The sequence below is a fragment of the Leifsonia sp. NPDC102414 genome (genome assembly GCF_044765685.1).
GTDB lineage: Bacteria > Actinomycetota > Actinomycetes > Actinomycetales > Microbacteriaceae > Leifsonia.
The window spans coordinates 57672-169823 of the sequence record NZ_JBIWKN010000002.1; the positions used below are offsets into that span (position 1 = coordinate 57672).

The window sequence follows — 112152 nt, forward strand, 5'->3', positions numbered from 1 at the left end:
CCTCGCCCTCGCGCTCGCGGAGACGGGACAGCGCACCCTGCTCATCGACGCCGACCTCCGCCGCCCGATGGTCGCCTCGTACTCCGGCCTCGTCGGAGACGCCGGCCTCACCTCCGTGCTCGCCGGCCGCGCCGAGTTCTCGGATGTGGTGCAGCGGTGGGGAGAGGGCAGCCTCGACGTGCTCACCTCGGGACCGATCCCGCCCAACCCGAGCGAGCTGCTGTCGTCGCGCGCGATGACGGAACTGCTCGGCAGGCTGATCGCCGACTACGACGTGGTGGTGATCGACACGGCGCCGTTGATCGCGGTGGCTGACGCGGCCATCCTGGCCAGGCAGGTCGGAGGCGCGATCGTGGTGGTCGATCGCACGCACGTGCGCCGCCAGCAGCTCAGCCAGACGATGGACTCCCTCGAGAAGTCGGGCGTCACGGTCCTCGGCGTCGTCCTCAACAGGGTCAGCGCCCAGAAGAACCGCGACGTGTACTACCCGGCCTCCAAGCAGCCCCCGCGCCGCTTCGGCCTGCCGAACCGCGCTGCGGCCGCGCCGAGCCAGGACGACGAGGGCGCCGCCCAGTCGTCGGAGTCCGTTCCGACGCACAAGTAGCCGGCGTCAGCCCTCGGCCGTCACCGCTTTGTGTCCGGCTCGATCGCCGGTGTGCCCCGGTGGTGGGATGCGCTGCCTGCTCGGGGCCGGAGCTTCGGGCGGGCGACGTCCGCCTGGTCGGCCGGGGAGGTCCTCAGGTTCTTGAGCCGGTTGAACGGTCGCTCGACGGCGAACCAGGACACTGCCGCCGCTGCCACGGTGAGCAGGATGGCCGGCGCCTGCCAGTCGGTCACCCCGAGGTCGCGCAGCCACCAGCCGATCGGATAGTTCCAGAGGTACGCGGCGTAGCTGATCGTCCCCAGCCAGACGAGGGGCCGCGACCACGCAGGCATCACGGCGATGTCCTTCCACCACCAGACGACAAGCATGGTGAGCACCGCGATGACCGCGCCCCCGAACAGGTAGACGAACGGATTGCTCTTCGCGTCAGGGAGGAAGGAGAGGCCCACCAGGCCGACCAGCCCGACCACCCCTCCGATGCGCGCCACGACGCCCCTGAGCACCAGCGAGAGCCGATTGCGCCCCAATTGACACGCGGCGCCGACCACCATCGCGATCGTCCAGGTCGACGGCCAGGTATAGATCTTCACCAGTGGTTCTGTGAAGAGGATCGTCGCGCCGAGGACCGCGACGATGGCCGCCGCGGCGATCGTCACGGTCAGCCACTCCTTGCGGAACCGGACGGCCAGGAGGATCAAGATCGGCCAGACGAGGTAGAACTGCTCCTCGTTGGCCAGGGTCCACAGGTGGGACATGTCGTCGGAACCGTGGTTGAGCCCGGGGACGTTCGCCGTGTAGGTGAGCGCCACCTCGACGGTGCGCAGCACCTGAGCACGGTGGCCGCCGAGGTCGAGGAGTCCTTCGACCACGGCGAACCCGGCGAGGGCGAAGACGAGCGCAGGGAGGAGCCGGATTGCCCGGTTCTTGTAGAACCGCAGATACCTGACCCGGCCGTACGTCCGGACGTCGCTGGCGAGCAGCCCGGTGATGAGGTACCCGGACAGTGTGAAGAACGCGACGACGCCGACGATCCCGGCGCCGCCGAAGGTGTCCCCCAGGAATGTCGGAGCATGACCAGCAGAATCGCGAGCCCTCGGAGGGCATCCAGACCCTGGATGCGATTGTGAGGTTTGCTCATGAAGCAAACAGTACGCCCGGTTTCATTCTCGCGGTCCACCCCCTTTCAGGGGGTGAACCGATTCAGGGAGCGCGCCGGCTCAGGGAGCGCCGGTGAACGTGACGAGCTTCGCACCCGCCGCGTCGGCCAGCGTGATCGTGACGGACTTCGCGTCAGCGGGCACGGTGAACACGTACGTGGCCGTCGCCGTGGCGCCGGGCGCGAGCTCGGCGGCGAACGGCTTCGTGGCCTTGTCGCCGTCGACACGGGATGCGGGCGTCGCGTCGTCCCCGTAGTATCCGTTGACCGTGACCGCCGTCAGCGGCACCGACGATCCCGTGCCGTTCGTGAGGGTGAGGGTCGCCTTCACGGCGGGCCCGCTGACCTCTCCCGCGCGGGTCGCCGTCGCCGTGTACGACGCGAACGTCGTGACGGCAGCCGTCAGCCCGGCCGGCGTCTTCGCCTCCTGCTTCGTGCTGACACTCGCGGCGACCTGCTGGCCGTACTTGACCGCGTCCGTTCGCTCGGCGGGCGTCTCGCTCTTCGTGCCGGGCGTCGGCTTCGCGCTGCTTCCGCTGCTCGCAGGGCTGTCGGACGGCGCCGCCTGCTGCGTGGCCACGGGCTGCAGCGCGTTCGGGACGGGGCCTCCGGGTTTCGCGCCGTGGATCCCGGCCACGATGAGCCCTGCCGCCACCGCGGCGACGGCGACGCTGCCGACGACGATGAGCAGGATGCGGTTGCGGACGTGGTGGTCGGGGCCGCGAGGAGCCTCTGTTGCTTCGGTCATGATCGTCCTTCTTCGGTGCTCTGGCGCTGGTCGGTCGCCAGATGGGTGTCGGGGGTGGCCGGGGCGCGCAGCTCCCGGAACCAACTGGCGGCGGCCAGCAGCAGGAAAGCGGTCGTCGCCGCGAAGAGCAGGGTGTACACCACGAGGAACACGGGCAGCGCACCGAGCAGCACGAACGAGAGGCAGAGCACGCCGTAATCCATCGGCAGCACGGCGATGGCGCGCATCCACGATGGTCGTCCCGGCGCATCCGCGGCGATGGACGCGCGCCCGCGCTGACGACGAAGTTGCTCGGTGAGGATCATGCCGAAGAACAGCACGGACGAGACGATCGAGAACGCCACGGGGATCAGCAGCCACCAGGTGGGAACAGAGTCGTGCAGCCAGAAGCCGACGGCGAGCGCCAGCGGCATCGTGACTACTTTGAGCGAGTCGACCATGTGGTCGAGCCATTCGCCCGCCGGGCTGCTGAGCCCGGCGAGCCGGGAGACCTGGCCGTCCGCGCTGTCGAACGCGTAGCCGACGAGCAGCAGCACGGCCGCGGCGATCCCCGACCACCAGGACGGCGGGAGGACGACGAGGATGGCGATGGCAGCGAACGTCCACACCGCGCTGATCGCGGTGACCGCGTTCGGGCTGAGACCGGCGCGGTACGCCCAGGCAGCCAAGTAGCGTCCGATGCGACGGTTGACGTAGCGCGAGTACGCCGGCGCGCTTCTGGCGGCCGGCTTCTGCGCCGCGGCGAGGCGGCGCACGACGTCGAGGTAGCTCTCGCGGGCAGCGGGTGCGCCCGTCGGTGCGCCTGCCGCGGCTCCTGCCGCGCCTGCCGATCCGGTGCTCATCAGCTTGTCCGCTCGGTTGCGACCGGCACGGCGGCCAGTCCGCTCTGCCCGTTCACGCGCTGCCCGAAGAACGGCCGTTTCGGCTTGACCGCCCTGTGTTCCACCAGGTCGGCGCAGAGCGTCTCGTACGCGTCGGCGACCGCGTCCCAGTCGTAATCCTTCGCGCGTTCCCGCGTCGCAGTGCTGCGGGCGGCGTGCTGCTCAACGGCCGCCTCCGCGAATCCGATGGTGCTCGCCAGATCGCTTGCGGCCGTGAAGTAGAGGCCGGCGTCGCCGAGGACCTCGCTGTTGAACGGCACGTCGTACGCGATCGTCGGCGTACCTGCACCGACTGCTCTGAGCAGCGACGGGTTGGTGCCGCCAACGGAGTGGCCGTGCAGGTAGGTGAACGCGGACGAGTAGAGCTGGTCGAGGAGCTCCTGATCCCACACGCCGCCGAGGAACCGCACCCTGTCGTCCGCCAGCGCACGAACCCTGCGGGTGTACTCCTCCGCGTACGGAGCGGAGCCGACGACGACGAGCGGCAGCTTCGCGTCGCTCCTGCGGTAACCGTCGACGATCGTGTCCACGTGGTTCTCCGGCTCGAACCTGGCGACGACCAGGTGGTAGCCGTGCGGCTCGAGGCCGAGCTCGCTGAGTCGGTGGGTGGTGGACGGCACGGTCGGCGCTCCGTATGCGATGAGCCTGGTGCCGACCGCGAACTCGGTCGTGTAGTAGTCGGCGATGCCCTGGGCGTCGGCGATGAGGGCGTCCGACCAGCGCACTGCGGCCGACTCGGCGAAGCGGTAGTACCGCCTGCCCATGGCGCCCCATTTGGCGCGCTGCCACTCCAGGCCGTCCACGTGCGTGGCGACCGGGATGCGGGCTGCGCGCAGCATCGGGAGGTACATCGAGTTCGCCGCGTTGAAGACGATCGCGGCGTCGGTGCGGTGACCGAGCAGGTGGCCGACAGAGAGCCCTGTGTGGCTGAGCGTCTCCAGCGACCTGCGGCGCATGGCGCCCTGGTGCACGAGCGTCATGCCCTTGTACGTTGGGAGTTCCTCCTGCGGCGCGACACCATCCGCGGTCTCGATGCGGCGGCAGTAGACGCGGACGTTGTGGCCGCGGTCGGCGAGCCGGCTTCCGACTTCTTCGACGCAGGTCTCGAACCCGCCGTACCTGGCGGGCACGCCACGCGTACCGACCAGTGCGATGCTGAGTTGCTTTCCCCCTGCGCCCATCGGATTTCCACTCCCCGTCTCTCGGGCCGTGTGTCCGGCCGTCGGTCAGCCGACGTCGGCACGGTCCGCGCTCCGACCGGACCAAGTCGGGACGCACCAGGGTGGAGAGGATCGCTTCAGCGTCGGGTACTGCTGCCCCGCCAGTCTAATCCGAGAAATCCTCACTGAATGCCCCCTCTTTCGGGGGCGCGCGTTTCCCTAGCGTTTCCGCGACGCGCGCAATCCGTCCCGCACTCCGGTGAACGCCGCGCGAACGGGAGCGACGGGATGCGCGAACTGCCGCCGCCCGCCCTGCAGCAGCACCTCCCACGCGATCGGCAGGCTCGCCCGCCTCCACCGGCGCACGGTCGCCGCGTCCAGGTTGCGCGCCGCGAACACCAGCCGGTTGCGGATGTTGAAGTAGTAGTACCCCTCGGACTTCGCCGCACCGGCCGTCTCGAGGCCGTCTCCCTGGGTGCCCCCCTCCGCGTGCACGGCGCTCGCCGCATCCACCACCCGGACGCTCGCCCCCGCTCGCCGCGCCCGATAGGACAGCTCGACATCCTCCCAGTACAGGAAGTAGCCGTCCCCGAAGCCGCCGATCCGCTCCCACAGCTCGGCGGACACCATCAGGCACGCTCCGGACAGCCACTGCTCCAGCCGCGGGTCGTCCGCGACAGCGCGCTTGCGCGTCGCGGTGATGCGCCCGTCGTCGAGGTTCAGGTCGGACCCGTCGAACCACACCGACCCGTCCGGCCTCAGAATGCGCGGGGCCAGCAGCGCGAGCGGCTCGACCGCGACGGCGGCGGACAGCGTCTCGACCGCATCCCGTTCGATGGTCGCATCCGGGTTCAGCAGCAGGAAGCGGGTGGCGCCGTTCGCTGCGGCCGCGTCGACCCCGGCGTTCATCCCGAGACCGAAACCGAGGTTGTCGTCCGGCGTGACGACGACCCAGCCGCGCTCGGCGCCGAGCGCCACGACCGCGGCGCGCTCGGCATCGCCGGAGAAGTTGTCGACCACCACGATGCCAGCCTCCGGCAGCGCGTCGGCGAGCGGCGCGAGATTCGCGCGCAGCAGCCCGGACGAGCCGTAGTTCACGACGACGACCGCCAGCTCTCCGACCATCCGCGGATGCTATCACGCACCCTGCATCCGCCGAGTTGCGCAGCAGCCGCCCCTGGTGGGTAGGTTGTGCATGTGCCGAACCTGACGATCGCGGTGCCCACCTACCATCGCCCAGACGACCTGCGCGAGCTGCTGCCCGCGCTCGTCGCACAGGGCCGCGCCCTCGCGGACGAGGCAGACAGCGACTACACCGTCGAGGTCCTCGCGGTCGACAACGATCCGGACGGCAGCGGGCGGGATGCGGCCGCGCAGGTGGACGGCGTGCGGTACGTCGTCGAGCCGCGCCCCGGTATCGCCGCCGTGCGCAACAGGGCCATCGACGAGGCTGCCGGCTCGCGGTTGCTGGCATTCATCGACGACGACGAGCGACCGCATCCCGGATGGCTGGAGCAACTGGTCCGGGTGTGGGAAGCGTCGGGCGCCTCTGCCGTGTCCGGGCGGGTGGTGGCCGCGTTCGAGCGGCCGCTGGACCCGTGGCTGAAGGCCGGGGACTTCTTCACGCGGCGGTCGCTGCCGACCGGGACGCTCATCGACGTCGCCGCCGCGGGAAATCTGCTGCTCGACCTCGACCAGGTGCGGGCGAGCGGCGTGCGCTTCGCCCTCGACCTCGGACTGAGCGGCGGCGAGGACACCCTGTTCAGCAGGCAGCTGCATCGCGCCGGCTTCCGGATGGTGTGGTGCGACGAGTCCGTGATCACCGACCTCGTGCCTCCCGCCAGGCAGAACAGGCGGTGGGTGCTTCGCCGCGCGTGGAGCCACGGCAACTCCGCGGCCGTGGTGCGCCTCCGGCTGTCCGACGGAACGCTCGGGACGCTCGAGGCCCGCGCCTGGGCGATCGGCGGCGGCGCCGCGCGCGTGGCCGGCGGCGTGCTCCGGGTCGCATTCGGGCTCGTCACCGGCTCGCTGCGCCACCAGGCGCGCGGCTCGCGCGCCGCGTACCGCGGGCTCGGGATGATCTGGGCGGCGTTCGGCGGCGTCTACCAGGAGTACGCACGGACGGAGACGGCAGCGTGACCGCGCTGCGACGGCTGCGCAACAGAGCTGTCACGGCGGTGCGGCGCGCCGGCTCCCCGCTCGGCTCGGTGATGCGGGTGCGCACGGATGCTCCGCTCGTCGCGCTGACCTTCGACGACGGGCCTGTCGACGGCGACACCCAGAAGATCCTCGCAGCGCTCGGCGACGCCGGTGCGACCGCAACGTTCTTCGTGCTGCTCAGCCGGGTGCGCCGCAACCCGACGCTGCTGGCGGAGGTCGTGGCAGCCGGCCACGAGATAGCGCTGCACGGTCAGGATCACCGACGCCTCACCGACCTCCCGCCCGACAGCCTCGGCTCCCGGATGCGCGACGGCCGCGCAGAGCTCGAAGACGCGGCCGGTGTCCCCATCCACTGGTTCCGGCCACCGTACGGCGTCCAGAACCTGCGCGTCTGGCGCGCGACCAGGGCGGCAGGGATGACACCCGTGCTGTGGGGGCCGACGCTCGCCGACTGGCGCACTGCGCCCACCGAGGAGCGGCTGCGGCTCGCTCTGCAGGGCGAACGCGGCGCGATCATCCTCGGGCACGACGGGTTCGCCGACGCGGTCGACGGCGTCGACGACGGCCCGGCGCCGGTGCTCGACAAGGGCGGCCTGGTGGATGCGGTGATCTCCGGCTACGCGGACAAGGGACTGCGCCTGCGTTCGCTCGGCGAGGTCGCCGCGAGCGGGAAGCCGGTGCGCGAGGCGCGCTTCACGCGCTAGCCGCCAGCGCGCGCATGGTGCTCTCGCGCGCGCCTTCGCGCCGCCGTACCTCCGGCGAGCGCGATGGCGAGGCGATACGCCTCCGCGTGCTGCTCCCCCGCCTTCGCCCAGTCGCGGTCGCTCAGGTCCGGTCGGCCGGTCGGCGCCGACGCCGTGACGCTCTCGACCGCCGCGGCCAGCGCATCCGGGGTCAGGTCGCCGGAGTACCTGTGCACCCAGGCGTGCCCCACCTCGTCGGCGAGCGCCTCGGTCGTTGCGTTGTCCGGAACCAGGATGGGCCGGTCGAGCGAGAGCGCGGTGAGCGCGCCTCCCGAGTTGTGCATCTCGCGATACGGGAGGGCGATCAGCGACGACCCTGTGACGAGGTCGACGATCTCGGCGTCGTCGAGGAAGGCGAGCGTCACGGCGACGCGCTGGTCGCGCTCGGCGCGCTGGAGGAGGGAAGCGGCGAGCTCGCCGGTGGACGGCTTGCCCGCGACGTCGAGGCGGAGATCGTCTCCGGGGACGGAGCGGAACACGTCCAGCAGCTCTTCGACCCCCTTATAGCGGCGGATGAGGCCGAAGTAGCCGATCCTGCCCTGCTGCGGGGCGCGCTTCGGGTACGAGGCGAACCAGTCCCGGTAGTGGCCGTGCAGGATCGTGGCGTATTCGACGCCCGGCGCGAACTCCGTGGTGGGGTTCAGCCGGATGCGCAGGGTCGTCCTGCGATCGAACCAGCGCAGCAGGGCGCGCTCGCGGCGGGAGATGCCCGTCGGAAGCTGGAGGTTGTGGGCGGTGCGGACGATCGGCGTCCTGGTGAGCGTGAGCTTCCACATCAGCAGCACGAAGAGCCCCTGGCGGACGAGTGCTTTGAGTCTGCTCTGCCCGGCCACGAGGATCTCGGGCCAGTGTGCGTGGAAGACGTCGTGGCGGCCGAGCAGCGCCCTCCTCCAGGAGAAGGTGCGCAGCTCGACGCCGGGGGTGGAGAGCAGGCTGTCGCGCAGCATGATGATGTACGGGTTCGTGGTCGGCCGCGGGTCGGGGAACGACTGCTGCACGACGATGCGCTCTGCGGCTGTCATGGTGCCACCCAGGATAGGCCCGCGGCGACCTGGCCCCCACAACCGGGGGCATTTGATGAGAAATACTCGTTATTGCTTGATTTTCGCCCTAAGCTCGATGGACAGAGCCAGCGAACCGACCCTCGCGGGCTGAAGGACGTTCGACGAGATGGCCACCGCAACCAGCCTGCAGCACCCCCGCGTGCGGCTCTACGACCAAGTGCGCAGCGTGCACCTGGAGCGTGCGCGCGAGCTCGAACCCGCCGCGATCGTCTTCCGAAGCAAACGATACGACTTCGACGAGAACCTGACCGACGGCCTGGAACTCGCCCAGGCGGGCACGCTCGCCGCCGCCCGCCTCGCACTCACCAGCAGGATCACCCACCTCGAGATCAACGAACCTCTCTACCTGGATGCGCTCCCGCGCACCGCGGTCACCCTCTTCGCCATCGGCCTGCGCCGCGTCGTCGGCGCCCCTCGCGTGACCGTCGCGACGTACGCTATCGAGAACCTCGGCCCGTTCGAGACGACGCCGACGCGATTCAAGACGCGCATCCGCCGCCGCATCGAACGCCTCCTGGCCGAGTATGTCTGGCGCAGAGTCGACAACGCGGTCTTCGGCACGGCGGGTGCGCACGGCCTGTACGCGCAGTCCTTCCGCAACCAGCCGCCGCGGCACTCCACCGTCGAGGCGCTGCCGAGCCCGTGCCCGTGCACCACGGATGCTCCCGGCTCTGCCCGCGACCGGAACAGCGTCGTGTTCCTCGGCAACTTCGGCCCGCGCAAAGGCTTCAGCGACGTGCTCGCCGCCTGGCCGCTCGTGCGGGAGAGCCGGCCGGATGCACGGCTCACGCTCCTGGGCACCGGCAGCCAGCTCGACGACGCGCGGGCAGCAGCAGCGGAGGACCCGTCGATCACCCTCGTCGTCGACCCGCCGCGCTCCGCGATCCACGACCACCTCCGCACCGCCCACGCGCTCGTGCTCCCCTCGCGCAGGATGCCGGGCTGGCGCGAGCAGGTCGGCCTCCCGATCGTCGAGGCGCTCGCGCACGGCTGCGAGATCGTCACGACGGACGAGACCGGCATCGCCGACTGGCTGCGCGAGAAGCGCCACAGGGTGCTGCCGTCGGACGCGAGTCCCGCCCGCATCGCCGGCGCGATCGTCTCCGCCGTCGACGACGGGCGTTCCATCGCCGACATCCTCGCGACGCTGCCCGCCGTCGACGGGCGGATCGCCGCAGGACGGCTCCTCTTCGACGACGCCGCGCATCCGGTGGCCGCCTCATGAGTCACGCACGGGCGGCGCGCGGCGGGATGCTCAGATCGGTCGGGTCGACGGCCGTCATGAAGGTGCTCGTCATGGGCGTCTCCGGCATCATCGGCATCGTCAACAGCCGGCTCATCATCCAGAACTTCGGCACGGACGCGTACGCGCAGTACGGCCTGCTGGCGGCGCTGCCCGCCCTGCTGCCGTTCGCCGACCTCGGCATCGCCGCGGTGGCCATCAACGCCGTCGCCGGCTCGTCCGAGCCGCGCAGCGACCCGGTGGTTCGGCGCACGCTGACGACGGCGTTCCGCATCCTGCTGCTGTCCGGCGCGACGATCATCGGCATCGGCATCGTGATCTCTCTGCTCGGTTGGTGGCCGCTGCTGCTCGGCCAGGGGCTGCTCCCCGACGGCGGAAGCCTGGCCGCGATGCTCTGCCTCGGCACGTTCGGGCTGGTGCTCCCGCTGAGCGTCGGGTCGCGCATCCTGGTCGGGCTCGGGAAGACGAGCACGCAGGTGGCGAGCCAGGCGGTCGTCGCGCCTGCGATGTTCCTCGGCATCGCCACACTGGTCGCCCTGTCGGCGCCCGCCGGCAGCTTCATCGCGATCCTGTCGTACATCGCCAACGGCCTCGCCTCGCTGATCTGCTTGCTCGTGGCCGCCCGCATGATCAAGCCGCAGGTGGGCGCCGCGCTGCGCGAGGTGCCGTTCCCCCGCCGCTACCCCGGCGTCCCCGCGATCGGGGTGGCCTGGCCGATGCTCGTGCAGATGGTGGCGCTGCCCATCGCGATGCAGACTGACCGGCTGCTGCTCAGCCACCTGACCACGGGCACAGAGCTCGCCCAGTACAACCTCGCATCCCAGTTGTTCGGCCTGGCGGTGCAGACGATCGCCGCGGCGGGCGTAGCCCTCTGGCCGATCTACGCGCGCGCCCGCTCGGAGCGCCGGGTGGAGTCCCCGCTGAAACCGACGATCTGGTTCCTCGCCGGCGGCCTGGCGATCGGCCTGGCGCTGGCGATCCTGTCACCGTGGCTGACGAAGTTCATCGCGGGCAACGCCCTCACCCTCGACCCGTGGCTGATCGGCGGCTTCGTGGTGTTCGTGGCGCTGCAGGCGGCGAAATACCCGGTCGGGATGTACATGACCGACCAGCGCGGCCTCACCTTCCAGGTCTGGCCGATCCTCGCCAGCATCCCCCTCAACCTCGGGCTCTCCTGGTGGCTGATCGGCGTGATCGGCGCGGGCGGCCCGATCATCGGCTCGGCGGTCAGCGTGCTGCTCTGCCAGGTCATCCCGAACCTCTGGTTCGTCTCCCGCGACCTCCGCCGCCGCCGCGCGGAGCTCGCCGCCGACCCCGACCCGGCACCCGCGACGCTGTAGCGCCGGACCACGCAAACGAGCGCGAGCGCCGAGACCTTTCGGTCCCGGCGCTCGCGCTCGTGTGGCTGTCCGGCCCTACCAGGCGCCGAGGTGGACGGTGCCCGCTGCCTTGCCCGTGAGCGAGGCGAGCGACGACGGGATGGCCGTCGGTACGCTGCTCAGGGCGGAGGCGATGCCGCTCAACTGGGTGGGAGCAGCGGCTGCCGCGCCCTCCTGGAGGACACTGTGCGCATCCTGGCCGGTCGCCGCTGTGAAGGCGGAGAAGGTCGGGTAGATGGAGGGGTCACCCGCGCCGCGCGACCAGATCACTGCCCAGGACGGCGCGTTGGCCGATGGACGGCGGTACAGGTTGTGGTCCGACGTGATCTTCATCTGCGCCGCCGAGAACTGGTGCGAATAGTCCTCGACGCACAGCAGACAGTTGCCCGTTCCGCCCGAGATCACGTTGTTGCTGATCTGGATGGGGCCCGTGATCCAGGTCATCGTCGGGTCGGGGAAGGCCTGGCGCTGGTCGTGGCCGGCATCGGACGCGTTCGCCCCGCGGCGTGCATCCTGGGTGATGTCGAGGTTGCGCACGTTGTTCGCGATCGTGTTGTTCCAGACCTGCACCGAGCTCACGTCGTTCAGCTTGATGCCGGACTTCGCGTTGCCGGAGACCACGTTGTTGACGATGTTCGCCGTGGACGAGATCTCGATCACGATGCCGTTGCCCGCGTTGTTCAGCGAGTCGTTGTTCGCGACGGTCATCCCGTACACCGACTCGTCGAACCAGAGGCCGTGGCTGGCGTTGTTGAGAAACGCGCTCGACTGCACGTCGATGCCGCGCGAACGGGTGATCTTCACGCCACCGCTGACCGGCGAGGTGTTGAAGTGCTCGCTGTTGTCGTTCGCCGCAAGCACGCCGGACAGCTTCAGGTTGTCCGAGTTGTTGGCGTGGATGCCGAGGAGGCCGTTGCGGGCCGCCGTCACCTGGCGCAGCGTGTTGCCCGACCCGCCGACCGAGACGCCGGTGGTCGCGTTGTCGAGGAACGAGACGTTCTCGAACGTGGCGCCGCCCTTGTAGTCGGTGACCGCAGCCATGTCGGGGACCGACGGAGCGTAGCGGCGCACGCCGACGCCCTTGAGGGTGAAGCCGGCGCTTCCGACCGAGATCGCCTTCTGCAGGTCGCTTGCGCGGATCTCCTTGCCGGTCGGGTCAGAACCCATCACGAGCTGCTTGGCGGCCGTGTCGTAGAAGAACGTGCCTGGCTTCACAGCGGCGCGGCTCGAGACCTGCGTCTGCGCGACCCCGCCGATGAACAACTGGTCGGGATGCGCGGCCATCGGGTAGTCCGGGTTCAGCCACTGCCAGCCCGCCGACGTGCCGTCAGGAGCACCGCGCGTGTACGTCGGGCTCGAGTCGAACACGTGGTTCCAGCCGGAGGCTACCCAGGTGGCGCCGGACTTCGCCCAGCCGCCGACCACGGAGCTTCCGTCGAGCCACGCAGCCTCCTTCGGGTACGACTGAATGGTCACGGCCTTGCCGGAAGGCACGTTGAGCGACTCGTGATAGCTGCCGCCGCGCAGGACGATCGTGGCGCCGGAGGGGGCGACGTCGAGTGCGTGCTGCACAGTGCGGAACGGGGCGGCGACCGATCCGGCCGCCGAGTCGGACCCGGACGGCGACACGGCGATGGCGTTCGCCGGCACGGCGTACTGCGTCGTGCCGATGGCCGCGGCGCCTGCCGCGACGCGCATCCCCGTGGTGTCGATCGACGGGTCAGCCGCTGGAGCGGGCTGGGCCGGCGTCGTCGGCTGCGTCGGGGTGACCGGAGTCGTCGGCGCGGTGGGCTTCGGAGCAGGAGTCGTCGGCGCCGGGGTGGGCGTCGCGACGGGCGGCTTCGTGGGCGCCGGCGCCGGAGTCGTCGCTGTGACGGGCACCAGCGTGCTCGCTGTCAGGTTGTCGAACGCGACGTTCTGCGTCGCGGTCGAAGCAGAGAGGTACGACCACGCGGCGATGGCTCCTGAACGCTGGATGCGCTGAGCGCTCGCGTCGTTCGCCGTCGCCTGCCAGTTCGGCTTCGCCGCACCGTTCTGCCACGCGCGTGCCGACAGGGCGACGGGGTTGCTGCCGGTCGCCTGGAACTCGAGCTGGACGCTTGCGCCCGCCTTGAGACCGGTGGCGACGCGGATCTCCGGTGCGACGGTGGTCTGGTTGGCGGTCGAGCCGTTGACGCGCACGATGGTGAGCGTGAGGTTGCCCCCTGCTCCGACACGAACGTCCGCCTGGTAGTACGACCCGGTCGCGACCCGGAGCTGCAGGCCGGCGAAGACGCCGTTGCCGCTGGTCGGGATGCGCGGAACGTCGATGGTCGTCGACGCCGTCAGGTCTGATGCGCTGACCGCCGGAAGGGATGCGGTGAGCGACGCTCCAGGACGGGGGAGCGCCATGACGCCCGTCTTCCCGTCCGCGGAGAAGGATTTGCTGCTGCTGAGCGAATAGGTGCCGCCGACCTGGGCTGCGCCCCAGCCGTTCGGCTGTGTGCGGTCGAGGGAGTCGGTCACGATTCGCTGACCGACTTGATAGGTGATCGGGGCAGCGGTCGCCGCGAGAGCGGGCAGACCTAAGGCCGCGACAGCCACCACGGTGGCGCCTGCGGCAATGCCGAATCCGAGTTTGTGGTTCTTCTTGGGGGTTTCGTTTCTATGTGCGGGCTGACGAACCATAAATACGTCTGTCCAAACTTTCGTCGTTGCGGGGGTGGAACAGTAGGTGAGACCAACGACTACTGAAATGCTGTGAGCACGCTAGCAGACCGACTACCCGGTCGCGAAACATAAATCGACAAGCGTACCGCGCGTCTGCTTGGGCTTTTCTCCGACAGCCACCCCCCATTCGGGTGCCACTTTCCGCATAATGGCGCGCCACACAGATTGGCCAACACCCGTGATCTTGAGCAAAACACAGGTTGAAAGCGCTCTCAAAGCGGGCTCGATCAGCGACCCCCTCTCAGGGGATTGCCAGGCTCAGCGCGACCGGTTCCGCGAGTAAGCGCATCCATCAGCGTCGTCCGGGAGAATGGCGGAGTGCCTCACGCAACTTTCCGCATCCTGACGCTCTGCACGGGAAACATCTGCCGCTCCCCCGCCGCCGACCTGCTGCTAGCGCACGCCCTCTCCGGCGACGCGCGGTTCTCCGTGAGCTCGGCAGGCACGCACGCGATGACGGGATGGGGGATCTCCTCGCCGATGGACGAGCTGCTGGCAGAGCGCGGCATCGAGAGCGACCAGTTCGTGTCGCGCCAGGCCGACCACCGGATGCTCTCCGGCTCCGATCTCGTCCTCACGGCCACCCGCGAGCACCGCGAGTGGGCAGTCGGCACGGCGCCGGGGGTGGTGAGGAGGGCGTTCACGCTGACCGAGTTCGCGGATGCGGTGGCCGCGCACCCAGAGCCCGCTGCGCTGACCGCGCGCGAGCTGACGGCCTGGGCGGCATCGCACCGCCCGAGCGCCGCTGTCGCGAACCGCGGAGCGGCGACGAGGCGCGGGTACGTGGAGGGAGACATCCTCGATCCGTATGGGCGCGGACGGTCGGCGTACGTGGCTTCGCTCGGGCAGATCGAGCCGCTCACGGCGCGGATCGCCGCAGTACTGCTCGCGACGAAGCCGTAGACGGCGCGGCGGCGCGCGCCAGAGCCGACGGAGTTCTCGGAGTTCTCGGAGTTCTCGCCAAAGGGGTGACAAATTCTCACTTATTCGACAGAATAGGTGAGGATATCTCAACCCCGAAAGGTGCAGCCCGTGACCCGACGCGTCGGCTATGCAGCAGGGGCGTTCGATCTGTTCCACATCGGACACCTCAACATCCTGAAACACGCCAAGAGCCAGTGCGACTACTTGATCGCCGGCGTCGTCTCCGACGAGATGCTGCGGCAGGTGAAGGGCATCGACCCTGTCATCCCGCTCGCCGAGCGCCTGGAGATCGTGCGCAACATCGGCTTCGTCGACGAGGCCGTGGCGGAGACGGTCCCCGACAAGCTGGACACCTGGCGCGAGCTGCAGTTCGACGTGTTCTTCAAGGGCGACGACTGGCGCGGCACCGAGAAGGGGCTGCGGCTCGAGCGCGAGTTCGCCGCGGTCGGCGTCGAGGTCGTCTACTTCCCGTACACGATGACCACCTCATCCACGACCCTCCGCCGAGCCCTCGCCGCCCTCGCCGGCTGACCCTCCCTCCCCCAGCAATCGAGCCGGGACTTCTGTACGCCCACGCCCGGCGTGCCGCATGCACAAGTCCCGGCTCGATTATGTGGGGAGGGGGTCAGGCGGGGAACTCGCGGCCGGCGACGAGGACGAGGGCGCGGGGCGGAGCGGCGACGAGCGCCTCTGGGACGTTCTCCGCGTCGAGGAGGATGACGTCGGCGACGGAGCCGACGGTGAGGTCGTGGGAGGCGCGGCCGACGAAGGAGGCGGCGGCGCTCGTGGCGACGCGCACCGCATCCACCAGGTCGTCGTCGCGCCGGAAGCCGGAGAGCTGGGCGAGGCGCGCAGCCAGGCGCAGCAGGTCGCCGTCGCCGTACGGCCCCCACAGGTCGCGGATGCCGTCTGTTCCGAGCCCGACGGGCACCCCGGCAGCGCGCAGTTCGGCGAGCGGCAGCCGCGGCGCGTTGATCGGCGCGACGGTCGTGATCGAGACGCCGGTCTCGCTCATCCCCTCGATGAGCGCGCGGCGCCGCGCCTCCGGCAGCTCCCCGATGGCGAAGCCGTGCGCCACGTTCACCCGCCCGGCGAGGCCGGTGGCACGCGTGCGCTCGATGATGAGCTCGTACTGGAACGCGCCGAGCTCCCCACCGTCGTGCAGGTGGATGTCGATGCCGACGCCGCGCCGGTCCGCGATGTCGAACAGCGCGTCAAGCTGACCGACGGGATCGCGGTCGATCGACGCAGGGTCGAGCCCGCCGATGTGCTCTGCGCCCTCCGCCGCCGCGCGGTCGAGCAGGTCGAGCACGCCCGGCCGCCGCAGCACGCCGTCCTGCGGGAACGCCACGATCTCCAGCGCCACGGGCACTCCGAGCGCCGCCACAGCATTCCGCACCACGTGGATGCCGTCGAGCCCCACCCCGAGATCCACATCCACGTGCGAGCGGAACGCCGTGGTCCCCTGCGCCACCAGCGCGCGCAACAGCGCCAGGGTGCTGTCACCGCTCGGGATGCCCAGCTCGCCTCGGTGCGCACGCTCGTGCTCGATGCGGCCCTGGGTGGTGGCCTCTCCGCCGTACGACACCCACGGCTTGCCCCACCAGCTCTTGTCGAGGTGCGCGTGCGCGTTCACCAGGCCGGGGAGGGCGAGCAGCCCGTCGCCCTCGATGAACCGGGTGCCCGGGTCGCCTGACACCGCTTCGGCGGACGGATCGTGCGGCTCGATCGCGACGATCACGCCGTCGGCGATACGCAGATCGGCCGGGGAGCCTCCCCACGGCCGCACGTTGCGAAGAACGGTCTGCATGGCGCTCACTCCGCGAACCGGTCGGTGGCCTCGATGAGCGCATCCAGGATGCCTGGCTCGTCGAAAGCGTGGCCGGCGTCGGGGATCAGCCGGAACTCCGCTTCGGGCCAGGCGCGATGCAGGTCCCAGGCGGTCATCGCCGGAGTGCACGCGTCGTACCTGCCCTGCACGATCACGGCGGGGATGCCGGCGAGTTTCGGCGCATCCCGGATCAGCTGCTCCTCTTCGAACCAGCCGCCGTTCATGAAGTAGTGGTTCTCGATGCGCGCGAACGCCACCGCGTACTGCTGCTCGGTGAAGCTCGCCACCACCTCCGGCCGGGGCAGCAGGGTGATCGTCGACGACTCCCAGCGCGACCACGCGACACCGGCGGGGATGTGCACGGCAGGGTCCGGGTCGTTGAGCAGCCTGCTGTACGCCCGGATGAGCCTCCCCCGCTCCGCGACGGGCACCGGCTCGACGAAGCCCTCCCACAGGTCGGGGAACAACGCGGCAGCGCCTCCCTCGTAGAACCAGTCGAGCTCTTCCGGCCGCAGCGTGAAGATTCCGCGCAGCACCAGCTCCGTCACCCGTTCGGTGTGCGTCTGCGCGTACGCGAGGGCGAGCGCGCTCCCCCAGGAACCGCCGAACACCATCCACTTCTCCACGCCGAGGTGCTCGCGCAGCTTCTCGATGTCGGCGACGAGATGCCAGGTGGTGTTCGTGCTGAGATCGGCCTCCGGCTCGCTGGCGTGCGGCAGCGACCTGCCGCAACCGCGCTGATCGAACAGCACGATGCGGTACTTCTCCGGGTCGAACGCCCGCCGCTGGTTCGGGCTCGTTCCTCCGCCTGGGCCGCCGTGCAGGAACACGACCGGTTTGCCCTCCGGATTTCCGCTGGTCTCCCAGGAGAGCTGCTGGCCGTCTCCGACGTCGAGCATGCCGGAGTCGTACGGCTCGATTTCGGGATAGAAAGTGCGCATACGCCCGAGGCTACCCGGCGGGTGCGGTGCGGGCACAGTCGCTACAGCGACCCCGCACGCACCGAGAACGTGTCGCACGCCCCCGCGCCGTTCTGGAACCCGGTGAGGAACCAGCGCTGCCGCTGCTCGGAGGAGCCGTGGGTCCAGGTGTCTGGGCGGATGCCGCCGGTGGATGCCTGCTGGATGCGGTCGTCGCCGACCGCGGAGGCCGCGCTGAGCGCATCCGTGATCTGCGGCTGGGTGATCGGCTGCAGGAACGGCACGCCGTTCTCGTCCTTCGTGCTGGACGCGGCAGCCGCCCAGGAGCCGGCGAAGCAGTCGGCCTGCAGCTCCAGCCGCACGCTGTCGGAGGCGGCGCCGGTGGCCCTGCTGGGGTGCGCATCCATGATCCCGCCGATGTTCTGGATGTGGTGACCCCACTCGTGCGCGACCACGTACATCTCGGCCAGCGGTCCTCCGCTCGACCCGAAGCGGCTGCGCAGCTCGTCGTAGAACGCCGTGTCGACGTAGATGGTCTCGTCCGGCGGGCAGTAGAACGGGCCGGTCGCGCTCGACGCCGTGCCGCACCCGGTGCTGGTCTGGCCGGTGAACAGGACGAACTGCGGCGACGAGTACGTGCCGCCGAGTGCTGGCATCTCGGTCGCCCAGTACGCCTCGATGGATGCGGCTGCCCCCTTCATCCTGCAGTCGATGTTCGCGTTCGCGTCCGCGCCCGTCAGGCAGTCGGTGAGCTCGGCTCCTGTCCCGATCTGCTGGGTCTGGCTCTGCGGGGCACCGCCGTCGACGAACGCGCTGAGGTCCACCCCGAAGAGTTGCGAGACGAGCAGGACGACGATGGCCCCCAGGCCGACGCCGCCCGCGGCGATCCCGGCCGTGCGGCCACGTCGCTTGGCCTTGCCTCCGCTGATGTCGGCGTTCGGGTTGAAGGTCATGCCCGACACGGTAGTACGGCTCCGCGCCCCGTCATAGGCTGGCGGCATGAGCGCCGACAGCAGAACAGAGACCACGGCGGGCAGCACCGCACGCACGCCCGTCACCGTCACCGTCACCGGGGCGGGAGGGCAGATCGGCTACGCGCTCCTGTTCCGCATCGCGTCAGGGCAGCTGCTCGGGCCGGACGTCCCCGTGCGGCTGCGGCTGCTCGAGATCCCGCAGGGCAGGGCAGCCGCGGAGGGGACGGCCCTCGAACTCCAGGACGGCGCGTTCCCGCTGGTGCACGACCTGACCGTCACCGAGGACGCGACCGCCGCCTTCGACGGCGTCAACATCGCGCTGCTCGTCGGGGCTCGGCCGCGCGGCCCCGGCATGGAGCGCGCGGACCTGCTCCAGGCGAACGGTGCCATCTTCGGGCCGCAGGGCGCGGCGATCAACGCGGGCGCAGCATCCGATGTGCGCGTGCTGGTGGTGGGCAACCCGGCCAACACGAACGCGCTGATCGCGAGCGCCCATGCTCCCGACGTGCCGGCCGACCGGTTCACGGCGATGACGAGGCTCGACCACAACCGCGCCGTCGCGCAGCTCGCGGTGAAGCTGGGCGTGCCCGTGTCCGCGATCGACGGCGTGATCGTGTGGGGGAACCACTCGGCCAGCCAGTACCCCGACCTCAGTCACGCCACCGTGAACGGCCGACCGGCGACCGAGCTGGTGGACGAGGAGTGGCTGGCGAACGAGTTCATCCCCAGGGTCGCCAAGCGCGGCGCGGAGATCATCGAGGTGCGTGGATCTTCGAGCGCTGCGTCGGCGGCGAGCGCCGCGATCGACCACGTGCGCGACTGGGTAGACGGCACGGGGTCGCGCTGGACGTCGGCCGGTGTCGTGTCGGACGGGTCGTACGGCGTGGACGCCGGGCTGATCTCGTCGTTCCCCGTGCGCTCGGTCGACGGCGCCTGGCGCATCGTCGACGGTCTCGACATCGACGCGTTCTCGCGCGACCGCATCGACGCCTCCGTTGCCGAGCTCCGCGCCGAGCGCGACGCCGTCCGCTCCCTCGGGCTCCTCTAGCCTCCCCGCCCCGTCCCGCCCCAAGCAATCGAGCCGGGACTTGTGCACACCCGACCACGGCGTGTCGCGTACATAAGTCGCGGCTCGATTGCTTGGGGGCGGGGTCAGCGCTTGGGGGACTTGAGGGACTTTTCGGGGGTGGGGGCGGTGCCGGAGGCGCGCTGGGCGGCGTAGTAGTCGCGGGCTTCCGCCTGGCGGGCGGCCTCTGCACCGGTCGCGATCTTGGCGCGGACCAGCTCTGGGCCGTAGCCGAACGCATCCACCAGGTCGACGGCGTGCGGCCGGATGCGCGTGAGCAGCCGGTCGATGTACGCCGTCACGGCCTGCGCGCGCTGCGGCGACAGACGACCGTGGATGAGGTACCAGGCCAGGTGCTTCTCGATCAGTCCGAAGCCGAACAGGTCGCGCAGCCAGGTGAGCACCTGACGGGTGCCTGCGTCCGGCGCCTTGTCGAGGGCGTCCGTGAACGCCTCCCACTGCAGCAGCTCCGCGTGGGCGCGGGCGGCCTCGATGAGCTCGTTCTGCTGCGAGTTGAACAGGTCGGCAGCGGCCTTCTTGCCCAGCTTGGATGCCGGCCGCAGCTTGCCGGCGACCTCGCCGATCATCGACTCCACCCTGTCGGTGAGCAGTTCGCGCTGCGTGCTCGGCTCCTGCAGCCAGTTGACGGAGCGGCCGGTCGAACCGAAGTCCTTCACGGTCTGGGCGACGGAGCGGAGCCCGGAGCCGTGGTACGCCTTGCCCGCCGCCTGGGTGACGACGTAGCGGGCGAGCGCCCCGGCATCCGCCTTGGCGAACTTGCGCGAGAAGTCGGTGAGGAGACGCTTGGCGACGAGCTGCAGCAGCACGTTGTTGTCGCCCTCGAACGTGACGTAGATGTCGAGGTCCTGGCGCAGCGAGGTGAGCCGGTTCTCCGTGAGGAAGCCGGAGCCTCCGCAGGCCTCTCGCGCCTCCTGCAGGGTGTCGAGCGCGTGCCAGGTGGACAGCGGCTTGAGCGCCGCCGCGATGGTCTCGAGGTCCTGGCGGTCGGTGTCGGAGTCTGCTCGTCCGCTGAAAACGTCGTCGAACTTGTGCAGGAACACCTCGTGCGCGAACCCGGCGGCGTACGTGGTCGCCAGCAGCGGGAGCAGGCGGCGCTGGTGGCGCTGGTAGTCGAGGATGACCTCCTCGTCCGTGTCGCTGCCGGCGGTGAACTGGCGGCGCTCGTTGCCGTAGGTGATCGCGATCTTGAGGGCGATCTTGGCGGCGTTCACGGCAGACCCGTCGAGGGAGACGCGGCCCTGCACGAGCGTGCCGAGCATGGTGAAGAAGCGGCGGCCCGGGCTGCTGATCGATGACGAGTACGTGCCGTCCTCTGCGACGTCACCGTACTTGTTCAGCAGATCGGTGCGCGGCACGCGCACGCCGGTGAAGTGCAGGCGGCCGTTGTCGATGCCGTTCAGGCCGCCCTTGAGACCGTCGTCCTCTCCGCCGACGCCGGGCAGGAACGCCCCGTCCGCATCCCGGATCGGAACGTAGAACGCGTGAACGCCGTGGTTGACGCCCTTGGTGATGAGCTGGGCGAACACGACAGCGGCGATGCCGTCCTTCGCCGCGTTGCCGAGGTAGTCCTTCCACGCCCCGCGGAACGGGGTGTCGATGACGAACTCCTGCGTCTCCTCGTCGTAGGTGGCCGTGGTGGCGACGCTCGCGACGTCAGAGCCGTGCCCTGTCTCCGTCATCGCGAACGCGCCCGGCACGTCGAGGGACATGATGCCCGGCAGGTACTTCTCGTGGTGCGGGGCGGTGCCGAGCTGCAGCACGGCCGCGCCGAACAGCCCCCACTGCACCCCCGACTTGATCTGGAGCGACGGATCGGCGGCGACCAGCTCCTCGAAGCCGGCGATATTGCCGCCGTTGTCCTCCTCGCCTCCGACGCTCTTCGGGAACGCGCGGTGCACCTGGCCGTTCTCCACGAGCAGCTTCAACTGCTCGAAGGTGCGGGCGCGCTGATCGTCGAGGCTGAGCCCCTCGACCTTCTGCATCTCCGGACGGCTCGACAGCTCACGCGACTTGAGCCGGATCTCCGCCCAGTCCCCAAGCAGTTGGCGCCCGAGCGCCTCCACGTCGATGCGCGCCCGCGCGTCACCGGGCGGGGTGGTCGTCGATCGGGTCTCCGCCAGGGAGGCGGACGGGGTTTTCTTCGTCGGAGGCGTGCGCTCGGCGGTATCGACCATCAGGGTTCCTCTTCGCTCTCGTGCGGGATATCGTCACGCTACGACGCACATCCGGGTTCGCGAAGTCAGCGGTGCGCGGCCTACAAACCATTCCCGGATGCACGCCGGACGGTTTGCGGAATGCTCCAATCGCGGGGGTGGTGAGTGTGCCCCTGTCCACAAGTACGACAGGCACGGCGAGCGAAGGCGGATGGCATGGGCGAGCACACGGCACGGGTGACGCGGACGCTCGGGGCGGATCGGGAGCGGGTCTGGCGGGCGTTCGTCTCGCAGGAGGAGCTGGCGTCGTGGTTCTGGCCGCCGAGATTCCAGACCGTCGCGACCGTGGATGCGACGGCGGGGTGCGCGTGGAGCATCCGGTCCGCGCCGACCGCGATGGGCGCATCCGGCGTGGTGGTGGAGGCGGACGAGCCGTCGCGGATCGTGCTCACCTGGCGGTGGGACGGCGAGGACGACGAGACGCGGGTGACGGTGGGATTCGCGGAGGCGGCAACGGAGTCGGCACCCGGGGCGGAGCGGGTTTCCGTCCCCGGCACGGTCCTCACCGTCGTGCACGACGGCTTCGGCTCGGCCGAGGCGGCCGCCGACCACGTCGAAGGCTGGGAGGACTGCCTGGCCCGTCTCGGTGCGCACCTCGACTCCCAAAGGAACGTTTGACAGTTGCACCGGCTCCCGCCACACTGGGACGGTGACGGAACAGACCACCCCCACGCGCGAGCGCGAACCGCTGGACCTGCGCGACCTGCGCGTGCTCGCGCATCCCCTGCGGTTGCAGTTGCTCTCGCTGCTCGGCGGCTCGGCACTGAGCGCTGCTGAGGCGGCCCGCGAGCTCGGCGAAAGCCAGGCGAACGTGAGCTACCACCTGCGCCGCCTGCACGAGGCAGGACTGGTGGATGTGGTCGAGGAGGTGGCCATCCGGGGCGGCAAGGCGAAGCGCTACCGGCACGATCCGGCCAGCGGCGAAAGACTCGGGATGTCCGGGGCGCCCGAGCTGTTCGTCGCGATGAGCTCTGAGCTGGCCAGGAGAGCGGCACTGCAGGCGCCTGGCACGCGATTGACGTTCACGGACGCCGAGTTCTTCATCGACGAAGCGGCATTCCACGAGGTGGAGGGGCTGGTGCGGCAGGCGGGCATCCTGCTCGCCGACGCCGCGCAACCGGCGGGAACGCCCGGCACCCACAGGGTCGCCGCGACGCTGGCGCTGTTCGAGCTGGTGGCAGGGGCCATCGCGGCGAGTGGTTCTGGCGCGTCCGGAACATCCGGCGCGTTCGGCGCATTCGGCGCGTCCGGAACATCCGGCGCGTCCGCTGCATCCGGAGCGGCATCGTGAAGCGCGAGTCGTACGCCGACGTCCTGCGCATCCCCGGCGCAGCCGCGCTGTTCGGCTCCGCGCTGATCGGGCGACTCGCGTTCGCGACCGTCTCGCTCTCGCTGCTGCTCAGCGTGCAGGCGGCGACGGGCACGTTCGCGGCCGCCGGCGCGGCGACGGGTGCGTTCGGCGTCACCAACGTGATCGCTTCGCCCGCCCGTGCGCGCGCCGTCGACCGGTTCGGGCCGACACGCTCGCTGCTGGTCATGGGCGTGCTGTTCGCCGCATCCCTCGTCGCCACCGCGATCGGCTGCCTTGCGGACGCCCCGGCGTGGCTGCTGATCGGCCTCGCCGCCGTCGCCGGCGTGTTCGCGCCTCCGCTCGGCTCGACCATGCGCGTGATGTGGGCCGCGATCGCACCGGACGCGCGCATCCTCCCCCGCGCATACAGCCTGGATGCGGTCGCAGAGGAGCTGCTGTTCACCACCGGCCCGCTGCTGGTCGGCCTGATCGTGCTCGTCGCGAGTCCGGTGGCGGCGCTGTTCACCACCGCCGGCGTCGCGTTGGCGGGGACCGTGCTGTTCTGCCTGCACAGGCACGTGCGCGCGAAAGGTCCGGCGACCACCACGGCGCACGCCCACGAACGTCCGCTGCGGCAGCGCGGGTTCCCGACGGTGCTGGTCGCGCTGACCGGTGTCGGCCTGGTGATCGGCACCGTCGAGACCGCGGTCCCTGCGTTCACGGCCGAGCGGTCGATGGCGGCGGTGTCCGGCATCCTGCTCGCCCTGCTCGCCGCGGGAAGCGCCGTCGGCGGACTCGTCTACGGCCACCGCACCTGGAAACCGGCGCTCGCGATCCGGCTGGTGGTGCTGAGCATCGCGTTCGTGGCGGTGAGCGCCATCGCCGCGCTCGCGCCGGAGCAGATCACGCTGGGGGTCGTCCTGTTCGGGCTCGGCCTGTTCCTCGCCCCCACCGTCATCACGGCGTACCTGCTGGCCGACGCACTCACCGCAGAACACGTCCGCACGGAGGCGACCACCTGGACGAACACCGCCGTCAACTTCGGCGTCGCGGTCGGCGCTGCGGTGGCCGGTCTGCTGGTCGACCACGCGGGAACGACCACGGCGTTCGCGGTCGGCGCGGCCGTCGCCGGGGTCCTCGTGCTGGCGGCAAGCACGCGCACCCGCACGCTGAAGGAGGCGAGCACGCACCCCGTGCATTCGGGCGGCCAGGTGGATGCGGTCGGCCACGTGGATGCGGTCGGCCACGTGGATGCGGTCGGCCACGTGGATGCGCATCCCATCGCCGAGGAGGACGGGACGACCCCCACCGCGGCCTCCGCCCCCGGCGAGCTGCCCGCATCCCGCGGCAGTGTCGAGGACTGACCAGCTGACGAGATGCCAGTAACTGTCGCGAAACGCCCGGGATGCGCGACAGTTACTGGCATCTCGTCGCTCGCCGCGCGTGCGGTGGATGCACGAACGCCCTGAGCCGAAACCGGCTCAGGGCGTTACGTTTCCGCCGTGGGACGTCAGGCAGCGCGACGCGACGCGTCGCGCCTGGCGTGCTGCGCGGCAGGGCGCACGGGGGCGCTGAGTGCAGCGCGGGCCGCCGCGGAGCCGCGGAGTTCGATCACCGCACCCTGCTCCACCTGCGCGTCGCGCTCGATGCGCGCGCCGTTGCCCACCATCACCGCGCGGCCGAGCTTGGCGTTGCTGCCGATGCGCACGCCGCTGCCGATCACGGAGCCGGCTCCGATGTGGACGTTGGCGCCCACGAACGTGCGGTCCCCGACCGTCGCGCCTGTGTCGATCCAGCTTCCCGCTCCGACGTATGCGTCGAGTCCGACACGGGCGTCCTTCTCCACGTATGCGGTCGCGTCGATGAACGCGGACTCCGCCACACGCGCAGTCGGTGCGACGAGGCCCCGCCCGTTGGCGTGCCTCTTGTACTTGATTACGGCGCCGGTCTCATCTTCGAGCTCTTCGATCATTCGTGCCATCGCGTCCTCCTTCGAGATCGTCGCAAATGTCCATATTTCGATAACGCGAGCCGGGGGAAAAAGATTCCCTGATCGTCCCGCAGAACCGCGACGGTACACCGTCGTTTTCGTTACATCCACCCCGTACTTTTCGGGGCAAGATCGAGGTATGGCCGAACACAGCATCCTGCACCTTCCCGACGCGGCGGCCTGGCGCGCCTGGCTGGAGCAGCACCACGACACCGAGGTCGGCGTCCGGCTCGCCATCGCGAAGAAGAACTCGGGCCATTCCAGCCCGACCTACGCGGAGGCGGTCGACGGAGCGCTCTGTTTCGGCTGGATCGACGGGCGGCGCAACAGTCTGGATGAGACACACTTCCTGCAGCTGTTCACGCCCCGCGGGGCACGCAGCATCTGGTCGCAGCGCAACCGCGAGCTGGTCGCAGCGCTGATCGAGTCGGGGGAGATGACCGACGCAGGGATGCGCGAGATCGAACGCGCGAAGGCGGACGGCAGGTGGGAGGCGGCATACCAGCGCCAGTCGGACAAGACGGTGCCGGACGACCTCGCCGCGGCCATCGCCGCCAATCCTGCGGCGGCGGCGTTCTTCGAGACGCTGAGCGGGCAGAACCGGTTCGCGATCATCTTCCGCACCACCACGGCCAAGCGGGTGGACACGCGCGCTCGCCGCATCGCTGCGTTCGTCGACCAGCTCGCCCGCGGAGAGACCATCCACTGACGCGACCTGCGCCGCACCCGCACCCGCACCCAGCGCGACTCGATGGATGCGCGTCATCCGCCGTTCGCGCGCCGTTCACCGCGCGTTCCCGTTGCGTCACGAAGCTGCGAGTGTTCGCATCTTTGCCGGGTCGCCGCGTCGTCAGCGCCGCATCTACCCGGTCGGCGCACCGCATCCACCGGATCGGCAGCCTGCGATGCGCGCGCTCCCCCGTCGTCGCAGAAGGAGAACACGCTTGCGCACTCATTGGCGAGGAACGGTGGCGGCCCTGGTGGCCGCAGCGTTCGCCACAGCTTCCCTGGTCGCAGGAGCGGCCCCGGCGTCGGCGGTCCCTGCGCCGTCGTCCGTCGTCATCAACGAGGTCGAGTCGAGCGGGGGAACCCCCGGCGACTGGATCGAGCTCATGAACACCGGCAGCACGGCCGTCGACCTCACCGGCTGGTCGCTGCTCGACAACGACGACACGCACACCGCCGTCCCGCTGCTTTCAGGCTCGACCATCGCGGCCGGCGGGTTCTTCGTCGTTGACGAGTCCACCCTCGGCTTCGGGCTGGGCGGAGCGGACTCCGCCCGCCTCTACGACCCGTCGCACGCCCTGATCGACACGTACAGCTGGACGGCGCACGCCACCACGACGTACGGCCGCTGCCCGGACGGCACCGGCGCGTTCACCACGACCACATCGTCGACGAAGGGCGCCGCCAACGACTGCAGCGTTCCCGTCGCGATCAACGAGGTCGAGTCGAACGGCGACGCGACGGACTGGATCGAACTCATCAACAACGGCGCAGCACCGGTCGATCTGTCCGGCTACATCCTGCGCGACAACAAGGACAGCGACGCCTTCCCCATCCCGGCAGGCACGGTCGTCGCGGCAGGCGGCTACTACACGGCCGACGTGGATGCGGTGTTCGGCCTCGGCGCCGCCGACTCCGCCCGCCTGTTCGCACCGAACGGCACCACCCTGATCGACTCGTACGAGTGGACGGCCCACGCGGCCACCACATACGGTCGCTGCCCGAACGGAACAGGCGACTTCGCCACCACCGCCGCCTCGACCAAGAACGCTCCGAACGCCTGCGCGGGCGACGTGCAGCTCAGCCCGTGGCCTGGCGGCTCGACCGTCGCGACGGCCGACGACGCCAACCTGCTCGGCGGCAACATGAGCGGCCTCTACTACCAGGCGTCCGGCACGAGCGCGCCCGGCGTGCTCTGGGCCGTGAAGAACGGACCAGGCACGCTCTACCGCCTGCTCTGGAACGGCACGGTCTGGGCTCCGGACACCGCGAACGGCTGGGGCGCGGGCAAGGCGCTGCACTACGCGGACGGCACGGGAGACCCCGACTCGGAGGGCGTCACCATCACGGGCGCCGGCCCTGACGGCGGCATCTTCGTCTCCACCGAGCGCAACAACTCCAACAACGGGGTGAGCCGCCCGGCGATCCTCCGGTTCGACGCGAACGCCGCAGGAACCAGCCTGAACGCCACCGCCGACTGGAACCTCACGGCCGACCTGCCCGTCGTCGGTCCGAACCTGGGCCTCGAGGCCGTCACCTGGATTCCGGATGCGTACCTCACCGCCCACGGCTTCGCCGACCAGCACACGGGCGCGGCATACGACCCCGCGTCGTACCCCGGCCACGGCGACGGCCTGTTCTTCACCGGGCTGGAGGCGAACGGCGACATCTACGCGTACGCGCTCGACCAGTCCGGCACCGGATACACGCGCGTCGCGACGATCTCCAGCGGCATGACCGGCGTGATGGAGCTCCAGTTCGACCAGGAGACCCAGAAGCTCTGGGCGGTCTGCGACGACACCTGCAACGGTCAGCACGAGACGCTGACCATCGCATCCACGGGGGCGGACGCCGGCGACTTCACGGTCGACGCGACGTTCGCGCGCCCGGCCGGGATGCCGAACCTCAACAACGAGGGCTTCGCGATCGCCCCGCAGGCGGAGTGCGTCGACGGCCACAAGCCGGTGATCTGGTCGGACGACACGAACGACGACGGCCACGCACTGCGCACCGGCACGATCGAGTGCACGGTCGTGACGGAGCCCGGTGGACCCGGCGAGCCCGGCGGACCCGGCGAGCCCGGCGGACCCGGCGAGCCTGGCACGACCCCGGCGACCGTGACCCTCTCGGCCGGGACCGTCGCCGTCGGCGGTCAGGTGAGCGTCGACGCGTCCGGCTTCACGGCGGGCGAGACCGTCGAGGTGTGGCTGCACTCCACGCCGGTGAAGCTGGCGACGCTGACCGCGTCCGGTGCCGGCACGATCAGCGCGACGGTGAGCATCCCGAGCAGCACGCCTGCCGGCGCGCACACCGTCGTGGTGACGGGCCTGACCTCGGGGGTCACCGGCTCGATCGCCATCACGGTGACCGCAGCCGCCGCCCCGGGCGGCACGGACCCTGGCACCACACCGCCCGGCACCACGCCGGCAGGCACGACCCCGGCGGACAACACGCCGGCCGGGCTCGCCGCGACGGGCTCGTCGGTGACGGTCCCGCTCCTCGCCGCCCTCGCGGCCGCCATCGTGGGCGCAGCAATGCTGCTGCTCAGGATGCGCCGCCCGGCCAGCCAGAAGTAGGGCCCAGCCAGAAGCAGCACTCAGCCAGAAGCAGCACTCAGCCAGACGTAGCACTCAGCAGGAGAAGTCCCGCGCCACGCCGTTGCCGCCTCCGTTCCGACGGAGAACGCAGCGGATGCGGCGCGGGACTTCCTGCGTTAGGGGCGGGCGGGGGATGGGGCGGCTACGCCGACGCCACCACTTCGAGCAGGGCCTCGCCGTATGCCTCGCGCTTCTTGGCGCCGATGCCGGTGATGCCGTCCAGGTCGCCGAGGGTGGCCGGCTTGGCCGCGGCGACCGCTCGCAGGGTGGCGTCTCCGAAGACGATGTATGCGGGCACGCCCTGCGACCGCGCGGCCTCTGCACGCCAGGCGCGGAGCGCCTCGAACAGCGGGTGGTCTGCCGGTTCGAGGTCGGCGACCGCTGCCGCGGAGCGGGAGGCGCGGGCGGGACGCTCAGGGCGATCCGGCTCGCGGCGGAGCACGACGGGACGGTCGCCTGCCAGCACCGCTGCGCTCTCCGGCGTGATCGCGAGGACGCCGTACTCGCCCTCCGGCTTGAGCAGTTCCTGCGCGATGAGCTGGCGGATGACACCGCGCCACTGGCTCTCGCTCAGGTCGGCGCCGATGCTCCACGTGGCGAGGGCGTCGTGACCGTACTGGTCGACGCGGGGGGTGCGCTTGCCGCGCAGGATGTCGACGAGGTGACCTGCGCCGAACTGCTGGTTACGCTCACGCTTCAGTCGCACCACCGTCGAGAGCAGCTTCTGCGCGGGGACCGTGCCGTCCCAGCTCTCCGGCGGCGTGAGGCAGGTGTCGCAGTTGCCGCACGGCTCCGCGCGCTGACCGAAGTAGTTGAGGAGGTTGACGCGGCGGCACTGGACCGTCTCGCAGAGAGCGAGCATCGCATCCAGGTGCTGCGTCATGCGGCGGCGATGGGCGAGGTCGCCAGGCGAGTCGTCGATCATGCGTCGTTGCTGCACTACGTCTTGCAGGCCGTAGGCGAGCCAGGCCGTGGACGGGAGGCCGTCTCGGCCGGCACGGCCGGTCTCCTGGTAGTAGCCCTCGACCGACTTGGGGAGGTCGATGTGGGCGACGAACCGCACATCCGGCTTGTCGATGCCCATGCCGAACGCGATGGTGGCGACCACGATCACGCCCTCCTCGCGGAGGAAGCGGGCCTGCGTCTGGGCGCGCAGCCGCGCATCCAACCCGGCGTGATACGGCAGGGCGTTGAGGCCGCGGGCGCTCAGGAACTCCGCCGTGCGCTCGACCGTGTTGCGCGACAGTCCGTAGACGATGCCGGCGTCGTTCGGGTGCTCCGTGGTGATGAAGTCGAGAAGCTGCTTGCGCACCTCCACCTTGGGAACGATGCGGTACTGGATGTTCGGCCTGTCGAAGTCTGCGACGAACTGCGCGGCCTTCTGCATCCCGAGCCGCTCGGTGATCTCGCGGTGCGTCGCCTCCGTCGCCGTGGCGGTGAGGGCGATGCGCGGGACGTCCGGCCAGCGCTCCCCCAGCTCGGACAGGGCGAGGTAGTCCGGCCGGAAGTCGTGGCCCCACTGCGACACGCAGTGCGCTTCGTCGATGGCGAAGAGGGCGATCTTCCCCCCTGACAGGAACCGCTTGGTCGCCTCGGACGACAGGCGCTCCGGCGCGACGTAGAGCACGTCGAGCTCGCCCGCCAGGTACGCGTTCTCGACCCTGGCGCGCTCTGCCTGGTCTTGCGTGGAGTTGAGGAACGCAGCGCGCACGCCGACCGCCGTGAGCGCATCCACCTGGTCTTGCATGAGCGCGATGAGCGGAGAGATGACCACACCGGTGCCCTCGCGCACGAGCGACGGGATCTGGTAGCAGAGGCTCTTGCCTCCACCCGTCGGCATGAGCACCACGGCGTCTCCGCCTGAGACGAGCTGGTCGATGATCTCGGCCTGCTCCCCGCGGAACGAGTCGTAGCCGAACACCGTGTGCAGCGCCTCGGCCGGGCTCGCGAACTTGGCCGTGGATGCGCGGAGTTCGCGCCGTACAGCCGTTGCGGTCGCCGCGCCGCGCGATGCCGGCGTGGCGGAACCCGGAACAGCGCCGGCGTCGCCGAAGTCGACAGCCCCGCCCCGGTACGCGTCGTCCGGAGGGAACAGCTCCTCCTGGTCGCTCGGGTATTCCGGGAACGGCGGCTCATCGTCGGCCGGGGGCGCGTCTCGCTCGTCGGGCTCCCAGGGGTGTTCCGCGTTCCAGCTCATCCCTCGATCGTAACGAGCGGGACCGACGAATACCTGGCCGTCCTCGATCTGTGGAGAACGGCCGAGCACGCGCGACCTGTGGACGGGTACCATCAGCGACATGCGCCGATTGATCGTGACCGAGTTCATGACCCTCGACGGCGTCGTCGAGGCGCCGGGCGGGGAGCCGACGCATCCGCACGCCGGATGGACCATGCCGTACGGCACGGACGCCCTGTACGCGTTCAAGCTGCGCGAGACGATGGAGGCGGAGTCCCTTCTCCTCGGACGCAAGACCTTCGAGGGTTTCCGTGCCGCGTGGCCGGAGCGCGACGGCGAGTTCGCCGACAAGATGAACGCGATGCCGAAGCTGGTCGCCGCGAAGGGCACGGGCGACCTCGGCTGGAACGCCACGCGCATCCACGGGGATGTGCGGGTAGCCGTCGCCGACGCGAAAGAGGGAGACGGCGGCCCGATCCTCGTCGCAGGCAGCGCCACCCTCGTGCGCTCGCTGCTGGTCTGGGGGCTCGTCGACGAGTTGCGCCTGCTGACCTATCCGGTGATGGTCGGAGGCGGCCTGCGGATCTTCCCCGACGACAGGGAGAAGTGGTCGTTCGAGCTCACCGAGCTGGAACGGTTCGACAGCGGCGCCGTCCTGCACGTCTACCGCCTCGCAGGGAGCTGATGCTCACCGCCGTCCTCGGGCTGGTCGGGGCGTTCGTCTACGGCTCTGCCGACTTCCTCGGCGGGATCGCCGCACGCAAGATCAGCGCGATCAAGGTCACAGCGATCGGCGCCCTGTCCGGGCTGGTGCTCTTGTTCGTCGCTCTGCCGTTCGCCGGAGGGGAGTGGTCGGCCTCCGCTATCGGCTGGGGCGCGCTCTCCGGCGTGACAGGCGCTGTCGCCATCTCGCTGCTCTACGCCTGCCTCGCGATCGGACCGATGAGCATCCTGTCGCCGCTGACCGCCGTCGTCTCGGCCGTCGTGCCGATGACGTGGGGACTGATCGGGGGCGAGCAGTTCGCGCCGATCGGGTACGTCGCCCTCGGCCTCGCGCTGGTGGCTGTGGTGTTCGTCGGGTTCGTGCCGGAGAAGGGCGCCGTGCGGCCGAGTCTGCGCGGCATCCTGATGGCGGTGGGCTCCGGCGCGATGATCGGCGCGTTCCTCATCATCATCGACCAGACGCCCGACTCGTCCGGGCTCGTGCCTCTGGTGCTGAACCGCGCCGTGAACGGCGTGATCATGCTGGCGGTGGTCGGGGTGCTCGCGCTGCGTTCACGGCGGGTGCACCAGACACAGCCCAGCGCATCCGCCTGGCTTCCCGGGCTGCCGTTCGCCATCGCCTGCGGGGTGCTCGACGCTGCGGCGAACATCGTCATGCTGTTCGGGCTCCGCCTCGGCGACCTCGCCGCGTTCTCCGTGCTGATCGCGCTGTATCCGGCGGGGACCATCGTGCTCGCCGCCATCGTCCTCCGGGAGCGCATCGCGCCCATCCAGTGGGTGGGGCTGGCGCTCGCCGTCGCGGCAGCCGGCATGCTCGCTATCGCCTGAGCGCGCATCCTTCACTAGTGTGAACAACTGGAAACACGAGGGGGCTGACATGACACAGCACGATCCGGCCGACGATCTGGAGAACAGCCGCGAGCACGTCGGAGACATGAGCCAGGCGGTTCAGGACTTCGCCAGCGAGCAGGAGGGCTACCACAAGAGCCTCAAGCCCCGGCAGGTGCAGATGATCGCCATCGGCGGCGCGATCGGCACCGGCCTCTTCCTCGGCGCAGGCGGCCGCCTCGAGCAGGGCGGCCCGATCCTGGTCTTCGTCTACGCGCTGTGCGGGTTCTTCGCCTTCCTGGTGCTGCGCGCGCTCGGCGAGCTGGTGCTGCACCGGCCGTCGTCCGGCTCGTTCGTCTCGTACGCCCGCGAGTTCTACGGCGAGAAGATGGCATACGTCGCCGGGTGGATGTACTTCCTCAACTGGGCCATGACGGCCATCGTCGACTCCACCGCCATCGCCCTCTACGTGAAGTACTGGAGCATCTTCTCCGCAGCGCCGCAGTGGCTGCTCGCGCTGATCGCCCTCGTGGTGGTGGTCAGCCTCAACCTCATCTCCGTGAAAGTGTTCGGCGAGATGGAGTTCTGGTTCGCGTTGATCAAGGTGACGGCGCTGGTGCTGTTCCTCGTGGTCGGCATCGTGGTGCTCGCGTTCGGCTGGCCGACCGACCAGGGGCCGACCGGGATCGCGATGCTCCAGGCGAACGGCGGCCTGCTCCCCCACGGCTTCGCGACCATCGGCATGGCGATCGTGCTCGTGCAAGGTGTTGTCTTCGCGTACGCGGGCGTCGAGCTGGTCGGCATCGCCGCCGGTGAGACGGAGCACCCGGAGAAGATCATGCCGCGTGCCATCAACAGCGTCGTCCTGCGCATCGCGGTGTTCTACTGCGGATCTGTCCTGCTGCTCGCCCTCCTGCTCCCCTCCGATGTCTACAGCGGAGACGAGAGCCCGTTCGTGACCTTCTTCAGCCACCTCGGGTCTCCTGAGCTGAGCGCTGTCATCGGCTCCGTGATGAACTTCGTCGTGCTCACGGCCGCCCTTTCCAGCCTCAACGCCGGGATGTACTCCACGGGGCGCATCCTGCACTCGATGGCGCAGACGGGAGCGGCGCCGACCTTCACCGGCCGGATGAACAGGCGCGGCGTGCCGTACGGCGGCATCCTGCTCACCGGCTGCATCGGCGTTCTCGGGGTCTTCCTCAACCTGATCGTGCCGGAGGAGGCGTTCAACATCGTGGTGAACGTTGCATCGCTCGGCATCGTGACGAGCTGGGGGATGATCGTGATCTGCCAGATGCAGCTGCGCCGGTGGGCGCTGCAGGGCAAGCTGGAACGACCGGCGTTCCGGCTGTTCGGGGCGCCGTTCACCGCGTACCTGACCCTGGCGTTCCTCGCGGCCGTGCTGGTGCTGATGGCGTTCGACTACCCGACGGGGACGTTCACCATCGCCTCGCTGGTGATCATCATCCCGCTGCTGGTGATCGGCTGGTTCGCGAGCCGCACCAAGATCCTCGCCATCGCGCAGCAGAGGCAGGGATACACGGGCGCGCATCCGGTGATCGCCGCGCGTCCCGGCTTCGACTCCGCCAAGCGGCCAGAGGACGATGAACCGCACTGACCGGCTGTACGCGCTCGTGGAGGAGCTGCGCGCGGTGTCGCCGCGGCCCAGGAGCGCCAGGTGGCTGGCCGAGCGGTTCGAGGTGACCTCGCGGACGATCGAGCGCGACCTGTCCGCCCTGCAGCAGTCCGGCGTCCCGATCTGGGCCGAGCCAGGGCGCACGGGCGGCTACTCCATCGACCCTTCCCACACCCTCCCGCCGCTCGGCCTCACCCCGGATGAAGCGCTCGCGGTCACGGTCGGGCTCGGGATGCTCGCGTCGAGCCCGTTCCGCGAGGCAGCGGCGTCCGCCGTGCGCAAGGTGACCGCTGTGATGGATGCGCGCAGTCTGCAGACGACCGCGGAGCTGGCAGCGCGCATCCACTTCCTCGACGACGGCCAGGCACGGGATGCGCCTGCCGCGCTCGGCGGCGTGCTCGGCTCCGGCCGGGTGCTCACCATCGTGTATCGCGACCGGTCGGGGGCGGAGACGGTGCGCGACGTGGAGCCGCTCGGCTACGTCGGCAAGGGGACGGACTGGTATCTGATCGCGTGGTGCCGGCTGCGCGCGGGGGTGCGGGCGTTCCGCGGCGATCGCATCGTGAGCGCGGAGGCGACGGGCGAGCGGGCGCCGCAGCGGGAGCTGCGGCCGGAGGACCTGGACGTCGCGTACGGAGAGCTGCAGTCGGTGAGCATCGGGCGGTGAGCATCGGGCGGTGAGCATCGGGCGGTGAGCATCGGGCGGTGAATCGCTAAACACCGACAGGACGGTGTCGCGCACGGGTTCGAGTATGGGGTCAACGGGCGGAACGGCCGCCCGAACCCTCCGAAAGGACCACCGATGGACTTCGCCTCGATCAGGATCATCACCGACGACGTCGACCGCCTCGCCGGCTTCTACGAACTCGTCACCGGCTCGGACGCTGTGCGGCCGGCGCCGGTGTTCGCCGAGTTCCGCACAGCGTCGGTGACGCTCGCCATCGGCAGCACCGCCACCGTCGCCATGCTCGGCGAGCGCGCCCCGAAACCGGGAAGGAACGACTCCGTCATCGTCGAATTCCTCGTGGCGGACGTGGATGCGGAGTTCGCCAGAATCCGCGCATCCATCGGCGACGGCGCCGACATCGTGCTGGAGCCGACGACCATGCCGTGGGGCAACCGCTCTGCGCTGATCCGCGACCCGGACGGCAACGTCGTCAACCTGTTCTCCCGACCGGCGGCGCGCTTGTAAGGCAACCCTTACCCATCTACGCTGGTGGGGACATGAAGAACACCAGCACCCGACTCCTCCTCACCTGCGCCGCGATCGGTGTCGCAGGTGGCATCGTGTTCTCGATCAGCGCTTACATCTCCGGCACGCTCGCCGCTGCTGCTCCGATGTTCTACGGCGCTGTGATCGGCGTGTACTTCCTGCCGGGCGTCATCGCGCAGGCTCTGCTGCGTCGCGGAGGGGTCGCCTTGATCACCTCGGTGATCGCCGGCCTGGTGTCCGTGCCGTTCCAGCCGATCGGGTTCGCCGCCGTGATGGCGGCGGGGTCGATCGGGCTGCTGCAGGAGCTGCCGTTCGCGGTGACCCTGTATCGCTACTGGCGGGCGTGGCTGTTCTACGCCGCCGTGACGATCGCCGGGCTGGTCTTCGGGATCGGGGTGTTCGTCGCGCAGGGAGCCGAGCAGACGCAGCCCTGGGTGCAGGTGGTGCACATCGGGCTGTTCGTGGCGTCGCCGATCCTGTTCACCTGGGCCGGCCGCGCCGTCGCCGCCGGACTCGACCGCACAGGCGCCGGGCGCGGCCTGCAGCTGCCGATCGTGCGCACCAGGCGCGGGCGAGACGGCGACGCCGGCTCCGACGCGCTGCCCATGCTCGCGGCGCCGACGTTGCAGTTCTGAACGCCGTGGCCGCCGAGCCCGCGCCGCTCTCGGTGCGCGGGGTGCGCATCCGGCACGATGGCGCAGACCAGTGGACGCCGGACGGCGTGACGTTCGATCTCGTACCGGGCGACGTGCTGCTCGTGCTCGGCCCGAGCGGCTGCGGCAAGTCGACGCTCGCGCTCGCCCTCAACGGGCTGGTGCCTCACGCGGTGCCCGCGAGCCTCGACGGGTCCGTCAGGGTGGCGGGCGTCGACACCGCGGACGCCAGGGTCGCCGAGCTGAGCGAGCACGTGGGCACGGTGTTCCAGGACCCGGATGCGCAGCTGGTCACCGCGACCGTGCTCGACGAGGTCTGCTTCGGCCCGGAGAACCAGCTGGTGCCCCCGGTTGCCGTGCTTCAGCGCGCTGAAGCGGCGCTGCGGGCGGTCGGGCTGTGGGAGCGCAGGGCGGACAACCCGGACACGCTCTCCGGCGGAGGGAAGCAGCGCCTTGCGATCGCCTGCGCCCTGGCGCTGGAGGCTCCCGTGCTCGTGCTGGACGAGCCGACCGCGAACCTCGATCCTGCGGGCGCGGAAGAGGTCTATGCGGTGCTCGGTGCGTTGACCGGCCCTGGCTCGACGCGATCGGTGGTGCTGGTGGAGCACAACCTGGATGCGGCACTGCCGGTGGTGGACACGGTGCTGTTGCTCGACCGTGACGGGCGGCAGGTGGCGCATGGCCCCGCCGCTGAGCTGTTCCGGGAGCGTGCGGAGGAGCTGGCTGCGCTTGGCGTGTGGCTGCCGGTCGCGACGCTCGCCGGGCTGCGGCTGCGGGATGCCGGGTGGGCGGTGGAGCGACTGCCGGTGACGATGGAGGAGCTGGCGGAGGTCGCGGCAGGGCTGGGGGTGGTGGAGGCGATGCCGGATGCGGGTGGCCGCGCCGCCGACGCTGCGGCCGCCGTGGAGGTGCGCGATCTGGAGGTGCTGCGCGGCAAGCGGGTGGTGCTGCGGGACGTGAGCCTGCGGGTCGGGCGGGGCGACTTCGTCGCCGTCCTCGGGGCGAACGGGGCAGGGAAGACGTCCCTGGTGCAGGCCATCGCCGGTGTGGTGCGGCCGCCGCGCGGGACGGTGTCGGTCGGCGGGGTCGACCCTGCGCGTGCGAGCGTCGCAGCGCTGACCGCCGCCGTCGGCTTCGTGTTCCAGAATCCCGAGCACCAGTTCGTGGCCGACTCTGTCGAAGACGAGCTCGCGTACGGTCTACGGGTTCGGCGCATCCCTGCCGACGAGATCAGCCGCCGTGTCGACGCGATGCTCGACACTCTCGACCTCTCCGGACAGCGCGATGCGCATCCGTACCTCCTCTCCGGCGGTCAGAAGCGACGGCTCTCGGTCGGGACAGCGCTGATCGCCGGCGCACCCGTGCTGGTGCTCGACGAGCCGACGTTCGGGCAGGACCGCGCACGCGCCACCGAACTGCTCGGGATGCTCGCCCGCCTCAACGACGCAGGGACCACGGTCGTCATCGTCACCCACGACCTGCAACTCGTCGCCGAGTACGCCACCCACGCCGCGGTGCTCGCGGACGGGACGCTCGCCGCATACGGCCAGACCGCAGACGTCCTCGGCGACGTCTCTCTGCTGGAGCGCAGCGGACTCCGGCAGCCCCCGCTCGCCGCCGCCCTCGGCGGGGTGCCCGGCTGGGGCCACGTGACCAGGCTAACCGATCTGCCGGGCAGGGACGAGCGCGGGGCCGACCCCGACAGTGCTGGGACAGACGGGCGCGGGGCCGACGGCGCAGCGACGGGCAGCGCATGACCTTCCTCTCCCCCGACCCGTACGGCACCTCCGCGCCAGTGCCCCGCTCCCGGTTCCTGCACCACCTCAACCCGTTGGCCAAGGTCGCCGCCGTGCTTCCCGCGTGGGTGGCGCTGCTGTTCACGCGCGACATCGTCACGCCGCTCGTGTTCGTCGTGCTCGGCGTCGCGCTCATCCTGGTCGGCGCTCGGCTGCGGCCGGCGATCGTCGTCGGCCTGCTCGTCGTGCTCCCGGCGATCGTGCTGGTGATGGCGGTGAGTTTCGGATTCTGGACAGACGCATCCAGAGTCGCGGACCAGCGCATCCTGTTCTCGATCGGGGCGTACGACTACACCGTCGGCGCGCTCGCGGTGGGGCTGGCGACCTCGCTGCGGCTCGGCGCCCTGGTGACACTCGCGCTGGTCGGCGGGCTGACGACCACGGGTCCCGACCTGGCCCGCGCGCTCGTGGCGCAGCTCCGCATCCCGTACCGGATCGGGTACACCGCCATCGCGGCCTACCGCTTCCTGCCCCGGTTCGGCAGCGAGCTGATGCTGATCAGGCAGGCGCAGCGGGTGCGGGGCGTGGCGGGTGGATGGGGTCCCATCGCGGCCGTCCGGCGCGCATTCGCCGCCGTGGTGCCGCTGCTGGCGTCGTCGATCAGGCACGCGGAGCGCATGGCGCTGGCGATGGAGTCGCGGGCGTTCGGTGCGCATCCCACCCGAACCGAGCGGACGCCGTCGCGCTGGCGGATGCGGGACTCCGTGTTCGTCGCTGTCGCCGTCCTCGTCACCGTGGCCGTCTTCGTGCTCTGAGTCGCAACACCCGTCGCGCGATTCCTGCCGAACGGGCGGTTCAGGTACCCGCGAGCGCACAAATCGCACGAGTCGTTTCGCGCGGCTCTCTAGGACACGTGCGCGGCGGACTCCAGGGCCGGCAGCGCCGCGGCGAGCGCGGCGACCTGCTCCGGCGTCAGCTCGGCGAGGATCGACTGCACCGTGCGGGCTCGGTCGGAGCGGGCGCGCAGCAGGAGCTCGATTCCGTCCTCCGTGCCGCTGACGAACGAGGAGCGGCCGTCGTCAGGGTCCGGTTCGCGCTGGACGAGCCCTCGGGCCTCCAGGTCTGAGACGACGCGGGTGATGGTCGGGGCGGCGACCACCTCGATGGCGGCGAGCTCGCCCGGGCGCAGCGGCCCACGGCGCACGATCGTGGACAGAGCGGAGAGCTGGCCGTGGCTCAGGTCACCGGTGGATGAGCGCATCCTGCGGTTGAGGCGGCCGACGGCGAGCGCCAGTCGTCCGGCCAGATCGTCGTCCTCGAGCGAGGAGCGGCCGTCTCCGACGTCGCCGTCTGTCACCGTGAACGCTCCTGAACGCTATGCGCGGCTCGCACCGACTTCCTCGCCTTCTTCGCTGATCGCCTGCGATTCGGCGATCTTCTCCTCATGAACATACTTGCCGCCGCCTGCGAATGAGGCGATAGCTCCGATGATGCTCATCACGGCGGCCGCGACGAACACGACCACGAGGCCGTCGTGGAACGGTCCGGAGATGAGTTGAGGGAAGAATTCCTTGCCGGTGAGGGTCGCCGCATCCACGTGGGGGCTGCTGAGGACGCCGGTCGGCCCGAGCAGACTGGCGATCGGGTTGTAGCCGAGGAACGCGGCGAACAGGCTGCCGACCGGGGGCGTCGCACCGATCTGCGTCGCGACAGCGTGCGGCACGCCGTGGGTGGTGAGCCCGTTCGTCAGCGCGGTCGGGAGGGCGACGGACAGGCCGGCGATCATCAGCGAGAAGAAGATTCCGATGGACAACGAGCTTCCCGCGTTGAGCGCGACGCCCGCCATCCCGGATGCGGCCCCTCGCTCGTTCGCCGGCACGCTGTTCATGATGGCGGTGCGGTTCGGCGACGAGAACAGGCCGGAGCCGATGCCGTTCAGCCCGGTGAGCACGGCGAACTGCCAATACTCGAAGTTGACGGGGATGAACAGCAACCCGATGAACGTCAGAGCGACCAGGGAGAGACCGACCGTCGCGAACGCGCGGGAGCCGAACCGATCGGAGAGCGCGCCGGAGATGGGGCCGGCGATGAGGAAGCCGATCGTGATCGGCAGCATGTAGATGCCCGCCCAGAGCGGCGTGGACTCATAGCTGTAGCCGTGCAGTGGCAACCAGATGCCCTGCAGCCAGATGATCAGCATGAACTGCAGACCGCCTCGACCGATCGCGGCGAGGAACCCGGCGAAGATCCCCGACGAGAACGACCGGATGCGGAACAAGCGCATGTCGAACATCGGCGACTTCACGCGCAGCTCGATCAGCACGAACGCCACCAGCAGCAGGATGCCGCCGATGATCGCGCCGAGCACCCACGGGTTGCCCCAGCCCTGCGAGCTGCCGCCGTATGGCTGGATGCCGTACGTGATGCCGGTGAGCAGGGCGATGAGGCCGACAGCGAAGGTGGCGTTGCCGAGCCAGTCGATGCGGCCAGGGTTCTTCTGGCCGACCTCGTGCAGCGACTTGTACGACCAGATCGTGCCGACGATGCCGATCGGCACCGACACGAAGAACACGGCCCTCCAGTCGATCTCGGCGAGGATGCCGCCGACGATCAGACCGATGAAGCTTCCGGCGATGGCGGCCACCTGGTTGAGGCCGAGGGCGAACCCGCGCTTGTTGGCGGGGAACGCATCCGTGAGGATGGCGGTCGAGTTCGCGAACAGCGCTGCTCCGCCGATGCCCTGCACGAACCGCCAGACGATCAGCCACATGGCGGCCGGTCCCCCGGTGAACGGGTCGAGCGAGAGCGCGATGGCGGCGACGGTGAAGATCACGAACCCGGCGTTGTAGATCTTGACCCTGCCGTACTGGTCGCCCATGCGCCCGAACATCACGACGAGCACGGCCGTGACGAGCATGTAGCCCATCAGCATCCAGAGCAGGTAGGAGACGTTGCCCGGTTCGAGCGGGTTGAGCTTGATGCCGGTGAAGATGGCGGGGAGGGAGATGATGACGATCGACGAGTTGATCGTCGCCATGAGCATCCCGAGGGTGGTGTTGCTGAGCGCGACCCACTTGTAGTGCGGGTGGTCCTTGCTGAACATGCCGGTGCGAGGCAAAAGAGTGCGTCCTTCGAGTTGGTTTATATGCATTAACTATATAACTCGATGGATGCGCGTGGAAGCGCCCGAAAATGCTGCCCGATTATTATTTGCGAATTCTCGCGACATGTGCGAGCGTAAAGGCAAATAATTTTCCGCACGAGAAGGAAGCCTCTGCGGTACGAAGGAGTAGCGCGACCATGCAGCAACAGACGGTCACTTCGGACGTCACGGTCATCGGAGGCGGCCTCGCCGGTGTCGCGGCAGCCATCGCCGCCGCCCGGGCGGGCGCGACAGTCGCGCTGATCAACAACCGCCCGGTCCTCGGCGGGAACTCGAGCTCCGAGATCCGGGTCTGGGTGTGCGGTGCGACGGCGCACGGTGCGCAGAAGTACGCCAGAGAGACCGGGATCATGGGAGAGCTCTACCTGGAGAACCAGTACCGCAACCCCGAAGGCAATCCGTACTTCTGGGATCAGGTCGTCCTGGACGCGGTTCGCGCTGAGACCGGCATCACCCTCTTCCTCAACACCGACGTGACAGCGGTCAACGCGGACGGCGACGACGACGATCGCCGGATCATCGACGTGACCGGCTGGCAGCAGGGCTCCGAACGGCGTCTCACCTTCGCGGGGCCGGTGTTCATCGACGCGAGTGGCGACGGCCTCGTCGGCGAGCTCGCAGGAGCCTGGTACGCGTCCGGTCGGGAGGCGGCGAGTGTCTACCAGGAGGAATGGGCGCCGGAGGTCCCCGACGGCAACATGCTCGGCAGCACGCTGTTCTTCTACACCAAGGACCTCGGTGAGCCGGTGCGCTACGTGCCGCCGTCGATCGCGAAGGACATCGCGGAGACCAGCATCCTGGTCCATCGCAGGATCGACACCAGCGCCAACGGCTGCGACTACTGGTGGATCGAGTGGGGCGGAGAACTCGACGCGGTGGCCGACAACGAGCGCATTCGCGACGAGCTGTGGGCCGTCGTCTACGGCATCTGGGACCACATCAAGAACTCCGGACGCTTCGACGCCGAGACACTGACGCTGGAATGGGTCGGCTCCGTGCCGGGCAAGCGCGAGTATCGCCGGTTCCTGGGAGATCACGTGCTGACCCAGAGCGACATCATGGACCAGACGCGCTTCGACGATCGGATCGGCTTCGGCGGCTGGTCCATCGACCTGCACCCGCCGGGAGGGATGTACTCCACCGACCACGGCTCCAAGCACCTGTTCACGTCAGGGGTTTACCACATCCCCTTCCGCTCGCTGTACTCCAGGAACACCCGCAATCTCCTGATGGCCGGGCGCGACATCTCCGCCAGCCACGTCGCCTTCGGCACCACCCGTGTCATGGCGACCTGCGCTGTCACCGGAGAGGCCGCCGGGGCCGGTGCGGCTCTCGCGGCGCTGCAGGGAATCACTCCGCGCCAGGTCGCGACAGAGCGGATGGCCGAGCTCCAGCAGCTGCTGCTGCGCAGCGACGCCTCTCTGCTCGGCGTGCCGTGGACCTCGGAGGACGATCGTGCCTTCGCGGCCGACATCACCGCTTCCAGCACCCTGACCACGCTTCGCGTCGAAGAAGCACCAGACGCCGTGCCGTACGCCCTGGACGAGCACGACTTCGGCCTCCACCTGCCCGTGGACCCTGTGCTCGACAGCGTCGGCATCCTCGTCGAGGCGGCCGGCCCGACGGAGGTGACCGTCGAGCTGTGGAGCACCGAGGGCGGCGAGAACCACATCCCGGTGCGCTTCGTCGATCGGCGGACGCTGCACGTCGAGGCCGGCCGCAGCATGGTCGGCGCGGACTTCGGCTACGCGCCGACGACACCGGAAGACGTCGTCGTGGTGATCCGCCGAGCACCAGGACTCTCGGTGATCGTGAACGCAGGGGCTGCGCCATCCGGCGTGCTCGGGCTGCTCAGCCGTACACCGGCGACCGATCTCAACCGGCCCCAGTCCAACGCGTGGTCTGCGGCCGAGCTGCGGAGGCATTCTCCGGTCTTCGAGGCCGCTCCGGCGACGCTGGCCTACGAACCCGAGCACGCCGTCGGCGGGTACGCCCGTCCGTACGGCGGCCCGAATATGTGGTCGTCCGCACGCATCGCGTCAGGGCGAGAGGAGTCCCTGGAGCTGCGCTGGCCAGGACCGATCGGCGCCGGGCGCATCGAGGTGATCTTCAACGACGAGGTGGACGAGGACCTCGTGAACCTCCACCACCATCGCACCCCGTTCGCCGTGATCCCCGAACTCGTGCGCGACTACCGCATCGAGGCCGCGACCGCGGATGGCTGGGTGACGCTCGACGCGGTGGCCGGCAACCGCCGCCGCCGCCGCGTCCACGACCTCGGCGGAGTGACCACGGATGCCGTACGGCTCGTCGTCGAGGCGACGAACGGGTCGGCGTGGGCGAGCGTCGTCGCCGTCCGCGTGTTCGAGTGACAGGGTCAGGCCGGCAGGGCGAACGACGCGTTCAGCCGCTGAGCCACGAGCATCCACAGCACGGCCCCGACGAAATCGTCGCTCGCCCGCCCCGCGAAGTACTCGGTCCAGGTGCGCCCGCCGCCCGTGCCGGTGTAGAGCACCAGGTCGGCCTCGCGTGTGACGCGCCCGTCCGGCACACCGGTGATGACGATCGTGGTCGCTCCGTGGGCGGAGGCCTCGTGCAGGAAGGATTCCACGATCGCGCTGTCGCCGTTGCGGGACACCGCCACCGCCACCCCCTTCCGGTCGAGCAGGCTCGCACCCACCTTCGCGGCGTACGCGCCCTCGTGCATCCAGACCGGAACGCCCAGCCGCATGAGCCGCATGGACAGCTCGTCGGCGGGCGGACGGTCGCCCCACTCTCCGAAGATCTCGACGCGCGTCGCAGCAGCGATCTTCTCCGCCGCCTGACCGAGGAGGCCGAGGTCGACGTTCGACAGCGCGTTGCGGAGCGCACGGAACTCGTGCCCCGCCAGCACGTTCATGACCTGCTCCGGCGAATCCGTGGGGGTGACATCCGGCCCGATGTCGCTCGCCCATCCCGCCTGCGACTCGCGCCCCGCCTCGTTCGCGACCGCCGCGCGGAACGCGGGAAACCCGGAGTATCCGAGCGAGACGGAGAGTCGCGTGACCGTCGCGGGCTGTGTGTCTGCCTGCGACGCAAGCCACGTGATGGAGTTGCGCCCGGCCTCGAACGGGTCGGTGAGCACGATCTCGGCGACGCGCTTGCGCGCGCCGGACAGCGTCGGCAGCGCGTGTCGGACGAGTTCGAGCGGACTGGGCTCTGCTGCGGTGGTCAAGAAGGCCTCCCTCACTGTGCGGCGCGAAGCACCTACTGAAAATAAATTACACGAGAGGATGCCGGATGCGCTTCTGGTACGGAGCCGATTACAACCCTGAGCAGTGGCCGGAGGCGACGCACGAGGAGGACATTCGCCTCATGGCGGAGGCCGGCGTCACCGTCGCGACCGTCGGCGTCTTCTCGTGGGCCTTCCTGGAACCGGAGGAGGGACGATTCGAGTTCGAGTGGCTCGACCGCGTGCTGGACCGCCTGCACGCGGCCGGCATCGGCGCCGACCTCGCGACCGCGACCGCGACGCCGCCGCAGTGGCTGTCCCTGAACCACCCGGACACCCTGCTGGTGGACGAGTGGGGGCACGTGCTCTCGCCGGGCAGTCGCCAGCACGTCAACCCGAGTTCGGCGACGTACCGACGGCTGGCCCTCCGCCTCGTCGGCGCCATCGCAGAACGCTACGGCGACCACCCTGCCCTGGTGGCCTGGCACGTCGGAAACGAGTTCGGCAACGACAATCCCAGGGACTACGGCGACGAGACCGCGCTGGCCTTCCGCGACTGGCTCCGGCGCCGCTACGGGTCCATCGACGAGCTGAACGCCCGCTGGGGCACCGCGTTCTGGTCGCAGCGCTATTCGTCGTTCGACCAGGTCCTCCCTCCGCGCGCTGCCCCCACCTTCCGCAATCCGGCCCACCTCCTCGACTTCGACCGATTCGGTTCGGACGCTCTGCTCGACGGGTACCGCGCGGAGGCCGCCATGCTGCGGCAGGCGACACCCCACATCCCGGTCACCACCAACTTCATGGGGATGTTCAAGCCGGCGGACTACTGGTCCTGGGCGGGCGAGGTGGATGTGGTGAGCGACGACGCGTATCCCGACCCCGCGCATCCAGGGTGTGGAAGGACGCCGCCCTGCACAGGGATCTCATGCGGTCGCTCGGCGACGGCCGCCCCTGGCTCCTGATGGAGCAGTCGACGAGCGCTGTCAACTGGCGCGACCTCAACGCCCCGAAACTGCCAGGCCAGATGCGCGCGCTGTCGTACCAGGCCATCGCCCGCGGCGCGGACGGCGTGATGTTCTTCCAGTGGCGTCAATCCCGGCGCGGCGGCGAGAAATTCCACTCCGCGATGGTGCCGCACGCCGGCACGGACACACGCATCTGGCGCGAGGTATGCGAGCTCGGCGCCGAACTGCGCGGCCTCGACGATCTCGTCGGCACCAGGGTGCAACGACCAGACGTCGCCATCGTGGTCGACTGGGACTCGTGGTGGAGCATCGAGCAGCAGGCGACGCCCGCCCGCATCGACTACGCGCAGGTCATCGCCAGCTGGCACCACGCGCTCCTCGACCTCGGAGTGAACGCGGACTTCGTAGCCCGTGGCGGCGAGCTGTCTGCGTATCGGGTCGTGATCGCGCCTGCGCTGTTCGTCGTCTGTGACGAGGACGCAGATCGGCTCGGCGGCTTCGTCCACGACGGAGGCACCCTGCTGGTCGCCGCACCGACCGGCGTCGTCGACCAGGATGCGGCCTTACCGGAGGGCGGTCACCTCGGGCGGCTGGCGGACCTCCTCGGCATCGAGGTCGAGGAGTACGCACCGCACGGTCCAGCGGACGCCGTCCGACTGGTGGGAGCGCTCGACTGCTCTGTCACGCAATGGGCCGAGGTCGTCCACGCACGGGGCGCCGAGGTCGTCGCCGGCTTCTCCGGCGGTCTCGCGGACGGCGGCCCCGCGCTGACGCGTGCAGCCGTCGGCGACGGATCGGGATGGTATCTGGCGGCAGACCCAGACGACGAGGGGGTCCGCGGAGTGCTGACGTCCGTTCTCGCCGACGCCGGTGTCGCGCTGCACGAGACTCCGGACGGGGTCGAGGTGGTGCGCAGGGGCGCGCTGACCTTCGTGGTCAACCACAGCCGTGTCTCCGCCCGCGTCGACGTCGCCGGCATCGACCGGCTGACGGGCGACCGTGTCGACGGCCCAGTGCTCGCGCCATTCGGTGTACTTCTCGTGACGTCGGATTGAGCGCAGGCGGAGAACTCACGCCTCGAGCGGCCCGCGATCCGGCTGAGCGAGCCACCTCGCACGGGACGGGAGGACCCCGCCGAGCGCGAGCACGACGAGCTCGTTCTCGCCCGTTCGCGTCGCGGGTCCAGGCACGTAGAGGGAATGCTGCGGCCCTCGGCTCCAATAGCGACCGAGCGGCCAGCCGTTGACCCAGGCGAAGCCCTTGCCCAGGTCTCGCGTGGCCAGCTGCAGGTCCGCGGGTTCGTCGAGCAGGAATGTGGATCGGGCGACGACAGGACCGAGGGCCCCCGTGCGGCCGTCGTGCTCGGTGTCCAGGTAGCGGTCGGGACGGTCGAGGTCGATGGGGGTCACAGACCAGCCCCGCAGCTCGCGCCCGTTCACCGTGACCGGCCCGATCAGCCCCTTGGGCTCGCCGAGCCTCTGCCCGTAGTTCACACGTCCCTGATCCTCGACGAGGATCTCGAGCAACCGGATGCCGTCCGGCAGTTCGATCCCGACATCGTTGTGCTCCCGTTCGAGAACGCCGATCGGACGACCGTCTGCGAACACCTGCGCGCGATCGCGCACCTCACCGACGCGCAGGACGCCGGCGGTCGCCCTCGCCCGATAGAGCACGAGCCCCCGGTACACGCCCAGATCGTCCATGCTCGGAACGGATGAGAACTCGCTGCCCCTCTCGAGCGGTACGGCCGGCAGCAGGCGGGCAGCGGCGTCGAACGGGGAGGAGAAGGCCGGCGAGGCAGACGGCTCGCGACGTACGCGCTCCGGCAGGCGCGCGTACCGCCCGATGACCTCGCGGAACGCCAGATACTTCGCCGTGGTCGCGCCGTGCTCGCTGAGCGGGGCGTCGTAGTCGTACGAGGTCGTCGTCGGCTCGTAGTATCCCTTGTGATTGGCCCCGTTGGTGAGGCCGAAGTTGGTGCCGCCATGGAACATGTAGATGTTGACCGACGCCCCGGTCGAGAGGATCTCGTCGAGCTCGCGCGCGGCGGTCGCGGCGTCTGTCGTGTTGTGCCGGCCGCCCCAGTGGTCGAACCAGCCGTCCCAGAACTCCGCACACATGAGCGGGCCATCCGGTTGGTGCTTCCTCAATCGGCCGAGGCGCTCGATCCCGTTCGACCCGAATGATGCGGTGAGGTGAGCTCCCGCGACGCTGCCGTTCTCGAGCATCCTGTCTTCCGGCTGGTCGACGGTGGTCAGCGGAACAGTGACGGCCCCGGCCCGCATCCAGCGCACCAGGGTGGTCAGGTACTCCTTGTCAGAGCCATACGCCCCGTACTCGTTCTCGACCTGCAGCAGGATGACGGGACCCCCTCGATCCACCTGACGCGGGACGAGGATCGGAAGGACCGAGGCCAGGTAGTCGCCCACCGCGCGCAGGAAGGTCGGATCGCTGCAGCGGATGTTGCTGCCGCACTCACGCGTCAGCCAGCCGGGGAGACCGCCGTTGTCCCACTCCGCGCAGATGAAGGGGCCCGGACGGACGATTGCGTGCATCCCTGCGTCGGCGATCAGGTCGAGGAAGCGCCCGAGGTCGAGTGCACCATCGGTGCGGAAGGATCCGCGTTCGGGCTCGTGCTCGTTCCACGCCACATACGTCTCGATGGTGTTGAGCCCCATCTCTTTCGCAGCGAGGATGCGGTCCTCCCACTGCTCGGGATGCACGCGGAAGTAGTGCAGCGCCCCCGCGAGGATGCGGAACGGCTCACCGTCGAGCAGGAAGTCGCGTTCGCCGATGGCAAAGGTGGTCATGGGACTCCTCGAAAAGGGCAGGGAACGGGTGGAGTGGCGGCAGAGAGAAGCGGCCGGCGCTTGCGCACCGGCCGCTCCTTCGCACTAGTTGACGGTGAAACCTTGCTGTTTGCCGTAGGTGACGAGCTTGTCGCCCCACGCCTTCAGGCCCTCTTTCAGCGTCGTCTTGCCGACCCAGGCCTGGCCGGCGGTGTCGCTGAACACCGAGTTCGCGTACGACTGGTACGGCAGGTACTGCCAGCCCTTGATGGCGTCTGCAGCGGACTGCGAGAAGATCTTGTTGATCTGCTGGCCGCCGAAGTAGTCGTTCTTGGCGTCGAGGAACTCACTGGAGTTCTGTTCCTTCACTGTCGCGGGGTACTGGCCGGCCGCGATGGAGAGCTGGATTCCTGGGCCGGTCTCCATGAACTTCAAGAACTCGGCCGCGACGAGCTGGTGCTGCTTCGAGCTCTGCTTGAGCATCGCGTATCCGCCACCGCCGTTCATGGCGCTCGCCGTCTGGCTCTCCTCGTACTGCGGCATTGCGGCGACGCGCCACTGTCCCGCACCCGTCGGCACGCTGGACTTCAGCGACCCGGCCATCCACGCACCGCTGACGACGGTGGCGATCTTGCCGTTGGCGAGTCCCTGGTACCAGTCATTGCTGAATCCAGAGGCCGGCATGAGGAGCTTGCCGTCCAGAAGCGGCTGATAGAAGTCGGTGAACGTGTCTGCGGCGGCGCCCGAGAAGTCGACAGATACGTCGGACGTTCCCTTCACCTGGAAGGGCTTGGCGCCGGCCTGCCAAAGCATGCTGGAGACCATCCCGGCGTCTCCCGTGTCTGCTGCGATGTACGCAGTCGGGTCGGCGTCGTGGATCGTCTTGGCGTCCGCCGCGTACTCTGCCCACGTCTTCGGAACATCGAGGCCGTACTTGTCGAAGACGGTCTTGTTGTAGAACATGGCGATGGGGCCCGCGTTGTGCGGCAACTCGTACAGCCCGCCGTTGAGATTCGTCGAGTTCCAGATCGCCGGCGTGAAGAGATCTTTGTACTTCCCGTAGCCGAAGGTGTTCAGATCGACGAGGCTGCCCTCGAGAGCGAACTGCGGGATCGTCTGGTATTCGACGGTCGCGAGATCGGGGGCGCCCGAGCCCGCCTTGATGGCGTTCTCCAGCTTCTGGTAGTGCGCCGCACCCGTGCCGACGTTGACCAGCTTCACCGTGACGTTCGGGTACTTCTTCTCGAACGCGTCGACGATGCCGGTCAGGGTGGTGGCCCAGGTCCAGATCGTGATGGTGGTCTTCTTCTTCATGGCTGCGTCGATCTGCGCCTGGGTGACGCTCGCGGTGGGGGTGTCGCCGGCCGAGGATGCACCGGAGCAGCCCGCGAGGCCGGCCGTGACGGCGAGGCCCACGGAGGCGGCGACGACGAGCTTCTTCGCGCGAAGTCGCCAGCGGCTGTGTTTGATCATTCGGGAGTTCACCTTTCTTGGTTGCCGGGGAGAGACCGGACGTTTCAGGCCTTCACGCTTCCGGCCGCAAGGCCGGACTGCCAGAACCGCTGCAGGAAGAGGAAGGCGACGATGAGCGGCACGATGGTGAGCAGCGAGCCGGTGATGACGAGGTTGAAGACCGTCTCGCCGCCCGCGGTGTTGGCCTGTTCGCTCCACTGGTTGAGCCCGACCGTGAGCGGGTACCATTTGGGGTCGCTCAGCATGATCAGGGGAAGGAAGTAGTTGTTCCACGTGCCGACGATGTCGAGCAGCAGCACGGAGACCACACCGGGGGCGAGGAGCCGCGACGAGATCGTGAAGAAGGTGCGGAACTCCCCTGCGCCGTCCATGCGTGCCGCCTCGAGGAGTTCGTTCGGCACTGCTTCCCGCGAATAGCTCCACATCAGGAACAACCCGAACGACGAGACGAGCGACGGGATGAACACCGCCCAGGGCGTATTCGTGAGACCGAGCTGACTGAACAGCAAAAAGGTGGGGACCGCGAGCGCCGAGCCGGGAACGGCGACAGCGCCGATGATCACGGCGAACAACACGCGCTTGCCTGGGAAGTCGAACTTGGCGAGCCCGTAGCCGCCGAGGGTGGAGAGGAATGTCGAGCCGAACGCGCCGACCACCGTGTACAGGAGAGTGTTGAGCACCCACCTGCCGAAGGTGCCGTCTTGGTAGGTGAAGACCTGAACGACGTTGTCCCAGAACGCGAACGGGCCGGAGAACCACAGACCGAAGCTCGACACCAGCGCGCCTTGAGTCTTGGTCGAGCTGATCACCAGCCAGAACAGGGGCAGCATGCTGTACGCGAACAGCACGGACATCAGCGCCGTGAGAAGCCAGGACTTGCGGGGCTTGAGTCCGTTCCGTCTGCGCGAGGGACGCAGGCCGTCCTCGGTTGTGGCGGTCCCGGTCTCTGACGTGCGCTGGAGAGTGGCGATGGCCATGATTCAGCCCTTTCGGTTTCCGACGCGCTGGATGACGTATGCGACGATCATCGTGATGACCCCCATGACGATCGCCACCGTCGCCGCAGAGTTGAACTGCTGGCCGGCGAACGAGAGGTTGTACGCGTACATGTTGGGCGTGAAGTGGGAGCTGATGGCGTTCGGCGCCAGCGCCTTGAGGATGTTCGGCTCGTTGAACAACTGGAAGGCCGCGATCGTCGAGAACATCACGGTCACCACCAGGGCGGGGCGGATGGCTGGAAGCTTGATCGCGGCGATCACCCTCCACGCTCCTGCCCCGTCGATCTCGGCGGCTTCGTAGAGCTCCCCCGGCACCACCCGCAGCGCTGAGTAGAAGACGAGCATGTTGTAGCCCATCGTGAGCCAGACCATGATGTTGCCGATCGAGAGCAGCACCAGATTGCTGGAGAGCGGGTCCGGGATGGTGATGCCGAAGAACTGGTTGATGTTCCCCACCAACCCGAAATGGGTGCCGTACATGTATCCCCAGAGCAGGGCGGCGACCACTCCCGGCACCGCGTGCGGCAGGAAGATCGTGAGGCGGAAGAGTCGAGGTGCGTGCAGCCTGGCCGAGTCGAGGGCCAGTGCCGTCAGCAGTGCGAGCCCCAGCATGACCGGGACGAACACGACGAGGTAGAGGCATACGCGGGTGAGCGCATCCCAGAAGTCGGGGCTGGTGAGTTGCTCGACGTAGTTGCCGAATCCGACGAAGGCATTGCCGCCGATCAGTCTGTGCTGGAAGAGGCTGAGGTAGATCGTGTATGCCAGTGGCGCGATGAGCACGAAAGCGAAGGCGATCGTGAACGGTGCGACAAAGGCCCAGCCGATCCAAGAGCGGCGCGGCCGACGTCGACGCGTCTGCAGCGTCGCCGTCGGTGCCGTGCTCGACATCGTCGTCATGGGAGTCCTATCCGTGCGGGCCGGGGGGCCGTGGTGCTGGAGTAGAGAGTCGCATGCGTTACCGATGCTTGTCAAATGATTTGCACTACCTGGGAGTTTGCGTGATCAATTTGATACTTATTTGCAAGCCGGTTTTCATTCACAACGCGTGCAAAATCATTTTCACCAAACGGCAGCTGGCGCTGGTGTTGCCCATAATTCTTTGATTAGCTCGGCTCATGACCATGCCGCGCTCCCCCGCAGACGCGAGCGGCGTGACCGACACGCTGCTCCGCGTCCGGCACGCCGTCACGCCCGTCCGCTCAGCCGCCGTCCACGCACCCGTCCACGACCTCCAGCAGCTCCCTGCTCGCCAGAATCCGGAAGTGGCCGCCGACCGGGAGCTCCACGTTCCGCGCCCCGGAGAGCGCACTCCCGCCGGGGATGTGCGGGTCGAACCAGCCGAAGACGGACACGATCCGCTCGTTCGCCGCGCTCTCCGCGGTCAGGCGCAGCAGGGTCGCATCGGTCGGGGCGAGCGAGCGCAGGCTGCGCGTCGGCAGATAGCGCGCGTAGACCGACCCGGCGAACGGCGTGCTGACCGCGACCGCCAGGCGCACGCGGACGCCCTCCGGACTGGACGCCATCAGCTGCTTCGCGATCAGTCCGCCCTTGCTGTGGGCGACGATGGTCACCTCGGTCAGATCGTGCGCACGGAGGTAGGCGGCGACCCGCTCCGCGCCGTCTCCGATGGTCGACCCGTTGCGGCCGAGGGCGGCCACCACGTGCACCGCGTGACCGCGCGCGTGCAGGTGCCGCGCGAGCGGGAGCATGAACCGCCAGGTCTCCAGTATCCCGGGCAGCAGCAGCACCGTGGATGCGCCAGGTCGACCCGCCGCGAGCATCCCTGGGTCGTCTCGGCTGAAGGCAGCGCGCACCTGGTGGCGCGCCGCATACAGATAGTCGAGCGCCCAGATCACCGCCTTGCGGAGGACGCCGGCCGCCCGGCGGGGCGACGGAGGTTCTGGCTCGGTCACCTCGCGACACCGGCGAGCGCCGCGAGCAGCGCAGCCGTCTGCTCCGGCCGCGCGTGCATCGCCAGGTGACGGGCCCCGCCGATCGAGCGGGCGCCCCCACGCACTGCGGACGCCGCGAGGACGGACGCCCAGCCGACGCGCGCGATCGGGTCGCGCTCCCCACGGAGCACCAGGACCGGCTGGCGGAGCCGAGGCACGTCATCTTCGATGCGGTAGGTCAGCATCGACGGCAGCACCGTCAGATACCAGCGCAGACCGCACCGGATGTAGTCGGTCAGCACCACGACGTTCGCCCGGGGGCTCTCGCCGACGGTGTCCAGCGCCAGCAGGGCGGCAGCGCGGAACGGGGTGCGGTCGCGGGGATCCATCACGGGACCCATCAGGGCGACGGCGCTCACTGCATCCGGCCGGTCGATGGCCAGCCTGGTCACGACCTGCGCACCCATCGAGTGGCCGAGCACCACGCACCCCGCTAGGCCGAGGTCGTCGACGACCGCGGCCACCGCCGCAGCGAAATCCTCGACACCCATCGGGTGGCCCGGCTTCGGGTTCCTGCCGAATCCCGGCAGATCCACGGCGACCACCCTGGCGCTCCTGGCGAGGACGGGGACCAGCCGCTCGAACGAGCGGGAGCTCACGCCGATGCCGTGGACGAGGAGGTACGTGGTGTCTCCGGAACCGGTGTCGACGGTGACGACGGCGTTCGCCTGCTGACGGGGTGGGGCGCTCTGCGCGTCGTTGGTCACTCCTGCTTTGTACACCCTGCGACTCGGGCATCCGGATAGTAAGCCTGCTTATAATCGGGACAGCGCGCCGACCGGAGGAGTCCAGATGCCCAGACCACCGCACCGCGGAAGGCGCCGCACCGTGCGCATCCTGGTCTCGATCGTCGCCGTCGTCATACTCGTGCTCGTCGGCTTCCTCGCCTGGGCGAACACGCCGATGATGGGAGACCGCGCCGCGGCGATCGAGGTGTGGACGAACCCGGCGGTGAGCATCACCGACGAGGGCGACTCCGTGCTGCTCGCGCCGACAGGCACCCCGTCCGGGCAGGGCCTGGTGTTCATCCCCGGCGCGCTCGTCGACCCGTACGCCTACCTCTCGAAGCTCGCCGGCGCCGTGGAGGAGACCGGGCTGACGGTCGTCGTCACCAAGCCGACGCTGAACCTGGCCTTCTTCGACCGGCGGCCGCTGTCGACGTTCACCGCGCACGCCCCCGACGTGACCTCGTGGTACGTCGGCGGGCACTCCCTCGGCGGTGTGCGTGCGTGCCAGCTCGCGTCGGATCAGGCCGTCGACGGACTGATCCTCTTCGGCAGCTACTGCGCGAACGACCTCAGCGGAACCGACCTGCGGGTGCTCTCGATCGGCGGCAGCGACGACGGCCTCAGCACGCCCGCGAAGATCGATGCGGCCAGGCATCTGCTGCCGGCGGACGCCACGATGGTCGAGATCGCAGGGATGAACCACGCCCAGTTCGGCGACTACGGAACGCAGCCGGGCGACAACGCGCCCGGCATCAGCGACGACGAGGCCCGCACGAAGGTGACCGACGCGCTCACGGCATTCCTGGGGTCCGCAGGGTAGTTCCCTCGTCTAGAAGCCTTCCGGCCGTCGCGGCGTGTACGGGCGCTCCAGCAGCGCGCATTCCTCCGACCTGAGCATCAGATCGACCGAGGCGACCGCATCCACCAGGTGCTGCTGCTTCGTCGCGCCGACGATCGGCGCCGTCACCGCGCTCTGCTGACGCACCCAGGCGAGCGCCACCTGCGCACGCGAGACGCCGCGCGCCTCGGCGACCAGGGCGACGGCGTCGACGATGCCGCGGTTGGACTCATCGTCGCCGCGGTACAGAGTCGCGCCGAACACGTCTCCCGCCGAACGGTCGGTCGTCTCGCCCCAGTCGCGCGTCAACACCCCGCGGGCGAGCGGCGACCACGGGATGACACCGACGCCCTGGTCGACGCACAGGGGATGCATCTCCCGCTCCTCCTCGCGCTGCAGCAGGTTGTACTGGTCCTGCATCGAGACGAACCGCGCCCAGCCATTGGCCTCGGCCACGGCCTGGGCCTTCGCGAACTGCCACGCCCACATCGAGGACGCACCGATGTAGCGGGCCTTGCCGGAGCGGACGACGTCGTTCAGCGCCTCCATCGTCTCCTCGATCGGCGTCGACGGGTCCCACCGGTGGATCTGGTACAGGTCGACGTGATCGGTGCCGAGCCTGCGGAGACTGTCGTCGATGGCCGACAGGATGTGCGCCCTCGACAGGCCGGCACGGTTCGGGCTCTGCCCCATCCGGCCGTGCACCTTGGTGGCGATGACCACGTCGTCGCGCTCCGCGAAGTCGGCGAGCGCCCGCCCCACGATCTCCTCGCTGGTGCCGTCGGAGTACACGTCTGCCGTGTCGAACGTCGTGATCCCGGCCTCCAGAGCGCTCCGGATGAACGGCCTGCTCGCCTCCTCGTCGAGGCTCCAGGGATGCGCACCCCGCTCCGGCACGCCGTAGCTCATGCAGCCGAGGACGACCGCCGAGATCTTCAGACCTGTGCTGCCGAGGTTGACGTACTCCATGCGTGCTCCCATCCGGTTCGAACAGGCTCAACCGTACTCCCGCGTGTCCGTCGAGCCCGGCCTCCGTCACGCTGAAACCACTGGCACGATGAGAGAATCGGGGCTCTGCGGCGCAGGCGGCGCGCTTAGGATGAACCGATGGACGAGCAGACCGTGAACGCCGACGAGCAGCGTCCGGAGAACTGGCCGATCGGCCGCTTGCTCGGCGTCGCGTCGCGCGCGGTCGAGCGGACCTGGGCGCAGGCGCTCGAACAGCGCGGACTCACCCACGCCGGGCTGATCGTGCTGCACTTCCTGGATGCAGGCATCACCTCGCAGGCCGACCTCGCGCGCCTCGCGCGCGTCGAGGCGCAGACGATGTCGCGCACGGTCGACAGGCTCGAACGCGAAGGACTCGTCACGCGCTCCCCGTACCCGGGAGACAGGCGCAGGCACGCGCTCAGCATCACCGACGCCGGGCGCGAGGCGTTCGCGGGGGCGAAGGACCTGGAGCGGGACGTGTTCCCGGCCGTCGACGATCCGGATGCGTTGCGCGCCGCGCTGGTGCAGATCGTCGCGGCGGTGGGCGAGCGGGGGTGAGCGGGACGAGCCGGGGCGGGCCGAGTCGGGGCGGGCCGAGCCTGGGCGGGCCGGCCCTGGGTGGTCCACGGCCGCGCAGGCCGGCAGCGTCACTCCGCCGCTGGCACCTTCACGATCAGGCTCTTCGGGTCTATCCAGGTCTTGATCGCGACCGCGCGGCCGAACAGGTCGCCGTCGAGTTCCACGTCCTCCGGGCGGCTCAGGCGCAGCACGAACTCGCTGCCCTTCAGGTAGTTGAGGGCGCGCACCTCCTTCGACATGCTCAGCAGCCGCCGCCCTGCCGATGTGCGGCGCAGCACGCCGTTCTCCCAAAACACCTTCGCGACGATCTGCACCCAGCCGATGAAACCCTCCGGACGCAGCACCACGATGTCGAACTCGCCGTCGTCCACCGCGGCGTCCGGCAGCAGAAGGATGTTGCCAGGCAGTGAGCCGCAGTTGCCGATCATCACGGTGTGCGCGCGTAACGAGCGCGCCCGTCCGCCGTCGAGCTGGTAGCGCAGGTGCAGTTCGTTCTTGTCGCGCAGCACGGTGCCGATCGCCCGAACGTACGCGAGCCACCCGGCCTTCGCCTTGAGGTCGTCGTCGGTGGCGGCGAGCATCTTCGCGTCGATGCCGAGACCGGCCATCACCAGGTACGAGTGCCTGCTCACCGTACCGTCGGCATCCCGGAGGTCGGCGACACCGACGTCGATCGGGCGGTCGTCGCCGTCGAACGCGGACTGCAGGGCGTTCTCCACGTCGTCGAGGGTGAGGCTCAGGTTGCGGGCGAGCAGGTTCCCCGTGCCGGACGGGAGCAAGGCGAGCGGCGTCCCAGAGCCCTGCAGCACCTCGGCGACCGTGCGGACCGTGCCGTCGCCGCCCGCCGCGATCACCACATCCGCCCCGCGCTCCAGCGCCTGCTTCGCCTGCCCCGTACCCGGGTCGTCCTCCGTCGTCTCCAGCCAGATCGTCTCCCCCCAGCCGTAGCGGGACTCGGCCTCCTCGACGGCCGCGCGGACGGCGGGCAGGTCGACCTTGATCGGATTCACGACGATGGCAGCGGTCTTCAGGGAGTCCTCCTCGAATGGGCGACGCCGAATGCACGGGTCACGCGAGACACTACTGGCGCACGGGGCCTGACGGAACCGGCGCACGGCACATCCACGGCATGAAAAGCTGGGGGGATGCACGTTCTCGACAATCCCGCCTGGCACGCCCTCACCGGTGCGCAGCGCTCCCTGGCCATCGGAACAGCTGACGCGAAACGCTTCCGTCCCGACGTCTCACCGTTCGCGGCCGTCGCCGACCCTGACGGGCCGCTGGATGCGCTGGCCGGCCTGATCTTGCCCGCAGCGAGCGACGCGGACGCAGACGACGCTCTCGGCGTGTTCGGCGCATCCACAGGCCCGGACGGCTGGGAGACGCTCGGCGTGTACGACTGCTGGCAGCTGACCTACGAGCACGACACCGTGCCGGAGCTGCGGCCGCTCGGCGACGACGCTGTGCTGGTGGAGCTGGGCGACGCCGACGTTCCGGATGCGCTCGACCTGGTCGACCGCACCAGGCCGGGGCCGTTCCTCCCCCGCACAATCGAGTTCGGCGGGTATCGCGGCATCCGCGTCGGAGGACGGCTTGCGGCGATGGCGGGGCAGCGGATGCGGCCGGACGGGTGGTGCGAGGTCAGTGCGGTGTGCGTCGACCCGGACTTCCGCGGGCGCGGGTTCGCCGCGACGGCGATGGTCGAGGTGATGCGCGGCATCATCGCGCGGGGCGAGCGTCCCTTCCTGCACGTCGAGACGACGAATGAGCGCGCGACCAGCGTGTACGAAGCGCTCGGGTTCGAGCGGCGACGCAGGGCAAGCATCCTGGTCTGCCGCCCGCGCTGAGCGGCACGCGGTTCGATCGGGCGTCGGGCCGGCTAGCGGCTACTTGTTCTTGCCGTTCCCATTGCCGTTCCCGTTGTTGTTGCCTTTGCCCTTGTTGCCGTTCCCGTTGCTGCTCGGCGTCGGCACAGGAGTGGTCGCCGGGGCGGACGTGGTCGCCGGCGGAGGCGAGGTCGGTGTGGCAGGCGGGGACGCCGGATCGGGGGTGGTGACCGGCGCGACGGTCGGCGCGAGGCTCGGCGTCGCCGGGGTGTGCGTGGCCGGGCCCGTCCCTGGCGACGTTCCGGACGGCGCGAGCAGCGCGCCGAGGCCGATGCCCCCGGCGACCAGCACCACCACCACTACGGCGATCACCGCCGCGACGAGTCCGCGGCGACGCTTCGTGGGGGTCAGCACGGCGGTCGGTGCGTCGGCTGCGTCGGCGGCGTCCGCTGCGGCAGCGCTCCCCTGCATCGCCACGGTCGCCGCCAGAGGCTCCGGCGGCACCTGAGCGTCCTGGCGAATCATCGCGACCGTTGGCTCATCCTCCGGCGCCAAACCGGCCGCACCAGCATCCCACCCGGCCAGTTGCGGTGCGAGCTCCCTCGCCATCACCGCTGTCTCCATCGCTGTCGGCCGCAGCGCCTGGTCGCGCGCCGTCATGGCGGCGAGCATCCCGCGCCAGTCCTCCGGCAGTGTGCTCGGGATGCGCGGGTCGTGAGCCGCCCTGGCGCTCACCGACTCGACGGGGGTGCCGGGGTACGAACGTCGACCGGTGAGCGCTTCGAGCAGCACAAGGCCGAGAGAGTAGATGTCGGCCGGCGCTCCTGGCTCGGCTCCCGCCACCTGCTCCGGGCTGAGGTACGCCGCCGTTCCGATGACCGTCCCGTCCGTGGTGAGACGTTCCGCACCGATCAGGTGGGCGATGCCGAAGTCCGCGAGCTTGGCGTGCAGCCGCCCTCCTGGCACCGTCGAGTCCGGCAGCAGGATATTGGCGGGCTTGAGGTCCCGATGCACCATTCCCGCGTCGTGCACCACCACCAGCCCCTCCGCGATCTCGGCGGCGAGCTCGGCCGCTTCCGGACCGGTCAGGGGTCCGTCGTCCAGGCGGGTGCGCAGGTCGGTTCCCGCGACCAGCTCCATGACGAGGAAGCTCGGCGTCTCGTCGCCCTCGACGGCCAGGTGCGCGTCGTGCAGGGTCACCAGGCTCGGGTGACTGAGCCGGGCGAGCAGCGTCGCCTCTCCGCGGCGGCGCGCGTCGTCGACGGCGGTCCCCGGCGCGAAGAGCTTGACGGCGACGAACCGGCCGAGCTGGCGGTCGAACGCGCGGTACACCGTCGCCATCCCTCCGCGACCGAGCGCGTCCCTCAGCTCGTAGCGGTCCAGCAGCACACGATCGTCCACCGTGCGAGCATACGCGCGGCCCTCGTCGTCGTCGCCCTGGCCGTGAATCAGCCGAAAGTGTCGGGTTCCTCCCTTGTCAGATCGGCGAACGTGGGTTGAGTGAGTGCTGTGAGTGACGAGACCGAGGTGCCGGACCGCCCAGAGACGGGCGTCCTCGAGGCGCTGCAGGTCTACCGGGCCGCGGAGGCCGCGATGCGTCGGCGCACCGGCGCTGCGATGGGCATCGGAGACAGCGACCTGCTCGCGCTCCGGTTCATCCTCGATCGTCGCGCGGTGGGAAGGGTGACAGCCTCCAAAGACGTCAGCGCGTATCTCGGCATCTCCAGCGCATCCACCACCGCCCTCATCGACCGGCTGGCGAAGGGCGGATTCGTGGAGCGCAAGCCCAGCACGGTCGACAAGCGCTCCATCGAGATCGTGCCGACCGCCGCGGCGCTCGGCGACACAGGGCCGATGCTCGAAGCCGCGCAGACCCAGATCGAAGCGGCGACCGCGGAGCTCAGCCCCGAGGAGGCCGCGACGATCACGCGCTTCCTCACCAAGATGCGCGAGACGGTCGACCGCATCTCGACCAAGCCCCGGCACTCCTGAACTCTCCTCCCCCGAACTGCGCGCGCGAGTAAAGCAGGAATTCTCGTCAAGTCAAGGGGATTGCTAGGCAACTGAACTAGTAGTTCTGTGGTGTCGTCAAGGAAAGGACACCTCTGCCATGAACATCCTGCTCATCGTGATCGCCATCATTGCGATCATTCTTCTGCTGACCGGCGGATTCGTGCAGTCTCTGAACTTCCTGCTCTGGGTCGGCATCGTCCTGCTCGTCATCGCCGTGATCGTCTGGCTCGTGAGGATGCTCACCGGCAGCCGACGCGTCTGACCGGAAGGGAGACACCATGAGTCTCGGAACCGGAATCGTCCTGTTCGTCATCGGCGCCATCCTGGCGTTCGCGTTGAACCTGCAGGTGGCCTGGATCGACCTCCATCTGGTCGGCTACATCCTGATGGCCGCCGGCGCGATCGGCATCATCATCGGCATCGTGTTGCTGACCCGCCGCCGCCAGTCGGTTGCGACGACGCGCACGGCTGTCGACCCCGCCTCCGGCGAGCGCGTCACCCGTCGCACCAGCGACACAGACGACCCCATCGTCTGAACAATCGAGTCCGGAGTCATGCACGCTCGCGCCCGGCGCGTCGCGTGCATAACTCCGGACTCGTTTGCGTCTACATCGTGTCGAGGATGGACGTGAGGTGGGCGAAGGTGGTGGTCGGGTTCACGATGGCGAACCGGGTGTTCGGACGTCCGTCGTGCGAGCTGGGCGTGACGAACGCGCGCTGCTCGTCGAGCAGCCTGGCCGACCAGCGCGCGTAGTCGTCGCGAGTCCAGCCATCCCGCTCGAAGACCACGACAGACAGCTGAGGCTCGCGCACCAGCCGGAAGCCGTCGCGAGACTCGATCTCGCGCGCGATCCGCTGCGCCACGTCCAGAGATGCTGTCACCGCATCGCGATACGCCGCCGCTCCATAAGTGGCGAGCGAGAACCACAGCGGGAGGCCGCGCGCCCTCCTGGTGAGGTGCGCTGCGTAGTCTGACGGACTCCACTCGGTGGTCTCCGTGAGCGTGTCCAGGTATTCAGCGTGCTGGGTGTGCGCCCTGCGTCCTGCCTCGGGGTCGCGATAGAGCAGCGCACACGCGTCGAACGGCGCGAACAGCCACTTGTGCGGGTCGACGATCGCCGAGTCCGCTCGTTCCACCCCGGCGAACCTGTGCCTGGCGGCCGGCGAAAGCATCCCGGCCAGGCCGTACGCGCCGTCCACGTGCAGCCAGAACTCGTACTCGTCTTTCAGTGCCGCGATGGATGCGATGTCGTCCACGATGCCGAAGTTGGTCGACCCTGCCGTGGCGACGACGGCGAACACGGATGCGCCGTGCTCGTCGAGTGCTTCCCTCACGTTCGCGCCGGTGAGCATCCCGCTGTCGTCGGGTCGCACAGGCACGACCTCCACATCCATCACCCGTGCCGCGGACGCGATGGAGGAGTGCGCCTCTGCGCTGCAGACGATCTTCCAGCGGCCGTGCCCGAGCTGGTCGCCCCGCTCCGCGCGCGCATGCTCGCGGGCGGCGACGAGGGCGGAGAGATTGCCGAGCGTGCCGCCCTGCACGAACACCCCGCCGGTGGTCTTCGGGAGACCGAACTCGGCGGCGAGCCAGGCGAGCACCTGGTTCTCGGCGAACACCGCCCCCGACCCCTCCAGCCAGGAGCCGCCGTAGACGGCGCTCGCGGACACGACCAGGTCGAACGCGGTGGCCGCCTTGGTCGGCGCCGTCGGGATGAACGACAGATACTGCGGGTGGTCCGTGGTGATGCAGGCGGGAGCGAGGACGTGCTCGAACAGCGCCAGCGCGCGCTCGGCGCCGATCCCGCCCTCGACCACGGTCTGCCCGGCCAGCCGGTTCAGTTCGGCCTCCGACAGCGGCTTGTCGAGCGGGGTGTCCGTGCTCAGGATGCGCCGCCGCGAGTATTCGAGCACGAGGTCGACGAGACCGCGGGTCTCGTCTGAGACGGCGTGCATCCTGGTCGGCGTGGCGTCGGCTTTGCGGTTATCCATGTTTTCCTCTCGGGCCCACAGCAGACTCTCACAACACTTCGGCATTCTTTCGCCGCTGCGCGCAACGATCCCGCGCATCCACCGAGCTTGTCGCAACACTTCGCCGCACCCTCGTGCGGTTGACTGGTCGGATGCGCGACCAAGCCTTGTTCGTGAACGGTACCGTCGGCGTCGGCAAGACCGCTACCGCCGACGCCCTCAGCGCGCTCCTCATCGAGCGCGGGGTCCCGCACGCGATCGTCGACCTCGACGCCCTCCGCAGCGCGTGGCCCGCCCCGGCGGGCGATCCGTTCAACAACGCGCTGGAGCTCGCGAACCTCCGCGCTGTCGCCGCGAACCACCTGGCAGCCGGGGCGCGCGTCCTGGTGCTCGCCGGGGTGATCGAGGACGCGGCGGCGGTGCGGCTATACGAAGACGCGGTCGGCAGCATCCCGCTGACCGTCGTCCGGCTCACCGTCGACCCAGAGGTCGGTGCGGCCAGGCTGCGCGCCAGGCACCGCGAGGACGCGGCGGGTCTCGCCTGGCACCTGCACCGCCACGGGGAGTTGGATGCGGTGCTCGCCTCCGCGGGCGTCCCCGGTCCGACCGTGGACACCACCAGCGCGTCGCCGAGGCAGGTGGCCGAGGCGATCCTGGCGATGGTGGGCTGACCGAGCCCCGCCGGCGGCACAGAGCCTCGGCTCAGCGCAGCCGCTCGATCATGCCGTGCAGGATGCGGAACGCACTCGCCTGCTCTTCCTCCGTCATGTCGCCCAGCATCCTGAGCTCGACACCGCGGACAGCGACCGTCGCCACCTCGAGGCTTCGCCGTCCGCGCTCCGTGAGCCGCGTGGGGAGCACCTTCCCGACCGACGCCTCCGCCGGCCGCACCACGGAGCCGTCGCGCTCGAGGTTCTGGAGCAGCACGTTCATCGACTGCCGGGTCACGAAGGTTCCCCGGGCGAGCTCGGAGTTGGACAGGCCGGGGCGCTGTGCAAGCAATTCGAGACACGAGTAGTGCGTGATGGTCATCCCGAGCGGGCGCAGCACGGCCTCCATGGCGGCGCGGAGCGCGCTGGACGCCTCTTTCAGCAGGTAGCCCAGCGAGGTCTCCAGGTCCACGCCCGCTCCGTCTTGACTCATGTCAGTAGTCTGACATAGGTTGATGCGTGTCAGATAACTGACACATCACGAAGGAGCATCACCATGCCCGTCACCGGCCCCGACTTCATCTCCCTGCAGGCGCGCGATCTCGACGCTTCGCGAGCGTTCTACGAGCAGTACCTCGGACTGGTCCGCTCGCAGGCCGGCCCGCCGCACGCCGTCGTCTTCGAGACGACGCCGATCGCGTTCGCCCTCCGCGACGTCGTCCAAGGCACCGACCTCGACGCCGTCGCCCAGCCGGGCATCGGAGCCGCCCTCTGGCTGCACGCCACCGACGTCCAGGCCATCCACGACGCGCTCGTCGCCGACGGTCACACCATCGTCGCCGCGCCGATCGACGGTCCTTTCGGGCGCACCTTCACCTTCGCCGACCCGGACGGTTACCAGATCACCCTCCACGACCGCACCTGACACGAGAACGCGCCTGAGGCGCACGCGGGCGGCACGCGGCACGCGGGCGACGCGCACGCCGCCCGCGCACGCGATCAGGAGGTCGCGACGACCTCGAACCCGGCCGAGAGCAGCGCAGCTTCACGGGAGGACGGACCGACGAGCAGCTCGAAGTCCCCCGCTTCCACGCGGCGGACTCCCGCGGCGTCCACGATCGAGCAGTCCCTGACGGGGAGCTCGATGCGCACCCTGACCGACTCGCCAGGGGCGAGGTCGAGCTGGCGGTACGCCTTCAGCTCCCTGTCCGTCCAGCTCACGCTCGTGACGGTGTCGCGCACGTAGACCTGGACCGTCTCGCGGACAGGACGTGCGCCGGTGTTGCTCACGGTGACCTCGGCGACGATGTCGTCGTGCGCACCGAGCTCGGTGCGCACGAGCGCCAGGTCGGCGTACTCCACCGTCGTGTACGACAGCCCGTGGCCGAACGCCCACGCGGACTCCTGGGTGAGGTCGGCGTAGCGGTCGCCGTGCTGCCCGCGGATCTGGTTGTAGTACGTCGGCTGCTGGCCGACGTGCCTGGCGAACGAGATCGGCAGGCGGCCGGACGGCTCGATCCGGCCTGCGATGATCTCGGCGAGCGCCTGCCCGCCCAGCATCCCCGGGTTGGCCGCCCAGATCACGGCTGCGGCGTTCGCGACCGACGGCGGGAGGACGAGCGGCTTCGAGGCGAGGAGCACCACCACGACGGGCTTCCCCGTCGCGATCATCGCGTCGAGCAGTGCGATCTGGCCGCCGATCAGTTCGAGGGTCGCGGTCGAGCGCCCCTCGCCGACGAGCTCGATCCTGTCTCCGACCACGGCCACCACCACGTCGGATGCCTCTGCGGCCGCGACGGCCTCGGCGATCAGCGCGGCGTCCGGAGCGGCAGGCACGACCACGGAGGGCCGCGGCTGTCCGTCCTGGAACGTCTTTCCGCGCGGGTCGTCCTCGAGCGTGAGGATCTCCGCGCCCCTGGCGTGCTGGACGCGCCAGCCGTCGATCGCGCTCAGGCCGTCGAGCACGGTGGTGATCATCTCGCGGGGCTGGCCGTCCAGCCAACCCGCCTGCCCCGATCCGCCCGCCCAGTCGCCGAGCTGGCTCTGGGCGTCGTCGGCGAGCGGGCCGACGAGCGCGACCCTGAGCGGCTCGGCGGCGAGCGGCAGCGTCCCGTCGTTCTCCAGCAGCACGATCGAGCGCCGCGCGATCTCCAGGTTCAGCTCGGCGTGCTCAGCGCTGCCGACGACGGCGTCGAGTTCCGCAGAGGGGAGGCGCGGGTTCTCGAACAGTCCGAGGTCGAACTTCAGCGTCAGGATGCGCGCGACCGCGGCGTCGAAGTCGTCGCCGGAGAGCATCCCCTTCTCGACGGCCTCCAGTGCGCCCTCGTAGAACATCGGCGTGGTCATGACCATGTCGTTGCCCGCCTTCACCGCGGCGGCCGCGGCGTGCGCGTAGTCGGGCTGGACCTTCTGCTCCCAGACCATGCGGCCGACGTTGTCCCAGTCGGTGATGAGCGTGCCCGTGTATCCCCACTCGCCGCGCAGCACCTCGCTGAGCAGCCAGTCGTTCACCGTGATCGGCACGCCGTCCGTGCTCTGGTAGCCGAGCATGAAGGTGCGGCAGCCCTCGCGGGCCACGCGCTCGAATGGCGGCAGGAACCAGCTCCGGAGCTTGCGCCGGGAGATGTCGGCCTCGCTCGCGTCGCGGCCGCCCTGCGTCTCCGAGTAGCCCGCGAAGTGCTTCGCGGTCGCGAGGATCGCCGTCGGATCGTCGAGCCCGTCGCCCTGGTAACCGCGCACCATGGCGCTCGCCAGCTCTCCGATGAGGAACGGGTCCTCGCCGAAGGTCTCGCTGATCCGTCCCCAGCGGAGGTCCCTGGCGATGCACAGCACAGGAGAGAAGGTCCAGTGCACACCGGTCACGGCGACTTCTTCTGCTGTGGCGCGGGCGACCCGCGCGATCAGGTCAGCATCCCACGATGCCGCCATGCCGAGCTGGGTCGGGTAGATCGTGGCCCCCGGCCAGAACGAGTGCCCGTGGATGCAGTCCTCCCCCACGAGAAGGGGGATGCGCAGCCTGGTCTCCTGCGTGAGCCGGTTGGCCTCCAGAATGCGTTCGGGCGAGGTGTGCAGGATGGAGCCGACGTTGCGTCGCAGGATGTGGTCGCGCAGGTCGTCGCGGGCGTCGAGCTGCAGCATCTGCCCGACCTTCTCCTCCACACTCATGCGTGCGAGGAGATCAGCGACACGTTCGGCTGTCGTCAGCGATGGATCCTGGTACGGAAGGGTTCCCGATGCCAGAACCGGGGATGCTGATGGCAGTGTTGAGGTCATTCGGTCTTGACTTCCCGTGTGTGTTCGGCCGAACCGGCGGCGGAGGTATCCGTGCGCACCTGGGTGACGGCGTTGTTGATGTTGATGCCCTTGCGCTTCATCGCACGGGCGCGCTCGCCCGCCGAGCGGAGGCGGGGGTTGACGTACTCGTCGATGCCGAAGTTGATCAGCGACAGGGCGACGCCGAGCAGTGCGATGCACAGGCCGGCGGGGACGTACCACCACCAGTACTCGGGGAACGCGTTGTTCTGCTGCGCCCAGAACAGGATGGTGCCCCAGTTGAGGTTGGACACCGGGATGACGCCGATGAACGCGAGGGTGGTGAGCCCCAGCACCGCTGCCGTCATCGTGCCGACGAAGCTCGACGCGATGATCGCGAGGAGGTTCGGCAGCATCTCCACCAGGATGACGCGGTGCAACGGCTCACCGTTCGCCCGCGCCGCCTGGATGAAGTCGCGGTTGCGCAGCGACATGGTCTGGGCCCGCAGCACGCGTGCGCCCCAAGCCCAGCCGGTCAGACCGAGCACGGCGGCGATGAGCCACAGCGGAGGGTCGTCGAACTGTGAGGCGACGATGATCATCAGCGGCAGTCCCGGGATGACCAGGAACACGTTCGACAGCGCGGACAGCGATTCGCTCTTCCAGCCGCGCAGGTAGCCGGCGGTCACGCCGACGATGATCGCGACCACGGTGGCCATGATCGTCGCCAGGAACCCGACCACGAGCACGCCGCGCGTACCGAAGACGAGCTGGCTGAACACATCCTGACCGATGTGGGTCGTGCCGAGGAGGTGCTCGAACGACGGCGGCTGAAGGGTCTCGTTCAGGTTCTGCGCGTTCGGGTCGTACGGGGCGATCCACGGGGCGAAGATCGCGACGAGGATGAACACGCCCATGATGATCAGGCCGGTCGCGGACTTGGGGTTGCTGAACATCGCGAGCGACGCCTTCAGCTGCGACCAGAAGGTGGCCTTCGTCGGACGCTGCCGGTCGGCGACCGCGACCGCGAGGGTCTCTGGAGCGCCGACGCCTGCCGGCTGCGCGAGCGTCTGCGCGTCCTGCGTGACGGTCTGCGATTCTTGTGCGGGGGTTGTCATGATCAAGCCTCCGTCTGACGGGTGCGTGGGTCGAGGATGGCGTAGGCGATGTCCGCGAGGATGTTCGCCACCAGCACTGCCAGGACCAGGACGAGGAAGATGCCCTGCATCAGCGCGTAGTCCTTCGCACTGGTGGCGTTGAGCAGCAGCAGGCCGATGCCGGGGTAGGAGAAGACCATCTCCATCACGATCGTGCCGCTGACGATGAAGCCGAGGGCGAGCGCGAAGCTCTGGATCTGCGGGAGCACCGCGTTGCGCGCGGCGTAGCGCCAGAGCACGCGGCGGTTCGGCATCCCCTTGGCCTGCGCGACGGTGATGTAGTCCTCGTCGAGGACGGTGAGCATCATGTTGCGCATGCCGAGCACCCAGCCGCCGATCGAGACGATCACGATGGTGATCATCGGCAGCGCAGCGTGGGAGATCACCTCGCCGATGAAGTCGGCGTTCCAGCCCGGCTCGACGCCCAACTCGTATGCGTGCCCCGCGGGGAACCAGCCGAGCGTCGTCGAGAACACCGCGATCAGGATCAGCCCGACCCAGAAGTACGGAACGGTTCCGAGGAACGTCGTGATCGGGACGAACACATCCAGTCGTCCGCCGCGCTTCCAGCCGATCACCGCGCCCAGGCTCGTGCCGATCAGGAAGGAGATCACGGTGGCGAAGCCGACGAGGCCGAGCGTCCAGGGCAGGGCGGAGGCGATCGCCTCTCCCACCGGCGCCATGCCCGTGGAGATGGAGACGCCCAGGTTGCCGTGGAACAGCATGTTCCAGTAGTCGAGGTACTGCTGCCAGAGCGGCACCGACGTGTCCAGGCCGAACATGGCCCTCAGCGCCTTCTCCGCATCCGGGGTCAGCTGGCCCTGGCTGCGCGCCATGTACGACGAGACGGCGTCGCCCTTCATCATGCGGGGCAGGAAGAAGTTGATGGTGATCGCCGCCCACAGGGTGAACGCGTAGAAGGCGGCTCGTCCGCCGATGAAACGCCAAGGGATGCGGACGCCGCGGCGCTCCGCCCTGGCCGCCATCGTGCCGACAAGCGTGGGATCAACGGGAGTCTCGACGCTCACAGCGCACCTCCTGACGTCTGTGCGGCCAGCGATCCGAAGTGCTTCTCCGGGTCGGGGGACGCGGCGCGGAGCTCGCGCGTGTATGGGTCTTTCGGCCGGAGGATGACGTCATCCGCCGTTCCGTGCTCGACGATCCTGCCCTGGTTGAGCACGATGATCTCGTCGCTGAAGTGCCTGGCCGTCGCCAGGTCGTGGGTGATGTAGAGGACGCCGAGCCCTTCCTGGCTCTGCAGCTCGGCGAGCAGGTTCAGGACGCCGAGGCGGATCGACACGTCGAGCATCGACACCGGCTCGTCGGCGACGAGCAGTGCGGGGCGGGATGCGAGCGCGCGGGCGATGGCAACGCGCTGACGCTGACCGCCGGAGAGCTCGTGCGGGCGACGGTCGATCACGGCGTCCGCATCCAGCCGGACGCGCTGCAGCAGCCGCCGCACCTCTCCGTCCACCTCTTTGCTCGGGACCACGTTGTCCAGGCGCAACGGGCGCTCGATGTGGTGGCGGATCGAGTGCGACGGGTTCAGGGAGGCGAAGGGGTCCTGGAAGACCATCCGCAGTTGCTGGCGGTACTTCCGCAGCCGCTTGCCGGAGCGGGGAACAGGGGTGCCGTCCAGCAGCACCTCTCCGCTGGTCGGCGTCTCGAGCTGGGTGAGGATCTTCGCGATGGTCGACTTGCCACTGCCGGACTGACCGACCAGACCGATGGTCTGGCCGGGGCCGAGGGTGAAGCTGACGTCGTCGAGCGCCTTGAGCTGTCCCGCTCCGCGCACGTTGTAGATCTTGGTGACGTTCTTGAACTCGAGCGTGGTCATCGGACGACCACTCCTCTCTCGCCGGTGAGGCGTGGGAACGATCGGAGCAGCTGGCGCGTGTAGTCGTGCTGGGGGTTCGTCCAGATCTGTTCTGCGTCTGCGAGCTCGACGATCTCCCCTTCGCGCATGATCGCGATGCGGTCGCTGATCTCCAGCAGCAGCGGGAGGTCGTGGGTGATGAAGACGACGGAGAAGCCGAAGTCGTGGCGGAGCTGCGAGATCTGCTTGAGGATCTCACGCTGCACGAGCACGTCGAGTGCGGTGGTGGGCTCGTCCATCACCATCAGCTGCGGGCGGAGCGCGAGGGCCATGGCGATCATCACGCGCTGGCGCATACCGCCGGAGAGCTCGTGCGGGAACGAGCGCAGGCGCTGAGCGCCCACCTTCACGATCTCGAGGAGTTCGGCTGCCTCCGCGCGTCGCTGGGCCTTGCTCATCCCCGGGCGGTGCACCAGGAACACGTCCTCGAGCTGAGAGCCGATGGTGGCCACCGGGTTGAGGGCGTTCATGGCTCCCTGGAAGACCATGGAGACCTTGTTCCAGCGGAACCGGCGCATCTCCTCCGCGTCGAGGGAGTTGATGTCGATGTCGTCGCCGCCTTCGTCGTGGAAGACGACGCTGCCGCTGCTGATGACGGCCGGGGGCTTGAGGAGTCGCTGCACGCCGTAGGCGAGGGTGGTCTTCCCACACCCGCTCTCACCGGCGAGGCCGACGATTTCACCACGTTTGATGTCGATGGTGACGTTCTTGACCGCCTCGACGGGCGGGTCGACGTCGTACACGACCGAAAAATCGCGCACGGAAAGAAGGGAGTCTGTCATAGGGATGTCGCTTTCACGCTGACCGCGGACGATCCGGGGTGGACTCGGGCTCGGAAAGCCCTCGTCCACCCCGGACGCGCAGGTTGCTTACTTGCTTGCCGGCTTCAGGTTCATGAGCACCTGGACGGCCGACGGCTGGGTGGGGTCAGCAGTCGCGTACTGGTTGCTCTCGCTCGGCCACCCCGTGAACTTGCGGGTGTTGTACTCGGCGAGCTGCGGGTGCGTTCCGATCGGGATCGCCGGGACGTCCTCCACGAAGATCTTCTGCAGCTTGTTCAGCGCAGCGGTGCGTGCGGAGTCGTCGGAGGACTGGGCGTACTCCTTGAGCAGCGCCGTCGCCTCCGGGTTGTTGTAGCGACCGAAGTTGTCCGCGACCTTGCCGTCCGCTGCCTGCTCGAGGTATGCGCCGTTCATGACGTCGTCGTAGATGTGCCACGGGTTCGAGCCGGAGCCGGTCCAGTGCAGCACGGCGTCGAAGTTGCCGGAGGCCACGTTCGCGGTCCAGGTGTCGGCGTCAGGGGTGGCGACCTTCGCGTCGGCGCCGAGCGTGTTCTTGATCTGCGTCGCGACCAGCTGGATGCCGGTGACGTAGTCGTTCCAGCCCTGAGGGTCGGACAGCGTGAAGGAGACAGGGTTGCCAGACGGGTCGATCAGCGCGCCGCTCTTCCAGGTGTACCCGGCGTCGGTGAGCACCTTCTTGGCACCGTCGACGTCGATCTTGAACGTCTGGTCCTTGTACTCGGGAGCGATGTACTGGTCACCGGTCGGCTGCGGGATGCCCGTCACGTTGGTCAGCTCCGGGCCGGCGTTGCTGCGCGCCTTCTCTGCGTGCGCCTTGCGGTCGATGACCATGTTGACGGCCTTGCGGAACGCCACGTCGTTGAACGGAGCCTTGGTGTTGTTGACCAGGATCATGTCCGGGCTCAGGACGTTGGCGCCCCAGAACACGTTGTGCTTCGGGTCCTTGTCCACGTAGTTCTTCTGGTAGTCCGTGATGAAGATCTGCGCCCAGTCGGTCTCGCCGCTCTGCAGTGCGCGGAGGAGGCCGGTGTTGTCGTTGTACTCGAGGTACTTCAGCTCGCCCACCGGGACCTTGCCGCCCCAGTAGTCGGTGCGCGCCTTCAGCACGACGCCCTGCGACGAGAACGTCTTAACCGTGTACGGGCCGGTGCCGATCGCGTCCTTGACCGCATCCTTTGTCGGGTCTGCGATGCCCTTCCACTGGTGCTCCGGGACGATGCCGACCTGCAGCACGTCGCCCTGCTTGACGAACTTCGACTCGCTGAAGTTCAGGACGACGTTGTCCCCGTCCTTCTTGACCTCGGTCAGCTTGAGGCCGCCCAGGTCGAGTGCCGGGGTGCTCTTGATCAGGTTGTACGTGAAGACGATGTCGTCCGCGGTGAAGGGCTTGCCGTCGCTCCACTTGACGTTCGCGCGCGGGGTGACCGTGAGCTGCGTGTAGTCGGAGTTCCACTGGACCTTCGAGGCGAGCCACGGGGTGGTCTCGTTCTTGCCGACCGGGTTGACGAGCGCGAGGGGCTCGTAGATCATCCGGTCGTATCCGAGCGACATGCCGGAGCCTGTGGTGATGAACGGGTTGTTGATCTGGGTCGCGAGGACGGCTGCGCCGTCGGGCTTCGCGACTGTGAGCGAGCCTCCGCTCGCACTGTTCGCTCCTGATGAGCCGCTCGATGAGCAGCCAGTGAGCGCGAGTGCGCCGATGGCCATGATCGCGGATGCCGTGATCAGGGTTTTCCTAAGCCTCATTGCTTCTCCTTCATGACGGGCACATTCGCTGTGCCCTCTTGGTGCGTGTTGTCGGCCGACGATAACTTGCTTACTGGTCAGAAAGCAAGTCGGTCCGAGGTTACTGAGTGGTAAGCTCGCATGCAAGCAGCACGAGACAGAGGACGGCACGAATGGTCACCACGGGCGGCAGCACCAGTCCGCGCCCGGAGACCGAGCGCAAACGCAAGAAGATCCTCCGCGCGGCGATCGAGACCTTCGGCACGAAGGGCTCGGCAAACGGCACCCTGACGGACATCGCCGAGCAGGTCGGGATGACCCACGCCGGTGTGCTGCACCACTTCGGAACCAAGCAGAACCTGCTGCTCGAAGTGCTCGAGTTCCGCGACCAGGACGACGTCGCCCACTTGGCCGACCGCCACATCCCCGGCGGTCCCGCACTGTTCGCCCACCTCGTCGACACGGCGCTGCGCAACGCCCAGCGGCCGGGCATCGTGCAGGTGTACACCGTGCTCTCGTCCGAGTCCGTGACAGACGACCACCCGGCGAAGTCGTACTTCTTCGACCGCTACCACACGCTCCGGCTCGAGATCGACGATGCCTTCCGTGAGCTCTGCGCGCAGGAGAACGTGACGGATCCGGACACGATCGACAAGGCGGCGGCGTCCATCCTCGCGGTCATGGACGGACTGCAGCTTCAGTGGCTGCTCGATCCGACAGCGATCGACCTCGCCAAGGCCAGCGAGTTCGCCATCGAGGCGATAGTGAACGGCGTCCTGCACCCTGGACCTGCCGTGTCGTCGTACGTCCGGACGCCGTAGCAGGGCGTCGAGCAGTGCACAACACCCCGGAATCCGACATCGCCAGCGACGCCGACCTCGTCGCGCGGCTGATCGCCACGCAGCACCCCGACCTCGCCGGTCCGCTCACGCTCGTCTCCGACGGCTGGGACAACCTGATCTACCGGCTCGGCGATGCGTACGCGGTGCGCATCCCGCGCCGTGAGGTCGCCGCGCACCTGATCGAGCACGAGCAGCAGGTGCTGCCCGCGTTCGCGGCGCGCGTCGGGGTCGGCATCCCCGCTCCCGTGCGTATCGGCGTGCCGTCGGAGCTGTTCCCGTTCGCGTGGAGCATCGTGCCGTGGGTCGACGGGATCGACGGGGCCGAGGTAACGGCGGAGGAGCGCGCATCCATCGCCCTGCCGCTGGCGGCGTTCGTCGCAGCACTGCACGAACCGGCGAGCGGCGACGTCCCGGCCAACCCCGTGCGCGGCGTACCCCTGGCGACCAGGGATGCGGCAGTCCAGGAACGGCTGCGCCACCTGTCGGAGCGGATGGAGGTGGCCGACCTCGCTGACGCGTGGCGGGATGCGCTCGAGGCGCCGGCGTGGGATGGGCCGCCGATCTGGCTGCACGGCGACCTGCACCCTGGCAACCTGGTGCTGACGCCCGACCTCGCCCGGCTCGCCGCGGTGATCGACTTCGGCGACGTGACCGCCGGCGATCCGGCCACCGACCTCGCGACCGCGTGGCTGACCTTCGACCAGGATGCGCGCGCCGTGTTCCGCGCAGAGCTCACCCGTCTCTCCCCCGCTGCGCTCGTCGACGACGCCGCCTGGCGCCGCGCCCGCGGCTGGGCGGTCACAATGGCCACGGCCCTCGCCGTCAACTCAGACGACAACCCCCGCATGGCCGGCCTCGCAGCTCACGCCCTCGCCCAGCTCATCCCCGCATAATCGAGTCCGAAGTTGTTCACATCCTCGACCGGCGTGTCGCCTGAAGAGGTTCGGACTCGATGTCAGTGGGTACGGTCGAGGGCGGCGCGGATGCGGTGGGCGGAGGCAGCGCCGATGGTGCGCCCAGCCGCGGCGGAGGCCGGGCGGGTCGCCGGGTCGAGCGGGTTGACGCTGAAGGCGGCGAAGGAGGCTTCGTCGGCGTAGACGACGTGCACGGGAGCCGGAGCGAGCGACTCCAGCTCACCGGGAGGGATCTGGCCGAAGCCGGGAACGCCGTCCAGGATAGGCGCGACCACCAGCACCCAGTCCGAACCGGCGGCGAGATCGGCGTTCGCGAGCGAGCGCATCCCGCCGTCCATGTATCGACGATCTCCGATGGTCACGGGCGGCCACACCCCCGGAACGGCGCAGCTGGCAGCGACGGCAGCGCCGAGGCGCACCCCCGACGCGGCGTCGAAGACGCGGAACTCGCCGCTGACCGCATCCACTGCCGTGATCAGCAGGCGTCTGTCCGGCCATTCCTCGTACGGCAGGCGCGCGTCGATCGACACCATGCGTTCCGCCTCGGCCACGGTCTGCGTGTCGAGAGCGAGTCGGCCGATCGCCTGCAGGCTCTCCGCTGTGGATGCGTCCGGTTGCGCCGCCGCCATGAACCGCTCCATCAGGGCGGCGAGGTCGACGCGGGGGTCGAACTCTGCGGTGTCGTCGGAGACCTGCGCTGCGTACAGCGTGTCCAGGTCGACGCCGCTGGCGAGCTGCGCCGCCACCGCCGAACCCGCCGATGTGCCGATGAACGTGACCTCCGGCGCGAGGAGGTGCTCGGCGAGCTGCGGGTCGGCGTCGGCGATGCCGGCGATCACGCCGACCTCCCACGCGATCCCCGCCACCCCGCCGCCTGCGAAGACGAGCGAACCGTTGGTCATGGCCAGACACTACCCCGCGCCGGCCCGATCGAGCCAGAAGACGACGAAGGCCGCACCGGATGCATCCGGTGCGGCCTTCGTGCGTCGCTGTCGTGCTGCTCGCCGCGGCGTTATGCCTGCGCTGCCGCCTGAGCCAGGTCGGTGATGAGCTGGTCGCCGGGGATCGCCGGCACGAACTCGGCCTCGATCTCGGCGCGACCGAGCAGCTCGGTCATGCGGCGCTGACGCTGACGCGGGATGAGCGTGACGACCGTGCCCTGCTTGCCGGCGCGGCCGGTGCGGCCGGAACGGTGCAGGTAGGTCTTGTACTCGTCGGGCGCGTCGGCCTGGATGACCAGATCGATGTCGTCGACGTGGATGCCACGGGCGGCGACGTCGGTGGCGACGAGCACGTTGACCCGGCCGCTGGTGAGCTGGCCGAGGTTGCGGGTGCGGCGGGACTGGTTGAGGTCGCCGTGCAGGCTGACGGCCGGGATGCCGGCGTCGTCGAGCTGGTCGGCGAGCATCTCGGCGAACGCGCGGGTGCGGGCGAAGACCAGGGTCTTGCCGTCGCGGTCGGCGAGCTGCTCGATGATCGCCGCCTTGTCGCGGTGCTCGATGACCAGCACGCGGTGGTCGATCGTGGAGGACGCCTGGTCTTCGCCGGCGACCTCGTGCACGGTCGGGTTCACCAGGAACTCGTCGACGAGCTGGGCGACACCCTTGTCGAGGGTCGCGGAGAACAGCAGCTTCTGGCCGCCCTCCGACGTCTCGCGCAGGATGCGCTGCACCGGCTCCAGGAAGCCGAGGTCGCACATGTGGTCCGCCTCGTCCAGGACGGTGATGACGACCTCGCTGAGGTCGAGACGCCCCTGCTCGATGAGGTCCTCGATGCGGCCGGGGGTGCCGATCACGATGTCGACGCCGCGCTGCAGCGCTCCCACCTGACGGGCCTGCGGCACACCGCCATAGATCTGCGTGGTGAACAGGCCGACGCTGCGGGCGATCGGCTGCACGGTGCGGTCGATCTGCAGGGCGAGCTCGCGGGTGGGTGCCAGGATGAGGGCGCGCGGCTTGCGGCCCATCTGGCGCTTGCCGCCCGACTTGCCCGATTCGGCCCAGAGGGTCATCAGTCGCTCCACCATGGGGGCGCCGAAAGCGATGGTCTTGCCGGAGCCCGTGCGGCCGCGGCCGAGGACGTCCTTGCCTGCCAGCACATCCGGGGTCGTCGCAGCCTGGATGGGGAACGGCCGGTCGGCGCCGAGCTCGGCGAGCGCGCGGACGATGTTGCCGCCGAGGCCGAGGTCGCCGAAGGTCACGCCGTCGACGTCCTTCGCCTCGATGGCGTCTGCCTCGAGGCGCTCGAGCACGACGTCGTCATTCGCCGTGAACGCGGGCTTCTCGTCGCGCGACGGGTAGAACGACGACGAGCTGTCGCGGCGCGGTGCGCGGTCGGCGTCGAACGAGCGGCGGGGGCCGCGGTCGTTGTCGAAGTCACGACGCGGACGGTCGTTGTCGAAGTCGCGACGGGGAGCGCGGTCGTCGTTTCCGCGACGCGGGCGGTCGTTGTCGAAATCGCGACGCGGTGCGCGGTCGCCGTCGAACGAACGACGGGGTCGGTCGTTGTCGAAGTCACGACGCGGTCCGCGGTCGCCGTCGAACGAGCGCGGAGCGCGGTCCTTGTCGAAGTCGCGACGGGGAGCGCGGTCGTCGTTTCCACGGCGCGGGCGGTCGTTGTCGAAATCGCGACGCGGTCCACGGTCGCCGTCGAACGAACGCGGAGCGCGATCCTTGTCGAACGAACGCGGAGCGCGGTCCTTGTCGAAGTCGCGGCGCGGTGCGCGGTCGCCGTCGAACGAACGACGCGGACGGTCGTTGTCGAAATCGCGACGCGGAGCGCGGTCGCCATCGAACGAACGACGCGGACGGTCGTTGTCGAAATCGCGACGCGGAGCGCGGTCGCCATCGAACGAACGACGCGGACGGTCGTTGTCGAAGTCGCGACGCGGAGCGCGGTCGTCACGGCCGCGCGAGCGGTCGCCGTCCGGCTGCCAGGTGCGGCGTGCGTCCTTGCCGCGGGGCTCCCAGTTCGGGCGCTCCTTGCGGGCGCCGGTCGAGCCTGCGCCTTCGCGCCCGCCATCGCGGCTTCCGCCATCGCGGCTTCCGTACGTTGCGCGACCGCGGGCGGCGCGCTCGTCCTCCGACCAGCGGGCCTTCTTCGGGGCTGCGCCCTCTTCCGCCGCGCGGTATCCGCGGTGGCTGGGGCTGCGGCTGCCTGCCTTGGGGGCACCCTTGCGGGCGCCAGGAGCGCTGTTGTTTCCGTGCTTCTTGAATCCGGGCATGGATGTCTTCCTGGGTTGTTCTCGTTATGCATGACGAAGCACGCGGATCGTTACCGCGCTTCAAAGGAGAACCCGGGCAGTCTTTGGCCGGGGCCGTTCACATACAGTGATCATTCGCCTGCCGAACGGCGGCGAAACCGGCCCACCTGACTTACAAACCCATCCGCACGAACGTGCGGTGTCAAGAGCCGACTTATCTACGATACAGGAACAAGCCTGAGCGTGGGCGGTGACTTTTCGCCACCGTCCACGCTCAGGCTCATCGGCGCGGTCAGACCCGCTTGCTCGCCTTCACTGCGGCGAAGTACTCGTTTGCCGGCTTGAGGAAGATCAGCACGGTGGCGATCACGCCGACGACCACGCGGGCCGCGCCGAGACCATAGCCGCCGAGGATGCCGAAGAGCGAGAGCACGGTGACGATCAGCAGCACGATGCGCGCCCAGTTCGCACCGCGGCGCATGAAGAACGCGAACAGCACGTACGCCGCGATGTAGAGGATGCCGAACACCACGGCGAGCGTGACGGACACGCCGACCGTCGCGTTGAGCGTCGCGTCGGAGATCTGCTGGCCCTGGTTCGCGAGCTGCTTCTGCACGTCGTCCTTGAGCGATCCGACCGTCGCGAGCGAGACGATGAGCGCGATGAGGCTCAGGGCGGCGCCGACGATGTACAGCCAGAACGCGATGTTCACCTGCTGCGGCGGAGCGACGGGTGCGCCGCTTCCCGCCGGGGACGACGACGCGGGGTAGCTGGCCGGTGGGGTGGTATCACTCATGGTGTTCTCTCCTAGAACGTCGATGTTGCACACGGACGCTGGTCGGCGAAGACCCAGCCCGTCGCACGGTAGTCCTCGGCCCGCTGTTGAGCAATGGTCAGTTCGGAGGTTGCCACAGCTCGATCGCGAGCCCCTCCGGATCGTGGATGCGCGCGAAGCTCCCGTACTCCGTGTTCGTCCACTCGTCTTTGCGTTCCACCTGGATGCCCGCCGCTTCGAGGCTCGCCGCCAGCGCATCCAGCTCGGTGACCCGCAGGTTGAGCATGAACGCCTGGTCGGCGGCGAAGTAGTCGCTGTCGGCGGGGAACGGGGCGAACACGGTCATCCCTGCCTCCTGCTGCCAGACGGATGCCTGCCCTGCGTCGATGCCGAGGTGCTCCTTGTACCAGGCGGCCCGCGCATCCGGGTCGCCGCTGCGGAAGAAGAGTCCGCCGATTCCTGTCACGGGCATGTGAGCCTCCTCGTGTCCTGGTCCCCTCATTCTGCCGCGCCAGGGGATGGCAGACCCCTACTCCGCCAGGTTGTCGCTGATCGCGTCCAGCGCCAGCGACTTCGCCGTGGTCGCAGCGTCGCCGAGGCGCTGCGTCACCGCAGCGACCAGCCCCTCGATGAGGATGGCCTGCGGAAGCCGGGAGGCGAGGGTGATCTCGTCGCGGAAGGTCAGGTCGGGCATGGTCACGACCAGTGCGACGTCGGCGGCCTGCGCGATCGGGCTGCGCACGAACGCGGTCACCGCGATCACGGTCGCGCCCGCCGCCGTCGCCGCGCCGGCCGTGCGGAGAGTGGATGCGTTCGAGCCGCTCCCGCTGACCGCCAGCAGCACGTCGCCTGGCGAGAGCAGCCGCGCGGTGATCTGCTGGCCGATCACGTCGAGCGGGGACTCCGCTGCCCGGCCGACGCTGGTGAGGCGGGCGGCCGCATCCAGCGCAAGAGGGGCAGAGAGTCCGTTGCCCACCGCGACCACGCGGCGGGCGGAGACGAGTGCCTCGACGGCGCGCTCCACCGCGTCCGCGTCGAGGAGGGCGACCATGTCGTCCACCCTGCCTGCGATGTGGGTGAAGGTCTGCGTGACGATGCCGGCCGACCCGACGGGCGCGGCGGCCTCTGCTGCGACGGGGCGGTAGCCCGCGTCCCTGGCGAGCAGCACGCGCAACTGCTGGTAGCCGGTGAAGCCGAGGCTCTGGCAGGTGCGCACCACGGTGGCACGGGAGGCGCCGGCCAGCTCGGCGACCTGCTGCGAGCTGAGCTCCACGATCTCCGCCGAACGCTCCAGCAGCACGGCCGCGACGGCCTGCTCCGTCGGCAGCAGGGAGGGGAGGACGGAGCGGATGGTCGCGATGACCTCGCCGGGACGGTGGTCGGTCATCGTGGCTCCTTCGGGCCGGCCGCCGCGGCGATGCGCTCGACCTCCGCCGCGTCCAGGTCGAAGATCTCCGTGCCGTCCTCTGCGCTGGGCGCGGCGACGAACATGACGGTCGGGTCACCCTCCAGCGGGAGGTCGATCACCGCGAAGCCGGAGCCGACGGTCGCGCGCTCCGTTCCGGCGGCGGCGATGGGATCTGAGCTGTTCGCCGTGCCAGGGGCGACGACGACCGGGATGCCCTCCGCGACCGTGCTCATGGCGTGGTGGTAGTGCCCTGCCAGCACGAGCCGCACATCGCCGGATGCGCACGCCTCCAGCACCCCGGACGGGTTCTGCAGTTCCAGAGCAGCCAGCAGCGCGCTCGCGGCGGGGATGGGCGGATGATGCAACACCACGACGGCGCCGTGCGCGGACGGGGAGTCGACGACGCCGCGCAGGCGGTCGAGAGCAGCCGCATCCACCGCCCCGTAACCGGCGCCAGGCACGGAGGTGTCGACCGTGACCACCCGGAAACCGGCGACCTCCACGACCGTCTCGCGGGCGCCGAGCACGCCCTCGAAGCCATCGCGGAGGTCGTGGTTGCCCATCGCGTAGACCACGGCGGCTCCGTGCTCGGAGGCCCACGGAGCGATCCGCCCGGCGAGCATCCTGTACGACTCCGCGCTGCCGTCGTCCGACAGGTCGCCTGACACCGCGACGAGGTCGACGACACCGAGCGAGGACGCGCGGGCGAGGACACGGTCGAGCGCGGCGAGCGTGTCGACCATCCCGTAGTGCAGGCTGCCGTCGCCGAAGAGGTGGGTGTCGGAGATGTGCAGGATGCGCAGGCCGCGCTCGGCAGGGAAGCTCACGACGTCACCCTATTCCGTCGCCTTCAGCTCGATGCTCTCCGCGCGCACCCGACGCGCCGAACGACGCCGAACGGCCGTGACCACCGGCAGCTCCCAGTGCCCGGAGATGATGCGGTGGCGCACCAGGCCCGAGAGCTGGTCGATGATCATGGTGACGACGATGACCACGATCATCAGCATCCCCACCACGTCCCAGATGCGGAACTGGATGTTGTCGACCAGCATCTTGCCGATGCCGCCCGCACCGATCAGGCCGAGGATGGCGGACGCGCGCACGTTGATCTCGAACCGGTACAGCCAGAACGCGAGCACGTCCGGCTTCGCGTTCGGCCACACGCCCCAGCGCATGATCTGCACCCGCGAGCCGCCTGCGGCTGTCGCCGCCTCGATGGCGCCGCGGTCGACGGACTCGAAGCTCTCGTAACCCCACTTGCCGAGCGTGCCGATCGAGCCGATCGCGATGGCGAGCGCACCGGTGTATGCGGTGAGCCCGGTGACCGACAGCATCAGCACGGCGATCACGACCTCCGGCACGGCGCGCAGCACGGCGAACACCGCGCGGAGCGGCCAGCGCACCACCGCCGGGGTCAGCCCTCTCGTGGCGAGCAGGCTCAGCGGGAACGAGACGATCACGCCGATCACGGTGCCGAACCAGGCCATCGCGACGGACAGCATGGTCGCGGAGAGCGCATCCGGCAGCTTGTCCCAGGCGGGAGGCAGGAACATCAGGCCGAGGTAGTGGGCGAGCTTCTGCGGGAGCTGCCACAGTGCATCCCAGGAGATGTCGACGCCCCAGAAGGCGGCGACCACCACGACGGTGACGATCACCCACACGACCGTGCGCGCGATCCGCAGCGGCTTGCGCGGCCGCAGCTGGCTCGGGATGCGCGTGGCGGGGCTGGTGCGGTCGGCGATGGTGGGCGCGGTCATCGGATCAGCCTCCGCCTGGTGTATGAGCTGAGCAGCTCGAGCAGCACGACGAGGATGAGGATCTCGAAGATGATCATGCTGAGGTAGTGGTACTGGTAGAAGGTGCGCACCTTGTCGATGAGCATCCCGAGACCGCCGGCGCCGACCAGGCCGATGACGGTGGATGCGCGGATGTTCAGCTCGAGCACGTAGATCGCCTGCGACAGGTAGGTGGGCGCGACCTCCGGCACCATCGCGGCGCGGTTGGCCTTGAACCAGGTGCCGCCCGCGGCGAGCGCCGCCTCCTGGCCACCGCGGTCGAGGCCGTCGAGCGCTTCGGAGATGAGCTTCACGATGATGCCGACGTTGAAGAGCACGAGCGCCAGGATGCCGGACAGCGCCCCCGTGCCGACCACGGTCACGAACAGGGAGGCGTAGAGCAGGTCCGGCACGCTGCGGACGACGTTCATCACGAACCGCACGATGCCGAGGACGACGCTGTTCGGGTTGGTGGCGCGGGAGGCGAGGAACGACAGCGGCAGCGCGATGATCACGCTGACGGCCGTGGAGATCACAGCCATCTGCACGGTCTGCAGCAGCCACGGCAGCGTCTCGGGGAAGAACGTGTAGTCCGGCTGGAAGAGCTGGATGAGGGTGTTGGAGGCGTTCTGCGCGTTGGCGAAGAGTGCGCCGACGTCCACCTGCACGGCGATCGCCGACCAGACCGTGATCGCGGCGAGCACGGCGATGGTGACGACGACTTTCCACGCCGAGCGCGGTTTGACGGGGCGGGCGTTCTGCGCCGAACCGGTGGTCACGCTCGTCACGGCAGCACCGCCGGGGCGTCGAGCACGTCCTCCGCGGTGAGGGAGCGGCCGTAGATCGACTCGAACACGGATTCGTCCGCGCCGGCGCCAGGGCCGTCGTAGACGACCTCGCCGTTGCGCAGCCCGATCAGGCGGGTGCCGTAGCGGCGGGCGAGGTCGAGGAAGTGCAGGTTGACGACGACGGTGATGCCGAGTTCGGCGTTGATCCGCTGCAGGTCGCGCATCACCACGTGGGAGGTCGGAGGGTCGAGGGAGGCGACGGGCTCGTCGGCGAGGATCACCTTCGGCCGCTGCGCCAGGGTGCGCGCGATGGCGACGCGCTGCTGCTGACCGCCGGACAGCTCGGAGGCGCTGGAGTACGCCTTCGAGACGATCTCCACGCGCTCGAGCGCCTGCATTGCGAGTTCGACGTCGTCGGCCGACCACGCCGCGAGCAGCGTCCGCCAGGCCGAGGTGTGGTGCAGACGGCCCATCAGCACGTTGTTGAGCACCGTGGTGCGCTTCGCGAGATTGAAGCTCTGGAACACCATCCCGACCTCGCTGCGCAGGGTGCGCAGCCGCTTGCCGCGCAGCCCGGAGAGCTGGTAGTCGCCCACGGTGATCTCGCCGGACGTGATCGGGACCAGCCCGTTGATCGTGCGGATGAGCGTCGACTTGCCTGCGCCGGACAGCCCGACGACGGCGACCATCTCGCCGGGCTCGATGGTGAGGCTCACGTCCCGCAGTCCGGAGAATCCGTTGGGGTACGTGACGCCCACGTTCTCGAACCGGATGCGCGCTCCTGACGACTCCGTCATCTCGTCTGTCCTTCCTTGCCGTCGATACTGTCGATGCGGGGCGGCAGGCATGTTGTGCCCGCCACCCCGCTCATGGTCGTGCGATCAGCCGAGGCCGATGGATGCTGCCGCGTCCTGCGTCTTCTTCAGGCTCGCGGGGTCAGCGTCGACCAGGCCGGTGATCTGGTAGATCGCGGTGAGCGCCTTCACGCCCTCCGGGGTGCCCGCGTAGTCCTTCATCGCGTCGGCGATCTTGGTCTGCCAGGTCTTGCTGAGCTTGCTGCTGATCGAGGCGCCGTCGTTCGGGATCTCGTCGGTCAGAGCGAAGACCACGACCTTCTCACCCACATCCGGGGTGTCCTTCTGCACGACGGAGCGCGCATCCCAGTAGCTGGTGCCGACCTCGGCGTCGCCGTTGTAGACGGCGAGCACGCTGGCGTCGTTGGCGGTGACCTGGACGGTCTTGATGTCCTTGTCGACATCGAGGCCTGCCTTCTTCATCGCCGCGACGGGGAAGATGTAGCCGGCAGGGGATGCGGCCTGGAGCAGCGAGACCGTCGCGCCCTTGATCTTCGTGATGCTGTCGAGCCCGGCAGGGCCGGTGCCCTTCTCGGTGCCGTTGCAGTACAGCATCCCGTTCGCGCCCTTCACCGGAGTGTCTGAGCAGTACTTCTTGGGGTCGTTGGTGAAGAACTGAGCGGCGTACGTGCTCTTGCCGTTGCGCTGCGTCTGCAGGGCGGGGACGGCGCCGTACTTGTCGCAGGCCTGGCTCATCTGGAGGCTCGGGAGCATGCCGATCTGGGCCTGGTTGCTGCCGATCGCCTCGACGGCGGCCTGGTAGTCCTGCGTGATGACACCCTTCACCGGGATGCCGAGACGCGAGGTGAGCGCCTCTTCGAGCGGCTTGACCGTCTCGACGAGCTTGGCGGCGTCGCCGGAGGGGACGAGCGCGAGGGTGAGCGAGGTGGGGGCCTTGGCCGAGTCGTCCGAGGTGCCCGTGCAGGCGGCGGGGGCCGCCGTGCCGGATGCGGTGGAGCCGGATGCGGTCTGCTGCTGCACACCGCATCCACTCAACGCGAGCGCGGCGAGGATGGCGAGGCCAGAGGCGCTCGCGACGGCGATCTTCCGGATTTTCATGACGTTCCCATTCTGTGCGGAGGTGAGGACTGCGAGTGGTGGGTGGTGCTGATTCTGTGGAGAGAGAGGTCGTGGGGTGGGGGTGTGGAGGGGTGAGGTCGGCTGCTGGTCAGGCCGGAGCGCTGGCCGCGGCCGTCGTCGACTGGTGCGCGGCGGTGAAGCCGGCGGGGTCGGCCGCCCAGCGGCGGATGCCGTCGTACAGGCCGGGGAAGTCCGCCGCGACCAGGTGCGCAGGACCAGCGCGGTGGCCGAAGCGGTCGATCAGGGCGGTGGCGCACCCGGCCGCGAGCGGCTGGGCGAGGTCGTTGCCCCAGATGTCGCCCACCGACAGCAGCTGCGACGGCTCCCTGCCGTCGAGCAGCACAGGAAGAAGGCTGGTCCAGCCGGCGGGTTTGTCCGCGTCGGTGACGATGCGGTCGATCGCGTCGGCCACCCCGATGGCCGCGAGCGTCTCCCGCACCCCGTCGAGCGGCGCGTTCGTCACGAGCACGCGCTCGACGCTTCCCCCCAGGCTGCCGAGGAAGTCGGCGAGCCCGGCCGGCGCCGACACCGCGACGGTTCCCCCGGCGAGCGCCCGCCGGCTGGTCTGGTACGCGCTCTGCAGCAGGTCGTCGCTTGCGTGCCCTGCTGCGAGCGCTGCGACGGCCGCGTAGCCGTCGATGTATGCGGGTGAGCCAGGCTCCCCGTCGAGGAACGCGCCGAGCCTGGCGCGGAGCGACGCATCGAGGTCGGTCCGCCCTGTCGATCCGGCGTCGAGAATGCCGGCGATCACCGCCTCCGCGTACTCCCACACGGGGGCGTCGCCGACGCACACGGTCCCGTCGAAGTCGAGGACGATGGTCGGTCTGCTGGAGGTCTGACGGTCGTTCACGAGTGCAGCCTATGCGTTCATGAACGCTCTGTTCATGTTTTTTTGTGTCATGAAACAACTGTTCACAACTCGTTAACCTCAGGCGATACGCTGACCGCATGGCCAAAGCGCACGACTTCTTCATCATCGGCGACCACGAGAACGGCAGGCGCATCGTCGCGTCCGCACTCCAGAGCGAGGGGTTCGCGGTCACAGCGAGTCCGGCGGGCGGCCTGCTCGCCAAGCGCGGGAGCACCGCCATGACCGTGCTGCTCGGCGGCCTGGCCGGCAACAACTTCCAGCAGACCTTCCTCGTCGACTTCATGGTCGACCAGCACGGACGGCTCGTCGCGCGCCTCAACAGGAACATGGCGGGGGGCGCGCTCAAGGGCGGAGCCATCGGCGCCGCCAAGACCGACAGCGCGTTCCAGCAGACCGCGAACGCCATCGCCGCCGCCCTGCACGGGGCAGGCGCCCTCTCCGACAGCGTCGCCCAGCTCTGAGCATCCCGGTCGAATCGGACGATAACGGGGTATACAGGGAGGCATGAGCTCCACCACTCCGGACGCGATCGTCGTCGGCTCCGGCCCCAACGGGCTGTCCGCCGCTGTCACCCTCGCCCGCGCGGGGCTCTCCGTGCGCGTCTACGAGCGCAACGCGACCGTCGGCGGCGGCACCCGCACAGAAGAGGTGACGCTCCCGGGGTTCCGTCACGACATCTGCTCCGCCGTGCATCCCCTGGCCTTCGCCTCCGGGTTCTTCCAGAGGTTCGGTATCGAGCAGCGAGTGCCGTTCGTCGTCCCGACCGCCTCGTACGCGCATCCCCTGGACGGCGGGAGAGCGGCGATTGCCTACCGCGACCTCGACCGCACGGCCGACGCCCTCGGCGTCGACGGGCCGGCGTGGCTCCGCATGCTCGGTCCGCTCGTGCGGAACGCGGACGCCGTGGCCCAGTTCACCGGATCGCAGCTCTTCCAGGTGCCGCGGCACCCGCTCGTCGCGGCGCGGCTCGGGGCGACCATGCTGGCCCAGGGCGGCCCCTGGTGGGATGCGTTCTTCCGCACGGAGGCCCCGGGCGCCATGCTCACCGGGGTGTTCGCGCACACCACGCTCGCCCTGCCGAGCATCGCGGGGGCAGCGGCGGGACTGACCCTCGCCACATACGCACACGCCCGCGGCTGGCCGATCCCTGTCGGCGGGAGCCAGGCCATCGCCGACGCGATGGTGGCCGACATCGTCGCGCACGGCGGCGAAGTGGTGACGGGGACGGAGATCACCTCCCTCGCGGAGCTGCCGGATGCGCGCGTCATCCTGTTCGACACGGGAGCCGAGGCCGCCGCCCGGCTCGGCGAGGACCGGCTGCCGCCGTCCTACTTGCGGCGCATCTCCGCCTTCCGGAACGGGAACGGGGTCGCCAAAGTCGACTTCGCCCTCTCCGGCCCCGTGCCGTGGTCGAATCCGGAACTGCTGGAGGCCGGCACCGTGCACCTCGGGGGCACCCGAGCGGCCGTCGCCCGCTCGGAGCGCGAGGTCGCCGCCGGGCGTCACAGCGACGATCCGTACGTTCTCGTCTCCCAGCCATCGCTCTTCGACGGCACGCGGGCACCGGCAGGCAAGCACGTTCTGTGGGCGTACACGCACGTGCCGGCCGGTTCCCCCGTCGACCAGACGGAGGCGATCACGCGGCAGATCGAACGCTTCGCGCCCGGCTTCCGGGATGTGGTGCTCGCCAGCACCCACAAGACGGCCGTGGAGATGGCAGCGTACAACCCCAACTACGTCGGCGGCGACATCTCGGCGGGGGCGCCCAGCCTCCGTCAGCTCATCGCGCGACCCGTTGCGTCCGCCGACCCGTGGCGGATGCCCGGCCGCGGACTGTACCTCGCCTCTGCCTCCGCCGCGCCTGGCCCAGGAGTGCACGGGCTCGTCGGCTACTACGCGGCGCGCAGCGCGCTGCGGCACGAGTTCGGGATGCGCGCGATGCCGTCGCTCGCACCGGACGCGGACGCGCGCGCCATCCCCGGCGCAGGCGCGCATCCATCCATCGACCAGGCCGAGGCGTCGCTGCGCCCCGACGGCCTTCCGGAGCAGTGAGCACATGTCCGTGACCGTCCGCGAACTGGATTGCACGCCAGAGCAGGTCTTCGTCGCCCTCGCCGACCCGTGGGTCTACCCGACCTGGGTGGTCGGGGCGTCCCGGCTGCGCGCCGCGGAGCCGAGCTACCCCCGGCCGGGCTCCAAGCTGCACCACTCCATCGGCGTCTGGCCGTTCGTTCTCGACGACGAGACCGTTGTCGAGACCTGGGATCCGCCACGGCGGATGGCGCTCGAGGCGAAGACCCGCCCGGTCGGCAAAGAGCGCGTCATCATCGACGTGAAGCCCCGCGGCACCGGGTGCGTCGTGCGAATGGAGGAGTACCCCGTCAGCGGCCCGGCCCGCCTCATCCCGAAGCCGCTCGCCGACCTCATGCTGCACATCCGGAACGTGGAGACGCTGCGTCGCCTCGAGCACGTCGCCAGGGGCCGCGCCGCGGAGCAGGCGAGAGGCGAGCAGGCGAACAGCGAGTAGCCGAGCAACGAGCAGCCGAGCGGCGGCCGCCGGCCTAGCGCAGCAGGCCGGTCAGGGCGTCGAGCAGAGCGGGACGCCAGACAGTGAAGTCGTGAGCGCCGGGGTAGGTGCGCGCCCGGACGGTGATGCCGCGGGTGTCTGCTGCCAGGCGCGCGATGGCGGCGGTCTGGCTGACGAGAGAGAGCGCGTCCGGCGCGCCGGGGTGCGGCTGCTCCGCGTCGCCAACGGCGAGGTCGATGCTGAGCGGCATCCCTGCGTAGCCGTCGAGCGCCGCGCGGATGCTCAGCGTGCGGTAGCGGTCGGCGTCGTAGACGGTGTCGCCGACGCCGAACGCGCCGAACGTGCGCGCCGACGATCCGGCAGGCGGCTCGGGATCGTACGCCGCAGGGCTCAGCGCCACGACCTGGCCGAACAACTCTGGATGCGCGAGCCCGAACCGCAGCGCACCGTACCCGCCCATCGAGTACCCGGCGACGATTCGGGATGCGCGCCCCACTGCGGTTCGCCCGTCTGGCAGCCGCGCCTCGACGTGATCCACCAGGTCGCCGGTCAGCGCCGTCTCGACCTGGCGGCCGGCCCGGTGCGCCGAGTCGACGTAGTAGCTCGCGCGCTCGCTCCACGGCGCATCCGGAAGCACCGCGATCAGCGGAAGCGCGCGCAGGTCGTCGAGCACCGGCTCCCACGACGCGGCGGAGTCTCCTCGCCCGTGCAGCAGGTAGACGATGGGCAGCGGCCCCGGCACGACGTCCGGCGCGATCAGGGTGTAGCGCAGTTCGTCGCCGATCGCCCTGCTGATGAATGATCGCTGCTCCAGCATCCGTCGGCCTGCTCCAGCGCGTCAATCAGCACGGGCGGCGAGGATGGCACGGGCTCGGCCGAGCATCGCCGGGTCCACCATCTCGCCGGACGGCAGCGTCGCCACCCCGCCACCTTCGACCGCGGCGAGCACCGCGCGCGCCCAGGCCGTCTCCGTATCAGTGGGCGCGAAGACGGCGGCGATCACCGCGAGCTGGCTGGGGTGCACGGCCGTCCGCCCGAACCAGCCGAGTCGCGCTCCGCGTTCGGTGTCCGCTCGGAGACCGTCGAGGTCGCGGATGTCGGGGTACGCCGACAGCATCGGCGCGGGGAGACCTGCCGCGCGTGCCGCGAAGAGCAGGCGCGTGCGCGCGTAGTCGATCACGACCGCATCCCTGCTGCCGAGGTCGCTTGCGAGGTCGGACTCGCCGAGCGCGATGTGTGCGATAGCGGGGTGCGCGGCGATGGCTGCGGCGTTCTCCACCCCCAGCGCGGACTCGACCAGGGCCGCGATCGGCAGATCGCCCGCCACGGAGACGATCCGCTCGACATCGGCGGCGCTCTCCACCTTCGGCACGCGCAGTTCGATGGGCGCGTCCGTCGCGCGGAGGGCCACGAGCTCGTGGTCCGCTCCCGCGTTCACGCGCACCTGGATGAGCGGGCCACGAGATGCCGAGCCGTTCGACACACGCCCGTTCAGCCACTCCGCGACGGCAGAGAGGGCTCCGGCTTTCGCTTCAGGGGCCACGGCGTCCTCGAGGTCGAGGATCACCAGGTCGGCGCCCGTCGCGACCGCCTTGTCGAACCGGTCCGGGCGGTCGCCCGGCACGTAGAGCCCTGTCACGATCGCGCTCATCGCACGACCCCCTTCGCCCGCAGCGCCTCGACCTGCTCTTGAGTGACGCCGATCTCGGCGAGCACGTCGTCCGTGTCCCGTCCGTGCGGCCGGCCGGTCCAGCGGATCGCACCGGGGGTGTCGGAGAGACGGAACAGCACGTTCTGCATCTTCACCGGCCCCAGTTCGTCGTCGTCGACCGTCTGCACCGTGCCGATCGCCTGGTACTGCGGGTCGGCGAGGATGCCGCGCACGTCGTAGACCTGCGCGATGGCGGCCTGCGCGTCCTCGAACCCGCGGACGACCTCCTCGGTGGGGCGAGCTGCGATCCAGGCCGCGACTGCTGCATCCAGCTCGTCGGCGTGCTCTGCCCTGCTGTGCCCTGTCGCGAACCACGGCTCGTCGATCACATCGGGTCTGCCGACCAGGCGCATCACCCGTTCGGCGATGGACTGCGAGCTGGTGGAGACCGCGACCCAGTCGCCGTCCGCCGTGCGATAGACGTTGCGCGGCGCGTTGTTGACCGAGCGGTTCCCTGTGCGCGGCTGGACGGCGCCGAGCTGGTCGTACGCGGTGATCTGGCCGCCGAGCAGCATCAGGATGGGCTCGATGATCGCGAGGTCGATGACCTGACCGTGCCCGTCGCGTTCCGCTGCGCGCAGCGCGACCATCACCGCGTATGCGGTCGATAAGGCGGCGATGCCGTCCGCCAGTCCGAACGGCGGGAGCGTCGGCGGCCCGTCCGGTTCGCCCGTGAGCGCCGCGAATCCGCTCATCGCCTCGGCCAGGCTGCCGAAGCCGGGACGCGCGGAGTACGGCCCGAACTGGCCGAACGCCGTCACGCGCGCGATCACGAGGCGCGGATTGGCGGCGTGCAGCGCCTCCGGCCCGAGCCCCCAGCGTTCCAGGGTGCCAGGGCGGAAGTTCTCGATCAGCACGTCGGCGTCCGCGGCGAGCGCGAGCAGCAGCTCTGCGCCGTCCGGCGACCCGAGGTCGATGGTGACCGTGCGCTTGTTGCGTCCGAGCGTCTTCCACCACAGGTTCACACCGTCTTTCGCCGGTCCGTGCCCGCGGGCCGCGTCCGGCCGGGTGGGATGCTCGACCTTGATCACGTCGGCGCCGAAGTCGCCGAGGAAGGTCGCCGCGAGGGGCCCGGCGAACAGGGTCGACACATCCAGCACCCGGATGCCGCGGAGGGCGGACTCGCTCATCGCTGGACTCCTCCGTCCACGGCCTGCGTGTCCGTGGTCGGCTCTCCCACAATCAGCTCGTCCGCGCTCGACAGGTCCCATGCGAGCCGGAAGCCGATGCTGCTGGATCGCTCGACGCCCAGTCCGGGAAGCAGGAACTTCAGGCTGAACGACGCGTCTCGCCGTCCGCCGTCCGTGTACCAGTCCGAGCCGGAGGCGACGTGGTCGCTCCCGCCCTTGAGCATGACGAACCGGGTGATGCCGTCGCTGTGCTCGCTCTCCGTCCAGTTCCAGACGGCGGGCTCCGACCTGGCGAAGCCCGGCTGTTCCGCGGCGAGCTGCCACTCGAACTCGTCCGGCAGCCGTGCCCCCGCCCAGGCCGCGTATGCGCGCGCGTCGGCGAGCGAGACCCCGACGGCGGGGGTGTCACCGGATGCGGTGCCCACCAGGAAGCGCGCTCCGGCGACCGGCCGGTACCCCGTGGCCGCCACGAAGCCCGCGAACTCGGCAGCGGTGACCTCCCTCGCGGCTACGGCGACGCGCCCGCGGATCGTGACGGTCAGCGTCTCCCGCCGATCGTCGTGCAGCCGCGGAGGCAGCGGCTTCCACTCCTCCACGTACGGCGCGCCCTGGTAGAAGCCCGTCTCGCGGCGGCGGAAGGTCACAGCGAGCTCGCGCTCGCCCTGTTCCACGACCACCGCATCCACCGGCGCGGTCGCAGCCGGGGTGCGCGGGGGCACCGTGCGTACGGCCTCCCGCGCGGGGAACCGGGCGTCGTCCGCCGCTGTGTCGTCCGCCGCCTCGCGCAGCAGCGACGCGGGATGCGCTCCCCCGGCCACCACCTCGAGGATGCCCGTGACGCCACGCGCGGGAACGCGCACCGCCGTCACGTCCGCCCGTCCCTCGGTCACGTCGTGACGGCGTGCACCGTCGGCGGCGGGTGCCGCCAGCGGGTCTCCCGTCCAGTCCTGGTCTCCCCGGTTCACGACCGTCCACAGGGTCGCTCCGTCTGCCGCGAACCGCGAGACGTACACCCCGGCTGCCAGCGCCTCCTCCGACGCGCCGAGCAGCGGCGACCACTCCCCGTCCACCAGGACGTCGGAGAGCGCACGCTGCACCCGCAGCATCCGTCGCAGCGTCGCCTTGTCCCGCTCGTTCCAGCCGACCCAGACGCCGAACACCGCATCCCAGACCAGCAGACCGGTGCCGTTCATCCACGCGGACTGCAGCTCGTCGCTGTGGTCGCGATTCCAGCGGCGCGTCGAGTGCATCATGTGTCTGCGCTCGAACCAGTGCGCCCGCATCACGCCGGGCGCCGCCGAGTCGGAGAACCACTGGGCCCAGCTCAGCTGGTGGTCCTGGATGCGCTGGTTCGGCACCCTGGACTCCCCCTCGAGCACCTGCGGCGGGGTCGCCTGCAGCAGAGCGTCGATCAGGCGGGCGTCGCCCTCCTTCATCGTGTCGAGGAAGACGCCGTCGACGCCGAGCTCTCCGACGACCTTTGCGAGTTCCTCCGGGTCCGCGTCCGGTGCGCGACGGGTGCCGGTGTCCCACGGGTTGTAGTCGATGAAGATGCGCACTCCGCGGGCGTGGAAGGCCGCGACCACCGCATCCAGGCCCGGGACGTCGCGGTAGAAGTCGAACTGGTTGCGATCGTCGATCCCGATGACCGGGTATGCGTGCCAGAGCACGATGCCGTCGAAGCCGCCGTGGTCGGCCGTCGCGTCGAGGAAGGCGTCGACGGTGAACTCCTGACGCTCGTGGTCGAACAGCCGTTCATCCCACAGCCAGATCTGGGCGACGCTGTACGCCGCACGCGCCCACTCCGTCTCCGCACGCTCGTAGACGGCGCCGTCGTAGTTCAGGCGAGCGCGCGCCTCCTCTCGCCAGGCCGCGAGGTCGGCGCGCCAGGCCGGCCACTCCGCCGGGTCCTCCGGCGCGGCGAAGATCTTCGCGATGTCGCCGGCAGCCGGATCGATGACGCCGCCGCGCGGCAGCACCGTCGGCAGGTCGATCGCCCTGGGCACCAGGGGATCGAAGTCGTTGGTGTTCTCCTCGTCCGGGTCGAACGTGGTGACGGAAGCCTGGTCAGCTGGCCGAGTTGAAATCGTGAATCTCCTCGAGAGTGGGGATGGAGGGCACAGCGCCTGCGCGCTGCACCGAGATGGCGGCGGCGACAGTCGCGAACTCTGCGGCGCGCACCAGCGTGCCGAGGTCGGGGCGGCCACTGCCCGCGCTGCCGTTCGTACCGCGGCGGCGGTCGAGCTCTGCGACGAGCGCGCCGCAGAACGTGTCGCCTGCGCCGGTCGTGTCGACGGCGTCGACCACCTGCCCCGCGACGTGCGCCGGCGGCTCGTCCGGCACCCGGACGATGGCGCCGTCAGCGCCGAGCGTCACGATCACCGCCAGGCCGAGCCTGCTCAGGATCGCGGCGAGATCTTCGCCGCTCGCCTCGTGCACGGCCTCGCCGGTGAGCTCGGCTGCGAGGTGCGCCGCCTCGTGCTCGTTCACCACCAGCACATCCACGTCGGCGAGGAACGCGGCGGAGAGCGACTGGATGGGGGCGGCGTTGAGCACGACCGTGGTCGCGGATGCGTGCGCGACGGCAGCCGCCTCCGTCACAGTGGCGAGCGGCGTCTCCAACTGCAGCAGCAGCACGTCTGCCGCAGCGACGACTTCGCGCTCTGAATCGTCGAGGCCGTCGAGCATCCGGTTGGCGCCGGAATCGACGACGATCGCGTTCTCGGCGGAGACGTCGACCGTGATGATCGCCGTGCCCGTCGGCTCGTCCACCCGCCTGATCCGCAGGTCGACCCCGGCGTCCTCCAGGCTCGCGATCAACCGCTCGGCCGCCGCATCCCTGCCGAGCGCAGCGACGAAGGTCGCCCGCGCGCCCGCGCGAGCCGCGGCGATCACCTGGTTGTTGCCCTTTCCACCGGGAGCGGAGTCGGATCCGACCGCCAGCACGGTCTCACCCGGCGACGGGATGCGCTCCACCCGGTACACGAGATCCAGGTTGGCGCTGCCGACCACGACGACGCTCATCGGGACGCTGCCTCGACCGGCTGGACGCCCGCGCCCTCCGCCAGGCGGAGCGTGCGCGCAGCGAGGTCGCTGAACCGCACGTCGGAGTAGCCGGGAACGCTCGTCGCGAGCGTGTCGTGCAGCGGGTGGATCCAGCGTGCCGGGAGCTCGCGGGCGCCGGTGAGCGCACCCGCGATGGAGCCCGCCGTCGCGCCGACGGAGTCCGTGTCCCAGCCGCCGCTCACCGCGAGGGTGATGGTGCGCTCGAAGTCGCCGTCGCCGCGCGTCAGCGCGAACGCGAGCAGCGCGGAGTTGCCGAGCACGTGCACCCAGTGGAGGTGCCCGAACTCCGCGTGCAGCGCATCCACTGCCGCTTCGTCGTCGAGGTCGCTCGCGCCGAGTTCCGCCCCGCGGCGGATGGCGGAGGCGTATCGGGATGCGGAGGGAACGACGGAGAGGCCGGCGTCGATGACAGCACGGACGTCGGCGGCGATCACGGCCGTCGAGCAGGCCGCCGCCGCGAACATCGCGCCGTACACGCCGTTGCGGCCGTGGCTCAGGCGGGCGTCCGTCCAGGCGAGACGAGCCGCGGCGACCGGATCGCCAGGGTTGGCCCAGCCGTAGACGTCGGTGCGGATCTGCGCGCCGATCCAGTCGCGGAACGGGTTGCGCACGGCGCCTGCCACCGTCGGCTCGTAGCCGTCGAGCAGGTTGCGGTACACGATCCGCTCCGCTGTGAAGACACGGCCGCCCGGCAGGCTGTCCAGCCAGGCCTGCGCGACGTCGTCGGTCGTGAAGCCCGCTCCGACGCGCTCGAGGAGCCCCAGCGCGATGAGCGGGAAGTTCAGGTCGTCGTCCTCTGGCATCCCGTCGATGTTCTCGACGAGGCTGGTCGGACGACTGCGCCGGTTCCAGGGGAAGCGCGCCGCGATGTCGCTGTCGAGTCCCGCCTCGGTGAAGTAGGAGTGGAGAGGCCAGTTCCCCGTCGAGCGCGCGATGGCCCTGATGCCCTCCAGCGAGATCTTCTCCACCGGCTTCCCCAGCAGGCACCCGGCTGCGCGGCCGAGCCAGCCGCCGAGGATGCGGTCGGCGAGGTCGGCGGAGTCAGCGGGACCCACGGCACTCGCGCTGCGCGCACCGCCCGCGCTGTCTGCGCCGGACGCCGCCGCCAGGATCGCGTCGAGTGCGTCCGGCTCCGCCGCGACCAGCTCGGCCGGATCGGCCCGCTCGTCCACCTCGGCGAGGAGGTCTCGCGCGAGCCCGACGAGCGCGGCGGGCGCCGGTTCCGGCGTCGCGCCGCTCACCGCGGCCGTCGGCGTTCCGCCCGCCGCCTCCCAGCGCTTCCGCAGGTCGGCGACCGGCCGGCCGTCGAGTTCGGCGGCCACCAGCGCGTGCGGCAGCAGGTCCTCCGGCTGCGTCCAGCTCAGCCTGAGCACTACGCCACCTCGAGGTCCGCGGCGAAGGCGTCGCGGACGGACGCCACCGAGCGCGCCCGCTCGGCGTCTGCCGCCCAGACCTGGCGCGCCACGGAGGCGATGACCGGCCCCGTGGCCGTGATGTCCATCCGGCTGCCGTCGCTGACGCCGTCGATCCACTCGGCGGGAACCACGTCTACTCCGCCGAGAGCGCCGGCGATCGAGCCGGCCATCACGGCGATCGAGTCGGAGTCGCGGCCGTAGTTGACCGAGCCGAGGACGGCCTCGCTGTAGTCACCCTGCGCGGCCACCAGCATCCCGAGGGCCACCGGCAGTTCCTCGATCGACTTCGTCCTGCTCGGGATGCGCGCATCCTTCGCCGGCTGCCGGTAGTACGGCCCGACGGTGTCGAACGGCTCGACGGCCGAGCGGAGCACACCGAGGCCGGAACGCCAGTCGGTCACCGTCGCCGCAGCGTCGACGACCGATGCGATCGCATCCCTGGTGCCGTCCTTCGCGAGCCGCAGCGCGGTCTCGACGACGCTGGAGACGGACGCCCCCGGCCGCATCGCCTCGGCGACGGCCGCCGCGTAGACGCCTGCAGCCTCCCTGCCGTAGCTGGACTGGTGCGCCCCGGCGACGTCGATGGCCTCCGCGTACGCCGCATCGGGAGCTCCGGCGTTGACGATCCCGATGGGGGCGACGTACATCGTCGCCCCGCAGTTGACGATGTTGCCGACCCCGGCCTCACGCGGGTCGATGTGGCCGTAGTGCAGGCGGGTGACCAGCCACTTCTCCGCGAGGAAGATGCGGTGAAGCAGCAGCCCCTCCGACTCGAACTCCGGGATCCACCGCTTGTCGCCGATCAGCAGCGGCACCAGGTGGTCGGCGATGGCGTACGCGTCCAAGTGGTCGCGCACGGTGTCGTAGACGTCGACGAGAGCCGTCGTCATGAGGGTGTCGTCCGTGACGTGCCCGTCGCCCTTGTGGTACGGCGCGATCGGCCTGGCGTTGCGCCAGTCCTCCAGGAACGGAGGGACGATGCCGGTGATGAAGCCGTCGTAGCGCTCCTGGATGGCCTCCGGCGTGTTGCCCTCCGCCGCTCCTCCGAGCGCGTCGCCGACAGCCGCTCCCGCGAGTGCCCCCGTCGCCTTCATCACCAGCGCGTCCATCGATCCTTCTCCTTGTTTCGGTTGTTCTTCGTCGCCGCGGTCGGCCGGTCTGTCGGCGGGTCAGCCGACCGCCGACCAGCCGTCCGTGAGCTGCTTCTTGAGGTCGTCGAGCGAGATCGAGTTGGCGAAGTACTTCTGCAGCGCCGGGGTGGCGTACTGGTCCTTCCACTGCGGGTAGTTGGTCGCCCCCTGGAACGGTGCCGCCTTCAGGGCCTCGCCCGACTTGAGGATGGCCTCCCAGCCGTTCTTGCCCGACGTGTCCTTCGCGACCTGGTCGCGAGCGGCGGCGGAAGCGGGGATCAGCCAGTCGCCCTCTGCGAGCTTCGCCTGGTTGGCCGCATCCATGAAGTAGTTGATGAACTTCGCGGCCTGCTCGACGTGCTTGCTCTGTGCCGAGACGGACATCGTCTGCGGGTTGGCCGCCTGCGCGGCACCGTCAGCGCCGGCGAGCGGAGGAAGGACGGCCCAGTTGAATCCTGCGGGAGCGGACTCGGTGATCTGCTGCGCCACGTAGTTTCCGCCGACGTACATGGCGTACTTGCCGCCGAAGAAGCCGGGAAGCACGTCCGTGCCGCTCTGCGTCAGCGACGTCGGGTCGAGCGACTTGTCCGTGTACGCCATCTCATTGATGCGCTTGGGCACCTGGAGCTCGTCGTCGCCGACATGGATGGTCGACTTGCCGTCCTTGTTCGTGAAGAAGGTGCCGTCGAAGCCGAGTGCCAGGTTCATGACGGTCGCCGTCGGCTGCTTCAGACCCCATCCTGTGCCGAAGTTCCCTCCGGAGGTGAGCTTCTTCGACAGGTCCTGGAAGTCGTCCCAGGTGAGCGTCTTGCCGCTCGGGACCTCTGCTCCTGCCTTCTTGATGGCGTCGGTGTTCGCGAACACGACGTACGACTGAAGCAGCGTCGGCGCGGCCACGATCTTGCCGTCGCCGGTGGTGACCGAGCTCCAGACGTCCTTCGAGACCTGCTTCTTGACGTCCGCGTCGAGATATTTGCTCAGGTCGGCGAGGTAGCCCTGGTTGGCGAAGCCCATGATGTCGGCGGACTCGTCGTGGATGATGTCCGGGGCCGTTCCACCCTGGAACTGCGTGACGAGCTGGTCGTGCACGTTGTCCCAGCTCCCCTGGCGGAGTTTCACCTGGATGTCCGGGTTCTTCTTGTTCCAGGAGTCCACGATGTCCTTCGTCGCGGCGACGGTGGTGTCCTGATAGGCCAGCGACTGGAAGGTCAGCGTGACCTTGCCGCCGCTGGAGGCGTCGGAACTGCCCGACGTCGAGCATCCGGACAGTGCGAGCGACGCGGCCACGATGCCGGCAACGGCGACGCCCAGACGGGCGGCGGTTGTTGTGCGCATTGCACACCTCTTTCTGTTGATTCGACTCTTGCTGTGGGTGTTGGGGTGGAGCGGGCGTCTAGCCCTTGACGGCCCCGCTCAGGAGGCCGGAGGTCAGACGTTTCTGGATGAGCATGAAGAAGACGAGGCTCGGGATGGTCGCCAGCAGCGATGCGGCGGCGAGCTGACCGAGCTGCACCTGGCCCTCCGCCCCCACGAAGCGGGCGAGCGACAGCGGCAGCGTCTGCAGGTTGGGATCCTGGATGAGGACGAGCGCGAAGAAGAACTCGTTCCAGGCCGAGATGAACGTGAACAGGCTGGTCGCGACGAGGCCGGGGGCGAGCAGCGGCAGCACGATGGAGCGCAGCGTGCGGAACCGGGTGGCGCCGTCCATGGCGCCGGCCTCCTCGAGCTCGACCGGGATCCCCGCGACGTAGCCCTGCAGCATCCACAGGGCGAACGGGAGCGACCACACGGTGTAGACGAGGATCAGCCCGAGCAGGTTGTTGATGAGGCCGATGTTCTTGAGCACCAGGAACAGCGGAATGATGATCAGGATGAACGGGAAGACCTGGCTGAGCAGGATCCAGCCGGTCGCCAGCCCGCGCAGCTTGGTGCGGAAGCGGGCGAGGGCGTACGCGGCGGGAAGCGAGATGACGGTCACCAGCACCGTGGTGGCCACCGCGACGATCAGGCTGTTGCCCGCCGACGTGAACAGGTTGGCCTTCTCGATCGCTTGAGCGAAGTTGTCCCAATTGAACGAGGTGGGGAAGAACCCCGGGTTCGGGGACTGCAGCTCGCGCGGCGTCTTGAACGCCGTCGTCAGCAGGAACAGCAGCGGGAAGCCGAGGAACACGATGTAGGCGAACAGCGCCAGGTATTGCAGCGGCCGGCCGATCATGCGGCCGCGCCGCAGGGAGCCGCTGTGCGACGCGTCCGGCTTGCGGTCGCGCGCGGGGCCCTGGCTGGTCGCCGCGTCGCTCTGGGTGCGGGTGTCGGTGGTGCTCATGAGTTCCGGCTCCTCATCTGGCCGCGCAGGTAGACGAACAGGAAGACGGCGATCACCACGACCATCACGTTGCCCATCGCGGCGGCGTACCCGAAGTTCCCGTAACGGAACGCCTCGTTGTATGCGAACAGCATCGGGAGCATGGTCGTGCCTCCCGGTCCTCCCGCCGTGAGCACGAAGACGAGCGCGAACGAGTTGAAGTTCCAGATCAGGTCGAGCGTGGTGATCGCGATGATGATCGGCCGCAGCGCAGGAAGCGTGACGTGCCAGAACCTGCTCCAGGTGCCGGCGCCGTCGATGGCCGCGGCCTCCAGCAGCTCGGTCTGCACGCTCTGCAGTCCGGCGAGCAGGGTGATGGTGGTCTGCGGCATCCCAGCCCAGACGCCGACGATGATCACGACAGGCAGAGCGATGGATGCATCCCCCAGCCAGTTGATGTCGCTCGGCAGCCCGACCGCTTTCAACGTCTGGTTGATCGGCCCGTAGCTCGGATTGAGCATCAGCCTCCACATGATCGCGATGATCACCGGCGGCATGGCCCACGGGACGAGAGCGAGCGTGCGGGCCAGCCAGCGCATCCTGAGGTTGAGGTTGAGCAGGAGGGCGAGCCCGAGGGAGGCCAGGAACTGCAGGATCGTGACGCTGAACGCCCAGACCAGGCCGATGCCGAACGAGCTCCAGAAGAGCTGGTTGGAGCCGAGCTTGACGTAGTTGTCGATGCCGTTGAAGTTGACCGGCAGGTTGAGCCCGGCGCGCGCGTCCGTGAAGCCGAGGAAGATGCCCTGCACCAGCGGATAGACGCTGAACAGCACGATCGGGATGAGCGCGGGAAGGACGAGCAGCCAGGCGTCGCGTCCTCCGTCGCCCGCTGGGCCTCCGCGGTTGCGGCGGCGGCGCTTCGGTGTCTTGGCTGCGTCGCCGGGGGCGACGATCACGGGTGCGGAGGTCGTCACGCCGGCACCTCCGCCGTTTCCTTCGCGTCCGCTTTCACGACCGACGACTCCCGCACGGAGAGTGTCGGCTCGATCACCACCTGCTTGACGGCCGCATCCGGGTTGGCGAGACGGCGCAGGAGCAGCTTCGCCGCCGCCTTGGCGCGCTTGCCAGAACCGAGGTCGACGCTCGTGATCGACGGGTTGGCGAGCTCGGCGGCGTCGGTGTCGTCCATGCCGACCACCGCCACGTCCTCCGGGACGCGCACGCCACGGCTCGTGAGCTCCTTCAAGGTCGCGACGGCGAGAAGGTCGTTGGCGCACACGATCGCGTCGGGGGTCGACCGGCCGAGCAGCTTGGCTGCCGCCTTGCGACCCGCTTTGTACGTGAAGTCTGACGCGGCGATCTGCACGTCGGCGCTCGTGCTGAGGCCGAATCGGTCGATGGCATTCAGGTATCCGCTGAGCCGGGCAGCACCAGGGACCGTGTCGACGGGACCGTTGACGAAAGCGATGCGCTTGCGTCCCTGACCGACGAGGTGTTCGACGGCGAGGCCGATACCGGCGACGGAGTCTGCGCGCACGTTGTCGAGGTCGACGCCCGCCGGAAGCGAGCCGATGATCACGATCGGCAGCCGGCTGGCGCGCAACGCATCCACCAGGGGCTCCGTCACGCGCAGCGGGCTGAGCAGGAGTCCGTCGACGAAGCCGCGGTTCAGGCTGCCGAGGAGCTCGATCTGATCCTGCGGGTCGTTGCCCGTCGAGGAGAGCACCAGTCGATACCCGGCCTTGGAGACGACCCGGGCGACCTCGTGCATCATCGCGACGTAGACCGGGTTTCCGACGTCGGCGACGGCGAACGAGATCTGGTCGGTGCGGCCGACCTTGAGCGAGCGGGCTGTGGCGTCGGGAACGTAGCCGAGGGCATCGGCCGCCTCACGGACCTTTGCGGTCAGTTGCGGCGACGCCGGCAGTCCGTTCAGCACCCGGGAGACCGAGGCGATCGAGACTCCTGCGCGCTCCGCCACGAGGACGAGCGTCGACTTCCTGCTCTCGGCCATGGTGCTCCCTGCATCATCGAAGGTGGTTTAGTAAACGTTTACAAGAACGTTTACAGAGACTATAGGCCCCCACCCCCGCCCGCTGCAACTCACCCGTCCCCGTCCCTCCCCGTCTCTCTCCGTCCCCCCAAAACCATCGAGCCCGGACTTGTGCATGCGACACGCCGGGACGAGGCGGCGTGTCGCATGCACAAGTCCGGTCTCGATTGCTGCGGAGGATGGCCGAGCGGCGTACCCTCTGTGGCATGTGCCGGAACATCCACACCCTTCACAATTTCGAGCCGGCCGCGACGAGCGACGAAGTGCACGCTGCGGCCCTCCAGTACGTGCGCAAGATCAGCGGCACGACGAAGCCGTCGAAGGCCAACGCCGAGGCGTTCGACAGGGCGGTCGCCGAGATCGCCCACCTCACGCAGCACCTCCTCGAGGATCTGGTGACGACTGCGCCTCCCAAGAATCGCGAGGAGGAGGCGGCCAAGGCGAAGGAGCGCTCCGCGCGTCGGTTCGCTGCGGCCTAGCCGAGGCGGGCGTCCGCAGCCGGAAACATCCCTGCAACGACGAATCGCTACGATCGTCGCCATGCACACCGCCATCGCCGCAGAGCCGCCACGCAGCCCAGACGTCGAGGAGCTGCTGCGCCTTGGCGACGAGTTCACCTTCGCGCTGTACCCGGCGGAGAGCTGCTACCTGCTGGATGTGTCGGAGCTGGAGGCGCCTGGCGTCACAGTGTTCGTCGGCCGCGACGAGGCGGGCCGCGCCCTCGGAATGGCGGCCGTCGTAGTGAAGCCCGACGGCTCCGCTGAGGTCAAGCGGATGTTCGTGCACGAGGATGCGCGCGGCCGCGGCCTCGCATCCTCCCTGCTCGGGGCGGTGGAGGCCCAGGCTGCGGCGGCCGGTGTCGGCACCCTTCAGCTCGAGACGGGTCCGTTGCAGCACGCGGCGATCGCGCTGTACGAGCGCAATGGGTACGCGCGCATCCCGAACTTCGGCCCGTACGTGGGCGACCCGCACTCGATCTGTTACGCCAAGCGGCTCGCCGAGGTCGCTGCTCTCTAGCGTCCGCGTCGCGGGAGCCGCTAGCCTGACGCCATCGGCGGAAGGGGCCAGCGATGAGCGACGACACGAGTGCGACTGGGCCATCCGGCGAGACGCCGCAGCCACAGGATCCGGCACCCACCGGACCGGCACCCACCGGACCGGCACCCGCCGGACCGGTACCCGCCGGACCGGCACCCACCGGACCGGCACCCACCGGACCGGTACCCGCAACACCCGCCACCGCGACCACCCCAGCGACCCAGCCCGCCAGCACCGGCCGCGCCTGGCTGATCGCCGGCCTCGCCACCGCTGCCGCCCTCATCCTGATCGCGGGCGGCTTCATCGCGGGCACCGTCACCACCGTCGCGCTGTCGTCAGGCTCCAGCGGGGCCTGCAACGCCGTCAGCGTTGCCGACCGCGTGCTGCCGAGCATCGTCACCATCAACGTCGCCGGCCCGACGGGGGCGGGGAGCGGCAGCGGCCAGGTCATCAGCAGCGACGGCTACATCCTCACCAACAACCACGTCATCTCGCCCGCCGCATCCGGCGGAACGCTCTCCGTGCGGTTCAGCGACGGCCACACCGCGGACGCCACCCTCACCGGCCGCGACCCGAAGACCGATCTCGCCGTCATCAAGGTGTCCAACGAGAAGTCGTTGTCGGTGATCGACGTCGGAGACTCGCACTCGCTCGTCGTCGGCGAACCGGTCGTCGCCCTCGGCGCGCCGCTCGGCCTGTCGAGCACGGTCACGGCCGGCATCGTGAGCGCGCTCGGCCGCACCGTCCCCGTGCCGAGCGACGACGACCGCAACGCGATCCTCGTCGGCGCCATCCAGACGGACGCGTCGATCAACCCCGGCAACTCCGGAGGAGCCCTCGTCGACTGCAGCGGCCGGCTGGTCGGAGTGAACACGGCCATCGCGACCGTCCCCGGCGACAACGGCCAGCGCAGCACGGGCAGCGTCGGCATCGGGTTCGCCGTCCCGCAGGCGATGGCCATGCCGATCGCGCACGAGCTGATCGACACCGGCACCGTCAGCTACCCGACCGCCGGGGTGGATGCGGTCCCCATTCCCCACGCGGTCGCCCAGCACTACGGCGTGAGCGACGGCCTGTTCGTCCAGGCGGTCACGCGCGGAGGCCCAGCGGCGGACGCCGGCATCCGGCCGGGCGACATCATCACCTCGATCAACGGCTCGCCGGCGGTCAGCATCGACGTGCTCACCGCGATCCAGGTCACCAGCCAGCCCGGCGACGAGGTGAAGGTCGAGTACGAACGCGGCGGGCAGCGGCACACCACGACGGTGACGCTCGCCGAAGGGTAGCGGCGGCAGGCAGCGCAGCAGCAGGCAGCACGGCCGAAGGGCGGAGCATGGACCCCGTCAGCTCCCGCGGATGCGTCTGGACAGTTCCGCCGCCGCCTCCGCCACCCGCTCTGCCAGCGCATCCCAGTGCTCGTGCGCAATATTCTCCCGCGGGAATGTGACGGCGATGCCCGCGGCCGGCCACCCGGCGTGGTCACGCACAGGAACCGCCACCGACGCGAAGCCCGGCGTCACCTCGCCGTCCTCCGTCGCGTACCCGCGCTCACGCACCTCGGCCACCACGCGCTTGAGTTCTCCGTAGGTGTGCGGCCCGGAGCCGGTGCGGTCTTCGAACGCCGCCGCGTCGGGGTAGAGCGCGCGGAGCTGCCCGGCCGGCAGCGTGGCGAGCAGAGCCCGGCCGCTCGCCGTGAGGTGGCTGGGCAGGCGGACGCCGACGTCCGTCACCAGCCGCGGGCGGCGTGGTGCGCGCTCTTCGACGATATAGACGACGTCCCGCCCGTGCAGCACCGCCACGTGACCGGACTCCCCGATACCGTCGACGAGCGCGGCGAGGATCGGCCGTCCCAGCCTGCTCAGCGGCTCCTGGCGAGAGAAAGCCGAGCTGAGCTCGTACGCCGCGACGCCGAGCCCGTACCGCTTCGCCTCCGGGAAGTGCAGCACGAAGCCGTGATCGCACAGCACCGTCAGCAGGTGGTACACGGTCGAGCGGGGCAGCCCGAGCGCGGCGGCCACGTTCGCCGCCGGCACCGGCCCACGCTGCGCGCTCAGGTACTCCAGTATGCGCAGCGTGTTCTCCGCCGCAGGAACCTTGCTCACCGCAGTCCCTCCTGATCGCATTCCGCCGTGCCGCATCCCGTTCTTCGCCCGCACGCGTCGTCTGGGATACCGGACGGGGATGAGCATACAGGCGGGACAGAGACGCCTGCGAGGGAGTGAGATCGGATCATGCTCCACACCACGCACACCGTCACGGTCGGCGCGCACCCGCTCAGCGTCGCGGACGTCGTCGCCGTCGCCCGCCACGATGCCCCCATCGAACTCGACACGGCGTCGCTCGACCAGGTGGAGGCGTCGCGCGCGATCGTCGAAGCCCTCGCCGACGACGTCGAGCCGCACTACGGCATCTCCACCGGTTTCGGCGCCCTCGCCACCACGTTCATCCCGAGCGACAGGCGTGCGCAGTTGCAGGCCAGCCTCGTCCGCTCGCACGCTGCAGGCTCCGGCCAGGAGGTCGAGCGCGAGGTCGTCCGCGCACTGATGCTGCTCCGCCTCTCCACCCTGATGACCGGCCGCACCGGCGCCCAGCGCGCGACCGTCGAGACGTACGCGGCTCTGCTCAACGCGGACATCACACCGGTGGTGCGGGAGTACGGCTCGCTCGGCTGCTCAGGCGACCTCGCCCCGCTCGCCCACTGCGCCCTCGCGGCGATGGGCGAGGGCCAGGTGCGGGTCGGCGGCGAGCTGGTCGACGCATCCACTGCTCTGGCGGAGGCCGGGATCAGCCCGGTCGTCCTCGCCGAGAAGGAAGGCCTCGCGCTCATCAACGGCACCGACGGGATGCTCGGGATGCTCGCCATCGCCATCCACGACCTCACCGCCCTGCTGAGCACGGCCGACATCGCTGCGGCCATGAGCGTCGAGGCCCTGCTCGGCACGGACGCCGTGTTCGCCGACGACCTGCAGCGATTGCGCCCGCAGCACGGCCAGGCCGTCGCCGCCGCGAACCTGCGAGCGATGCTCGCCGGGTCGCCCATCGTCGCGAGCCACAAGGGCCCGGAGTGCACCCGTGTGCAGGACGCGTACTCGCTGCGATGCGCCCCGCAGGTCCACGGCGGCGCCCGCGACACCCTCGCGCACGCGACCATCGTCGCCGAGCGCGAACTCGCCTCCGCCATCGACAACCCGGTGCTCACCCTCGACGGGCGCGTCGAATCGAACGGCAACTTCCATGGCGCCCCCGTCGCATATGTCCTCGACTTCCTCGCCATCGTCGCCGCCGACGTCGCCAGCATGTCGGAGCGGCGCACCGACCGCTTCCTCGACCAGTCCCGCAACCAGGGGCTCACTCCGTTCCTCGCCCACGAGGTCGGCGTCGACTCCGGGCTGATGATCGCGCAGTACACGGCCGCCGGCATCGTCTCCGAGCTGAAGCGCCTGGCCTCGCCCGCCTCTGTCGACTCGATCCCGTCGTCGGCGATGCAGGAGGACCACGTCTCGATGGGCTGGGCAGCGGCCCGCAAGCTGCGTCGCTCCATCGACGGACTCGGCCGGGTGCTCGCCATCGAGGTCATGACCGCAGCCCGCGGTGCCGACCTGCGCGCGCCGCTGCGGCCGGGGGCGGCGACCGGCGCCGTGATCGCCGAGGTGCGCGAGGTGGTCGCAGGGCCTGGCTCGGACCGCTACCTGTCGCCCGAGATCGAGGCCGTCGTCGCGCTCGTGCAGTCCGGCCGCGTGCTGGCCGCCGCCGAGAGCGTGACCGGTCCGCTCGGCTGACGTCAGCCACTGATTCACTCACCGAAGAGGAGACACCACATGCAGGGAGCACGAGAGGTCCGCGCCCCGCGCGGCACCACCCTCAGCGCGAAGAGCTGGCAGACCGAGGCGCCGCTCCGGATGCTCATGAACAACCTCGATCCCGACGTCGCCGAGCGCCCGGACGACCTCGTCGTCTACGGCGGAACCGGCCGCGCTGCAAGGAGCTGGGAGGCGTTCGACGCGATCGTCCGCACCCTGCGCGCCCTCGAATCGGACGAGACCCTGCTGGTGCAGTCCGGCAAACCGGTCGGCGTGTTCCGCACGCACGAGTGGGCGCCGCGCGTGCTCATCGCCAACTCGAACCTCGTCGGCGACTGGGCCACCTGGCCGGAGTTCCGCCGCCTCGAAGCTCTCGGGCTCACGATGTACGGCCAGATGACCGCAGGGTCGTGGATCTACATCGGCACCCAGGGCATCCTCCAGGGCACGTTCGAGACCTTCGCGGCCGTCGCCGCCAAGCGGTTCGGCGGCACCCTCGCCGGCACGATCACCCTCACCGGCGGCGCCGGCGGCATGGGAGGCGCGCAACCGCTCGCGGTCACCATGAACGAAGGTGTGGTGCTCATCGTGGACGTCGACCCGACCCGGCTACAGCGCCGCATCGACCACGGCTACCTCGACGAGCTCGCCGACGACCTGGACGACGCCGTCGCCAGGGTGCTCGCCGCCAAGGAGGCGCGCATCCCGTTGTCGGTCGGTCTCGCCGGGAACGCCGCGACCGTCTTCCCCGAGCTTCTGCGCCGTGGGGTGCCGATCGACGTCGTCACCGACCAGACCAGCGCGCACGACCCGCTCAGCTACCTGCCGGAGGGCTACACGGTGGAGGAGTGGCACGACGCTGCCGCTGCGGACCCGGAAGGCTTCACCGCCGCATCCCGTGCGTCGATGGCGAAGCACGTCGAGGCGATGGTGGGATTCCAGGATGCGGGCGCCGAGGTGTTCGACTACGGCAACTCCCTGCGCGCAGAGGCCGAGCTGGGCGGCTACGAGCGGGCGTTCGACTTCCCCGGTTTCGTGCCCGCGTACATCCGTCCGCTGTTCGCCGAGGGCAAGGGCCCGTTCCGCTGGGCGGCGCTCTCCGGCGACCCGGCAGACATCGCGGCGACCGACCGCGCGATCCTGGAGCTGTTCCCCGAGGATGAGCACCTGCGCCGCTGGATCACGCAGGCGAGCGAGAAGGTGCACTTCGAGGGCCTTCCCGCCCGCATCTGCTGGCTCGGATACAAGGAGCGCCACCTCGCCGGCCTGAAGTTCAACGAGATGGTCGCCAGCGGCGAGCTCTCCGCGCCGATCGCGATCGGCCGCGACCACCTCGACTCCGGTTCTGTCGCCTCTCCGTACCGCGAGACGGAGTCGATGGCGGACGGTTCGGACGCGATCGCCGACTGGCCGCTCCTGAACGCGATGCTGAACACCGCCTCCGGCGCCACCTGGGTGTCCATCCATCACGGAGGCGGCGTGGGAATCGGCCGCTCCATCCACGCCGGCCAGGTGATCGTCGCCGACGGCACCCCGCTGGCGGCCGAGAAGATCGAGCGCGTGCTGATCAACGACCCTGGAACCGGCGTGATGCGGCACGTGGATGCGGGGTACGAGCGGGCGGTGGAGGTCGCGGAGGAACGCGGCCTGCGCATCCCGATGCGGGAGGGGTGAGCGTGGACGGGGATCGGGTGGGCGCCGCTGCCGCTCCGCTGCTCGTGACCGGGATCGGCGAGCTGGTCACCAACGACCTGTCCCGTGCCGGCGCGCTCGGGCTGGTGTCGTCGGCGTCGCTGCTCGTCGCTGACGGCCGCGTGCTGTGGTCGGGCGAAGCGTCTGCGCTGCCGGCCGAGTTCGCCGCGACGGCCGCGCAGGCTGAGGTCGTGGACGTCGGAGGCGCCGCTGTGATCCCCGGCTTCGTCGACAGTCACACGCACCTCGTCTTCGGCGGCGATCGGGCGGCGGAGTTCGAGGCGCGGATGTCCGGTCAGCCGTATTCCGCGGGCGGCATACGCAGCACTGTTGCGGCAACCCGTGCGGCGACGGATGCGTTCCTGGCCAGCCGCCTGGACGGTTTCGTCGCCGAACTTCACGCGCAGGGCACCACGACGTTCGAGGTCAAGAGCGGCTACGGCCTCACCGTGGAGGACGAGGCCAGGCTTCTGCGGCTGGCCTCCCTGGTGACCGCGGAGACCACCTTCCTCGGCGCGCACGTCGTCCCCGCCGAGTACGCCGACGACCCGGACGCCTACGTCGACCTCGTCGTCGGCCCCATGCTCGACGCGTGCGCCCCGCACGCCCGCTGGATCGACGTGTTCTGCGAGACCGGCGCCTTCACTCCGGAGCAGTCCCACCGCATCCTGTCGGCGGGCGCGGCTCGCGGCCTCGGCGTGCGCGTGCACGCCAGCCAGCTCGCGCCCGGCCTCGGTATCGCCCTCGCCGTCTCGCTGCACGCCGCGAGCGTCGACCACTGCACCTACCTCACCGACGACGACATCTCCCGCCTCGCCGCCTCCGACACGGTCGCCACGCTCCTCCCCGGCGTCGAGTTCTCCACCCGCCAGCGGTACCCGGATGCGCGCCGCCTCCTCGACGCCGGCGTCACCGTCGCCATCGCGAGCGACTGCAACCCCGGCTCGTCCTTCACGTCGTCGATGCCGTTCTGCATCGCGGTCGCTGTGCGCGACATGGGCATGACCCCCACCGAGGCCGTCTGGGCGGCGACCGCCGGCGGGGCGGCCGCGCTGCGGCGGGAGGACGTGGGGCACCTCGCGCCGGGCGCGCTGGCCGACTTCGTCGTGCTGCGTGCGCCGGGGTACGTGCACCTCGCGTACCGGCCGGGGGTGCCGCTGGTGGATGCGGTCTACCGCGGCGGGACGCGCGTGGCGTGAGACGGTGCGGCTGACCCGCGCGAGCGCTCCGCGCGGCGGGGCGTCCGCGTCAGCGGCCCGGGTCAGCGGCCCGCGTCAGCCGCGCCCGGCCAGCCCAGCCGCCACCTCCAGCACCAGCAGCGCCGCGAGCCGCACCGTGCGTCCGTCCGCGACGTCGGCCGTCGCATCCACCTCGGCGATGTCGACGGACCGCACCGCGTCGTCGGCGCCGGCCAGCCGCGCGAAGCGGCGGAGCTCCCACGCGGCCAGTCCGCCAGGCACCGAGGCAGGGCAGCCCGGCGCTACCGACCTGTCACACACATCCACATCCAGGTCGACATGGATCGGGCCGTCTGCCGCACCTGCGCGTTCGAGCGCCTCGGCCATCACGTCGTCGATCGGGCGGTGGTGCAGCGCGTCCCGGTGCACCACCGTGATGCCGTACTCCTCGGCACGCGCCGTGTACGCGGCCGAATTTGCGAAGTCGGCGATCCCGATCTGCACCACCCGGCGTCCGGAGAGCCCCGCCTCCACCAGGCGTCGCACCGGCGACCCGTTCGAGACGCCGTCGCGCAGATCGTGGTGGGCGTCGAGGGTGATCAACCCGGCCGATCCCAGGTCGTCGCCCCACGCGCCGAGCGCTGCGGGAACGGTCAGCGCATTGTCGCCGCCGACCGCCACGGTCACCCGAGAGCGCGCGACCGCATCCGCCATGGCTGCGATGGCCCGCCCCTCGCCCTCCGGCCCGTCCGGCTCGTGCACGTCCCCGGCGTCCGCGAACACCAGCCGCTCCACCTCTTCGCCAGGGACGAACGCCGAGTAGTAGCGCAGCGCCGACCGCACCGCCTCCGGAGTCCGCCCCGCGCCGGTCGCCGACAGCGACGTCCGCCAGGTCGGGATGCCCAGCAGCGCCAGGTCGACGTCGACGTCGACGGGAAGCTCACCGAATGACGGCCAGCTTCCAGCTCGTGGCCACAGCGGATCGACGGACAACGCACGAGTGCTCATACCGCGACGGTAGCAACTGCACCGGATGCGCGGCACACGTCACGGCGTTCGCCGTCTGGGATCGCGGACGGGTCGCGCCTCCTCCCCCGCATTGCGCCTCCACACACTCGTCACCCACACCGCAGACCTCACTCCACCGCACGCGCGTACCGCGCCCCCAGCTCCCGCACCCGCTCCACCAGCGCACGCGGCTCCGTCACCCGGAAGTCCAGCCCCAGCATCCCGATGTACACCGCAATGATCTCCACGCTGTCGCCGCCGGTCACCAGCACGCAGGTGGTGTCGTCGATCGGCTCCACCACGCCGACGGCCGCGTTGATGCGCGACACCACCTCCTCCGCCGAGGCGAAGACCAGGATGCGCGCGTGGATCGCCCAGCCCGTCGACGAGACGGTCCGCAGCACGAAGCTCGAATAGTCCTCGCCGTCGAGAGGGCGCGGGTCGAACGGGCGTCGCGTCGGCATCCGGAGCGTCAGCCAGTCGACGCGGTGCGCCGCCCACTCACCGGAGCGCGCATCCCGAGCCACCAGATACCAGCGCCGCTGCCAGTTGACCAGGCGGTACGGTTCCACGAGCCGCTGCTCGCCGTGCTCGTCGAAACGCAGCCAGTGATGATCGTGGATGGCGGTGGCGATCGCGGACAGCACCTCCGCAGCCACCTCGGGGTCCTCGACATTGCTTCCGGTGTTCTCCGGCGCCTTCGAGACCGTCTCCGACACGGCCGCGACGGTGATCCGCAGCCGATTCGGCAGCACCTGCTCCAGCTTGCGGAGCGCACGGGCCGTGCTCTCCTCGATGCCGCTGATGCCGGTGGCCGCGCGCAGTCCGATGGTCACCGCGACCGCCTCCTCGTCGTCGAGGAGCAGCGGAGGCATCGTGCCGCCGGAACCGAGACGGTAGTGACCGGCAGGGCCGCGCACCGCATCCACCGGGTAGCCGAGTTCGCGGAGCCGCCCCACATCGTTGCGGATCGTGCGCGCGCTCACGTCGAGCCTGCCGGCGAGTTCGGTCGCGGTCCACGCCGGACGCACCTGCAACAGGCTCAGGATGCGCAGCATCCGGGATGCGGTGTCTGCCATGCCGAAGATCATCGCACAAAGCGGAATCAAACGTTCCTATTACGTTCCTACAGTGAAGCCATGACAACCCAGACGAACCCCAGCACCACCGCCGCGGCCACGTCCGCCATCACCCCGTTCTCCGTCTCCGTCTCCGACGCCGACCTCGCGGATCTGCGCGAGCGCCTCGACCGCACCCGGCTGCCCCGCCCGGTGCCGGATGAGGACGACTGGCTGTACGGCGTGCCGAACTCCTATCTGCGCGAGGTGGTCGAGGCGTGGAAGTCGTTCGATTGGCGCGCACAGGAGGAACGGATCAACGCCTTCCCTGGCTTCCTCACCGAGGTCGACGGGCAGCGCATCCACTTCCTGCACGTCCGGTCGGCGGAGGCGGACGCGACGCCGCTGCTCCTGGTGCACAGCTACCCCGGCAGCTTCGTCGACTTCCTCGACCTGATCGGACCGCTCGTCGACCCTGTCGCCCACGGCGGCCGTGCCGAGGACGCGTTCGACGTCGTCGTCCCGTCGCTCCCGGGCTTCGGATTCAGCACGCCGGTGGTCGAGCGCGGCTGGACGATGGCTCGCGTCGCCGGCGCGTTCGACACCCTGATGCACCGGCTCGGCTACGACGAGTACGTCTCGCACGGCAGCGACGGTGGCGCGATGGTCGCCCGCGAGCTCGGGTTGGCTGCTCCGGACGGGTACCTCGGCTCGCACGTTCTGCAGCTGTTCTCGTTCCCGTCCGGCGACCCGGCCGAGTTCGAGAAGCTGGAGCCGAAGGATTACGCGGCGCTCGAGCACATGAAGTGGTTCCAGTCGGTCGGCGGCTACAACGCGATCAACTCCAGCCGCCCGCAGACCGTCGCGGTCGGCATCTCGGATTCGCCGGTCGGGCAGCTCGCCTGGAACGAACTGTTCCAGTCGTTCGGCAACGGGACGAGCCTGGTGACCACGGAGCAGATCCTCACCGAGGCGTCGCTCGAGTGGTTCACGAACACGTCGGCGACGATGGGCCGCTACCACTACGAGGAGGCCCACGCCGGCGCGGAGCCCGCGGTGAACCACTCCCCGATCGGCGTCGCGGTCTTCTCCGACGACTTCAGGTCGATCCGCACGTTCGCGGAGCGGGACAACGACACCATCGTCCACTGGTCGGAGTTCGACGGAGGCGGCCACTACGCCGCGCTCGAGCGCCCCGAGGTCCTGGCCGCCGACATCCGCCAGTTCTCCACAACCCTCCGCACCCGCTGACGCACGAGATGCCAGTAACTGCGCCGCCGCCTGGGCGTGTCGCGACAGTTACTGGCATCTCGCCGTCTTAGCGCTGCTGGCCGCCTGCCGGGGCGGTCCAGACAGGCGGCTCGGCGGCCACGCCGTTGCCGGGTGCGGCAGCAGCCGGTCCGTCGGTCGCTGGGCCGCGACCGTCACCGGGGCCGCTGCCGCCAGAGCCGCCGCCGCTGCCACCCGCGCCGCCGCCAGGGCCGCTGCCACCCGCGCCGCCGTCGCCGCCGGCGTCCGGCCCGCCTGCGGCTGCCCGCTTCGCGGCGCGCTTCGCCGCCCGGCGGTCGCGCGCACCCTCGACGAGGTTGTACAGCGTCGGCAGCACGATCAGGGTCAGCAGGGTGGAGGAGACCAGGCCGCCGATGACCACGATGGCGAGCGGCTGCGAGATGAAGCCGCCGTGACCGGTGAGGCCGATCGCCATCGGCGTGAGCGCCGCGATGGTCGCGAGCGCCGTCATCAGGATCGGGCGCAGACGGCGGGACGCACCGTGCGCGACCGCCTCCGGCACCGACATCCCGCGTCTCCGGTACTGGTTGACGAGGTCGATGAGGACGATGGCGTTCGTCACGACGATGCCGATCAGCATCAGCACACCGATCAGGGACGCGACACCGAGCGGGATGCCGGAGATGATCTGCAGCGCGATGGCGCCCGTGGCCGAGAACGGCACGGAGACCAGAAGCAGCAGCGGCTGCCGCAGCGACCGGAAGGTCGCCACCATCACGATGTAGACGATCAGGATGGCCGCCAGGAGCGCGATGCCGAGCTGCGAGAACGCGTCGGACTGGCTGGACGAGACGCCGCCGATCTTCGCGGTCGCGCCGGAGGGAAGTTTCGCATCCTTGAGGGCCGTGGTCACCGCGGTGTTCGCCGTGCCGAGGTTGTCGGACGCCGGAGTAGCGGTGACCGTCGAGGTGCGCAGTCCGCGCTCCGTGGTGACCGTGGACGGACCGTTGGTCTCCTGGACCGACGCGAGCGTGCTGAGCGCGACGGGCCCGGTGACCGTGGGGATCTGCAGGGCGGACAGCTGGGCGACCGTGGTCGGCGGGTTGTCGCTCTGGATGTAGATGTCGAGCGTCGAGTTGTCGAGCGCGATGGATCCGGCCTGGGTCGGCTGCATCGCCTGGGAGACGATCCCGCCGACCGCGACCTCGCTGAGCCCCGCCGCCGCTGCCTTGGCGCGGTCGACGTTCACTGCGACGTACGGCAGCGACGCGCTGAGGTTGTCGGTGACCTGCTTGACCGCATCCTGCTTCTTGACCTCGGCCACGACCGAGTCGGTGGCCTTCTGCAGGTCTTCGTTGCTCGTGGCCGTGATGTCAATCTCGATGTCGCTCGAGCCGCCGAAGCCGCTCTGCGCCGACACCGTGATCTCGCCCTGATCCTTGATGGCGGCGAGCTCGTCCTCGATGGTGCTCTTGAGGGCGTCCTGGTCCACATCCGGATCGGTGGTGACCGAGAACGTGGTGTTGCCGCCGCCTCCGGTGAACGCGGCCTGCAGCGATGCGCCACTCGACCCGATGGAGACCTGGACGGTCTTGACGCCCTTGGTGTCGATGAGCTTCTGCTCGACGACCTTGGATGCGTCGTCCTTCGCCTGCAGAGAAGCACCAGGGGCAAGGGTCTGCGTGATCGAGAGCGTGTTCTGGCCGGTGGAACCGAGGAAGTTGGTCTTCATCAGCGGGGTCAGGGCCAGGGTGCCGACCAGCACGACGACCGCGATCAGCACGGTGGCGACGGAGTGCCGCAGCGTCCAGTGGATGATCGGCAGGTACCCGCGCTGCAGCCGCGATGGGTGTTCCAGCTCGTCTTCGCCGGCAGCCATCGCCTCCTCGATGGAGAGGTGCGAAGCCTCGGAGGCCTCTGCCCCTCCCTCGTGCTTGCGCGCCTTGGGCGGGCGGAGGAACCAGTACGCCAGCACCGGCACGATCGTCAGGGCGACGAGCAGGGACGAGAGCAGCGCGATGGTCACGGTCAGGGCGAACGGCCGGAACAGCTCGCCCGTCACGTCGCCGACGAACGCGAGCGGGAGGAATACGGCGACGGTGGTGATAGTGGATGCGGTGATCGCGCCTGCGACCTCGCGCACGGCCTTGACGATGGTCGCCGCCCTGTCGACACCGGCCACGAGTTGTCTCTTGATGTTCTCGATGACGACGATGGAGTCGTCCACGACGCGACCGATCGCGATGGTGAGCGCGCCGAGCGTGATGATGTTGAGCGTGTATCCCGTCGCCCACATCACGATGAACGTGATGAGCACGCTGGTCGGGATGGAGATGGCGGTGACCAGGGTCGACCGGATCGACAGCAGGAACACCAGGATGACGATGACCGCCATCAGGAGGCCGAGCAGGCCTTCCTCGGTGAGCGAGTTGATCGACTGGGTGATGAACGGAGCCTGGTCGAACACGACCGTGACCTTCGCTCCGTCGCCGAGCTTGGTCTGGATGCCGTCGATGAGGTCGCTGACGCCGTGCGAGACCTCGACGGTGTTGGCGGACGGCAGCTTGGTGACCGCGATGGTCAGTGCCGGCTTGCCGTCGACGCGGGAGATCGAGGTGGTGGGGTCGTCGGTCTTCTGCACGGTCGCGACGTCGCCGATGGTCGGCGGGGTGGCCGCAGCTGCGGCGGCGGCTGCCGCAGCGCCGGTCGCGTCAGCCGCGCCAGCGCCGGTGGCAGCGCCGGCCCCGGATGCGCCACCCGACGCTCCAGCACCTGCACCTGCACCTGCACCTGCACCAGCACCGGTGGCCGAGGCCGACCGGATGAGCGGAAGCCCCGTGATGTCGTCGAGCGACGTCAGCTTCTTGCCAGACTGCACCGACAGCGTCTTGCCGTCCTCGGTGATCGACCCACCGGGGACGAGCACGCCGTTCTGCTGCAGCGCGTCCTTGATCGACTGCGTGCTCACACCCGCCGCC

103 protein-coding genes (2 of these 103 running past the window's edge) are annotated in these 112152 nt (G+C 69.7%); 44 read left to right on the plus strand and 59 right to left on the minus strand.

Annotated elements, in window-relative coordinates; translation table 11 throughout:
• Positions 1-604: the end of a polysaccharide biosynthesis tyrosine autokinase gene (locus ACIRCZ_RS08540; RefSeq protein ID WP_082581579.1), read on the plus strand. Its footprint begins 839 nt before the window's first position; the window shows 604 of its 1443 coding nt (coding positions 840-1443); its start codon lies beyond the left edge, outside the window; it ends in the stop codon at positions 602-604.
• A gap of 20 nt (positions 605-624) precedes the next feature.
• On the opposite strand, the gene ACIRCZ_RS08545 is transcribed toward ACIRCZ_RS08540, so the two are convergent.
• The 5 genes from ACIRCZ_RS08545 to ACIRCZ_RS08565 form a co-directional block, all read right to left on the minus strand.
• On the minus strand, positions 625-1749 hold the full coding sequence (locus ACIRCZ_RS08545; protein WP_402851843.1) for an acyltransferase family protein: 1125 nt from the start codon (positions 1747-1749) through the stop codon (positions 625-627).
• A gap of 72 nt (positions 1750-1821) precedes the next feature.
• Positions 1822-2508, minus strand: a complete 687-nt coding sequence (locus ACIRCZ_RS08550; RefSeq protein ID WP_055898662.1) for a hypothetical protein — start codon at positions 2506-2508, stop codon at positions 1822-1824.
• On the minus strand, positions 2505-3350 hold the full coding sequence (locus ACIRCZ_RS08555) for a CDP-alcohol phosphatidyltransferase family protein (RefSeq protein WP_082581578.1): 846 nt from the start codon (positions 3348-3350) through the stop codon (positions 2505-2507). Before ACIRCZ_RS08555 ends, ACIRCZ_RS08550 begins: the two co-directional genes overlap by 4 nt.
• Positions 3350-4570, minus strand: coding sequence for a DUF1972 domain-containing protein (locus ACIRCZ_RS08560; RefSeq protein ID WP_055898659.1), 1221 nt, complete (start codon positions 4568-4570; stop codon positions 3350-3352). Before ACIRCZ_RS08560 ends, ACIRCZ_RS08555 begins: the two co-directional genes overlap by 1 nt.
• A gap of 198 nt (positions 4571-4768) precedes the next feature.
• Positions 4769-5674, minus strand: coding sequence for a glycosyltransferase family 2 protein (locus ACIRCZ_RS08565; RefSeq protein WP_402851849.1), 906 nt, complete (start codon positions 5672-5674; stop codon positions 4769-4771).
• Between the two features lie 72 nt (positions 5675-5746).
• On the opposite strand from ACIRCZ_RS08565, the gene ACIRCZ_RS08570 reads away from it, so the two are divergent.
• Both ACIRCZ_RS08570 and ACIRCZ_RS08575 read left to right on the plus strand, forming a co-directional pair.
• Complete coding sequence (locus tag ACIRCZ_RS08570; protein ID WP_402851852.1) at positions 5747-6688, plus strand: glycosyltransferase family 2 protein; 942 nt, start codon at positions 5747-5749, stop codon at positions 6686-6688.
• Entirely contained in the window at positions 6685-7413 is a 729-nt protein-coding gene (locus ACIRCZ_RS08575; protein WP_402851855.1) for a polysaccharide deacetylase family protein, read from the plus strand. Before ACIRCZ_RS08570 ends, ACIRCZ_RS08575 begins: the two co-directional genes overlap by 4 nt.
• Here the strand turns inward: ACIRCZ_RS08575 and ACIRCZ_RS08580 are convergent.
• On the minus strand, positions 7410-8474 hold the full coding sequence (locus ACIRCZ_RS08580) for a glycosyl transferase (RefSeq protein ID WP_402851858.1): 1065 nt from the start codon (positions 8472-8474) through the stop codon (positions 7410-7412). The genes ACIRCZ_RS08575 and ACIRCZ_RS08580 overlap by 4 nt on opposite strands.
• 148 nt (positions 8475-8622) lie before the next feature.
• On the opposite strand from ACIRCZ_RS08580, the gene ACIRCZ_RS08585 reads away from it, so the two are divergent.
• A complete protein-coding gene (locus tag ACIRCZ_RS08585) occupies positions 8623-9741 on the plus strand; it encodes a glycosyltransferase family 4 protein (RefSeq protein ID WP_402851861.1) in 1119 nt (372 codons plus the stop codon).
• A complete protein-coding gene (locus ACIRCZ_RS08590) occupies positions 9738-11099 on the plus strand; it encodes an oligosaccharide flippase family protein (protein WP_055898646.1) in 1362 nt (453 codons plus the stop codon). Before ACIRCZ_RS08585 ends, ACIRCZ_RS08590 begins: the two co-directional genes overlap by 4 nt.
• A 75-nt stretch (positions 11100-11174) precedes the next feature.
• Here ACIRCZ_RS08590 and ACIRCZ_RS08595 read toward each other — a convergent pair whose 3' ends face one another.
• Positions 11175-13643: a right-handed parallel beta-helix repeat-containing protein gene (locus ACIRCZ_RS08595; protein WP_402851865.1), complete on the minus strand. Its 2469-nt coding sequence runs from the start codon at positions 13641-13643 to the stop codon at positions 11175-11177.
• A 522-nt stretch (positions 13644-14165) separates the two neighbouring features.
• Between ACIRCZ_RS08595 and ACIRCZ_RS08600 the strand changes: the two genes are divergently transcribed.
• Positions 14166-14750, plus strand: coding sequence for a hypothetical protein (locus tag ACIRCZ_RS08600; RefSeq protein ID WP_055898640.1), 585 nt, complete (start codon positions 14166-14168; stop codon positions 14748-14750).
• A 129-nt stretch (positions 14751-14879) separates the two neighbouring features.
• The gene (locus ACIRCZ_RS08605; protein ID WP_055899079.1) at positions 14880-15302 is read left to right on the plus strand and encodes an adenylyltransferase/cytidyltransferase family protein; all 423 of its coding nucleotides are present in this window, start codon (positions 14880-14882) and stop codon (positions 15300-15302) included.
• 94 nt (positions 15303-15396) lie between these two features.
• Here the strand turns inward: ACIRCZ_RS08605 and ACIRCZ_RS08610 are convergent, their stop codons facing one another.
• From ACIRCZ_RS08610 to ACIRCZ_RS08620, 3 genes are read right to left on the minus strand one after another with little or no spacing between them, the layout of a single operon-like run.
• A complete protein-coding gene (locus ACIRCZ_RS08610; protein ID WP_402851869.1) occupies positions 15397-16581 on the minus strand; it encodes an amidohydrolase in 1185 nt (394 codons plus the stop codon).
• Between the two features lie 5 nt (positions 16582-16586).
• Positions 16587-17543, minus strand: coding sequence for a prolyl aminopeptidase (gene pip, locus ACIRCZ_RS08615; protein WP_402851872.1), 957 nt, complete (start codon positions 17541-17543; stop codon positions 16587-16589).
• A 41-nt stretch (positions 17544-17584) separates the two neighbouring features.
• Entirely contained in the window at positions 17585-18475 is an 891-nt protein-coding gene (locus tag ACIRCZ_RS08620) for a neutral zinc metallopeptidase (protein WP_402851875.1), read from the minus strand.
• Positions 18476-18521: 46 nt separating this feature from the next.
• Between ACIRCZ_RS08620 and ACIRCZ_RS08625 the strand changes: the two genes are divergently transcribed.
• The gene (locus ACIRCZ_RS08625; RefSeq protein ID WP_402851878.1) at positions 18522-19544 is read left to right on the plus strand and encodes a malate dehydrogenase; all 1023 of its coding nucleotides are present in this window, start codon (positions 18522-18524) and stop codon (positions 19542-19544) included.
• Positions 19545-19648: 104 nt separating this feature from the next.
• Here ACIRCZ_RS08625 and ACIRCZ_RS08630 read toward each other — a convergent pair whose 3' ends face one another.
• Entirely contained in the window at positions 19649-21757 is a 2109-nt protein-coding gene (locus tag ACIRCZ_RS08630; protein ID WP_402851881.1) for an acyl-CoA dehydrogenase, read from the minus strand.
• Between the two features lie 195 nt (positions 21758-21952).
• Between ACIRCZ_RS08630 and ACIRCZ_RS08635 the strand changes: the two genes are divergently transcribed.
• From ACIRCZ_RS08635 to ACIRCZ_RS08645, 3 genes are read left to right on the plus strand one after another with little or no spacing between them, the layout of a single operon-like run.
• Positions 21953-22414 (plus strand): SRPBCC domain-containing protein, encoded by a 462-nt coding sequence (locus ACIRCZ_RS08635; RefSeq protein ID WP_402851884.1) that lies wholly within the window; start codon positions 21953-21955, stop codon positions 22412-22414.
• Positions 22415-22445: 31 nt separating this feature from the next.
• Positions 22446-23087: an ArsR/SmtB family transcription factor gene (locus tag ACIRCZ_RS08640; protein ID WP_402851887.1), complete on the plus strand. Its 642-nt coding sequence runs from the start codon at positions 22446-22448 to the stop codon at positions 23085-23087.
• Positions 23084-24451: an MFS transporter gene (locus ACIRCZ_RS08645; RefSeq protein WP_402851890.1), complete on the plus strand. Its 1368-nt coding sequence runs from the start codon at positions 23084-23086 to the stop codon at positions 24449-24451. The genes ACIRCZ_RS08640 and ACIRCZ_RS08645 overlap by 4 nt, the downstream gene beginning before the upstream one ends.
• A gap of 146 nt (positions 24452-24597) precedes the next feature.
• Here the strand turns inward: ACIRCZ_RS08645 and ACIRCZ_RS08650 are convergent, their stop codons facing one another.
• Complete coding sequence (locus ACIRCZ_RS08650) at positions 24598-25068, minus strand: DapH/DapD/GlmU-related protein (protein ID WP_235500638.1); 471 nt, start codon at positions 25066-25068, stop codon at positions 24598-24600.
• Between the two features lie 148 nt (positions 25069-25216).
• Between ACIRCZ_RS08650 and ACIRCZ_RS08655 the strand changes: the two genes are divergently transcribed.
• Both ACIRCZ_RS08655 and ACIRCZ_RS08660 read left to right on the plus strand, forming a co-directional pair.
• Positions 25217-25786 carry a YdeI family protein gene (locus tag ACIRCZ_RS08655; protein WP_402851894.1) on the plus strand — a complete coding sequence of 190 codons (570 nt, stop codon included), beginning with the start codon at positions 25217-25219 and terminating at the stop codon, positions 25784-25786.
• Positions 25787-26021: 235 nt separating this feature from the next.
• On the plus strand, positions 26022-28379 hold the full coding sequence (locus ACIRCZ_RS08660; RefSeq protein WP_402851897.1) for a lamin tail domain-containing protein: 2358 nt from the start codon (positions 26022-26024) through the stop codon (positions 28377-28379).
• Positions 28380-28542: 163 nt separating this feature from the next.
• Here ACIRCZ_RS08660 and recQ read toward each other — a convergent pair whose 3' ends face one another.
• Complete coding sequence (gene recQ, locus ACIRCZ_RS08665) at positions 28543-30597, minus strand: DNA helicase RecQ (RefSeq protein ID WP_055898618.1); 2055 nt, start codon at positions 30595-30597, stop codon at positions 28543-28545.
• 100 nt (positions 30598-30697) lie between these two features.
• Here recQ and ACIRCZ_RS08670 point away from each other — a divergent pair, with 100 nt between their 5' ends.
• The 8 genes from ACIRCZ_RS08670 (at position 30698) to ACIRCZ_RS08705 (ending at position 38180) form a co-directional block, all read left to right on the plus strand.
• A complete protein-coding gene (locus tag ACIRCZ_RS08670; RefSeq protein ID WP_055898615.1) occupies positions 30698-31261 on the plus strand; it encodes a dihydrofolate reductase family protein in 564 nt (187 codons plus the stop codon).
• The gene (locus ACIRCZ_RS08675; RefSeq protein WP_402851901.1) at positions 31261-32127 is read left to right on the plus strand and encodes an EamA family transporter; all 867 of its coding nucleotides are present in this window, start codon (positions 31261-31263) and stop codon (positions 32125-32127) included. Before ACIRCZ_RS08670 ends, ACIRCZ_RS08675 begins: the two co-directional genes overlap by 1 nt.
• Before the next feature lie 49 nt (positions 32128-32176).
• A complete protein-coding gene (locus ACIRCZ_RS08680) occupies positions 32177-33745 on the plus strand; it encodes an amino acid permease (RefSeq protein ID WP_082581576.1) in 1569 nt (522 codons plus the stop codon).
• Positions 33732-34430: a helix-turn-helix transcriptional regulator gene (locus tag ACIRCZ_RS08685; RefSeq protein ID WP_402851905.1), complete on the plus strand. Its 699-nt coding sequence runs from the start codon at positions 33732-33734 to the stop codon at positions 34428-34430. Before ACIRCZ_RS08680 ends, ACIRCZ_RS08685 begins: the two co-directional genes overlap by 14 nt.
• Before the next feature lie 135 nt (positions 34431-34565).
• Entirely contained in the window at positions 34566-34955 is a 390-nt protein-coding gene (locus tag ACIRCZ_RS08690) for a VOC family protein (protein WP_402851908.1), read from the plus strand.
• Between the two features lie 32 nt (positions 34956-34987).
• The gene (locus ACIRCZ_RS08695; RefSeq protein ID WP_402851911.1) at positions 34988-35611 is read left to right on the plus strand and encodes an ECF transporter S component; all 624 of its coding nucleotides are present in this window, start codon (positions 34988-34990) and stop codon (positions 35609-35611) included.
• A gap of 5 nt (positions 35612-35616) precedes the next feature.
• The gene (locus tag ACIRCZ_RS08700; RefSeq protein WP_402851914.1) at positions 35617-37386 is read left to right on the plus strand and encodes an ABC transporter ATP-binding protein; all 1770 of its coding nucleotides are present in this window, start codon (positions 35617-35619) and stop codon (positions 37384-37386) included.
• Positions 37383-38180, plus strand: a complete 798-nt coding sequence (locus ACIRCZ_RS08705; RefSeq protein WP_402851917.1) for an energy-coupling factor transporter transmembrane component T family protein — start codon at positions 37383-37385, stop codon at positions 38178-38180. The genes ACIRCZ_RS08700 and ACIRCZ_RS08705 overlap by 4 nt, the downstream gene beginning before the upstream one ends.
• Before the next feature lie 89 nt (positions 38181-38269).
• Here ACIRCZ_RS08705 and ACIRCZ_RS08710 read toward each other — a convergent pair whose 3' ends face one another.
• On the minus strand, positions 38270-38722 hold the full coding sequence (locus tag ACIRCZ_RS08710; protein ID WP_055898599.1) for a MarR family winged helix-turn-helix transcriptional regulator: 453 nt from the start codon (positions 38720-38722) through the stop codon (positions 38270-38272).
• A gap of 18 nt (positions 38723-38740) precedes the next feature.
• Complete coding sequence (locus ACIRCZ_RS08715; protein WP_235500636.1) at positions 38741-40468, minus strand: MFS transporter; 1728 nt, start codon at positions 40466-40468, stop codon at positions 38741-38743.
• A 197-nt stretch (positions 40469-40665) separates the two neighbouring features.
• Here ACIRCZ_RS08715 and ACIRCZ_RS08720 point away from each other — a divergent pair, with 197 nt between their 5' ends.
• Positions 40666-42900, plus strand: coding sequence for an FAD-dependent oxidoreductase (locus tag ACIRCZ_RS08720; protein ID WP_402851922.1), 2235 nt, complete (start codon positions 40666-40668; stop codon positions 42898-42900).
• Between the two features lie 5 nt (positions 42901-42905).
• Here ACIRCZ_RS08720 and ACIRCZ_RS08725 read toward each other — a convergent pair whose 3' ends face one another.
• Entirely contained in the window at positions 42906-43742 is an 837-nt protein-coding gene (locus ACIRCZ_RS08725; RefSeq protein WP_055898589.1) for a MurR/RpiR family transcriptional regulator, read from the minus strand.
• Between the two features lie 65 nt (positions 43743-43807).
• Here ACIRCZ_RS08725 and ACIRCZ_RS08730 point away from each other — a divergent pair, with 65 nt between their 5' ends.
• Positions 43808-44701: a beta-galactosidase gene (locus tag ACIRCZ_RS08730; RefSeq protein WP_402851925.1), complete on the plus strand. Its 894-nt coding sequence runs from the start codon at positions 43808-43810 to the stop codon at positions 44699-44701.
• Positions 44665-45759, plus strand: a complete 1095-nt coding sequence (locus ACIRCZ_RS08735; RefSeq protein ID WP_402851928.1) for a beta-galactosidase trimerization domain-containing protein — start codon at positions 44665-44667, stop codon at positions 45757-45759. Before ACIRCZ_RS08730 ends, ACIRCZ_RS08735 begins: the two co-directional genes overlap by 37 nt.
• Positions 45760-45774: 15 nt before the next feature.
• Here ACIRCZ_RS08735 and ACIRCZ_RS08740 read toward each other — a convergent pair whose 3' ends face one another.
• The 6 genes from ACIRCZ_RS08740 to ACIRCZ_RS08765 form a co-directional block, all read right to left on the minus strand.
• A complete protein-coding gene (locus ACIRCZ_RS08740) occupies positions 45775-47514 on the minus strand; it encodes a beta-galactosidase (RefSeq protein ID WP_402851931.1) in 1740 nt (579 codons plus the stop codon).
• A gap of 84 nt (positions 47515-47598) precedes the next feature.
• Positions 47599-48966: an ABC transporter substrate-binding protein gene (locus ACIRCZ_RS08745; RefSeq protein WP_055898580.1), complete on the minus strand. Its 1368-nt coding sequence runs from the start codon at positions 48964-48966 to the stop codon at positions 47599-47601.
• Positions 48967-49010: 44 nt separating this feature from the next.
• Entirely contained in the window at positions 49011-49943 is a 933-nt protein-coding gene (locus ACIRCZ_RS08750; protein WP_402851934.1) for a carbohydrate ABC transporter permease, read from the minus strand.
• 3 nt (positions 49944-49946) lie between these two features.
• Complete coding sequence (locus ACIRCZ_RS08755; protein WP_402851936.1) at positions 49947-50864, minus strand: carbohydrate ABC transporter permease; 918 nt, start codon at positions 50862-50864, stop codon at positions 49947-49949.
• A 302-nt stretch (positions 50865-51166) separates the two neighbouring features.
• Entirely contained in the window at positions 51167-51880 is a 714-nt protein-coding gene (locus tag ACIRCZ_RS08760; RefSeq protein WP_402851938.1) for an esterase/lipase family protein, read from the minus strand.
• Complete coding sequence (locus tag ACIRCZ_RS08765; RefSeq protein WP_402851941.1) at positions 51877-52626, minus strand: alpha/beta fold hydrolase; 750 nt, start codon at positions 52624-52626, stop codon at positions 51877-51879. Before ACIRCZ_RS08765 ends, ACIRCZ_RS08760 begins: the two co-directional genes overlap by 4 nt.
• A gap of 85 nt (positions 52627-52711) precedes the next feature.
• On the opposite strand from ACIRCZ_RS08765, the gene ACIRCZ_RS08770 reads away from it, so the two are divergent.
• The gene (locus tag ACIRCZ_RS08770) at positions 52712-53467 is read left to right on the plus strand and encodes an alpha/beta hydrolase (protein WP_402851944.1); all 756 of its coding nucleotides are present in this window, start codon (positions 52712-52714) and stop codon (positions 53465-53467) included.
• A 9-nt stretch (positions 53468-53476) separates the two neighbouring features.
• Here the strand turns inward: ACIRCZ_RS08770 and ACIRCZ_RS08775 are convergent, their stop codons facing one another.
• Positions 53477-54454 (minus strand): aldo/keto reductase, encoded by a 978-nt coding sequence (locus ACIRCZ_RS08775; RefSeq protein ID WP_402851947.1) that lies wholly within the window; start codon positions 54452-54454, stop codon positions 53477-53479.
• A gap of 138 nt (positions 54455-54592) precedes the next feature.
• Here ACIRCZ_RS08775 and ACIRCZ_RS08780 point away from each other — a divergent pair, with 138 nt between their 5' ends.
• A complete protein-coding gene (locus tag ACIRCZ_RS08780) occupies positions 54593-55033 on the plus strand; it encodes a MarR family winged helix-turn-helix transcriptional regulator (protein ID WP_055898564.1) in 441 nt (146 codons plus the stop codon).
• Positions 55034-55122: 89 nt separating this feature from the next.
• Here ACIRCZ_RS08780 and ACIRCZ_RS08785 read toward each other — a convergent pair whose 3' ends face one another.
• Complete coding sequence (locus ACIRCZ_RS08785; protein WP_402851951.1) at positions 55123-56064, minus strand: diacylglycerol/lipid kinase family protein; 942 nt, start codon at positions 56062-56064, stop codon at positions 55123-55125.
• A gap of 135 nt (positions 56065-56199) precedes the next feature.
• Between ACIRCZ_RS08785 and ACIRCZ_RS08790 the strand changes: the two genes are divergently transcribed.
• On the plus strand, positions 56200-56901 hold the full coding sequence (locus tag ACIRCZ_RS08790) for a GNAT family N-acetyltransferase (RefSeq protein WP_402851954.1): 702 nt from the start codon (positions 56200-56202) through the stop codon (positions 56899-56901).
• 39 nt (positions 56902-56940) lie between these two features.
• On the opposite strand, the gene ACIRCZ_RS08795 is transcribed toward ACIRCZ_RS08790, so the two are convergent.
• Positions 56941-58281: a serine/threonine-protein kinase gene (locus ACIRCZ_RS08795; protein ID WP_402851957.1), complete on the minus strand. Its 1341-nt coding sequence runs from the start codon at positions 58279-58281 to the stop codon at positions 56941-56943.
• Positions 58282-58389: 108 nt separating this feature from the next.
• Here ACIRCZ_RS08795 and ACIRCZ_RS08800 point away from each other — a divergent pair, with 108 nt between their 5' ends.
• From ACIRCZ_RS08800 to ACIRCZ_RS08810, 3 genes are all read left to right on the plus strand, one after another.
• Positions 58390-58872: a MarR family winged helix-turn-helix transcriptional regulator gene (locus tag ACIRCZ_RS08800; RefSeq protein WP_055898551.1), complete on the plus strand. Its 483-nt coding sequence runs from the start codon at positions 58390-58392 to the stop codon at positions 58870-58872.
• A gap of 118 nt (positions 58873-58990) precedes the next feature.
• Positions 58991-59155 carry a hypothetical protein gene (locus tag ACIRCZ_RS08805; RefSeq protein WP_168690344.1) on the plus strand — a complete coding sequence of 55 codons (165 nt, stop codon included), beginning with the start codon at positions 58991-58993 and terminating at the stop codon, positions 59153-59155.
• A gap of 16 nt (positions 59156-59171) precedes the next feature.
• Positions 59172-59429, plus strand: a complete 258-nt coding sequence (locus ACIRCZ_RS08810; RefSeq protein WP_055898548.1) for a DUF6458 family protein — start codon at positions 59172-59174, stop codon at positions 59427-59429.
• A 70-nt stretch (positions 59430-59499) separates the two neighbouring features.
• Here ACIRCZ_RS08810 and ACIRCZ_RS08815 read toward each other — a convergent pair whose 3' ends face one another.
• Positions 59500-60885 (minus strand): pyridoxal phosphate-dependent decarboxylase family protein, encoded by a 1386-nt coding sequence (locus ACIRCZ_RS08815; RefSeq protein WP_402851963.1) that lies wholly within the window; start codon positions 60883-60885, stop codon positions 59500-59502.
• Positions 60886-61016: 131 nt separating this feature from the next.
• Here ACIRCZ_RS08815 and ACIRCZ_RS08820 point away from each other — a divergent pair, with 131 nt between their 5' ends.
• Positions 61017-61535 (plus strand): AAA family ATPase, encoded by a 519-nt coding sequence (locus tag ACIRCZ_RS08820; RefSeq protein ID WP_055898542.1) that lies wholly within the window; start codon positions 61017-61019, stop codon positions 61533-61535.
• 31 nt (positions 61536-61566) lie between these two features.
• Here the strand turns inward: ACIRCZ_RS08820 and ACIRCZ_RS08825 are convergent, their stop codons facing one another.
• Positions 61567-62007, minus strand: coding sequence for a MarR family winged helix-turn-helix transcriptional regulator (locus tag ACIRCZ_RS08825; protein WP_055898539.1), 441 nt, complete (start codon positions 62005-62007; stop codon positions 61567-61569).
• 63 nt (positions 62008-62070) lie between these two features.
• Here ACIRCZ_RS08825 and ACIRCZ_RS08830 point away from each other — a divergent pair, with 63 nt between their 5' ends.
• Complete coding sequence (locus ACIRCZ_RS08830; protein WP_055898537.1) at positions 62071-62439, plus strand: VOC family protein; 369 nt, start codon at positions 62071-62073, stop codon at positions 62437-62439.
• A gap of 74 nt (positions 62440-62513) precedes the next feature.
• Here ACIRCZ_RS08830 and ACIRCZ_RS08835 read toward each other — a convergent pair whose 3' ends face one another.
• The 6 genes from ACIRCZ_RS08835 to ACIRCZ_RS08860 form a co-directional block, all read right to left on the minus strand.
• Positions 62514-64787 carry a glycoside hydrolase family 3 N-terminal domain-containing protein gene (locus ACIRCZ_RS08835; RefSeq protein ID WP_402851968.1) on the minus strand — a complete coding sequence of 758 codons (2274 nt, stop codon included), beginning with the start codon at positions 64785-64787 and terminating at the stop codon, positions 62514-62516.
• Positions 64784-65884, minus strand: coding sequence for an ABC transporter permease (locus tag ACIRCZ_RS08840; protein WP_402851971.1), 1101 nt, complete (start codon positions 65882-65884; stop codon positions 64784-64786). Before ACIRCZ_RS08840 ends, ACIRCZ_RS08835 begins: the two co-directional genes overlap by 4 nt.
• Before the next feature lie 2 nt (positions 65885-65886).
• Entirely contained in the window at positions 65887-66909 is a 1023-nt protein-coding gene (locus tag ACIRCZ_RS08845) for an ABC transporter permease (RefSeq protein ID WP_055899066.1), read from the minus strand.
• Positions 66910-66947: 38 nt separating this feature from the next.
• Entirely contained in the window at positions 66948-67760 is an 813-nt protein-coding gene (locus tag ACIRCZ_RS08850) for an ABC transporter ATP-binding protein (protein ID WP_055898530.1), read from the minus strand.
• A complete protein-coding gene (locus ACIRCZ_RS08855; protein WP_402851975.1) occupies positions 67757-68581 on the minus strand; it encodes an ABC transporter ATP-binding protein in 825 nt (274 codons plus the stop codon). Before ACIRCZ_RS08855 ends, ACIRCZ_RS08850 begins: the two co-directional genes overlap by 4 nt.
• Before the next feature lie 87 nt (positions 68582-68668).
• Complete coding sequence (locus ACIRCZ_RS08860) at positions 68669-70348, minus strand: ABC transporter substrate-binding protein (RefSeq protein ID WP_055898524.1); 1680 nt, start codon at positions 70346-70348, stop codon at positions 68669-68671.
• 152 nt (positions 70349-70500) lie between these two features.
• On the opposite strand from ACIRCZ_RS08860, the gene ACIRCZ_RS08865 reads away from it, so the two are divergent.
• Positions 70501-71148, plus strand: a complete 648-nt coding sequence (locus ACIRCZ_RS08865) for a TetR/AcrR family transcriptional regulator (protein ID WP_055898521.1) — start codon at positions 70501-70503, stop codon at positions 71146-71148.
• A gap of 14 nt (positions 71149-71162) precedes the next feature.
• On the plus strand, positions 71163-72062 hold the full coding sequence (locus ACIRCZ_RS08870; RefSeq protein ID WP_402851980.1) for an aminoglycoside phosphotransferase family protein: 900 nt from the start codon (positions 71163-71165) through the stop codon (positions 72060-72062).
• Positions 72063-72124: 62 nt separating this feature from the next.
• On the opposite strand, the gene ACIRCZ_RS08875 is transcribed toward ACIRCZ_RS08870, so the two are convergent.
• From ACIRCZ_RS08875 to ACIRCZ_RS08925, 11 genes are all read right to left on the minus strand, one after another.
• Positions 72125-72985, minus strand: coding sequence for a patatin-like phospholipase family protein (locus ACIRCZ_RS08875; RefSeq protein ID WP_402851983.1), 861 nt, complete (start codon positions 72983-72985; stop codon positions 72125-72127).
• 110 nt (positions 72986-73095) lie between these two features.
• A complete protein-coding gene (locus ACIRCZ_RS08880; protein ID WP_402851986.1) occupies positions 73096-75306 on the minus strand; it encodes a DEAD/DEAH box helicase in 2211 nt (736 codons plus the stop codon).
• A gap of 271 nt (positions 75307-75577) precedes the next feature.
• Positions 75578-76081, minus strand: a complete 504-nt coding sequence (locus ACIRCZ_RS08885; protein WP_402851989.1) for a hypothetical protein — start codon at positions 76079-76081, stop codon at positions 75578-75580.
• Between the two features lie 97 nt (positions 76082-76178).
• Positions 76179-76532, minus strand: coding sequence for a VOC family protein (locus ACIRCZ_RS08890; RefSeq protein ID WP_055898508.1), 354 nt, complete (start codon positions 76530-76532; stop codon positions 76179-76181).
• A gap of 57 nt (positions 76533-76589) precedes the next feature.
• Entirely contained in the window at positions 76590-77447 is an 858-nt protein-coding gene (locus ACIRCZ_RS08895; protein ID WP_055898505.1) for a MurR/RpiR family transcriptional regulator, read from the minus strand.
• Positions 77444-78295 carry a metallophosphoesterase gene (locus ACIRCZ_RS08900; protein ID WP_402851994.1) on the minus strand — a complete coding sequence of 284 codons (852 nt, stop codon included), beginning with the start codon at positions 78293-78295 and terminating at the stop codon, positions 77444-77446. Before ACIRCZ_RS08900 ends, ACIRCZ_RS08895 begins: the two co-directional genes overlap by 4 nt.
• A 9-nt stretch (positions 78296-78304) precedes the next feature.
• Positions 78305-79225 carry a phosphonate ABC transporter, permease protein PhnE gene (phnE, locus tag ACIRCZ_RS08905; protein WP_402851997.1) on the minus strand — a complete coding sequence of 307 codons (921 nt, stop codon included), beginning with the start codon at positions 79223-79225 and terminating at the stop codon, positions 78305-78307.
• Positions 79222-80031, minus strand: coding sequence for a phosphonate ABC transporter, permease protein PhnE (gene phnE / locus ACIRCZ_RS08910; RefSeq protein WP_055898502.1), 810 nt, complete (start codon positions 80029-80031; stop codon positions 79222-79224). The genes phnE (ACIRCZ_RS08905) and phnE (ACIRCZ_RS08910) overlap by 4 nt, the downstream gene beginning before the upstream one ends.
• Positions 80028-80828, minus strand: coding sequence for a phosphonate ABC transporter ATP-binding protein (gene phnC, locus ACIRCZ_RS08915; RefSeq protein ID WP_055898499.1), 801 nt, complete (start codon positions 80826-80828; stop codon positions 80028-80030). Before phnC ends, phnE (ACIRCZ_RS08910) begins: the two co-directional genes overlap by 4 nt.
• 84 nt (positions 80829-80912) lie before the next feature.
• Entirely contained in the window at positions 80913-81944 is a 1032-nt protein-coding gene (phnD, locus tag ACIRCZ_RS08920; protein ID WP_402852001.1) for a phosphate/phosphite/phosphonate ABC transporter substrate-binding protein, read from the minus strand.
• A gap of 109 nt (positions 81945-82053) precedes the next feature.
• On the minus strand, positions 82054-82815 hold the full coding sequence (locus tag ACIRCZ_RS08925; protein ID WP_402852003.1) for an HAD family hydrolase: 762 nt from the start codon (positions 82813-82815) through the stop codon (positions 82054-82056).
• 98 nt (positions 82816-82913) lie between these two features.
• Here ACIRCZ_RS08925 and ACIRCZ_RS08930 point away from each other — a divergent pair, with 98 nt between their 5' ends.
• Genes ACIRCZ_RS08930 through ACIRCZ_RS08940 form a run of 3 tightly spaced genes read left to right on the plus strand, consistent with a single transcriptional unit; the run spans position 82914 to position 85363 of the window.
• Positions 82914-83297, plus strand: a complete 384-nt coding sequence (locus ACIRCZ_RS08930; RefSeq protein ID WP_402852005.1) for a hypothetical protein — start codon at positions 82914-82916, stop codon at positions 83295-83297.
• 43 nt (positions 83298-83340) lie between these two features.
• The gene (locus ACIRCZ_RS08935; RefSeq protein ID WP_082581569.1) at positions 83341-84888 is read left to right on the plus strand and encodes an NAD(P)/FAD-dependent oxidoreductase; all 1548 of its coding nucleotides are present in this window, start codon (positions 83341-83343) and stop codon (positions 84886-84888) included.
• Positions 84889-84892: 4 nt separating this feature from the next.
• Positions 84893-85363 (plus strand): SRPBCC domain-containing protein, encoded by a 471-nt coding sequence (locus tag ACIRCZ_RS08940; protein WP_402852008.1) that lies wholly within the window; start codon positions 84893-84895, stop codon positions 85361-85363.
• 34 nt (positions 85364-85397) lie between these two features.
• Here ACIRCZ_RS08940 and ACIRCZ_RS08945 read toward each other — a convergent pair whose 3' ends face one another.
• From ACIRCZ_RS08945 to ACIRCZ_RS08995, 11 genes are all read right to left on the minus strand, one after another.
• Positions 85398-86180, minus strand: a complete 783-nt coding sequence (locus tag ACIRCZ_RS08945; RefSeq protein WP_402852011.1) for an alpha/beta hydrolase — start codon at positions 86178-86180, stop codon at positions 85398-85400.
• Positions 86181-86201: 21 nt separating this feature from the next.
• The gene (locus tag ACIRCZ_RS08950) at positions 86202-87014 is read right to left on the minus strand and encodes an HpcH/HpaI aldolase/citrate lyase family protein (RefSeq protein ID WP_402852014.1); all 813 of its coding nucleotides are present in this window, start codon (positions 87012-87014) and stop codon (positions 86202-86204) included.
• Complete coding sequence (locus tag ACIRCZ_RS08955; RefSeq protein ID WP_402852017.1) at positions 87011-88204, minus strand: CaiB/BaiF CoA transferase family protein; 1194 nt, start codon at positions 88202-88204, stop codon at positions 87011-87013. Before ACIRCZ_RS08955 ends, ACIRCZ_RS08950 begins: the two co-directional genes overlap by 4 nt.
• Entirely contained in the window at positions 88201-90210 is a 2010-nt protein-coding gene (locus ACIRCZ_RS08960) for an SUMF1/EgtB/PvdO family nonheme iron enzyme (RefSeq protein ID WP_402852020.1), read from the minus strand. Before ACIRCZ_RS08960 ends, ACIRCZ_RS08955 begins: the two co-directional genes overlap by 4 nt.
• Positions 90211-90271: 61 nt before the next feature.
• The gene (locus ACIRCZ_RS08965) at positions 90272-91228 is read right to left on the minus strand and encodes a ribokinase (protein ID WP_402852023.1); all 957 of its coding nucleotides are present in this window, start codon (positions 91226-91228) and stop codon (positions 90272-90274) included.
• Positions 91225-92643, minus strand: coding sequence for an ADP-ribosylglycohydrolase family protein (locus ACIRCZ_RS08970; protein WP_402852026.1), 1419 nt, complete (start codon positions 92641-92643; stop codon positions 91225-91227). Before ACIRCZ_RS08970 ends, ACIRCZ_RS08965 begins: the two co-directional genes overlap by 4 nt.
• On the minus strand, positions 92643-93794 hold the full coding sequence (locus ACIRCZ_RS08975; RefSeq protein ID WP_055898469.1) for an ADP-ribosylglycohydrolase family protein: 1152 nt from the start codon (positions 93792-93794) through the stop codon (positions 92643-92645). Before ACIRCZ_RS08975 ends, ACIRCZ_RS08970 begins: the two co-directional genes overlap by 1 nt.
• Positions 93795-93854: 60 nt before the next feature.
• A complete protein-coding gene (locus ACIRCZ_RS08980; protein ID WP_402852030.1) occupies positions 93855-95150 on the minus strand; it encodes an extracellular solute-binding protein in 1296 nt (431 codons plus the stop codon).
• 58 nt (positions 95151-95208) lie between these two features.
• Positions 95209-96138 carry a carbohydrate ABC transporter permease gene (locus ACIRCZ_RS08985; protein WP_082581568.1) on the minus strand — a complete coding sequence of 310 codons (930 nt, stop codon included), beginning with the start codon at positions 96136-96138 and terminating at the stop codon, positions 95209-95211.
• Positions 96135-97091 carry a carbohydrate ABC transporter permease gene (locus ACIRCZ_RS08990; protein ID WP_402852035.1) on the minus strand — a complete coding sequence of 319 codons (957 nt, stop codon included), beginning with the start codon at positions 97089-97091 and terminating at the stop codon, positions 96135-96137. Before ACIRCZ_RS08990 ends, ACIRCZ_RS08985 begins: the two co-directional genes overlap by 4 nt.
• Positions 97088-98131 carry a LacI family DNA-binding transcriptional regulator gene (locus tag ACIRCZ_RS08995; RefSeq protein WP_055898460.1) on the minus strand — a complete coding sequence of 348 codons (1044 nt, stop codon included), beginning with the start codon at positions 98129-98131 and terminating at the stop codon, positions 97088-97090. The genes ACIRCZ_RS08990 and ACIRCZ_RS08995 overlap by 4 nt, the downstream gene beginning before the upstream one ends.
• Before the next feature lie 245 nt (positions 98132-98376).
• On the opposite strand from ACIRCZ_RS08995, the gene ACIRCZ_RS09000 reads away from it, so the two are divergent.
• The 3 genes from ACIRCZ_RS09000 to ACIRCZ_RS09010 all read left to right on the plus strand — a co-directional run bounded on the left by ACIRCZ_RS09000 (position 98377) and on the right by ACIRCZ_RS09010 (position 100494).
• Positions 98377-98649: a DUF2277 domain-containing protein gene (locus tag ACIRCZ_RS09000; RefSeq protein WP_055898457.1), complete on the plus strand. Its 273-nt coding sequence runs from the start codon at positions 98377-98379 to the stop codon at positions 98647-98649.
• A 61-nt stretch (positions 98650-98710) separates the two neighbouring features.
• Complete coding sequence (locus ACIRCZ_RS09005) at positions 98711-99187, plus strand: GNAT family N-acetyltransferase (RefSeq protein ID WP_055898454.1); 477 nt, start codon at positions 98711-98713, stop codon at positions 99185-99187.
• Positions 99188-99240: 53 nt separating this feature from the next.
• Positions 99241-100494: a trypsin-like peptidase domain-containing protein gene (locus ACIRCZ_RS09010; protein ID WP_402852040.1), complete on the plus strand. Its 1254-nt coding sequence runs from the start codon at positions 99241-99243 to the stop codon at positions 100492-100494.
• Positions 100495-100551: 57 nt separating this feature from the next.
• Here ACIRCZ_RS09010 and ACIRCZ_RS09015 read toward each other — a convergent pair whose 3' ends face one another.
• Positions 100552-101310 carry an IclR family transcriptional regulator gene (locus ACIRCZ_RS09015; protein WP_402852043.1) on the minus strand — a complete coding sequence of 253 codons (759 nt, stop codon included), beginning with the start codon at positions 101308-101310 and terminating at the stop codon, positions 100552-100554.
• 129 nt (positions 101311-101439) lie between these two features.
• On the opposite strand from ACIRCZ_RS09015, the gene hutH reads away from it, so the two are divergent.
• From hutH to hutI, 3 genes are read left to right on the plus strand one after another with little or no spacing between them, the layout of a single operon-like run.
• Entirely contained in the window at positions 101440-102987 is a 1548-nt protein-coding gene (gene hutH, locus ACIRCZ_RS09020; RefSeq protein WP_402852046.1) for a histidine ammonia-lyase, read from the plus strand.
• Between the two features lie 39 nt (positions 102988-103026).
• Positions 103027-104682, plus strand: coding sequence for a urocanate hydratase (gene hutU / locus ACIRCZ_RS09025; RefSeq protein WP_055898446.1), 1656 nt, complete (start codon positions 103027-103029; stop codon positions 104680-104682).
• Positions 104683-104684: 2 nt separating this feature from the next.
• On the plus strand, positions 104685-105899 hold the full coding sequence (gene hutI, locus ACIRCZ_RS09030) for an imidazolonepropionase (RefSeq protein WP_402852050.1): 1215 nt from the start codon (positions 104685-104687) through the stop codon (positions 105897-105899).
• Positions 105900-105974: 75 nt separating this feature from the next.
• On the opposite strand, the gene ACIRCZ_RS09035 is transcribed toward hutI, so the two are convergent.
• Together ACIRCZ_RS09035 and ACIRCZ_RS09040 are read right to left on the minus strand one after the other, a co-directional pair.
• On the minus strand, positions 105975-106886 hold the full coding sequence (locus tag ACIRCZ_RS09035; RefSeq protein WP_055898443.1) for an arginase family protein: 912 nt from the start codon (positions 106884-106886) through the stop codon (positions 105975-105977).
• Positions 106887-107014: 128 nt separating this feature from the next.
• Complete coding sequence (locus ACIRCZ_RS09040) at positions 107015-107965, minus strand: YafY family protein (RefSeq protein ID WP_055899052.1); 951 nt, start codon at positions 107963-107965, stop codon at positions 107015-107017.
• A gap of 60 nt (positions 107966-108025) precedes the next feature.
• Between ACIRCZ_RS09040 and ACIRCZ_RS09045 the strand changes: the two genes are divergently transcribed.
• On the plus strand, positions 108026-109195 hold the full coding sequence (locus ACIRCZ_RS09045) for an epoxide hydrolase family protein (RefSeq protein WP_402852055.1): 1170 nt from the start codon (positions 108026-108028) through the stop codon (positions 109193-109195).
• Between the two features lie 67 nt (positions 109196-109262).
• Here the strand turns inward: ACIRCZ_RS09045 and ACIRCZ_RS09050 are convergent, their stop codons facing one another.
• A protein-coding gene (locus tag ACIRCZ_RS09050; RefSeq protein ID WP_402852057.1) for an efflux RND transporter permease subunit crosses the window boundary here: on the minus strand, positions 109263-112152 show its 3' portion. 578 nt of this gene lie beyond the right edge of the window; the window shows 2890 of its 3468 coding nt (coding positions 579-3468); its start codon lies off the right edge, out of view — the gene reads right to left on this strand; its stop codon occupies positions 109263-109265.

Excerpts from the sequence above, each read along its gene's own strand:
- ACIRCZ_RS08550 (WP_055898662.1), bottom strand. The coding sequence starts at position 2,508 with ATGACCGAAGCAACAGAGGCTCCTCGCGGCCCCGACCACCACGTCCGC.
- ACIRCZ_RS08555 (WP_082581578.1), bottom strand. The coding sequence starts at position 3,350 with ATGAGCACCGGATCGGCAGGCGCGGCAGGAGCCGCGGCAGGCGCACCG.
- ACIRCZ_RS08560 (WP_055898659.1), bottom strand. The coding sequence starts at position 4,570 with ATGGGCGCAGGGGGAAAGCAACTCAGCATCGCACTGGTCGGTACGCGT.
- ACIRCZ_RS08565 (WP_402851849.1), bottom strand. The coding sequence starts at position 5,674 with ATGGTCGGAGAGCTGGCGGTCGTCGTCGTGAACTACGGCTCGTCCGGG.
- ACIRCZ_RS08580 (WP_402851858.1), bottom strand. The coding sequence starts at position 8,474 with ATGACAGCCGCAGAGCGCATCGTCGTGCAGCAGTCGTTCCCCGACCCG.
- ACIRCZ_RS08585 (WP_402851861.1), top strand. The coding sequence starts at position 8,623 with ATGGCCACCGCAACCAGCCTGCAGCACCCCCGCGTGCGGCTCTACGAC.
- ACIRCZ_RS08590 (WP_055898646.1), top strand. The coding sequence starts at position 9,738 with ATGAGTCACGCACGGGCGGCGCGCGGCGGGATGCTCAGATCGGTCGGG.
- ACIRCZ_RS08610 (WP_402851869.1), bottom strand. The coding sequence starts at position 16,581 with ATGCAGACCGTTCTTCGCAACGTGCGGCCGTGGGGAGGCTCCCCGGCC.
- pip (WP_402851872.1), bottom strand. The coding sequence starts at position 17,543 with ATGCGCACTTTCTATCCCGAAATCGAGCCGTACGACTCCGGCATGCTC.
- ACIRCZ_RS08620 (WP_402851875.1), bottom strand. The coding sequence starts at position 18,475 with ATGACCTTCAACCCGAACGCCGACATCAGCGGAGGCAAGGCCAAGCGA.
- ACIRCZ_RS08625 (WP_402851878.1), top strand. The coding sequence starts at position 18,522 with ATGAGCGCCGACAGCAGAACAGAGACCACGGCGGGCAGCACCGCACGC.
- ACIRCZ_RS08630 (WP_402851881.1), bottom strand. The coding sequence starts at position 21,757 with ATGGTCGATACCGCCGAGCGCACGCCTCCGACGAAGAAAACCCCGTCC.
- ACIRCZ_RS08635 (WP_402851884.1), top strand. The coding sequence starts at position 21,953 with ATGGGCGAGCACACGGCACGGGTGACGCGGACGCTCGGGGCGGATCGG.
- ACIRCZ_RS08650 (WP_235500638.1), bottom strand. The coding sequence starts at position 25,068 with ATGGCACGAATGATCGAAGAGCTCGAAGATGAGACCGGCGCCGTAATC.
- ACIRCZ_RS08655 (WP_402851894.1), top strand. The coding sequence starts at position 25,217 with ATGGCCGAACACAGCATCCTGCACCTTCCCGACGCGGCGGCCTGGCGC.
- recQ (WP_055898618.1), bottom strand. The coding sequence starts at position 30,597 with ATGAGCTGGAACGCGGAACACCCCTGGGAGCCCGACGAGCGAGACGCG.
- ACIRCZ_RS08670 (WP_055898615.1), top strand. The coding sequence starts at position 30,698 with ATGCGCCGATTGATCGTGACCGAGTTCATGACCCTCGACGGCGTCGTC.
- ACIRCZ_RS08675 (WP_402851901.1), top strand. The coding sequence starts at position 31,261 with ATGCTCACCGCCGTCCTCGGGCTGGTCGGGGCGTTCGTCTACGGCTCT.
- ACIRCZ_RS08680 (WP_082581576.1), top strand. The coding sequence starts at position 32,177 with ATGACACAGCACGATCCGGCCGACGATCTGGAGAACAGCCGCGAGCAC.
- ACIRCZ_RS08685 (WP_402851905.1), top strand. The coding sequence starts at position 33,732 with ATGAACCGCACTGACCGGCTGTACGCGCTCGTGGAGGAGCTGCGCGCG.
- ACIRCZ_RS08690 (WP_402851908.1), top strand. The coding sequence starts at position 34,566 with ATGGACTTCGCCTCGATCAGGATCATCACCGACGACGTCGACCGCCTC.
- ACIRCZ_RS08695 (WP_402851911.1), top strand. The coding sequence starts at position 34,988 with ATGAAGAACACCAGCACCCGACTCCTCCTCACCTGCGCCGCGATCGGT.
- ACIRCZ_RS08705 (WP_402851917.1), top strand. The coding sequence starts at position 37,383 with ATGACCTTCCTCTCCCCCGACCCGTACGGCACCTCCGCGCCAGTGCCC.
- ACIRCZ_RS08715 (WP_235500636.1), bottom strand. The coding sequence starts at position 40,468 with ATGTTCAGCAAGGACCACCCGCACTACAAGTGGGTCGCGCTCAGCAAC.
- ACIRCZ_RS08720 (WP_402851922.1), top strand. The coding sequence starts at position 40,666 with ATGCAGCAACAGACGGTCACTTCGGACGTCACGGTCATCGGAGGCGGC.
- ACIRCZ_RS08730 (WP_402851925.1), top strand. The coding sequence starts at position 43,808 with ATGCGCTTCTGGTACGGAGCCGATTACAACCCTGAGCAGTGGCCGGAG.
- ACIRCZ_RS08735 (WP_402851928.1), top strand. The coding sequence starts at position 44,665 with ATGCGGTCGCTCGGCGACGGCCGCCCCTGGCTCCTGATGGAGCAGTCG.
- ACIRCZ_RS08740 (WP_402851931.1), bottom strand. The coding sequence starts at position 47,514 with ATGACCACCTTTGCCATCGGCGAACGCGACTTCCTGCTCGACGGTGAG.
- ACIRCZ_RS08745 (WP_055898580.1), bottom strand. The coding sequence starts at position 48,966 with ATGATCAAACACAGCCGCTGGCGACTTCGCGCGAAGAAGCTCGTCGTC.
- ACIRCZ_RS08750 (WP_402851934.1), bottom strand. The coding sequence starts at position 49,943 with ATGGCCATCGCCACTCTCCAGCGCACGTCAGAGACCGGGACCGCCACA.
- ACIRCZ_RS08755 (WP_402851936.1), bottom strand. The coding sequence starts at position 50,864 with ATGACGACGATGTCGAGCACGGCACCGACGGCGACGCTGCAGACGCGT.
- ACIRCZ_RS08770 (WP_402851944.1), top strand. The coding sequence starts at position 52,712 with ATGCCCAGACCACCGCACCGCGGAAGGCGCCGCACCGTGCGCATCCTG.
- ACIRCZ_RS08775 (WP_402851947.1), bottom strand. The coding sequence starts at position 54,454 with ATGGAGTACGTCAACCTCGGCAGCACAGGTCTGAAGATCTCGGCGGTC.
- ACIRCZ_RS08780 (WP_055898564.1), top strand. The coding sequence starts at position 54,593 with ATGGACGAGCAGACCGTGAACGCCGACGAGCAGCGTCCGGAGAACTGG.
- ACIRCZ_RS08790 (WP_402851954.1), top strand. The coding sequence starts at position 56,200 with ATGCACGTTCTCGACAATCCCGCCTGGCACGCCCTCACCGGTGCGCAG.
- ACIRCZ_RS08805 (WP_168690344.1), top strand. The coding sequence starts at position 58,991 with ATGAACATCCTGCTCATCGTGATCGCCATCATTGCGATCATTCTTCTG.
- ACIRCZ_RS08810 (WP_055898548.1), top strand. The coding sequence starts at position 59,172 with ATGAGTCTCGGAACCGGAATCGTCCTGTTCGTCATCGGCGCCATCCTG.
- ACIRCZ_RS08815 (WP_402851963.1), bottom strand. The coding sequence starts at position 60,885 with ATGGATAACCGCAAAGCCGACGCCACGCCGACCAGGATGCACGCCGTC.
- ACIRCZ_RS08820 (WP_055898542.1), top strand. The coding sequence starts at position 61,017 with ATGCGCGACCAAGCCTTGTTCGTGAACGGTACCGTCGGCGTCGGCAAG.
- ACIRCZ_RS08825 (WP_055898539.1), bottom strand. The coding sequence starts at position 62,007 with ATGAGTCAAGACGGAGCGGGCGTGGACCTGGAGACCTCGCTGGGCTAC.
- ACIRCZ_RS08830 (WP_055898537.1), top strand. The coding sequence starts at position 62,071 with ATGCCCGTCACCGGCCCCGACTTCATCTCCCTGCAGGCGCGCGATCTC.
- ACIRCZ_RS08835 (WP_402851968.1), bottom strand. The coding sequence starts at position 64,787 with ATGACCTCAACACTGCCATCAGCATCCCCGGTTCTGGCATCGGGAACC.
- ACIRCZ_RS08840 (WP_402851971.1), bottom strand. The coding sequence starts at position 65,884 with ATGACAACCCCCGCACAAGAATCGCAGACCGTCACGCAGGACGCGCAG.
- ACIRCZ_RS08845 (WP_055899066.1), bottom strand. The coding sequence starts at position 66,909 with ATGGCGGCCAGGGCGGAGCGCCGCGGCGTCCGCATCCCTTGGCGTTTC.
- ACIRCZ_RS08850 (WP_055898530.1), bottom strand. The coding sequence starts at position 67,760 with ATGACCACGCTCGAGTTCAAGAACGTCACCAAGATCTACAACGTGCGC.
- ACIRCZ_RS08855 (WP_402851975.1), bottom strand. The coding sequence starts at position 68,581 with ATGACAGACTCCCTTCTTTCCGTGCGCGATTTTTCGGTCGTGTACGAC.
- ACIRCZ_RS08860 (WP_055898524.1), bottom strand. The coding sequence starts at position 70,348 with ATGAGGCTTAGGAAAACCCTGATCACGGCATCCGCGATCATGGCCATC.
- ACIRCZ_RS08865 (WP_055898521.1), top strand. The coding sequence starts at position 70,501 with ATGGTCACCACGGGCGGCAGCACCAGTCCGCGCCCGGAGACCGAGCGC.
- ACIRCZ_RS08875 (WP_402851983.1), bottom strand. The coding sequence starts at position 72,985 with ATGACCAACGGTTCGCTCGTCTTCGCAGGCGGCGGGGTGGCGGGGATC.
- ACIRCZ_RS08880 (WP_402851986.1), bottom strand. The coding sequence starts at position 75,306 with ATGCCCGGATTCAAGAAGCACGGAAACAACAGCGCTCCTGGCGCCCGC.
- ACIRCZ_RS08885 (WP_402851989.1), bottom strand. The coding sequence starts at position 76,081 with ATGAGTGATACCACCCCACCGGCCAGCTACCCCGCGTCGTCGTCCCCG.
- ACIRCZ_RS08890 (WP_055898508.1), bottom strand. The coding sequence starts at position 76,532 with ATGCCCGTGACAGGAATCGGCGGACTCTTCTTCCGCAGCGGCGACCCG.
- ACIRCZ_RS08895 (WP_055898505.1), bottom strand. The coding sequence starts at position 77,447 with ATGACCGACCACCGTCCCGGCGAGGTCATCGCGACCATCCGCTCCGTC.
- phnE (WP_402851997.1), bottom strand. The coding sequence starts at position 79,225 with ATGACCGCGCCCACCATCGCCGACCGCACCAGCCCCGCCACGCGCATC.
- phnC (WP_055898499.1), bottom strand. The coding sequence starts at position 80,828 with ATGACGGAGTCGTCAGGAGCGCGCATCCGGTTCGAGAACGTGGGCGTC.
- phnD (WP_402852001.1), bottom strand. The coding sequence starts at position 81,944 with ATGAAAATCCGGAAGATCGCCGTCGCGAGCGCCTCTGGCCTCGCCATC.
- ACIRCZ_RS08930 (WP_402852005.1), top strand. The coding sequence starts at position 82,914 with ATGGCCAAAGCGCACGACTTCTTCATCATCGGCGACCACGAGAACGGC.
- ACIRCZ_RS08935 (WP_082581569.1), top strand. The coding sequence starts at position 83,341 with ATGAGCTCCACCACTCCGGACGCGATCGTCGTCGGCTCCGGCCCCAAC.
- ACIRCZ_RS08940 (WP_402852008.1), top strand. The coding sequence starts at position 84,893 with ATGTCCGTGACCGTCCGCGAACTGGATTGCACGCCAGAGCAGGTCTTC.
- ACIRCZ_RS08945 (WP_402852011.1), bottom strand. The coding sequence starts at position 86,180 with ATGCTGGAGCAGCGATCATTCATCAGCAGGGCGATCGGCGACGAACTG.
- ACIRCZ_RS08950 (WP_402852014.1), bottom strand. The coding sequence starts at position 87,014 with ATGAGCGCGATCGTGACAGGGCTCTACGTGCCGGGCGACCGCCCGGAC.
- ACIRCZ_RS08955 (WP_402852017.1), bottom strand. The coding sequence starts at position 88,204 with ATGAGCGAGTCCGCCCTCCGCGGCATCCGGGTGCTGGATGTGTCGACC.
- ACIRCZ_RS08965 (WP_402852023.1), bottom strand. The coding sequence starts at position 91,228 with ATGAGCGTCGTCGTGGTCGGCAGCGCCAACCTGGATCTCGTGTACCGG.
- ACIRCZ_RS08975 (WP_055898469.1), bottom strand. The coding sequence starts at position 93,794 with ATGGACGCGCTGGTGATGAAGGCGACGGGGGCACTCGCGGGAGCGGCT.
- ACIRCZ_RS08980 (WP_402852030.1), bottom strand. The coding sequence starts at position 95,150 with ATGCGCACAACAACCGCCGCCCGTCTGGGCGTCGCCGTTGCCGGCATC.
- ACIRCZ_RS08985 (WP_082581568.1), bottom strand. The coding sequence starts at position 96,138 with ATGAGCACCACCGACACCCGCACCCAGAGCGACGCGGCGACCAGCCAG.
- ACIRCZ_RS08995 (WP_055898460.1), bottom strand. The coding sequence starts at position 98,131 with ATGGCCGAGAGCAGGAAGTCGACGCTCGTCCTCGTGGCGGAGCGCGCA.
- ACIRCZ_RS09000 (WP_055898457.1), top strand. The coding sequence starts at position 98,377 with ATGTGCCGGAACATCCACACCCTTCACAATTTCGAGCCGGCCGCGACG.
- ACIRCZ_RS09005 (WP_055898454.1), top strand. The coding sequence starts at position 98,711 with ATGCACACCGCCATCGCCGCAGAGCCGCCACGCAGCCCAGACGTCGAG.
- ACIRCZ_RS09010 (WP_402852040.1), top strand. The coding sequence starts at position 99,241 with ATGAGCGACGACACGAGTGCGACTGGGCCATCCGGCGAGACGCCGCAG.
- hutH (WP_402852046.1), top strand. The coding sequence starts at position 101,440 with ATGCTCCACACCACGCACACCGTCACGGTCGGCGCGCACCCGCTCAGC.
- hutU (WP_055898446.1), top strand. The coding sequence starts at position 103,027 with ATGCAGGGAGCACGAGAGGTCCGCGCCCCGCGCGGCACCACCCTCAGC.
- ACIRCZ_RS09035 (WP_055898443.1), bottom strand. The coding sequence starts at position 106,886 with ATGAGCACTCGTGCGTTGTCCGTCGATCCGCTGTGGCCACGAGCTGGA.
- ACIRCZ_RS09040 (WP_055899052.1), bottom strand. The coding sequence starts at position 107,965 with ATGGCAGACACCGCATCCCGGATGCTGCGCATCCTGAGCCTGTTGCAG.
- ACIRCZ_RS09045 (WP_402852055.1), top strand. The coding sequence starts at position 108,026 with ATGACAACCCAGACGAACCCCAGCACCACCGCCGCGGCCACGTCCGCC.